Source organism: Bifidobacterium thermacidophilum subsp. thermacidophilum DSM 15837 (assembly GCF_000426425.1).
In the GTDB taxonomy this organism is placed as follows: Bacteria; Actinomycetota; Actinomycetes; order Actinomycetales; family Bifidobacteriaceae; genus Bifidobacterium; species Bifidobacterium thermacidophilum.
The window spans coordinates 115,343-212,885 of record NZ_AUFI01000010.1 but is presented as its reverse complement, the minus strand read 5'-3'; the positions used below and the strand labels follow the sequence as shown (position 1 = coordinate 212,885).

Genomic DNA, 97,543 nt, shown 5'->3' with positions numbered 1-97,543 from the left:
TCCGTGCACCACCAACCGCCTCGAGGGCGGAATCAACGCGCCGATCAAACGCATGCTCGTCAATCACCGCGGCCTTCCCGGACGACACCGCGTCCTCGCGTGCGAATGGGCATGCTACATGAAGAGCGCCAAGCCGGACCCCTACCGCTTCGCCATACCGGATGACACGACACCACCCGCCCACGCCGAAACAGACGAAACCCCCGGCGGAGACGCCCCGGAACCCGGCACCTCAATCGAATGGACAGACCTGCACATGCCCGTCTTCAACACCTGAACGAGAAGTCTAAAGCAATAACTTTGGTTCCTATATGCCGACATCTACCCCTTCGGGGAAATAGATACCTTTGCAGTCGTCATAATCTTTTTGGTTGGTAATGTGGTATTCGACTCTCATACTTTTCTCTCTATGTATCAATCTGAAATTATAGGACCGACATGTATTGATATATATTCATTGCTGCATTATTGATAATTTGGAATCTGATTATACCTTTCTTGCTCCCTGACTAAGTTGTTTTCGTATTTCGCTGTGTCTACAATCATCCGCATGGATTCAGATAAGTTCTGCTTCGCTGCCAACAGTCTCGTCAGGATCAGTGCCGAGGAGGAATCTGCGCTAAACAAACGCGACGGTATTGTCCCGTGGGATGATGCAAAAGCGGCGTGGGTAAACGCGAGATTCAAATACGCGCTCGAGCATGGGACTGATTTCAATCAGTTCGAGGCTGGTGAAGAATATGATCGGCTTCATGCCCAGGGCAAGGTTTAGGGGCTGGTCGTCTGTGGTCGCTTGAGCGCCGTCGCGTTCTGTTTCCGGCTGGTAGTTGTGCCACTTTGCAGATGGTATGTGACTCGGGGGTAACTTGACGTGAGGCGGGCGAGTAGAAGGCATTAAGAGAAAAAGCGGACTGCCGTGATGCCGACAGTCCGCCCCGAAACGCCCCGGCCGAACCGAAAGCGTGTCTACGTTCTGGAAACGACAATACACCCGTTACTAACAGTGCTCAAATGCACTGTGGTATGGGTCTGCGTAATCACCATATGCTTAGTCCAGGCTGGTTTTTCCCATCACGTGTGTTCGCGTATTGCATGCGCATATTTGGAAAGTCCCACAGCGGCTCAGTATCGGCTTGTTATTGGCATTGCGTAGCTGTAACGGCACGTTGTATAGTCGGGGTGCCGCATGGACTGCATCCATCCGCGAAGACAAAGCCATTGTCTTTGCCTGCGCGTGAACATTGGGTTATCGCTTAGCGAGGATACGGGTTTTCATACTTATGCCATGCTATGATTTGATGAACTATATTCTAGGATCCGATAGTGGAGAGGGTGGTGAACATGCAGTCGAAAGATGTCGCCGCATGGCTGATTTCGCATCATGGCAATGATGCTGAGCTGTCCAATCTGGTACTGAACAAGCTGTGTTTCTATGCCCAAGTCGAATCGTTGAAGCGCGATGGGTTGGCGCTGTTCAGTGACGCTATCGAAGCTTGGGAGTACGGGCCGGTATGTCCAAACGTGTACCACGAATACGAGAGGTACGGCAGGCAGCCTGTTCGACAATATCTGGGCGAACCGCCAAGTCTTACAGATCGTGAGCAGTCCGTTCTTGAGACATTGTGGCGTGATTACGGTTGGCTTTCGGGATATGATCTCGTTCGTCTGTCGCATCAGCCGGGAGGTGCATGGTCAAAGGCATATCGGAAAGATATGGATGTCCGGATTGACGATGATTTGATTCTGCATTCTGCGGATATCAAGGGCTTTGATCCTGAGTTCACACTGGTTGGGGCAATTAAGCATGTCACCACAAAATATAAGAACACGTTACGATTGTTGGAGAACACGTGACTGCCGGTTCTCGGGGGTATGCTCCGATTTCCATGAGTGATGAGGCAATTTCCATGTTGGTCTCATCACTCATGGATATCCACCGGGAAGTAGTAAAAGAGCGCGGATTCAGCTTAGGGGCACGGATTCCCGATGCCGTGCGTACCCAAATTGAAGGCAGAATAGAGTCGGTTATTCTCTCGTCTTTCGGTGATCATTTTGGAACTAAACCCGCTGATCGGTTCAGCGCTATTTTTGAGCAAATGGCTCATTTTGCCTACCACATGGCCAAAGGGCACATTTTTGCAGATGGCAATAAACGAACGACGATGGTCTCGTGCTTCTCAATATTGAAATCTGAACATATTGAGACAACAACGCAAGATGCTGTTGAGACACGAGAGAACGAGGTATATATATACATACAACAGCTAGTCACTGGGGAAACAGGAGAGAAGGATTTCAGTGACTTCCTGCGTACGCATTCGCAGAAAATGGCGTCAACGGAGGAATTCAAGAGAGAGTGATGCGGTTGGGGCCATCATCAAGAATCAGGAGGGTCCGCCAGTTAATTTCCTGTACGCTTGCGTGTTATGTTGATATACGGCTCTGGTGTCGCACGGTGACTTGGTAATGTCACTCCCGGGGACTTTCACTGCAGGTATCTGGCTTGCGGTGTGAGCGTGGTGTCGCACAGCGGGCAGATAACTTCCGTAGTGAGGACATATCGTCGGTTATCTTGCCGAAGTGCGACTGCTGCATCGCACTGTGGGCCGATAGCGACAATTGGTAGGCCATCCCAATCGTAATCTCGCCGCGCTGTGACCGCAGAGTTGCACGCCAGCGCCGATGCCCCGTCCACCGTTTCTGCCAGTATCGACCACAGCATGTCTATCACAGGATTGAATCTGTCACATATCACCTACACGTACCTCGGGGCGCCGGAACCGATTTTCGAAGACGTTACCGTCACGTTTGCGCCCGGCTGGACCGCCGTGCTTGGCGACAACGGCATCGGCAAATCCACACTCATGCACATCGCACGCGGCGCGCTCACACCGGAACGCGGGCAAGTCAGCCCGTCCGGCGCGGTTATCGCCTTCTGCCCGCAGGATGTCGCCGTCGTGCCGGCCAATCTGGATGATTTTGCCGGCGACTGGAGCCCGGAAACCATAGCAATCCGCGACACGCTCGGCATCGCGGACGACCGGCCATACCGGTACGACACGCTCTCGGGCGGCGAACGCAAACGGTTGCAAATCGCGTGTGCGCTCGCCCTGCAGCCTGACGTACTGATCCTCGACGAGCCGACCAACCACGTCGACGCGCCGACACGCGATACCATCGCGCGGGCCATGCTTGATTTCACTGGGCAGGGCGGTGGTGCCGACTCGCCTGCATCCGTGCCTGCCGCGCTTCCAGCACCACGACGTGGACGCGTCGGTATCGTCGTCAGTCACGACATTGAACTCATCGACCAGGTCGCCATGCGGTGCGCCTGCTTCGAACGCCGTCATATCGGACACAACAACGTGACTCAGGTCATCGTGCGTCCCGGCAACTACACGGCCGCATTCGCCGACGCGCAAACCCAGCAGGCGGGCGAACAGCGGGCGCTCGAACAGGCGCACAAGGAAGCCGCGCGATTGCAACGCGAAAGCGCATCCCGCAGGCATGAGGCGGCGCTCGCAGCGACATCATGGCGGGCGAACCGCAGCATCGACCGCAAAGACCATGATGCACGCAACGCCGCCAAACTCGCCAAAATGACCAGTGTCGACGGCTCCGCCGGCTCAGCGCAGGCGCGCCTCGACGCCCGGGTTGAGGCCGCACGGCAGACGGCGGACTCCATCACGGTCGCCGCGAAACGCTACGACGGGGACCTGACCGCATTCGCCAGCATCGAACCCAGCCATGCGATGGAACTCGTCCGCCTAGACGCGGGTGTTATTCCGTTCGGGGAAGCGGCAGTGCAGGTTTTGGCGCAATCTAGCGACCGTGTTATTGGTGTAAGCGGTAAGAGCGGCAATGCGGCGGAATCTGCAAGGTCAAGGAAACCGACTGATATCAAGCAATCGGCGGGTATAACAGAATCAGCGTCGGATATCCCCGTGACCGCACACGCCTGGCACACCCCGGACGGCGTGCAAATTCCGATGCTCAGCGTCGGCCCGAACGACCATATCGGCATCATCGGGCCGAACGGCGCCGGCAAAACAACCATCCTCAACGCGCTGCTCGCACGACTCGACACACAGCCATTCGACGTGCCGCGGCTCGTCATCGCGCAGAACACCTCAAGCGACGACGCGCACGCCGCGCTCGACCAGCTTGCGCAACTCACTTCTGCCGACCGTGGCGACGTGCTCTCAGCCATGGCCCAGCTCAACGCCGACCCCGACCGCATCCTCGCCGCCACCAGCGAACCCTCGCCGGGTGAACTGCGAAAACTGCTCCTGTGCCTCGGCGTCACGCGTCACCCGCATCTGATTATCATGGACGAACCGACCAACCACCTCGACCTGCACTCCAGGCAGGCGCTCGCCCGGGCGCTCGCCGCGTACCGTGGGGCGGTCATCGTCGTCAGCCACGACATGCCGTTCCTGCGCGAGGCGGTCACCCAGCTGTGGCAGGTGCACGCGTAGGTGAGTAACGGGGCCGCGGTGGTTGGTAGGTGATGGGCGCGTGGGGCGTCCATCGACTCCGTCGGTATGTTCAGTGTGTGAGGATTGGCTGACAGAGTGACGGCTAGGCGAGACTGGATTAGGGATTTGCGGGACGTCGAGGGCCGGTGTGTGAGGATTGGCTCACACACCGGCCGGTCCGATGGTTGGATTTGGCTGATTCCATCGCGTCGACCGTCTTCGTGTGAGGATTGGCTCACACAGTCGGGGTGTCGCATGGCGGCGAGATCATTTGACGGGTGGAGTCTGCGGGGGCGGATGGTCTCGCTGTGGTGTAACTGCTGTGTCGCACAGGGGCTTGGTAGCACGGTACTTCGTTTATCTGCGGTACTTCCGGCGAGCATCTCGCCTTTCTGTAGTACCTCCCGGAGCGCATCTGCTCTATCTGTGTTCATGAAAGTCGATATCGCGAGTATCGGCCGCGAAATATCAACGATGCTACTTGCGATATCAGGCGATGACGCACACAAATAGATGAGATAGCTTTGAGCAGGTACTACAGATACCGCAGATGGCGGTGCGTGCGTGCGGTATTCCGTTGTATCAGTCCGGTGCATGCAGGCAGGAGCCGACGGGGCAGCGGTTTTGGCCCGGTCGCTGTTGTATCCGCTTGCTTACGCTTCCCGCTGCACGCGGAAGGAGATGGCGACACAAGCACCAACAGCCAGCGCCAACACCAGCAGAATGATGAAATCGATACGGCTGCCGCTCACGGTCGCAGAACTTACAGGCATACGCAGGGTCTGCGCGGCGATCACCGCACTCATGACCGCGGTACCAAGTGACCCGGCGAACTGCTGCATCATCGAGAACAGGGAGTTCTGGTCGGATTTTTGCCTAGGCGCGACATATTTACTTGCGTCGGACATCGTGATGCCGAATCCGATATTGAAACCGATTCTGAGCAGCGTATAGAAGATGCCGGTCAGCACAACGGTCAGCGATTCGGCGAACCCCGTGAGCAATCCCAACGCCAGTACCATGAGCGTGATGCTGACGGTGATCGGCCGGCGCAAACCGGAACGGTCGTAGGCCTGTCCGGCGAAGGGCGCGGCAATCGAACCGATCAGCGAACCCGGCAGCAGCATAAGACCCGCTGTCATCGCGGAATCGCCGAGCACATCCTGCACGTAAAGCGGGAACACAATCGAAATGCCGATATTGATGAACTGCATGCCGAAATACGAGAACAGACGCAGTCTCACCATTCGGTTGTCCAGAATCGAATAATCGAACAGCCTGCGCGCGCCATGACGGGCATGCCACACCATGACGGCGATCAACGCCAGGACGACGAGCAGACCGATCCAGAACCGCGGGGACAGCCAGCCGCCCCGTCCGGCCTCGTTGAATGCGACAAGCAATCCCAAGAACACGCAGGACAAGACCGTGAGCCCGATGACGTCAAAGCGTTGGCCGGCAACACCCGGCGCCGTACCGTGGACGCTGAACGAGCCGGCGATGCCGATGCATACGAGCAGGGGGAGGACGCCTACGAAAATCGCTCGCCAAGACCATACGCTGGTCATAATGCCGCCATACGAGGGTCCGAGCGCCGGCGCCAAGGAGATGATTACGGCGGCGAATCCGGTGTACACGCCGAGCTTGCGTACGGGTACTTGGGTGAAAATCGTCTGGAACATCAGGGGTGTGGCGATGCCTGTGGCGATTGCCTGGAGCATGCGCCCGAACAGCAGCAGGGCGAATCCGGGGGCAACCAGGCAGATGAGCGAGCCGATGATGCTCGTGGCGAGCGCGAAGAAGAACAGTGCGCGGGGATTGAAGCGTTTGAGCAAGTATGCGGTGCTGCCCATGACGATAGTCACCAGCAGCAGATACCCGGTGGTGAGCCATTGTACGGTGGTCAGTGGTACATGCATGCTGCGGATGAGCACCGGGAAGTCCACGGTCATCGAGGTTTCGGTGAGGATTCCGACGAAGGAGAGCATGCCGATGGACGCGATGGCCGCGCGCGTGCGCCAGGGGACGGGGGAGTCGGCTGCCGGGCTCTCGGTGGCGGCGGATGGTTGGTGTCGTATGCTGTCGGTCATGATGCTTCTTGCTGTTGTTGTCGCCTGCTTGATGGCTCGGTTGTCCCGCGGGGCCGTGGATGGTGGGCTTTCCGACTGATTCGGGTGTTGCCCGCGTGACACGCATCGCATGCAGGCGGTGTGGATGGTAAGGATCTTCGTCGCCGATCCCATGGGGTATGTCAATCACCTCATCCAGCGAGCAAGACGCTCATACTCTACGCTTCGGGGGTGGACGCGGACGGGAGCGTTCGGCGGACGCCGGCGGATATCGATGAACGCTGGGTAGGCGAAAAATACGCTTTTCCCATAAAAGTCTTGTGCAATCCGTGGCATGCCGGTTATTGTCGGTACGTGATGAAACGAGAACCAAGCGCGAATCCTGCACCCGGCATGCGTCCGGAAACGTTGCCACAACCGGATCGGACGGCTGCGGGTCGGCCGGAACACGGTACCGCCCACGTCCGCGAGTGGACGTTGGAGGAATGCCCGGTAGGGCAGGATATGCGGGTCACCGGCGTACGCATGGATGAACGGCATATGCTGCGCATGCTGGAACTCGGCATCAGGGCGGGCGGCTTGGTGCGTGTCACCCAGCGGTCGAATTTCGGTGGACGCGTCATCGCCATCGGCACGGGCAGAATCGCCATTGATGCGTCCACCGCCCAATCCATCACCGTCCGGGCAGCGGAACCCAACACGCATGGAGAACAATCATGAGCGCGGATATCAAGCCTGAAGAATCGACGAATACCGCCGGATGCGCCGCGTATTGCGGGCATGGCGACGGCGAATCCAAACCTGCTTCTACCGGGGATACCGGGCATGGCGGGCATTGCGGGCATTGCGGGCATGCTCAGCACGGCGGACAGCATGACGGACAGCGCTGCGGACACGACGACATGGTGTCGATGCCGACGGCGCCTACCCGCGGGCGGCTCGAACGGCTGTTCGACGCCATCCGATTCGGCCGCGCGCCTAGTGCCGACGCAGATGCGGACTGCCACCACGGCTCCGGCGGCGGGCATACGTTGACTGGCGAAACCGCACGACGCGTGGTCTTTGTCGGCAACCCCAACGTCGGTAAATCCACACTGTTCAACGCGCTGCTGGGTGCTGGCGCGCGTGTGATGAACGCGCCGGGCACCACGGTGCTTGTTGAGCGCGGGCGGCTTGACATGACCGGCAAACCAGGCATTCCCGAATCTTCCGCGGGCATCTGGGATGTCATCGACACGCCTGGCACGTTCTCGCTGCTGCCGCAGTCGCCGGATGAGCGGGTCGCCGCGCAAGCCGCCGCGGGGATCGACGGCATGCCGGCGCCGGATGCGCTGGTGGCCGTACTGGATGCCACGAATCTGGTGCGTTCTCTGTATTTCCTGGCGGGCGTGCTTGAACTCGGCCGTCCTGTTGTGGTGGCGTTGTCCATGAACGATCTGGCCCGCCGTCAAGGCGACGAAATCGATCCGCAAACGTTGTCACAGGCGCTTGACGGCGTGCCGGTGATCGCGATTGATCCGCGTACCGGCGAGGGAACCGATTCGCTTATGCGTACGGTTTCCGACAGTTTCGAGGGGACCCCGCTGCCGCGCGGTTTGCAGCTGATGCACGCCGGCAATGACGAAGAGCTTGCAACCATGGTTCGTGAGGGCGCCGACCGCCGCTTCGACTGGGCTGCCGGCATCATCCACCGGCTCGGTCTGGACCATGCCGGGCGGGAGACGGTGTCCGACCGTATCGACCGCGTCCTGCTCAACCCGTGGCTGGGTGTGCCGGTGTTCCTTGCGGTCATGTATCTGGTGTTCCAGGCGACCACCACGCTCGCCGGCCCGATGCAAGACTGGTTTGACGTGACCGTGCGCGGGTGGCTGACCGACGGGATTGACGCGGTTATGTCGCCGTTCGGTCCGGGTGCCACGAGCGGCTGGGTGCACGGGCTGATTGTGGACGGTCTGCTCGATGGCGTCATCACCGTGGCTACGTTCATTCCGCCGATGGGCATCATGTTCATCATGCTGTCCCTGTTGGAGGATTGCGGGTATCTGGCGCGTGCCGCGTTCGTCATGGACCGTCTGATGCGCGCCCTGGGGCTTGACGGGCGTGCGTTCCTGCCGATTGTCGTCGGTTTCGGCTGCAATCTGCCGGGACTTGCGGCCACCCGTACGCTCACTGATTCACGGCAGCGCGTTATGGTCGGCATGCTGATACCGTTCGCCTCATGTTCTGCGCGACTATCCGTGTATCTCGTGCTCGCGTACGCGTTCTTCCGCTCCACGGCGGGCTTGGTCGTCTTCCTCATGTATGTCATCTCGATTGTGCTGATTCTGGCGATTGGCGTGCTGCTGCGGCACACTGTATTCCGCGATTTGAAGCCTGAACCGTTTGCCATGGTGCTGCCGCCCTACCAGTGGCCGAAAGCCGTGGCACTGGTCCGGTCCGTGCTCATCCGGCTGTGGGGCTTCCTGCGCGGGGCGAGCTCGATCATCATCAGCGTGATCATTGTGCTGTGGCTGCTCGCCTCCGTTCCGGCTACGGCGGGTGCGGGGAGCTTCGGAAACGTCGAGGATGTGCATGATTCGGCCTACGGTGTGGTCGCCGACGCAGTGGCGCCGGTGTTCGCGCCCGCCGGATTCGACGACTGGCATGCCTCGGCTGCCTTGCTCACCGGGTTCGTCGCCAAGGAGGTAGTGGTTGGCTCGATGTCCCAGTCCTACAGCATCTCCGGCACGGACGACCAATCCGAACAGCAGCAGGGGCAGGGTGCGCTCGGCAGCAAACTGCGCGAATCCTTCGATGAATCCTCAGGCGGACATGGGCGCGCCGCGGCGATCGCGTTCCTGTTGTTCGTGCTCGCCTACACGCCATGTCTGGCGACGGTGGCCGAGTTGAAACGCCAGTTCGGCGGGCGTGTCGCCGCCGGCAGTATCGCGCTGGGGCTGGTGGTAGCGTACGTGCTTGCGGTGGTCGCATTCCAACTGCTCAGGCTGGTGATGTGAATGGGTGCCGTCATGGATACTGCCGCCAATGCTACGGATGTGGTTCGCCACACGCCTACAGGGGTTCGTGGCCGAGTCGCTGCGATGCTTCGGCAAGGGCTTGATATCGCCGCATGCGCGCGCGTGCTCGGTATGCCGGTGGATTTCGTGCGGCAGGTCGCCGAAAGCCTGGAGGCTGAAGGTGCGATCGATTTGGTCACATGGCGCGGCTCGCACGGCTGCGCCACCGGCGGCTGCGACCCGGACCCGGATTCCCCGCTATGCGCAGGCTGTCCACTCAAACCAATCAAGCCACGTCGCCGCACGCCTGCCCAAGAAGCGCAACCTCCCCGGCGTCCGGGGCTGTGGCATCGGGCGATACGCCGGGACTGAACGCCTCCGCCCTGCCGGAGTGTCCTGCGTCGACCGCCATGCGATGTCGGACTACAGTGGTGAGGTCGAAAGGAGCGGCCATGAAGGATATCGCCCAGACGGTAAGCCGAAGAACCCATGCCTGCGTCGACTGGCTGAGCAAACCGAGGGCCATGCCACGTTGGGACGCCTACGACATGGTCTACCTGTTCGCCATCGCCGGCACGGTCGGCACGGTATACGAGGAAGCGCTCATCGGCCTGACACACGGCGTGTTCGAGAACCGCAGCGGGTCGATCATCACGACTGTCAACTGGGTGTACGGGCTGGGCGCGGTCATCATGTTCCTCGCCCTGCGACGTGCCGACCGGCCATGGCAGTACATCGTCTACGGGTCGCTGCTCGGCGGGGCCGTGGAATTCACCTTGAGCCTGATCCAGCAGTATCTGCTGGGCACGCGCTCATGGGACTATTCCGGCAAATTCCTCAACATCGGCGGCCGTACGACCGTCCCCTACATGCTGGTATGGGGATTGCTGTGCATGGCCTGCATGTGCTGGCTGTTCCCGCCGGTCCTCAGGCTCGTCCACCGCATCCCCGGGCGTGCACGGTGCAGTATCGCGGTGGCGCTCGCCGTGATCATGTTGGTCGACCTGTCGCTCATGGTGCCTGCGATTATCCGCTATGGGCAGCGCGCGCACGGCGTCTACTTCGACAACCCGTACTGCCATTGGGTGGACCGCGTGTTCAACGATACGTTCATGCACTCGCGATACCCGAATATGCAGGTGGGCTAATCCCCGTCCTTCGGTAACGGCGACGGTGATATCGGCTGATCGCGAAGGTAATCGCGCAGGACGACCGCGTTGTTGTGCTCGTTGTCTTTGGCGCCATACAGGAGCGTGACGCGGGGGTGGTCGGAGATGAGCCCGCGCAGACGGCTGACCGCTTCGGGGTTGGTGTCGAGCTCGGCGCGGTAGCGTGCCGCGAACTCGTCGAACCGTTCGGGGATGTGCCCGAACCAGGTGCGCAGATTCTTGGACGGGGCGATGTCCTTGAGCCACACGTCCACGCGCGCGCTTTGCTTGGACCTGCCGCGCGGCCACAGCCGGTCGACCAGCACGCGCAACCCGTCGTCCGCTGAGGGCTCCTCATACACGCGTCGAATGCGTATCTCGGTGTCCATATGTGGTTCCGAATTGTGGACATCACCGTCGTGTTGCGGCGCGGAGGATGGTGGTATGGCCGATTCCCGCGGAGCTTGTGCGGCGGTGCTGTCGCCTGCAACCGTTTGCATCGGCTGGGCAGCGTCCAACGGCACGGCTTTCTTGTTCAACGGGCTGCTCGACACATACGGGTTGCCCATGATGATCAGGCGTCTTGGCCGGTGGGCCGCCTTGCTGATACCGATGCGGGGCGTGCAGCCAATCCGCTCGCCTTCCCGAAGCGATGCCCGCACCAGCCGCAGCGGCGGCATGCGCAGATTATGGCCGTACAAGGATGTATCAATGGCGAGCGCCTGACAGAGCTCCGCCGGCCCGTTGGTCAGTTCGACGCCGCTGCGTCCGCCGCGCAGCTGCTGCATATGCTCGATGCCTTCGACCGGTTCGCCCGCGCGGATGAGCACGCCGCATCCGAAGCCGTCCGCGCCGGCGGTCACGTTCACGCAGTAGTGCATGCCGTACGTGAAATACACGTAGGCGTGGCCTGCCGGCCCGAACATCGCGCGGTTGCGTTCGCTGCGCCCGTGATACGTGTGGCTTGCCGGGTCGTTCTGGTCGTAGGCCTCCGTTTCCACGATGCGGACAGCGCTATGGGTGCCGTCGGGCCAGTCGCGTACCAGCAGGCAGCCGAGCAGTCCGACGGCCGCATGGTCGGCGCCCTGGGTGAGCAATTCCATGGGGAATGCGTTCCCGTTGCCGTTCTCGTCGTCGATTTCGTCGCAGATCCGTGCCATGCTGCTTCCTTTCGTCCGGCGCGTACGGGTCGGCTGCCACCATCGTCATCCTTGATATGGACGGCAACTGACAGGCTCGCGAACCCTCGCCTAATTTCCCCGTGTTCGGCGTGTCGGCATGACACAATGGAATCATGAACGATACGAACGACACCGCCTTGAACGTCAGGCACTTGGTCAAACGCTACGGGGACATGCTCGCGCTTGACGGTTTCGACCTTCAGGTGCGCCGAGGCGAGATTTTCGGGCTGCTCGGACCGAACGGCTCTGGCAAGACCACGGCGATCAGCTGCGTTCTGGGATTGCTGGATTTCGAGGCGGGCGACATCCGTGTGCTGGGCGAGCAGATGACCCCGTCCGCATATGAGCTTCGCCGCCGGATTGGCATTGTGCCCCAGGAGGTCGCCGTATTCGCTGAGCTTAGCGTCGAGGAAAACATCGATTACTTCTGCTCCCTGTATGTCAAGGACCGCAAGCGTCGCAAGCAGCTGGTTGACGAGGCAATCGGGTTCGTCGGGCTCACGGAATTCAGGCGCTACCGGCCGAAGAAACTCTCTGGAGGTCTGCTTCGCCGGCTCAACATAGCCTGTGGGATTGCCCACCGGCCGGAACTCATCTTCTTCGACGAGCCGACCGTGGCCGTAGACCCGCAAAGCCGCAACGCGATTCTCGAAGGCATCAAACGCCTCAACCGCGAGGGCGCGACCGTCGTTTACACCAGCCACTACATGGAGGAGGTCGAACTGATCTGCGACCGCATCCTGATTATGGACCACGGCCGGCATTTGGCGCTCGGTACTGCGGACGAGCTCAAAGCCCAGATCGCCACCGGCGAGCGTATCACCATCGAGGCCGCCGGTCTGGGCGGGAGCGTGCCAGCAGGGATCCGTAACCTTCCGTTCGTCCTCGAAGTGAAAGCGAGTGACGATACGCTGGACATCCGTTGCAAGCATGGCGAACACAATCTGGTCGACGTGCTTGACGTGCTGCGGCGTGGGAACATCCGTCCCGGGCGCGTCACCTCACAGCCGCCGACACTCAACGATGTGTTCCTTGAGCTGACTGGCACAGCGTTGCGCGACTAGGGGGTCGTCATGTGGCATACCTTCATCATGGAGCTGAAAAGCTCACTGCGCACACCCGCCGTCCTGTTCTGGATGATTGCGTTCCCTGTCATCCTTGCCACGCTCATCCAAGGCGTATTCGGCACCATCGCATCCGGCGACGTCACCCTCGAGCCGGCACCCGTGGCCGTGGTCTCAGACACGGCTTGGAACACCAGCCGTGGCGCGAACACGTTCGTCAACGCGTTCTCGGCGTCAGCAAGTGAATCGTCAACATCTTCGGGCTCATCGACCGTCACCGGCAAGAACAGTGCTATCGCACTGTTCAAGCGGATCGACGCCGCAAACGTGGCCGAAGCCACAACGCTCCTGCGTCAAGGCAAGGTGCTCGCCTACCTGTCAATGCAGGATTCCGGTGATTTGAGACTCACGCTCTCGCAGAGAGCCGCCACGGATATCGCCCAGACCAAGTCCGGTGGCTCCGATGGGCAGGCATGGTCACTGATCACCCTCGGCACGCTGGTCGAACAGTACAACGAACGTTCGCGCATTGTCACACAGGCAATCGAGCAGGCGGCCGCCAATGACCCGTCGAAACTGACGGACAGCGCGTGGATCGCCGCTCTGGCGGGAGCAAACCTTGAAGAGATCACCCGACAGGCATCCGGCATCAGGCATGCCGACGGCATGGTGCGCTACCATGTCGCAATCCTCGCGATGAGCATCCTTATGGCCATGACCATGACCTGCAACATGCTCAGCGCCCTGCAAGCCAATCTCTCGCCTTTGGGAGCGAGGGTCAGCGTATCCCCGTTGTCGCGTCTCGCGCGCATCGGCGCGGTCATGCTGTCCTCATGGCTGGCGACCTTCCTGTGCATGCTCATCGTCTACGCGTATATGCGCGTGGTCTTGGGCGTGTCTTTCCCCGGCAGGGAAGGGCTCGCAATCCTCGCCATTGCAATCGGCTCCGGCATGGCCAATTGTCTTGGTCTGGCGCTCGGTGCAATCCCGGTCATCTCGCTCGGTGCGAAAAGCGGTATCAGTGTCGCCTTCTCCCTGGTCCTGTCGATTTTCACCGGACTGTACGGCAACATGGCCTTCGCGGACAGTGTGCAACGCGCCGTGCCGGGTTTGCAATACCTCAACCCCGCCAAACAGGTGACCAACCTGTTCTACGACCTGCTGTATTACGACAGTCTCGCCCCATTCGCCCGCACTGTAGGAGTGCTCGCCGCCATGTCGGCGATCGCGCTGGGGGCGGCCGCATTCGAACTGAAGAAGGTGAGCTATGACCACCTGTAAAGCAGCATGGCTGGTTCTGCGCGCAAACATGTTCCAACTACTGATCTACCTGCTGGCGACCGGGGTCATGGCCGCCATGCTCGGTATCGGCATCGGACTCGCCTCCGACGGCGACGACCAGACCAGCGCCTATGAGCCGCCTACAGCATCCTTGGCGATCATCGACCGTGACAGCGCCGGCGGTCACGCCACAGGCGCCGCACTGCGTTCGTATCTCTCGTTCTCGGCAGACATCGTTGACATCGAGGACACTACGCAGGCCATCCAAGATGCCATCGCCACGGACTATGTTGATGTGATCGTCATCGTCCCGCAAGGCTATACGGCATCGTTCACCAAGGCGGCACGAACGCAGGGCGCTCTGCCCACGCTGAGCCTGGCGGGCTCAGGAAACAGCACTGATTCCACCGGTTCTACAGCGGCGCGGATGCTCACCATCCAAATCAACGGGTTCCTCGGATCACTGAAATCATCCATGCTTGCCGACCAAGACGCATCGCTCGCCCAAGCAGCCGCCACCGTGGCCAAGGCGCGCACGGAAAGCGGCCAGTCCGTCCAAGTGGCTGCGGCTGCCCCAAGCCACGCGCATGGCTCGTCAGCCGCGGGAAGTCTCACTCCGAGCGGCCGGGTCTTCGCCACGACACTAGCCACCATGCTGTATCCGCTGATGCTCAACATCGCGTTCATCGTGATCGTCATCATCACCGCGTTCAACAAGCCGACCACCATGTGCAGGGTCGGCGTGTCAGCCGAACCCGGCCATGCCATCTGGGCACAGGTGTTGCTCGTCTGCTGCGGCGCATCAGCCGTGGTATGGCTGTGCTGCATCGGTGTCGCCATCGCCTGCTCCGCAGTCTGCCAGGGCGGCCTTGCCGGCATCGGGTGGCGGCCATTGTTGTTCTCGCTTATCGGCACGTTCGTATTCTCCTTGACGGTCAGTGCACTGGGGTTCCTCATCGGCCAATGCCGGGTTTCCACCGCCGCGATGAACGGCATCGTCAACACCGTGACGCTCGCCTCCGCGTTCCTGTCCGGCGCGTGGCTGCCGCAATGGCTCATGCCCTCATCGTTGCAAGCGTTTGCACGCCTACTGCCCGGCTGGTGGTACGTGGACGGCGTGTATGAAGCGTTCGGCGGGCAAGGCAGTGCGATGACCGGTACGCCCGACATCGGCAGGTGGGCTGCCGCAACCGGTCTCATGGCATTGTTCGCGCTCGCGTTCATCGCGGCGGGCCTGGCTGTCTCGCGGCTCGCCACAAGACGAAAGTGAGCATGAGACGACCATGGTCCCAAGACGCGATACTATTGGCCGCATGAGCACACCGACACCATCGTTTGCCCTGCTGCCGATCCGCACGGCAACCGTGCAGGATCTTGACGCTCTTGACCGGCTTGAACAGGCATGCTTCCCGCCGGCGGAAGCGGCCAGTCGCGCGTCAATCAGCCGCCGGCTCGCCGTGTTCCCCGACCATTTCTGGCTGTTGGAAGCCCAACACGGCCCTGACGGTGGCACACTGCCCGTGAGCTTCGTCAACGGCATGGTCACCGACGAGCCGCATCTGCTCGACGAGATGTACGACGATGCCGGCATGCACGACCCGCAAGGCGCGTGGCAGATGATCTTCGGCGTGGACACTCACCCGGATTACCGACGTCACGGCTATGCGGGACGCGTGTTGTGCCACGCGATTGAAACCGCACGAGAGCAAGGCCGTCGCGGAGTGGTCCTCACCTGCAAAGACCGGCTCGTGCAGTTCTATGCGGACTTCGGTTTCCAAGACGAAGGGATGTCCACATCCACACACGGGGGAGTGCCCTGGCATGAGATGCGCCTGACCTTCTGAGCTGCGGTCCTGCCCGCGACCGGCCGACAGGTAACCGGCGGCAACACCGCGCACCACAATCAAACAGCACCGACACCACCACAACAGACCACGCACGATTGCTAATTACTAATCATTAATCATCCTCTGTCAAGAAGCCAGAAAGCCAAGGAACCGATGACATTGCCCAAAGTCGCATTCATCTGCACCCACAACTCTTGCCGCAGCCAGATTGCCGAAGCGTTGGGCAGGGCGTTCGCCGCAGACGCGTTCGAATCATATTCCGCCGGCACCACCATCAAATCCGAAATCAACCCGGACGCCGTGCGGCTCATGCGCAGCCTGTACGGCATCGACATGCCGGCGGGCGGACAGCATCCTAAGACACTCGACCAGCTGCCGCCGATCGATGTCGTGGTCACCATGGGTTGCGGTGTCGCCTGTCCGGTGCTACCCGCCGGCTCGCGTGAAGACTGGGGGCTCGAAGACCCGACTGGCAAGGATGACGCCGCCTTCACCGCCACAATCCGTGAAATCGAACGCGATATCCGTAATCTGCGCAGTCGGCTGCTGCAACACGAGGCCTGACGTCAGCATCCGCCGAACCGCAAACCTCAGCCGCCGGCATACAGCCTTGAGCCTTGAGCCTCGAGTCTCCATCGGCATGGCTGTCGGCGGCATCGGCAATCATCGCAAGGCTTGTCTTGAGATTGTCTTCGATGCTGCGGGTCATGCCCATTTGTGCCAGCGCGATTTTCATGCCGGTATCGTATCGGCTGCGATGCGGCTGCGACAACACCCGTCTCACACGGTGAGGCGTCCACACTAGACTCGGCGGTATGGCATTAACGGGCGGAACACGGGATTTCGTGCAGGAGATTGCGCGGTTTGCGCTACAGCGGCTGCATACTCAACCCCGCCCGGGCGGGCGTGTACCGGGAAGCCTGGTTTTCGACCACCCGGCGACCGGCAGGAGATACGCCATGCTGATCGGCGGGCATGATCTCGTCGTGCGCTGCGAGCCTGCGCATATCGCGTCGTTGCTCACCCTTCCGGGGTTTGGGCCGACCGTCAAGGCCGACCATGACACGTGGATGTTCATCAAACTTGATGGGACGGTTGATCTGCCAACCATGGTCGACTATCTGACGTCATCCTACGCGATGGCATCCCTGCCCGCAGAAGATGTCGACGTGCAAGCGACCCGATTCTCTGCGCCCGAAACGAAAATGAACCCTATAGCGACGCTTGAAGACCCATCGCAGCAATCCGCCTTGACGGATGATGCCGCCTCGACGCGGGTGCGAATGCATGACACGGTATACACTGACACGCCCATCCCCATAAAACCCGCCGCATCGGGCGCTCCCGCATCGGACATGACCGTTGCATCCGGCGTTTTCGGGCATGTCGAGGATGCCGGTAGCCAGCCTGCCGGCGCTCACCGCCGTCCGTGCATCCAGCCCGGCGGCTACGAACCGTATCCCGATTCCGCAGATACCGGAACGGTCTACGGGCGCAACGACTCCATCGCATCCGAAGCAACCCAGCCCGCGCATCCGAACCAGCCCGCGAGGCGAGCCATACCACGGCCGTACCGCGACCAGCCCATCATCATGCCCGAGGAATCAGACCTCGCCGCGCGCCCGTCTCGCCCAGTGCGCCTTCTGCGCCCGGCCCGCCCTACTACCACGCGGCAAAGCAACTCCCGGCAAAGCATCCTACCCGCCCGCCTACGCCGCATGAGAGCCATCCGCGCCCACTACACTTTCCGCGACGTGACGCTCGGCCGCGCCCTCGACTTCTACCTGCAAGGCGCATCCGTGGCCGACTACCGCGACGACTACGACTGGCACGGCATCTTCCGCTGGCAGCACCCCACTTACCGGGATATGGACAACCACCAGCTGCGCGGATATTTCGCCTGGCGCACCCGGTTCCTTGACCGCACCGACCAGGCAGACCACCCTGACCGGTCCAGAATCGACGGCGACGCCGGCCCCACGCCACGCGAACGCGACTGGTACGACACGTGCATGGCGTTCTCCAAAGTCCGCGCCTACGAAATCATCTGCGGCATCGAACCCGACGCCGACCAAGGCTTCCGCCAACTCGCCCGCATCGCCCACAGCTACGCCTGGCAGGACCGACGCTACGCGGAAACCATCGACATGTGGATTCGCGACTACCTCATCGACCGCAACCTCACCGAATACATCAGCGAGGACACCTTCCCAGTCATCGCCTACGACGAGATGATCGACACCGTGATGCACCCCGAGTCCGCCAGCGACGAAGACTACCTCAATGCGGCAATGCACCTGTCCGGATACCACTTGGACACCTCGGCATTCGTCAAACGCCACGCCGACATCGTGCGCTACTCCCTGCGCCGCATCTGCATCGCCATCGACGAACACTTGAAAACCCGCGCCTCCAGCCTCGCCAACACCTGCTTCGGCACACTGCCGCAAGAAAGCACATCCCTGTTTTGGGATGCGATCTACCTTGACACGCAACGCTACCAGCCGCAACCCGACTACGGGCTCATGCGCCTGACCAGACATGAACCGCAAACCGTCACCATCGACCCCATCCGCTACTACCAGTGGACCCCGGAGGACGGCTGGCACCTGCACGCCTACAACCTGAACGGCTCCATAAATCGCACATTCGGCGACATCACCCGCGAAATCGACCGACAAATGCGCCTGCACCACCACTTCGGCCACCCCATGAAGGCGCCTGCGCCAGGCAGCCTCGCCGCAAGCCTGACACCGGTCATCGCCCGGACAATCGAGACCATCGAACACGAATGCGAAGAAGCCGCCCGACCACATATCACCATCGACATGCAGGCGCTCGCCAGCATCCGCCACGACGCCGACCTCACCCGGGACGCGCTCATCGTCGACGACCAAGACACACCGACCGAACCGACACCGGAAAACCGCATGAAACCGCCAGAAAAACAGGCATCCGCAATGCAGCAGGCTGAACAGGCGGAACATCCAGCAACCGAGAAAACGCCTGTGCCCGTGCCCGTTCCCGAGTCCATACCGACACCGGCTCCCGCCGTGACTCCAGCAGACGAACCGGCAATGTCCCCGGCTCCCACACCGGCTCCCGCACCCGTGCACAAGCCGGTACCGAAAGACGACACCACGGACCCCGAACGCTTCCTTGTTCGCTCACTGCTCAACGGCGAACCATACGAGGACGAGCTGCGCCACCGGCACGAAAGCCTGAGTATGCTGGTAGACCGGATCAACGAACGCATGATGGACGAGATCGGCGACACCGTCATCGAATTCGACGGCGACCGGCCCGTTATCATCGAAGACTACGAAGACGACCTGCGGCAATGGCTGGCACGCTAGCCGCACGCCACCATACCAACGTGAAGGACGCGCACATGGACCATACCGAATCGGCAGCCAACACCCCTGGCAGTGCGGAAGCAGGGCAGACTACGTCACGCCGACAAGTTCCCAAACGCATCGCCGGAGTCATCATCAACTCCCTCAAAGGCGGCGTCGTACCCCGCATCGGCCTGCCCTACATCACCGTCGGCCGCCGCCGCGAAATCGAAGCCATCCTCCACGACGTCGACATCATCGAAGGCGGGGGAGCAGCATTCCGCTTCATCGAAGGCCGATACGGCAGCGGCAAAAGCTTCCTCCTACAAGCCGTCCGCACCCACGTCATGGACCGCGGCTTCGTCGTGGTCGACGCCGACCTCTCCCCGGAACGCCGCCTACAAGGCACCAAAGGGCAAGGCCTGGCCACCTACCGTGAACTCATGCGCAACATGTCCACCAAAACACGGCCGGAAGGCGGGGCGCTCCCGCTCATCCTCGACCGGTGGATCGCCACCGTACAAACTGACACCGCCACGGCGCCCGCCGGCGAAACCGGTGCTATGCCCGGCCCTGACGACCCTGAATTCGCAGCCCGCGTTGACCAAACCATCGCCGAGACCATCGCATCCATGCAGGACATGGTCCACGGCTTCGATTTCGCGCGCCTGCTGACCATGTACTACCATGCCAGCCAGCAAGGCGATGATGAGACCGTGGGGCGCGTGCTCAAATGGTTCCGCGGCGAATACGCGACCAAGACCGAGGCGCGCGGCGAGCTGGGCGTCGGCGTCATCATCGGCGACGACAACTGGTACGACTATCTCAAGTTGTTTGCCGATTTCCTCGTCAAGGCCGGTTATCGCGGGCTGATTGTCATGATTGATGAACTGGTCAACATCTACAAAATCCCGAACGCCATCAGTCGGCAGAACAACTACGAGAAGATGCTCACCATGTACAACGACACCATGCAGGGCAAGGCGCATCACTTGGGCATTATCATGTGCGGCACCCCGCAGTGCGTGGAGGACCGGCATCGCGGCATCTACAGTTATGAGGCGCTACGCAGCCGGCTCGCCGACGGGCGGTTTTCCAAGGAAGGGTCACGCGACCTGTTGGCCCCGGTTATTCACCTTGACCCGCTGGGACCTGAGGAGATGCTCGTGCTCGCTGGCAAACTCGCCGATATCCACGCCCGGCTCTACGGGTATGAGCCGGTATTGGGCGATGACGACCTCGCGATGTTCGTACGCGTGGAATATGAGCGGGTTGGAGCGGATTCGCATATTACGCCGCGCGAGGTAATTCGTGATTTCATTGAGCTGTTGGATATCCTCTACCAGCATCCCGACAAGAAACCCGCCGATTTGCTGGCATCCGACGAATTCTCCTACGCGCAGGGCGACCCGTCCGACGGAATGAGCCCGCAGGCGGGCGGACAGTACGCCCAGTTCACGATCTGAGCTTCTCACACCTTGGCAAGGCTGGTGTGCAACTGATATGGAGAACAGATATACAGCAGGTTGTCGTCGGTAAGGCAATAAGACGATGAAACAATGAGCAAAGGAGAGCCGCGCATGGACGTGTTCAACCGGTACGCGCCGTTCATCCAGGACACGATTTACGAGCACGGATGGCAGAGCCTGCGCGGCGTGCAGGTCGCGGCGGGTGAGGCGATTTTCGGCACCGACCAGAACGTGCTGCTCAGCGCCTCGACCGCATCCGGTAAAACAGAGGCTGCGTTCTACCCGATTCTCACCCTCATGGCTGAAGACCCGCCGGCATCGGTCGGTGCGTTGTATATTGCTCCGCTCAAAGCCCTGATTAACGACCAATTCGACCGGCTCAACGAAGTGTGCGCGCAAGGTGATATCCCTGTATGGCATTGGCACGGTGACGTCTCGCAATCCCACAAGCGCAAGCTCATGAAACACCCCTCGGGGATTTTGCAGATTACGCCCGAATCGCTTGAGGCGATGCTCTTGCACCGGCATGCGGCCATTCCCGCGCTGTTCGGCGATCTGCGTTTCATCGTGATTGACGAACTGCACGCGTTGATGCGCGGCGATCGCGGTGGGCAGACCCTGTGCCTGATTGAACGATTGTCCCGCATGGCGGGCGTCAACCCGCGCCGCATCGGACTGTCCGCCACCATCGGGGATCCGAAGCAGGCAGCGGAATTCCTGAGCGCCGGAACCGGCAAGGGCACGGTTGTTCCGAATATCGGCGCTAGTGGCCAGACCTGGCGGCTGTCCATGGAGCATTTCTTCAATAGCGGCCCGCAAGCTTCGCAGCGGGGACTACGCATGCCGGCATTTGCACGCAACCCGCACGCGGTTGACGGCGAAACCCGACCATTGTTGGAACAGACGGAAGCAACGCTTACCGGTGAAACCCAACTCAAATCCTCGATGGAATCCCCGTTTGAATCCCCGTTTGAACGGCAAGACAAGCCACTTACCGGCCCGCTCGCCCAATCCGAACCCGCCTCGGACACCGCCCCGCAGGCCGCTGACCCTGGCATCGGCTACATCTTCGAACACACGCGTGGCCGCAAATGCCTCGTATTCTGCAATTCCCGCGAGGAAGCCGAAGCCGTGACCACCACCTTGCGCCAGTACTGCGAGGTACGGCATGAGGCGGACCGCTTCCTCATCCACCACGGCAACCTTTCGGCGCCCATCAGGCAGAGTGCCGAAGAGGAGATGAAGGACGAGAACAGCTGCATGACCACCGTCACGACGGCGACCCTCGAACTGGGCATCGACATCGGCCGGCTCGAACGCGCGTTCCAAATCGACGCGCCATTCACCGTCTCCTCGTTCCTCCAACGCATGGGACGCACCGGCAGACGCGACCAGCCGCAGGAAATGTGGTTCGTCATGCGTGAGGACCCGCCACAATCACGTGAAATGGCGCCGGATATCATCCCGTGGAAACTCATCCAAGGCATCGCGCTCATCCAGCTGTATGTGGAACGCCGTTGGGTGGAGCCGCCCCGGCTTGATGGCCTGCCCTACAGTCTCCTGTACCACCAGACCATGAGCACGCTCGCGTCAGGAGGTGAGATGACGCCTGCGCAACTGGCGTCCCAAGTGCTTTCGCTCGCCGTGTTCAAACGCGTCACGCAGGACGATTACCGGATCCTCCTGCGCCACCTGATTGGGATCGACCATATCGAGACCACTGAACGCGGCGGCCTGATTGTCGGCGTGGCAGGGGAGCGCATCACCAGCAACTTCAAGTTCTACGCGGTATTCCAGGAGAACGAGGAGTACAGCGTACGCAGCGAATCGCAGGAGATCGGCACGCTCGTTGCTCCGCCTCCCGCCGGCGAGAAAATCGCCATCGCCGGCCACGTGTGGGTGGTCGACGAGGTGGACCGCAAACGGCATATCGTGTACTGCACCATGATCAAAGGCAAAGTGCCCGCCTATTTCGGCGACGTGCCTGGGGACATCGACACGGTGATCCTCGAACGCATGCGGCAGGTGCTTCTGGAACCGCCGGAAACCACCTACCCGTATCTCATGCGCAACGCCGCGGCCCGGCTGCAGCAGGCACGCGTCGATGCGACGGTTATAGGGCTCGCCGACCAGCCGCTGCGCCACCTGGGCGGCAACATGTGGGCATTATTCCCCTGGCTCGGCACGTACGCGTTCCTTGCACTCAAACGCCTGCTGCTTCTGCGGTGCGCGCCGGGGCTTGGGCTCAAGGGCTTGGAGGCGTGCTCGCCCTACTACATGACCTTCACCATGGATTCCGACGCGCAGGCGTTCTACGCGGCGGTTACGCAGGCCGCCCGCGAACTTACCGATCCGCTGACGCTCATGTACCCCGATGAGATCCCGGATTTCAACAAGTACGACCGCTTCCTGCCGCCGCAACTGGTGCGCAAGGGCTTCGCATGCGGCGTGCTCGACCTCGAGGGCATGCAGGCGCGCGTACGTCAGTGGGAGCGATTCGTCCGCAAGCCTTGATGCTTTGCACACGGTTGCAGCCGACGTCAAACGTGCTTACAACGCTGTCTTTCCCAGCCCGTTGCGGTCGATTCGTCAATTCGGCAATGCCGACTCACCGCCCGCGCAGCCGGTAGCGTTTGGTCCCGTCCTCGGCCGCCGGATGCGCCTGCGCGACCTCCCCGGCGCGCACGAGCTCGCGCAGTCCGGAAGCCACGGCAAGCGGCGTCAGATGCAGTTCGCGGATGATCTCCTTCGCGCTCATCGCCGAATGGCGTTCCAACAGATCCAGTATCGCCCGGGAAACCTCGGATGGCGAGTCGACGGTGTGGAGTTTGCGTTTCGTGAACGTCATCGTGAACATGCCATGCTCGTTGCGTGCCGCCGCAGGTTCGATACCCGCCTCACGCAACTGGGAGAAGATCTGCCGGAATCCGTCGCCTTCGGAGGCCACGACCATGCCGCCGCGTGGTGACGGCGTGAGTTCGAGCAGCGTGAACAGGAACTGGTTACGTGTGGATGTCATCGTAGGCCCGTCGTCCTGGGGACGTTTGGAAAGCACCTCCTGCGTGACGGTGCCGTACAATCCGCCGGGATTCGTGATGGTGATGCGGTCGGTGAACACGTTGACATGCACGGGCGTGCCTTGCGCGTCGGGGGAGTAGTCACGGTGGATGAGCGCGTTCGCAATCGCCTCGCGCAGGGCGTCCGGCGGGTATTCGGGTTTGCGCGCGCCGATCCAGCGCATCAGCGATTCCGTGGTGTCCTCAATCATCACCGGAATGGAACCGATCACATGCTGTGTCGCAATCAACGATTCGTCGCCGCGAAACACGTCATCGGCGTTGGTGCCGGGAAACACCGCGACCGACACGCCGAGCCGCGGATAGTATTTCTGCGGGTACCTGCCGAGCGCAAGCAAACCGGCGAGCGTGGGGCGCAGCACGCCGCCAACTTGGGAGTCGTCACTGTCGTCGTGGCGTAACGCCTGCAAATCGCACAGCACCTGTTCGTCGCTGCGTCCGGCGAACACATGCGGGTGCCGTTCGCGCGCATTGCCGGTCACCGCTTGGACCAGGCCGGGATCGAAATCATCGATCGTCGCCCCCGAAACCAGATCGAGATCATACGTGGGCTGGTTGTGCTCCTCGATAAGCCGGTCGACCTCATAGGCGGTCATATGCCGGTCCCCGTCGCCCGTGCGGATGAACGACCCGTCATGCGGGCCGAGCGCGGTGATGAAACACGGTTTGAGTCGCGGCTGCATCTCGTCCACCCGCGCGAACACCAGGTTGGTTCCCTCGAACGGGCAGGTGGCGATTACCGGGCGCACCACCGGGGTGAGCCGCTCGCACGCCTGGCTGAGTGCCTCCTGCATGGCGCGCGCGTTGAACCCCTCGACCGGCGTGAACCCGTTCTTTTCCGACAAGCCGAGAATGATCCAGCCGCCGGAACCGTTGGAGAACGCGGACAGCGTCTCGGTGATGGTCGAGGACATTTTGCGCTTGCATTCCTTGACCTCGCACTGCTGGGTGTCATTGCCGATGATGCGCATCAGACCGATGAGCTCGGTCATCGTGCTCGTGTAACGGTCCATAAGGCTTCCCTTCGCCGCCGGGTGTACCCAGGTACCATCATTGTCTCACAAATCCAGGTGATTCGGTATTACAGACGGGAAATACGCTAACGAAAACGGCGACACCGGGAGAGATAGTTTCTTCCGGTGTCGCCGCTTTGGAACGTCTATGAACGTCTATGAGATTCAGCGCTTTTCGTTGACTTCGCCGTTCGACGCGAGGAAATGCTCCTCGCCCGGCAGTACCGCATTGAGGATGACCGCGACCACGAAGGCCAGCGCGATGCAGTTGCTCGCGAAAATCGACTGGAACAGGGACGGAAACTGGGAGAAGATGCCCTGCACCTGTGTGAAGCCGATGCCGATAGTCAAGCTGAGCGCCGCGATGGCGATATTGCGCTGTGTAAAGCCCGCTTCAGCGATCATCTGGAAGCCGGAGAGCACAATCGTGCCGAACATCATGATGGTGCAGCCGCCAAGCACCGCTTGCGGCAGCGAGTTGAACACCGCAGCGATGCTGGGGACGAAGCTAGCGAGCACCAGGATCAGACCGCCGGAGAGAATCACCTTGCGGTTAACGACCTTGGTCATTGCCACAAGCCCGATATTCTGTGCAAACGATGTCAACGGCAGGCAGCCGAACAGGCCGGAGACGCTGGAAATCAGGCCGTCACCGGCGATTGCGCCGGCGGTTTCACGCTCGGAAGGCGCACGGTTGAGACCGACCTTCGCCAAGGCGGCGGTGTCGCCAAGCACTTCGACCGAGGACACCACGTACAGCAGGGCGAAGGAGATGATCGCGCCCGCGTCGAACTGCACCTTGAACGGCATGACATGCGGTGCGCTGAGCACTGCCAGGTTCTGGAACCCCGAGAAATCGACCTTGCCCATGAACAAGGCCACCACGTAGCCCACCACGAGGCCGAAGAGCACCGACAGCTGCTTGGCGGTGCCCTTCATCAGCAGCTGGAACGCCAGGCAGGCAACCAGGGAGACCAGACCGAGGGTCAGATTCTGCCAGCTGCCGAAATCCTTGGCGCCGGAGCCGCCGCCGAATGATGTCGCGCCGACGCTGAGCAGCGAGAAACCAATCGAGGTGACCACGATCGCCGAGACGATCGGCGGGACGAAACGGCGCCAGAACCGTGCGGTCAGGCCCAGCACGAGTTCAAGCAGACCGCCGACCATCACCGCGCCGACAACCGCGCCATACCCTTTGTCGCTGACCACGGCGATGGCCGCCGCCACGTAAGTGAAGGAAATACCGGTGACCATGGGCAGACGGCTGCCGATACGCCACAACGGGTACAGCTGGAGGCACGTGCCGAGGCCGGCGACCAGCAGGCCGTTCTGGATAATCATCGCGGACTGTTCCGGGCTCATCTTCGCGGCCGCGGTCACGAGGAAAATCGGGGCGAGATTCGCCACGAACATCGCCATCACGTGCTGCAGACCGAAGGGGATGCCTTTCCAAAAGGAGATTTTGCCGTCAAGTTCGGTCAGCGGGTTGGATGTTGCCGCTTTCGCCGTTTCGGTTGATGCGGCGGCGACCGTGGTTTCCGGCGTGTTCTTCTTCGTGGCGGTGTCTTGCACGGTGTTGCCTTGTACAGGTTTGCCTTGCGTCCCGTTGTCCTGAGTTGTTGTTGCCGTTGTCTGTGCCGTCGTTGTCACGTTCTCCTCGGCTGCCGTCTTGTCATGCTCCGACGGCGTTTCGATGGGGTTGCCCATATGTCTCCTGCCTGTCGTTCCTGGTCTCTCTGCTGTTCACGTATTTGCTGTGTGCAACCCGTCAGGCTTCGCGGAATGCGATCTCACCGGTGTCCGGATCCATGGAGTCTACGATTGCCAACGATTGCAGGTCATAGCCGGCCTCGCGCAGCTTCGCGCCGCCGTCCTGGAAGCCCTTCTCGATGGCGATGCCGATGCCTTCGACCACCACGCCTGCCTCGTGGCACAGCTCAATCAGTCCCTCCATCGCCTTGCCATTGGCGAGGAAATCATCAATGAGCAGCACATGCTCGCCGGGGTTCAGGAAGCGCTTGGACACGATGACCGGGAACTCGCGCTGCTTGGTGAACGAGTACACCTTCGTGACATACTGGTCGCCGTCAAGATTGATGGACTGCGCTTTCTTGGCGAACACGACCGGCACGTCGCCGAAATGACGCGCCGCGACACAGGCGATGCCGATGCCTGAAGCCTCAATGGTCAAGATCTTGTCGATCTGCTTGCCGGCGAACAGCCGCGCCCATTCCCGGCCCATCTGGTCGAACAACTTGACATCGCATTGATGGTTCAGAAACGCGTCCACTTTGAGGACGTTCCCCGGCTTGACGATACCGTCACGACGGATGCGCTCTTCGAGTTCTTTCATTGACCTGCCTCGTGTTCTCTTGTGGAGCCTTGGCCCCGGCTTGTCTGGCCACCCTCGCGGCCATGTGTTTGATATGGTTCGAGGGCGCATGACGACATGCGCGACGAGCCTGGCCGGGACGGGTGTAATGGAGCGAGCATACCGCGAGCGCCGCACATCCGCCCGGCAGCAGGCGCGCGTCGTGCTGACCTGTGGCTGTGGTAGAAATTATGGGCGCCGTACAGTCGGCGATGGCATGATTCGGAGGGTGACAGTGTTCGACAATGATTCCCCAGTTCTCGCTCGTAGCGCACAGGAGCTGCTTGGCGGGCTCAATCCGCAGCAGGCGCAGGCGGTCCAGTATCAGGGGCCGGCACTGCTGATTGGCGCGGGCGCCGGTTCCGGCAAGACGCGTGTGCTCACACGTCGCATCGCGTGGATCCTCACCCAGTTCTACGCCTGGCCGAGCCAGATCCTCGCCATCACCTTCACCAACAAGGCTGCCGCCGAAATGCGTGAGCGTCTGACCACGCTGATCGGCCCGGTCGCCCAGCGTATGTGGGTGTCCACCTTCCATTCGGCATGCGTGCGTATCCTTCGCCGTGACGGGCAGGCCATCGGCTTGAACTCCGGTTTCTCCATTTACGACACACAGGACTGCCAGCGGCTGGTCAAGCTCATCGCCACCGACTTGAACATCGATATCAAGCGCTACACCCCGCGCGCGATGCTCGCCAGGATTTCGGATTACAAGAACAATCTGCAAACGTGGCAGGGTCAGCTCAAGCAGTTCGCCCCGGATTACCGTCCCGGCCAGCGCGGCTACCAGCTGGGCCGGTATGGCAATGAGGAACAGCTGTATGCCGTGGTCTATGCGGAATACCAGCATCGTCTCGCCGCGGCGAATGCCGTCGATTTCGACGACCTGATCATGCGTACCGTCGAACTGCTGCGTACCCAGCCGGATATCGCCGATTACTACCGACATAAGTTCCGCTATATTCTCGTTGACGAGTACCAGGACACCAATCATGCGCAATACGTGTTGATCCGTGAGCTTGCAGGCATCGACGCCCATGAGCAGCCCGACACCTCGGTGATTGGCGCTGGTAGAGTAGGCCCGGCGTGGGTGACGGTCGTCGGCGATTCCGACCAGTCGATTTACGCGTTCCGTGGCGCGGATATCAGTAACATCCAGGATTTCGAGAAGGATTTCCCGGATGCCAAGACCATCATGCTCGAGCAGAACTACCGTTCGACGCAGACGATTCTCGACGCGGCCAACGCGGTCATCTCCCACAATGAGGGACGCAAGCCCAAGAAGCTGTGGACCGCCGCAGGCAAGGGCGCACCGATTACCGGCTACGCGGCGGACAACGCGCAGCAGGAGGCCCTGTGGATCGCCACAGAGATCGCCCGGCTCGTCGCCGAGGACGGCTACAAGTACTCCGATGTCTCCATCATGTACCGGGCGAACGCCCAGTCGCGCTCCCTTGAAGAGGCGCTGATCAACGCGGGTATCCCGTATCAGCTCATCGGCGGCACCAAGTTCTATGAGCGCAAGGAAATCAAGGACGCCATCGCCTATCTGCAGGCGATCGTCAATCCGTCGGACAGCGTGAATATGCGGCGCATCCTCAATGTGCCCAAGCGTGGTCTCGGCGCGCGTGCCGAAGCGATGGTCGCCGCCTATGCCGACGCCCATGCGGCACCGTTCTGGCAAGGTATTGCCGATATGGAACAGATTGAGGGACTGCCCACGCGCACGGCGAAATCGCTCGGCGCATTCCGCGACACCATGCAGCATCTCGCCGCCTTCGCGCGCGACCATGCGAACCAGCCGTCGGACATCGTCGCCGAAGTGCTTGACAAGTCCGGGCTGCTTGAGGAGCTGCAGCGCTCCGAGGACCCGCAGGACGCCTCCCGTTTGGAGAACCTCTCGCAATTGCAATCGGTTGCAGCCGAATTCGAGCAGAATACGCCCGACGCGACCCTCGAAAGCTTCCTCGAAACGACTGCGCTCGTTGCGGATTCCGACCAGCTGCCAGGCGAGAACGAGGACAGTGGCAAGGTCACGCTTATGACCCTGCACACCGCCAAAGGCCTCGAATACCCGGTTGTGTTCCTCACCGGCATGGAACAGGGCACGTTCCCGCATTCCCGCTCGCTCGAAGACACCAGCGAACTGGCGGAGGAGCGACGGCTCGCCTACGTGGGCATCACCCGCGCCAAGCAGCGCCTGTACCTGACGCGCGCCGCGGTCCGCTCGCAGTGGGGGCGTGCCGACGACATGATGCCCAGCCAGTTCCTTGATGAGATTCCTGACGAGCTGATCGACTGGAAGCGCCGTGAGGCCAGTACCGAGCGCATGGGTGGCGGCTGGAAGTCAGGCGGCCTGGACGATGACGAGTTCGGCGGTTGGGGCGATGACGATGAATTCGGCTCGACCAGCTTCGGCGGATCCACCTTCGGCTCATACGGCTCGCGCGGCTCGTATGGTTCCGGCCGTTCCTCATCGTCCCGGCGTTCCGGCGGCTCGGCATACGGCTCCTCCTACGGCGGGTCTTCGTATAGCGGCTCATCCTACGGATCGCGGTCCGGTTCGTCCTCGTCGCGCGGCTACGGATCGCGTTCAGGCTCCTCGTATGGTTCCCGCGGCTCGTACGGTTATGGTTCGTCATCAGGTTCAGGGCGTTCCGGGAAAGTGACCACTCGGCACACCTCAGCCGTTTCACACAAGAAGAGCGCGGCATCCGGTACATCGCAGGTGGGCAAGGACAACGGCCTGAACATCGCCGATTTCAACGTCGGCGACAAGATCACCCACGACAAATACGGTCTCGGCACGGTCTTGGAAACCCAGGACAAGGGCCGCAACTCCGTAATCACCGTGGACTTCGGATCCGACGGCGTCAAGCGGCTCATGCTTCGCGCGGCACCGATCGAGAAGCTCTGAGCGCATGCGTTGCTGATACCAACCGCAGCCTTGCACGACGCTCCCGGCACGCCGTCGCAAGAGAGCCGGGAGTGAGGTCGCAGGTGTGGTGTATGTTAGTGACTCGTGTGTGCAACCGCACGCACTATCTGGAGTCTTAGCCCGTCAGTGGGTCGGCGGAGGTCCGTACAAAGCGGTCCTCCGTTCGTGCATGGCACGATGAAGCACTGGAGAGGCTGGCTCAGCGCGAGGGAATGTCCTTCGCGTTCCGTTCAGATAACGACAGAAAAGGAACAATATGACTAACGCTCAGCGTTCCCGCCGTCAGGTGCGTCTTTCTCGCGCCCTCGGCATTGCACTGACCCCGAAGGCCCAGCGCCTGTTCGAAAAGCGTCCGTACGCTCCTGGCGAGCACGGCCGCACCCGTCGCCGCACCGAATCCGATTACGCGGTGCGTCTGCGTGAGAAGCAGCGTCTGCGCGCCCAGTACGGCATCTCCGAGAAGCAGCTTCGCGCCGCTTACGTCAAGGGCACCCGTACCGCCGGCCAGACCGGTGCAGCTATGCTCACCGATCTCGAAACCCGTCTTGACGCCCTCGTGCTGCGTGCCGGCTTCGCCCGCACGACCGCCCAGGCCCGCCAGTTCGTGGTGCACCGTCACATCATGGTTGACGGCAACATCGTCGATCGTCCGTCCTACCGTGTCAAGCCCGGCCAGACCATCCAGGTCAAGCCGAAGAGCCAGACCATGGTGCCGTTCCAGGCTGCTGCCGAAGGCGTCCACCGTGACGTGCTTCCGGCCGTTCCGCCGTATCTCGATGTCAACCTCGCTTCCCTGAAGGCGACCCTGACCCGCAAGCCCGTCCCGGAAGAGATCCCGGTGCAGGTGAACATCCAGTACGTCGTCGAGTTCTACGCTCGCTGACCTGGATCCATTCCATTTTTCAAGGACATACAGCATAAGGCCCCGCTTTTGGCGGGGTCTTATGCTATCTGCATACCGGCGCATATAGGCGGGCTCGACAGTCAAGGCATTGGCCGGGCGATTCCGTGACGGAGGAGACATGGCGGAGAAGACAAGGCGACGGCAGGTTCCGGACAGCATCGAGGTCAGGGGAGCGCGGGTCCATAATCTCAAGGACATTGATGTCTCGGTCCCGCTCAACAATTTCGTGGGCATCGCCGGAGTATCGGGCTCGGGCAAGAGCTCGCTGGCGCTCGGCGTCCTCTACGCCGAAGGGTCGCGCCGGTATCTGGAAGCGTTGTCGACATATACCCGCCGCCGCATCACGCAATCGGAGCGTGCCGACGTCGACGAGGTAGAGCATGTCCCTTCGGCGCTGGCATTGCATCAGCGGCCGGCGGTCCCTGACATCAGATCCACGTTCGGCACGATGACCGAACTGCTCAACGGCTTACGGCTGCTGTATTCACGGACCGGATCGTACACCTGCCCCAACGGCCATCGTGTGCCGCCGACCATGAACGTGGCGCTTGAGCGTCCGATTGTCTGCCCCCAATGCCATGCGGAGTTCTACGGCCGGTGCGCCGAGGAGATGGCGTTCAACAGCGATGGCGCATGCCCCGCATGCTCAGGCACCGGCGTGCAACGCGTCGTGGATGAGTCGACATTGGTGCCTGATGAATCCCTGAGCATTGACGATGGCGCTGTCGCCCCATGGGGCACGCTCATGTGGTCGCTGATGAAGGACATCGTCCGCCAGATGGGCGTCCGCACGGATATTCCATTCCGTGAGCTGAACGCGCAGGAACGTCAGATCGTGTTCCACGGACCTGCCGAAAAGCATCATATCGTCGTGCACAACAAAGGCACCGATACCGTCACCGAACTTGATTTCACATACTACAGTGCGGTCAGGTCGGTGGAAAACGCGTTGTCGCGCGCCACCAGCGAATCCGCCGTCAAGCGTGTCTCGCGCTTCCTCAAAGAGCAGACCTGCCCGCAGTGCGGTGGAACCAGACTGTGTGAGGCCGCACGCGACCCGATTATCAAAGGCATCGATCTTCCCCAGGCGTGCGCGATGACGCTGGACGAGTTCGCCGTCTGGCTTGCGGATACCCCGTCCGTGATGCCCGGTGATGTCGCCGGTATGGCTACCAATATCATCGACACCATGCGCGAGCCCATTGCTCGTCTCCAGCAGCTCGGGCTCGGGTATCTGTCACTGGACAGGCCCGGCGCGACCCTGTCCACAGGTGAACGCCAACGCGTCCAGCTTTCGCGTGCGGTGCGCAACCGTACCACCGGCGTGCTGTATGTGCTCGACGAGCCGTCGATTGGTTTGCACCCAGCGAATGTCGACGGTTTGCTCGGCGTGATCGACGATCTGCTGGCCAACGGCAATTCCGTGGTCGTAGTGGACCATGATGCGCGGGTCCTGCGCCAAGCCGACCACATCATCGAGATAGGCCCGGGGTCCGGAGACGCCGGCGGGCTGGTCATCGCGCAAGGCACTGTCGCCCAGGTCGCCGCGGCTGCGGAATCCCGCATCGGCGGATTCCTCGACGGCTCGCGTTCGGTGCATCCAAGGCAACGCACATCGGAACGCGATATGTTCGCCTTCGGTGCCATCGCCATGTCGACATCCCCGATCCATACCGTCTCGTCGCTTGACGTGCGCATCCCGGTCGGCAGGCTCATCGCCGTGACCGGAGTGTCGGGTTCCGGAAAAACGACCATGGTATTGGAAAGCCTGACTCCCGCGCTTGAACGGCATACGGCAGGTCAAACGTTGCCGGAACATGTGCGCGGCATCGATCCCGCCGGCATCGAACAGGTGCATCTTATCGATTCCACGCCGATCGGGGCGAATATCCGCTCCACGGTCGCCACCTACTCCGGCGTGCTGGACCCGCTGCGGCGCGTATTCGCCGCGACCGATGCCGCCAGGTCCCGTGGTCTGCATGCCGGCGATTTCTCGTATAACACCGGTTCGTTGCGCTGTCCTACCTGCGACGGGACAGGCACGATATCGCTCGACGTGCAGTTCCTTCCCGATGTCGAGATTACTTGCCCCGATTGCCAGGGATCGAGATATGGGCGCGATGCGTGGAAAATTACCCGCACGTTCACGGGCACGGACAAGCAGCATCCGGTGACGATGAGCCTGCCGCAGCTCATGGCCATGACCATCGATGACGCCGTGGGATGCCTTGTCTCCCAGCGCAAGATAGCGACCAAGCTCAAAACGCTCCATGACCTGGGCATCGGGTATCTCACACTGGGCGAGGCCACACCGGCGTTGTCCGGCGGCGAGGCACAACGGTTGAAACTCGCCGGGCAGATCGGCAAGGACCAGCGTCATGCGCTGTTCGTATTCGACGAGCCGACCATCGGCCTTCATCCGCTTGATGTCGAAGTGCTGATCGGCGTGTTGCAGAACCTGCTTGACTGCGGGGCGACCATCATCGTCATCGAACATGATCTGGATATGATTGCGAACGCCGATTGGATTATCGACATGGGGCCGGGAGGCGGCTCATACGGCGGCCGTATCGTGTGCGCGGGGACTGCCGAACAGGTTGCCACCACCCCTATCAGCGTTACCGGCAGATACCTGTAATCTGACGCATGCCGCAGTAACCGCGCCTGCATCGGCCGCTGCTATCTGTGCAGCCGTTATTCGCCCAGCACGCCCCCGACGATTGACGACACGATGGACATGATGAGCGAGCCGAGTACCGACCACCAGAACCCGTCGATGACCACGCCCACGTCGAAGAACGAGAAGGCGAGCCACGAGGCGAGTTCCATGAACAGCCAGTTGATCACCAACGCGACAAACCCGAAACTCAGCAGCGAGAAGGGGAGTGCCAGAAGGTGCACGACCGGTTTGATCGATGCGTTGATCAACGCCATGAACAGTGAGAACGCGGCGATACCGAGAATCGGCGGTTCGCCTTTCGCCTGCATGCCGGGCAATAACGCAACCATGACGCCGACGGCGATGGTCATGATCAGCCAGTTGATGAGAAAGCGTTTCATGCCGTCAGTCTACAGCACACGATCAGATATCAGAAGGAATCCGGGCGTCACTGGCCGCAGAATGCCTGGCGGAGCATGGTGGCGTACACCGGGCGGCCTTGCGGTGTCAGATGCGTGCCGTCGTCGTACAGGTATTCGCTGTGCCCTTCGCTGGTGCCGTTCCAGTCGATGATGCCGACATTGCGGTGGCTCGCCGCGAAGGAACGCAGAATCGCGTTGTTCTGGTCCTGCCACGAGACCGGAACGCGCAAGGTGAGGAAGTACACCGGCTTGCCATCCATCGCATCGACGATGCTTTGCAATTCGGCCTCGTCGCGAATCGGGCCGTTGTCGCCGAGCGCGACCACGACCACGCTGCCGCCTTGCCCGGCCCCGGCATGTTGGGCGTAGATTCCCGGGGCTGTGGTGATCTGCCGGCTGACTTGCGTATCAATGACGGCTTTGGGCATGATCTGCTGGATGATATCCGCGGCTCCCAAAGCCACGGAATCCCCGATGATCAATGGGTCGGCGCTACACACGCCGGTCGCCGCATCGAAAGTCCACGACGACAGCGGGACGCCTGCCGGCACCTTTTCGGCATGCGCGTTCATCTTCGGCGTGGCGGGGGCCTTCGAAGGAGTTTGCTGGGCGTTCTTGGACGAGCCTGAAGCCGAGGGCTTGGACGATGGGGAAGCGGCGTGTCCAGCGGAATCTGGTGCCTTGGACGCTCCCGTGGACGGTGACGAACCGGGGACACCAGCGAGGGCTTTCTTCCCCGCGAGGCTGGCTTCGTCTGCGATTTCCGGCCGCAGCTCGATCGAACGCTGTTCAACGATGCCGTCCCAGTCGAACGGCAGGCACCCGACGATGATGACAGCGACCAAACCAGCCGCTGCCATCACCTTCGCCGCCGGCTGCACATCCGCTAGATATGCGCGCACGGTACGTCCGGCGCCTGTCACCACCAGCCGCAGACCTGTCATGGCCTTCGGCTTCGCGCTGTTATCGTTGGGCTGACCCGCGCGACCATCGTTGTCGCCGGCAGCTGACTTTGCGCCTTTTTCTGTCGCCTCGGAAGCGGTTCCGGCCGCGATGCCCCGATGCACCGGAACTTCGATGAATCGGTGGATGAGTTCCGCCGCGCCTGCAATCACCGCGAACTGCAACAGCCAGCCCCACCACGGCATCGTGGTCGTGCGTGTCGCCGGATTCATGATCTCCAGCAGCGGGAAATGGATGATGTACACCGCGAACGCCCGAGACCCCGCGACGACCAACGGCTGGCACCCCAGAATCGCCGCTGTGACAGACCCGCGTACTGTGCAGGCGGCGACCAGCAACGCCGCCAAGATGGCCGCCGCCAGATAGCCGCCGCGGTACATCCATATGGCCTCACCGTCGACAACTGCGACGCCGGCTGCCAGGGCGAGCAGCGCGATCAATGCAAGTATGTCGGACATGCCAATGGTCACGCCTCCTACGGTAGTGCGATAAGTCATGCGCTTGGCCAAACGGTTCACCCACACTCGGTCCGGAACCCGCTGTCCGGTTCCGTCGTTCGCGGAGTCGTCGGTGGCCGCACGAAGCCCTGGCTTAGTATCTTTTGACACAGGCGCCGCGGCACGGTCCGCAAGCAGCAGTGCGAGCTCGGCGCCGACCAGCAGCTCGGCCGCGCGCGTATCAAGACCGTAATACAGGTGTGCGGTATCGCCCCCGTTGAAGGAAAGCGCCCCCATGGCGATGGATGAACCAAGCATCAGGAACAGCACCGCCGCGTGCATCATCCAGCGGGAACGGCAGATGCGGTGCAGCAGCAGCAGGATCGCCGGCCACAGCACAGCGAACTGCATGACAATCGCCACAAACCACAGCGGGGTCAGGGGAGAAGGCAGGCCAGCCGCGGCGAAATACGGCAGTTTGCGGAAGATATACACCCAGTTGACCACGAATGCCGCCGCAGGCAACGCGTCCGCCCGCGCCTTGAGCAACAGCGAAGGGGAGAACAGGTACACGAGCGGAATGGCCAGCGCGATGGATGCCAAGCCCATCGGCCACAGCCGTTTGAGCCGTTTGAGCACGTACGAACCGTACCGGAAGCCACCGCGTCCGATCGCGCGCTCAATGCTACGGGTACTCAAGAAACCGGTGATGACGAAGAAGACCGTCACGCCGAGGAAACCGCCGGAGAGTATGGACGGACGCGTATGGAACAGCACGACTGACACAATCGCAAGGGCGCGCAACCCATCGATGCCACGGTATCGACCGCCGGCATGCACAGACATGTCTTCGTGCGACTGGTGTTCGCTGATACCGGCTTGACTTGCCATGGTTCCCTTCCTCGCGTTCGATGCGTTAGACATTTGTACAAACCGCTACAGACGTATCCAAAAACGACACGCCGGTGCGACATGCGCACCTACGGACACGCGGCTATAGCATGGGTGTCATGAAGTTGCATCTGTATCTGGTCCGCCATGGCCAGACCTATTTCAACCGCTACAACCGGCTGCAAGGCTGGTCAAATTCCCCGCTGACTGAACAGGGGCTCGCCGACGCTGAACGCGCCGCCCACAAGCTCGAAGGAATCCAGTTCGCCGCCGCATACTGCTCTGACACCACGCGCGCGGAACAGACGGCACACATGATTCTCGACGTGAACGAAAGCCACGGTCATAAGCGCCCGACACTGATCGCTGACATGCATTTCCGCGAACAATACTACGGGTATTTCGAAGGACAGGATATGTCCGCCTCCTGGTGGGCGGCGGGGGCTCCTCATGGCGCCGGAACCTATCAGAAGATCGTCTCGCAGTATGGACTCTCCGCGACCCGTGATTTCCTCAAACAGGCCGATCCCTTCCATGATGCGGAATCAGACGAGGAATACTGGAACCGGATCGAAGGCGGGTACCGGCTCATCGCGTCCAATCACATGCTCCATGACGGTGACCGCGTGTTGCAGATCTCTCACGGCAACACCCTGCTCAGCCTCATGCATCGTTTCGCCCCGGACGGCTATGACCTGTCCGAACGACCGGGCAACGGCAGTGTGACACAGCTTGACTTTGACACCGAAGCCCCATTCGATACGGCGCTGAGCGTAATTTCCTACAACAATTGACCTGCGCGCCCGGGGGCGATAGATTCGTCAACAAGGCGCGCGTCTCGCCCGCCTACTAGGCTTGACCCGGTATCGTAGCGCTGTACGCGCGTGAGCAGAAAGAGGTTCGCATGGGTGTTGGAGACATCGCCGGGCTGATTGCGGCAATCGCATTCGCGATTCTTGTCGGCTTCCTTATCTACCCGCTGATTCGGCTGGGCAAGCTGTTCGACCAGATCGCCATCACCGTCAAGGAGTCGGGTGACCACGCCATCCCCGCCATTGACGAGGGGGTCACCACAGTCAAGCAGGTCAACAAGTCCCTGGCTGATGTCAATCGCATCTCCGATTCCGCATCCACCACGGTAAACAACATCACCGCGCTGACTGATTTGTACGGTTCATTCCTCGGCAAGCCGGTCATCAAAGCTGCATCTACGATGTATGCGCTCAAGTTGACGGCACAGCAATTCTTCACCAAGAAAACCGCACGCAAGCAGGTCGTGCCCACCAAGCCGGCTGACGCCAAGACGCGGGCGAAGGCCCCAACGAAGTAACCGGGCAGGCAGACAAGGAGCATCATGAAAAGAACGTTCTGGGTGGCAGTAGGTGTGGTCATCGGTGTGGTGGCCGTCGCCAAAGCCCAGGCTTATGTCAAGGCCAACACCCCTGATAACGTAAGGCAGTTCCTGCTCGGCCCCGATCAGGACAACGTCCTGCAACGCACGCTCGCCGGTCTCATCGAGGATTTCAACACGACCCGCAAAGCGCGCGAAGCGGAGTTAAACGCACAGTATTCAGGTATTTCAAAGTAACAGGTGCCGCACCAGTCTGACATCAATAACGCAGGCCCACGCCGCAACCGCGAGCCGCACACAACACAAGGAGTCATCCCGCTTATGCGCACAGCAGACATCGCAAAGCGTTACCTCACGTATTTCCAGAAGCATGGCCATTTGGTCATGCCGTCGGCTTCGCTTATCTCGCCGAACCCGACAACCCTGTTCACCATTGCAGGCATGGTGCCGTTCATCCCGTACCTGCTCGGTGAGCAGACGCCGCCCGCCACGCGCGTGACCTCGAACCAGAAGTGCGTGCGTACGCTCGATATCGACGAGGTCGGAAAAACCACCCGCCACGGCACCTTCTTCCAGATGCTGGGCAACTTCTCCTTCGGTGATTACTTCAAGGAGGAGGCCATCCATTACGCGTGGGAGCTGCTGACCACCCCGCAGGACCAAGGCGGCTACGGTTTCGACCCCGAAAAGCTCTGGGTCACCACCTTCACCGACGATGAGGAAGCGCGTTCGATCTGGAAGAACGAAGGCTTCGACCCCGAACATATGCAGGTGTTCGGTATGGAAGACAACTTCTGGACCACCGGCGGCCCCGGCCCCGGCGGCCCCTGCTCCGAGATTTACGTGGATCGCGGCCCGGAATATGGTCGTGACGGCGGCCCCGCGGCTGACGAGAACAGGTTCATCGAAATCTGGGATCTCGTCTTCGAAAACTACGAAGTCGACAACGTCAAGTCCAAGACCGACCTGCATATCGTCGGCGAGCTGGAGCACAAGAACATCGATACCGGCGCCGGTCTGGAACGTCTCGCGTACCTCATGCAGGGTAAGCAGAACATCTACGAGACCGATGAGGTCTTCCCGGTCATCGAGGCCGCGGAGAAGCTCTCCGGCCGTACCTACGGCGAAGACGCTGACGCGGATGTGCGCTTCCGCGTCGTGGCCGATCATGTGCGTTCCGCCCTCATGATCATGTCCGACGGCGTGCGTCCGAGCAACGTCGGTCGTGGCTACGTGCTGCGTCGTCTGCTGCGCCGAACCGTGCGCTCCATGCGTATGCTCGGTGTACGCGACCACGTGCTGCCCACACTCTTCCCGGTCTCCGAAGCGGCAATGGAACCGAATTATCCGGAACTCAAGGACACCTTCCATGAGGTTTCGGAATCCGCATACGGTGAGGAAGACGCCTTCCTGAGGACGCTGGAAAGCGGCACCACGATTCTTGACGTCGCGGTCGATCAAGCCAAGCGTAATCACGGCGAAGTCTCCGGTGAGGACGCCTTCAAGCTCCACGACACCTACGGCTTCCCGATTGAGCTCACCCTCGAGATGGCCCAGGAGCAGGGCGTTAAGGTCGACGAAGCGAAGTTCCGTGAGCTCATGCACGAACAGAAGTCCCGTGCACGCGCCGACGCGCTCAAGAAGCGCCACAACGTTGATCTGAGCGTCTACGACGATTTCAAGAAGACGCTCGCCAAGCCGATCGACTTCCTCGGATACACCGATTTTTCGAGCCGTTCCACCGTGCTCGGCATCATGCAGGAAGGCAAGGGTTCGGTGCCTGCGGTGACCGGCCCGGCGAACGTCGAGGTCATCCTCGACCGCACCCCCTTCTACGCCCAGGCTGGCGGTCAGCTCGCTGACCAGGGCGAGATCATCTCCGATGATGGCGCGGTGCTTGAAGTCGACGACGTGCAGAAGCCCATCAAGGATCTGATCGTCCATCAGTGCCGTCTGACCGAGGGCACGCTCGTGGTCGGTGCCGCGGTCAACGCGAATATCGACCTGCAGCGTCGTGGCGCCATCGCTCGCGCCCACACCGCGACCCACATGGTGCATAAGGCTCTGCGTGAGGAACTCGGCCCACAGGCTACCCAGCGTGGCTCCGAAGATGCCCCGAACCGTCTGCGCTTCGATTTCCAGTGGTCCAAGGCCCCGAGCAAGACCGTCATGGACGCTGTGGAGGCGCGAGTCAACGACCGTCTGCGCGACAACCTTGTCGTCACCACCAAGGAAATGAAGTTCGACGACGCAATTGCGCTCGGCGCGATGCATCTGTTCGGTGAGAAGTACGGCGATATCGTGCGTGTCGTGTCCATCGGCGAGGACGGCTGGAGCCGCGAGCTGTGCGGTGGTACCCACGTCGACCATGTCGGCAAGATCGGCCAGATCAGCATCATGTCCGAAGCCTCCATCGGTTCCGGCGTCCGCCGTGTCGATGCGGTTGTCGGGCAAGGCGCTTACGAATTCAACGCCCGTGAGCATGCGTTGGTCTCGCAGCTGTCCGACAAGCTCAACGCGCGTCCGGACGAGCTCGCAGATCGTGTCAATACGCTGCTTGCCAAGCTCAAGGAATCCGATCGTCGTCTGTCCTCCATGTACGAGACCCAGCTTGCTGCTGCCGTCCCTGAGCTTGTGAAGAACGCCCAGGCTTCGAACGCGCCTGTTACGGTAGCCTCGAAGAATGTGGGTCATTTCGGTTCCTTCGACGCGCTGCGCAAGACCGTCCTCGATATTCGTGGCCGGCTTGGTGACGACAAGCCGGTTGTGGTGGCCCTTGCCGGCATCAGCGGCGACGACAAGCCGATGGTCGCCGTGGCAACCAATGAATCCGCACGCAAACTCGGCATCAAGGCGGGCGACCTCGTGCGCGGTGCGTCCAAGATCCTTGGTGGCGGCGGTGGCGGCAAGCCCGATTTTGCCCAAGGCGGCGGCGCCGACGCGAGCAAGATCGATGCCGCGTTGAGCTCTCTCGCCGACGAGGCGATGAGAGGCTGACCACACGATGGTGTGGCTTGGTGTCGATCTCGGTGAAGCCAGGGTCGGACTCGCATTGTCCGACCCTGAGCTCACCTTCGCACACCCGATAGGCAATATCAAAGTCCACGGCAATGCCATGGACGCCATCGAGGATGTCATCGACATCATCGAACGAGAGCAGGTGGGACTCGTCATCGTGGGCGTTCCCCTACTGCTCAGCGGCAAACGGGGAGAAAGCGCGCGCAAAGCGCAAGGCTGGACGCGCGAACTCATGTCGCGGCTGCTGGAGTACCGTAACACCGGGCAAATCCAGCTCAACGACGTGCCGATTGTAGAGCTGCAAGACGAACGGCTGACTACCGTCACAGCCCACCGCCAGCTGAGCGATACCCAGATTTCAACACGTGACCACCGTCCGATGGTCGATCAGCAATCGGCGGTGCTGATCCTTCAATCAGCATTGGACGCCCGACATGCCGATGCCATACCCAGCAACGAGGCTGAGTAGGCCGGCGAAAGGAAGAGAAGAGACCATGCCAGATGATTTCCGCGAGTTCTTCGAGGAGCGTACGCAATGGACCGATACCGATGGCGCTGGAGACCATACGCATCCTCAAGGTACCACCGAGCACAGCGATGCCAACGATGAAGTGCCTCTGTCACGGCGCCAATTGCGCAAATCGCACGAGAAGCGTCGCAACCAGCAGATCATTCGTGTCGTGGCGATTGTGGTCGTCGTGGCCATGGTTGTCGGACTGCTGGTATTCGGCTATTCCAAACTCAAGTCTTGGCGTGATGCCCGTGAACGCGCATCCCAGGCGTTGACCGCCGATTATCCCGGGCCAGGTACCGGCAAAGTGGAATTCACGGTGGAAAGCGGCGAAGGGCCGGCAGAAATCGGGAACAATCTGGTCAAGGCCGATGTCGTCAAATCCCAGGCCGCATTCACCAGCGCCGTGGCCGCCAACAACAGCACGTTGTATCCCGGCACGTACGAACTGAAGAAACACATGGCCTGCGCCGACGTCATCGCGATTCTCTCCGACCAGTCCAAGGCCACCGGATTCCTACAAGTCAAGGCAGGTGAGCGGGTTTCCCAGGTCATCGCCGACGCCGCCCAACTGTCGGGCATCAGCGCCGACGACTTCAATGCGGTCATCAACGGCGGCGGCGCCGGAATCCTGCCTGCGGAAGCAGGCGGCAAATTCGAAGGCTGGTTACAGCCGGGCACCTACAACGTGAAAAACCGCAATTCAGCCAGTGACATCATTAAAGAGATGGTTGACAAGCGCGTTGAAACGCTGGATTCGCTGGGCGCGCCCACAGGGGCGGACCGTGAGAAGATGCTGATCATCGCTTCAATCGCCGAATCTGAAGTCAATGCTGACGAATACTACGGCAAAGTGGTACGCGTCATCCTCAACCGGCTGGCCAAGAACATGCCGCTCGGCATGGACTCCACCGTCGCCTACGGTTTGGGAACCACCGCCGACAAACTCACCGACGCCATGCTTCAGGATGCGTCAAACCCGTATAACACGCGTGTCAATACCGGCTTGCCGCCCACGCCGATCAGCAATCCGGGCGAATCGGCGATCAAAGCCGCCATGAATCCTCCCGAGGGGGATTGGTTGTACTTCGTCACAGTGAATCTCACCACCGGCGAGACGAAATTCGCCACCTCCGAGGATGAGTTCTGGAAACTGCGCGACGAATACAAGAGTTCGAACAACAACGCGAACTGAGCAGACGGCACGCGCCAATCCGCATCTTTCGTGTCCATATAGAAGACGCGGATGCACGCGTGGGGCGGGTTGACGCTATCATTCGAGAAGCTGCGCCAGCTGCACGGCATAAGCGGAATCACGCATTCCTGTCATGCAGCAAGCGGATATACCGAAAACGACAGACAAGCCGGCATTTGAGCAAAGGAGACAACATGTTGCGTTGGCAGACCGCAGGGGAGTCGCATGGTGAAGCGCTCGTCGCGATGATGGAGGGGTTGCCTGCCGGCGTGCGGGTCTGCACGAAGGATATCTCTGCGGCTCTTGCCCGGCGTCGTCTCGGCTATGGGCGTGGCGCGCGAATGAAATTCGAGCTGGATCAGGTGCGCCTGCTGACCGGTGTCCGCCACGGCTCCACCTTGGGCTCGCCGATTTCCATCGAAATCGGCAACACCGAATGGCCCAAATGGACCGAAGTCATGAGCGCCGACCCGCTTGACCACGAATTGCCTGACACTGGCCGCAATGCTCCGCTGAGCCGTCCCCGCCCTGGACACGCGGACCTGACCGGCATGCGCAAATACGGTTTCACTGACGCTCGCCCGATTTTGGAACGGTCCAGCGCCCGTGAAACAGCATCCCGCGTGGCTTTGGGCGCGGTGGCCGCGAATTTCCTCGAACAGGCGCTGTCCATTCGCACGGTTGCGCACGTCATCTCCATAGGCGGTGTCGGTATTGACGAGGATGCTCCGCTGCCGGTGCCGGACGACCTTGACGCCCTCGATGCGTCTCCGGTCAGAACCCTGGATAAAGACGCCGAACAGCGCATGATGGAACGCATCGACGAGGCGAAGGCGTCTGCCGATACGCTCGGTGGTGTCATCGAGGTCATCGCGTACGGCGTTCCCGCAGGACTGGGTACGTACGTCGAATCAGACCGCCGTCTCGACGCGGCGCTGGCCGGTGCCCTGATGGGCATCCAGGCGATTAAGGGCGTCGAAATCGGCGATGGATTCAAGGAAGCAGACCGTCCCGGTTCTCTTGCCCATGATGAGATTGTGGTGAATGATGACGGCCGTATCAGTCGTCTGAGCAATCGTGCCGGCGGTATCGAAGGCGGTATGTCCAACGGCGAGCCCATCCGAGTGAGGGCTGCGATGAAGCCAATCCCATCGATTCCGAAGGCTTTGCGCACCATCGACGTGCTGACGGGCGAGCCGGCGCAGGCCATCAATCAGCGGTCCGACAACACGGCAGTCCCGGCGGCGTCGGTCGTCGCCGAGGCGATGGTGCGGCTGACAGTGGCGCAGTTCGTCCTTGAGAAATTCGGCGGTGACAATATCGCCGAAACGCGTCGGAATGCCGAGAACTATCTCGCCTCTTGGCCCGAGCATCTGCGCTGAGTGTCGACCAGTGGCAAGTTCGCATACATCGGTAGGGATTTCACTGATTACAGAGTGAGGATGGTATGACTGAGCATCGTCATGGCGGCCACGGCAATCGCCATCGTGGTCAACGTCGTCGGTCAGGCAGGTCACGGAACACGCCTCGTTTAGTTGAGCCGCCGGTGGCAGTGCTCATCGGCATGCCCGGAGCTGGAAAAACACGTGTGGGCGGCGAAGTCGCGCAGATGCTGGGAGTTCGGTTCACTGATTCGGACGAGGTGATCGAGCATCGTGCTGGCATGCGTATCGCCGAGTATTTCAGCGAGTACGGCGAGCCGAAGTTCCGTGAGCTGGAATCGCAGGTCATCGCCGATTTGTTGCACACGGCCGGCGGTATCGTCTCGCTCGGCGGGGGAGCGCCCATGACCGAGTCCGTCCGGCGCAATCTGCAGACGTATATCTCGCAAGGCGGCAAAGTTGTCTATTTGCAAGCCGATCCGCAGGAAGCGATGGAGCGGGCGCGTCGTGGCGGCAACAGGCCGATGCTCGCCGGTGACCCCGACGCTCGTTGGCGCGCCTTGTACGAGGTGCGCGACCCAGTGTTCAGCGCCGTCGCGAATGTGTATGTGCATACCCGCGGATCATCGCCGCAACATGCGGCAAGGAAGGTGATGGATATGGTCATGGAACATGACGTACATGTCACAGGCGCGTCAATCACGCCGTACGATGTGCGCATCGGGGTCGGGACATCGAATCATCTCGCCGAAGTGCTGGGCGACCGGCCGATGAGAATCGCCCTGATCCATACGGCGCCCGTACAGCGGCATTCGGATCGTGCGCGCGCGCTGTTGCGCCAGGCCGGGTACGTGGTCAGTGACTTGCTGATTCCGGACGCCGAGGCCGGCAAGACCATCGAGGTCGCTAACGGCATCTGGCAGCGGCTCGGTAACGAGGGATTCACCCGTTCGGACGCCGTGGTCGGCTTGGGCGGCGGCGCGGCGACCGATCTTGCCGGATTCGTCGCGGCGACTTGGATGCGCGGCATCCGCTACGTGAACTGCCCGACATCCCTGCTGGCGATGGTGGATGCTTCAACCGGCGGGAAAACCGGTATCAACACGCCGCAAGGCAAGAATCTCGTCGGTTCGTTCTACACGCCTGCGGGAGTGCTCGCAGATATGCGAGCCCTGGAGACCCTGCCCAACGATATCTTCATCGAAGGCCTGGGCGAAGTCGCGAAATCCGGGTTCATCCGCGACCCTGAGATTCTCAGCATTCTGGAGAATCATGCACAGCAATTGCGTGAATTCAACGGTTCCACCTTCCTCGGCTCTCCGCTCGAGGATGTTGTCGCGGAACTGATTGAGCGTACGGTGAAGGTCAAAGCCTATCACGTGTCCAACGACCTGCGCGAAGCCGGGCTACGTGAATTCCTCAACTATGGGCACACGCTCGGTCACGCTATCGAACAGATCGAGCATTTCAAGTGGCGGCATGGCAATGCGGTTGCTGTCGGATGCGTGTTCGCGGCGGAACTGTCCAGTATCCTCGGGTATATCGATCAGGATCTCGTCGACTATCATCGTCAGCTGCTCGGTTCGCTCGGCCTGCCGATTTCATGGTCGGGCGGCGATTGGGACAGCGTGCTCGCACTCATGCACCGTGACAAGAAGGCGCGCGGCAACACCCTGCGTTTCGTGGTGCTCGAAGGCATCGGCCACCCGATCCATCTGGACGATCCGCCTATCGAGGCAGTGCATGAGGCGTTCGAGCGGATCCGTTCTGCGCACTGAACGCCTCCTGCGATTGCCAAGGATTCGGTAACAAGCGAAAGGACAGCAATGGCACGACATGTTCTTGTGGTCAATGGACCCAATCTCGGGCGTCTTGGCGTCCGCCAGCCCGATGTGTATGGGCATCAGGACCTTGAAACGCTGCGCAAGGATTGCACGCAGTGGGGGCACGAACTTGGTCTGGATGTGGAAGTTCGGCAGACCGATGACGAGGCGGAGATGATCCACTGGATGCATGAGGCCGCGGATGGCGCCATTCCGGTCGTCATGAACCCGGCGGCGTTCACACATTACAGTTACGGCCTCGCCGACGCGGCGCATATGGTTGGTGATGCCGGTGTGCCTCTGATGGAGGTGCATATCTCGAATCCCGCTGCACGCGACGAGTTCCGTAAGCGCAGTGTTATTTCACCGGTGGCTACGGGAACCATCACCGGCATGGGATTCTTCGGGTATCGTCTCGCCCTCGAGGCGGTGGCCCACATCATCGGCCAAGAAGCCTGAATTCCACCCCGGACTATCAGCTCAGCCCCGACGATTGTTGGATCGTCGGGGCTTGCTGTTTTTCATGCGCGTAGCAGCAGAGGATTACGCGCGTGTGAGTCGCCACGAACCGGCACGGCAATAGGTTGACAACCGGCATGACAACGTTTGTGGGAGCGATTCAGAAAACACTGACCGTCGTCTCATGAAACAGTGTCAAACAGTGTTGAAGAATGGCGGTCTTTCAGCAATCGCACCGTTGCATTGGTGTTGCGGAACAATCCTGATATCATGAAAACACCTGATACAAACGTATGCAATCCGATGACGGGCCTCCCCAGGTGGTCCTGGTCACACGGCCGGAGGGCATGCGATACAGCCACGGCAGGGTACGCGCAATCCGGCGCGATTTCCTGTACGGGCATCTCACAGTTGAGAATTGGAAGGATATATGGCCATTCAACGATTCAAAACAGCGGCATGCAAGACGCTTGGCGTCGCCGTGTGCACTGCGATGGTCCTTGGTGCCGGGGCGTTGACGCTTCCTGTCAACGCGCAGGCAGAGGATCAAACCTCGACGAGCTCAGGCTCGTCCACATCCGGTGTCACCGCCTCAACCGCGGCAAGCTGGGTCAACAGCGATGTCCAGGTCATTGCGTTTCAGCAAACCTGGAACACCATCGCCAAGGAATGTAAGGACACCTACGGCCCCGAAGGCGTAGGCTACGTCGAAGTGTCCCCGCCCCAGGAATCCATCAAGGGAAGCTCCTGGTGGACCTCATACCAGCCGGTGAGTTACAAGCTCGACTCGAAGCTGGGCTCCGAGCAGGAGTTCAAGAACATGATCACCGTCTGCAAGGCGCAACATGTCGGCATCATCGCCGATGTGGTCATGAACAACACCGCCGCTCCCGACAATAAAGGCACCTTCACCGGCACGAATGGCAGCCAGTACACACCCGATACCGGCTCATTCCCCGGATTCGCGACCCCCACGTATCCCGACGGTTTGACCGCCACGGATTTCCACACGTGCACCAAACAGATTGCGGATTATAAGAATCAGGAAGAAGTCCAGCAATGCCGTCTGAACGGCATACTTGATTTCGATTCCGAATCTGACAAGGTGCAGGACATCGAAGCCGACTATATGGCCCGCATGTACAACTACGGCGTAATCGGCTTCCGTATCGACGCCGCCAAACACATCAACACCGACAGCCTCCACGCGCTGAAAGCCAAGCTCGCGCAGAAGATCGGCAAGAACGCATCCGATATCTACTGGATCCAGGAAGGTCATCGGCAATGCTTCCGAACCGCCGGCATCCAGCCGCCGCATTATACGCAGAACGGCACGGTGACCGAGTTCGGCTTCAAGAGCGAGATGAGCCAGGCGTTCAACAACAACGTCACTTCGCTCAAGGACTTGGCCAAGCGACTGAGCGGCGACCTATCAAGCAACGATGCGAACGTATTCGTCACCAACTGGGACACCGAGCGCGACAACGGCACCATCACGTACAAGGACAGCGGCAAGTACCAGCTCGCCAACGCGTTCATGCTGGCCTACGGCTACGGTACACCACGCCTGATGTCAGGATACAAGTTTGACAACAGGGATGCCGGTGCGCCAGGAGCCACCGACACGACGGTCCCGGATGTTGACATGAACAAGGCCTGCTCCACCAACACGGGCGACTGGAACTGCGAGCAGCGCTGGACCTCCACGCGCGGCATGATCAAGTTCCATAACTATGTCGGCGACACCGCCGTCTCGCCTGTCAAGGACTGGCAGTCCAACGGCAACGACAGCATCGCCTTTTCGCGCGGCACCAAGGGCTTCCTGGCGCTCAACAACGGTACCAAGGCGCTTGACGTCACTTACGACACGACGCTTCCGGACGGCGAATACTGCAATGTGTTCTCCACCCAGGATTGCTCCCAGACCGTGACCGTCTCCGGCGGCAAGGTCAAGACCACCATCCCGGCCCGTTCGGCAATCGCCCTGTACGGTGGCGCCACCAAGGCCAGCCATCAGGCGGCCTCGGCGACCACAGACCCGTCCGACCCGAAGGTCGAAATCAAGGACGAGGCCGTCAAGCCCACGGACACCACGCTCACCGTGTACTACAAGAACGACAACGGATACAAGCAGCCGTACATCCACTACGGTGTCGGCGAAACCTGGACCGTCGTTCCCGGCGAGGCGATGACCTACGACAAGACGAGCGGCTACTGGAAGTACACCATCGAAACCGGCGGCAATGCCGTGCAATACGTGTTCAACGACGGCAGCAACAGCTGGGACAATCCGAACGGCGGTGGCAATTACAAAGCCGCCAAGGGCATCGTCCAGCAGACCGTCACCGATCATGCCAGCACGGTCGGTTCGCCGAAAACATACCACCAGAACGGCAAGACCCGTCTGGTGGTTCACTACAAGGCTCCCGCCGGGGACAAGGACCGCGCCCTGTGGGTGTGGGGTTCGAACGCCAACACCTCCGCGAACCTTGGCGGCAAGCAGTTCGATTTCACCGGTACTGATTGCTGGGGCAAGGTAGCCGATATCACCATTGACGGGGCATACACCGATTTGGGTGTCATCGTCAAGGGCAAGGATGACTGGGACAAGGTCGGCGAGAACAACCGCAATGTGAAGGTCGCAGCGGACGGCACCGCAGAGATCTGGGTGGACGGCACCGCCTCGGATCTCGAGCAGACGCTCACCGCCGCACCGGCTGACTACATCAGCTCCTGCAAGGGATATGACGTGAACGTCACCGTGCACTACTACCGCGAAGACGGCCTGTACTTCAACGCGGGCGACACGACGAACAAGACCCCGCAGTGGGATCTGTGGACGTGGTCGGGCTCCGGCAGCGTCGATTCGCAGCACAACCTCACCAGTCATGATGACTGGGGTGAAATCAGCACGTGGACACTGAAAAACTACAAGTATCCCACCGACACGTCATCTGGAGCCAGTGACATCGGCTTGCTGCGCCGCTACGGTGGCGATGCCTGGATCAAGGAACCTGATGGCGGAAACCACTTCATCCCGGCCGACTCCCTGGTGTTCGACTCCGCCACCAAGACCGGCAAGGCTGAGGTCTGGCTGGTCGCCGGCGACCCAACCGTCTACACCGCACAACCGTCCCTGACCGTTTCGGTGCGCAGCGCGGAAATCGCCGATGCCAAGAAGATCGCCGTCAAACTCAGCGGCGAGCCTTCCGGCGACGTGACCGCGACCGTCACAGACGAAAACCGCAAAACCGTTGACGTCGCCGACGTGAAAGTCGACAAGGCGACTGTGACCGTCACCACGAAGGACGATCTCGCCGTCGATGGCGCGTACACCGTGACCGTGACCAACGACAAGGGCGAGAAGATCGGTTCCGCCACTGCGGTTGCCGGTGCCATCGTGCGCACTGACGACTTCGACAAGACCTATGCCTATGACGGAGGTGATCTTGGCGCCACGTGGACCAAGAGCAAGACCACCTTCAAGGTGTGGGCCCCGACCGCCAAGGGCGTGGACCTGGTCGTCTACAAGTCCGACACGAGCGCAGACGCCGACCAGGCGTACACCTCGCCGATGACCAAGGGTGATAAGGGCGTCTGGAGCGTCCCAATCGACGGCGACCTGAAGGATACTGCCTACCAGTACCGCCTCACCTTCGCCGACGGCACGGTGAACTATTCGCCGGATCCGTATGCGACCGCGGCCGTAGTCAACGGCAAGCGTTCCGTGGTGCTGTCCGACGCGGAGAAGTCCATCAAGGACTTCAACCGCATGCCGTCCTTCGGTTCGTCGTCCAACGCGGTGATCGCCGAGACCCACATCCGCGATCTGACCAAGAACGCCAACTCCGGTGTGTCAGAAGCCAATCGCGGCAAGTACCTCGGTGTTGTCGAAGCGGGTACCAAGAATTCTCAAGGCAAGGCGACCGGTCTTGACTACCTCAAGCAGCTGGGCATCACCCACGTGCAGATCCAGCCGATGTTCGACTATGCGAGCGTCGATGAGACCAAGGCACTGGATGATTCCAACTACAACTGGGGGTACGACCCGGAGAACTACAACGTGCCGGAAGGCTCGTACTCGTCGAACGCGAGCGATCCTGCGACGCGAATCGTCGAAGCCAAGGAAATGGTCAACGGGCTGCACAACAACGGCTTGCGGGTCATCATGGACGTGGTCTACAACCATGTCGCCGACGCCTCGACGAACCCGTTCAACCTCACTGTCCCGGGATACTACTTCCGGTACAATGCGGACGGCTCCATGGTCAACAACTCCGGCTGCGGCAACGACACCGCCTCCGAACGGGCGATGATGCGCAAGTACATCGTCGATTCGGTCACGTATTGGGCAAAGAACTACAATGTCGACGGCTTCCGCTTCGACCTCATGGGTCTCGAGGATCTCGAAACCATGAAAGCGGTGCGCGCGGCCCTCGACAAGATCGATCCGGGTATCATCATCGTCGGCGAAGGCTGGGATATGAACTCCACGATGGACAAGTCCAAGATGTCCATCCAGCCTAACGCCTACGAGCTGGACAACACCGGATTCAACGGCACCAAGACCGGTTCGACCGTCTCGTTCTTCAACGATTCGATCCGTGACGGTCTTAGGGGCTCCGTGTTCTCCGACACCGACACCGGCTTCGTGTCCGGCAAGGCGGGCCAGGAGAAGCTGATCCTGCACAATATGCTCGGCTGCCCGTATGACACGAGCAAAGGTGCCACCACGTGCTGGAACGGCAATGCGCAGGATCACTACCAGACCGCCTCCCAGGTGGTCCAGTACGCGGAAATCCACGACAACCCGACCCTGTACGACAAGCTCGTCAAGTCGGTGCCGAACGACGACGAGGCGACACGCACCAAGCGCGCCGAACTCGCCGACTCCGCGGTGTTCCTGGCGCAGGGCATCTCCGAGATCCAGCTCGGACAGGAGTTCCTGCGCACCAAGAACGGTGACGGCAACAGCTACAAGTCCGGCGACTCGGTCAACGCCATTGATTGGGATCGTCTCAACGATGCCAACTATGGCGCGAACGCCGAGTATGTCAAGGGCCTGATCGCCCTGCGCAAGAAGATCGCGGCGTTCCGTATGTCCAGCTACGACCAGATTGCGCAGAACACCAAGGTCCTTGAGGCCAAGGACGGTGTGGTCGCCTACCAAGTCAAGGACGACGACGGCACGTACGTGGTAGTGCTCAACGCCAATGACACGGATGCCACGGTATCCGGCCTGACCGCCGGCGACTACAAGCTGCTGGTTTCCGACGGCACGGTCACGGCTGATCCGTCCGCGGCGAAGACCACCACGGTCTCCGACGCCGGATACACCGTCCCGGCGCTGTCCGCCGCGGTGCTCGCCTTCGCGCCGAAGGGTGCGACGGATACGCCTGGCGACAACACGGGCAACAAGGCGGCTCAACAGCCCACGCAGAAGCCGGCACAGAAGCCCAAGGACAACAAGTCCGCCGCACAGGCCGCAAACAAGCCTGCCGACCTTGCGAAGACTGGCGCTTCCGTCGCAGGTGCCATCCTCGTGTGCATGGCACTGGCTCTGGCCGGTGCGATGTCGCTGGCGGGGGAGCGCAAGGCAAGGAACGGCTCACATCGTGACTAGCCTGCTGCCTCACAACGCCTAGTCTGACTTCATGTCAGGCTGGCCCACCAACGGGTGACGAACGTATGACAGCGTTCGTCACCCGTTGTCAATGTTCGCGCCGGTTTGCGCTGGTTTGTGTCCTAATATGCTTGAGCGCCCACCACTGTCTGCGAACGTTTGCATGGCGAAGCTGCCCGTCATACAATGCTGTCAGCCCATCCAACGGAGGAACCATGAAACAACGCATCAGAACCATTGTGGTCGCCGTGCTGTGCATCGCCGTCAGCGCAGGCCTTACCGTAGCGACATTCCGCACGCCAACCGGTGTCCCCGCTGATTTCGATCCGGTAAGCTACCGCAGCGATGTCATCGTGACTATGTTCCAGGCCAACTGGAAGTCGGTCGCCAAGGAATGTACGGATACCCTCGGACCTGAAGGTGTGGCGTACGTTCAGGTCTCTCCGCCGCAGGAATCCATCAAAGGCACTCAATGGTGGACGTCCTATCAGCCGGTGAGCTACAACTTGAACTCCAAGGAAGGAACCGAACAGGAGTTCAAATCCATGGTCGCCACCTGCAAGGCCGCAGGGGTCGGCGTCATCGCCGACGCAGTCATCAACCACACAACCGGCGTCGATCAGGGTAGCGGCACCGGTACCGGCGGCAGCTCCTACGACGCGAAGGGCAATTTCCCCGCCATCGGATACACCGCGAAGGACTTCCACACCTGCGACACGGATGTCATCAATTATTCCGACCAAGAGAACGTGCAGGATTGCCGTGTCTCCGGATTGCAGGACCTTGACACGTCATCCGCCCATGTGCGTGACACGCTTGCTTCGTATTTCGCCAAACTCTTGAAATACGGCGTCGCCGGTTTCAGGGTGGACGCCGTCAAGCACATCTCCAATACGGACGTTCTCGCCATCAAGAAACTCGTGGCGCAGAAGACCGGACGTTCCCTAAACGACATCTGGTGGATGCAGGAGGTCATCGGCAACGTGAATGAAGCCGCCGCCATCCAGCCGAAGAACTATACCAAGTCCGGCCAGGTCTCGGAATTCCAGTACGCCTACCAGCTCAAGACCTTCTTCTCGAATTCGCTGGTCGGGGGCACCAAATCGATCAAAGACATCACCAGCAATCTGGTACCGAGCGATGACGCCGCGATATTCGTCACCAATTGGGATACCGAGCGCAACGGCATGACCCTGACATACCGCGACGAAAACTCCTATCTGCTGGCCAACGCCTTCATGCTTGCTTACCCGTACAGCACGCCGAACATCTTCTCCGGCTACGAATACGAGCAATCTGACGACGGAGCCCCAGGGGCGACCAAGACATCCGTTCCCGACACCACATGCGGCACAGGCTCGGATTGGACATGCACGCAGCGGTGGACGGCGATTCGCGGCATGATCGGCTGGCACAATGTTGCCGGGTCCGCGCGTATGACCGACTGGCATGACGACGGCGATAACGTGATCGGCTTCGGCCGTGGTGCCCGGGCCTACATCGTGATCAACAACGGCGAGAGCGACGCCACCGTGTCGTATTCCACGTCGATGCCCGCCGGTGACTACTGCAATGTCTACGCCAGCGGCGACTGCTCGTCGAAAGTGCATATCGGCATCGACGGCAAACTCAATGCGACCGTACCCGCCGGTTCGGCAGTCGCCATCCACGTGGCCGCCACGCCCTCCACCTGGCACGGCACCGACGCTCGCGACGCCTCCGACCCAGATTGGTACGGAAACTGATCTGTTTGCTTTCGCGGATCTGGTCAGTCGGTCAACGCATGTTGGCGATGGTACCGGCCATGCCACTGTAATGTTCTGAATATCTCGTCGATGTGCCGAATTCATCGAGAAATTGAGAGAAATGTCTCAATATCTCCGTCCCAAGGTATATTTCGGCAGATTGTTGGATTCCTGGGGCGATATCTGGAATCCCACGAAGCTGAGAATCATTGATATTACAAGCGTTTCGGCACCGGTGCGTTTCGTCACAAACACAGCGGAATCTCAATTTCTCTTGTGAAACGCCTGTTGACGCGAGATTTCAGGACTTTCTTCTCAAAATCTCGCATAATATCGGCTTATGGTCGAGAAATTGAGATTTTCACTGAGCGGCCTTTCTCCTCGCAGCAACGTAACACGCCGGGTCATGGCGAGATGATAGATTGGAGTTCCATGGCAAGAAGACAACATGGCAATGCATCGGAACACGTCACCAAGCATATTTTCGTCACCGGAGGCGTGGTTTCCTCCCTCGGTAAGGGGCTGACCGCCTCATCCCTCGGACGCCTGCTGCGTAGCCGCGGCATCCGCGTCCTTCAGCAGAAACTCGATCCCTACATCAACGTCGATCCTGGCACGATGAACCCGTTCCAGCACGGTGAGGTCTATGTCACCGAGGACGGCGCCGAAACCGATCTCGACATCGGCCACTATGAGCGTTTCCTCGATGTCTTCCTCAGCCAGAAGGCGAACGTCACCACTGGTCAGATCTACCAGTCCGTGCTGCGCAAGGAGCGCGCTGGCGAGTATCTCGGCCAGTGCGTGCAGGTGATTCCGCATATCACCAACGAAATCAAGAGCCGTATGCGCGCCCAGGCCGCGGACGACGTCGATGTGATCATCACCGAAATCGGCGGCACGGTCGGTGACATCGAATCCCAGCCGTTCCTGGAGGCCGCACGCCAGGTGCGCCGCGAACTCGGTCCGGAGAACTGCATGTTCGTGCACGTCTCTCTGGTGCCGTACATCTCCGCCGCGCATGAACTGAAAACCAAGCCGACTCAGCATTCCGTGATGATGCTGCGCCAGCTGGGCATCACCCCGGACGCGCTCGTGCTGCGTTCCGACCGCACGCTCAACCAGTCCATCAAGGACAAGATTTCGCTCATGTGCGATGTCGATCCTGAAGGCGTGGTCAACTGCGTGGACGCCCCGAGCATCTACGATGTGCCGAAGATTCTGTTCGACGAGGGACTGGACGCATACGTCGTGCGCGAACTCGGACTGCCGTTCCACGATGTGGATTGGGCCGAGTGGGAGGATCTGCTCGAGCGTGTGCACCACCCCAAGCATGAGGTGAACGTCGCAATCGTCGGCAAGTACATCGATCTGCCGGACGCCTACCTGTCCGTCACCGAGGCAATCAAGGCCGGCGGTTTCGCCAACTACGCCAAGGTCAACGTCAAGTGGGTCGCTGCCGACCTGTGCGAGACCTGGGAAGGTGCGAAGGCGGCGCTCAACAACGTCGATGGCATCGTGATCCCTGGCGGTTTCGGTATTCGCGGCATCGAAGGCAAGATTGGCGCGCTGAAGTTCGCCCGCGAGACTGGCCTTCCGGCGCTCGGCCTGTGCCTTGGACTCCAGTCCATGGTCATCGAGTATGCGCGCGACGTGCTCGGCCTTGAGGATGCGAACTCCACTGAATTCGAGCCTGATTGCAAGAACCCGGTCATCGCCACAATGGAAGAGCAGAAGGACATTGTCGCCGGCCACGGCGATATGGGCCACACCATGCGCCTGGGCTCCTACCCGGCGAACCTCGAAGAGGATTCCTTGGTCGCCCAGCTCTATGGCAGCACCCACGTGACCGAGCGTCATCGTCACCGTTACGAAGTCAACGTCAACTACAAGCAGCAGCTGCGTGACGGCGGCCTGCGGATTTCCGGCGAAAGCCCGGACGGCGAACTCACCGAGTTCGTGGAGCTCCCGCAGGATGTCCACCCGTTCTACGTGGGCACCCAGGCTCACCCGGAGTTCAAGTCCCGCCCGACCCGCCCGCATCCGCTGTTCGCGGGTCTGGTCAGGGCGGCCTTGGATCATCAGGCGGCCGACCAAGACTGACTGTGACTGACGTGCGAAACAGCCGGCATCATTGACCGGAACCACGAATGCGCCTGCACATCCCAAGTTGTGCAGGCGCATTCATTTCGACACGCCTACACGTATCACCATCCGATTTCGCATGAGGCGTAGTTCGGACAACCCCTAGTGTTTTCCGCCCCGGTCTGTTAGGTTAGCGATGGAACAACGAATGAATGGAGGCAGCGTACGGTGGCGAGCGAACACACACCAAACGCCGCGGAAGACGTGGAGATGAGCCAGTATGTGGCTGACCGTTCCCGCGTCAACGAGGACAAGATTAAGCAGGATGACGAGATCATCAGCCAGTTCGGTGACTACAACTACGGCTGGCATGATTCCGACGCAGCCGGCGAAGCGGCGAAGAAAGGCATTGACGAGAACGTCGTAAGGGCCATCTCCGCCGACAAGCACGAGCCGCAATGGATGCTTGACATGCGTCTGCGCGGCTACAAGGCTTTCGTCGACAAGCCGATGCCCTCGTGGGGCGTTGATTTGAGCGGCTTCAACGCCGACGATTTCAAGTACTATGTCAAGCCGATCAAAGAGCAGGCGAAGCGTTGGGAGGATCTTCCCGACGATATCCGCAATACCTACGACAAGCTCGGCATCCCGGAAGCGGAGAAGAAGCGTCTGGTCTCCGGCGTCGCGGCGCAGTACGAATCCGAGGTCATCTACAATTCGATTCGCGATGATCTGAAGAAACAGGGCGTGATTTTCGTTGACACCGATACCGCGGTCCGCGAATACCCTGATTTGGTCCGCAAGTATTTCGGCAAGGTCGTGCCGCCGGAAGACAACAAGTTCGGCGCACTGAACACCGCGGCATGGTCGGGCGGTTCCTTCGTCTACGTGCCAAAGGGCGTACACGTCGATATTCCACTCCAGGCCTATTTCCGCATCAACACGCCGAATATGGGCCAGTTCGAACGCACGCTCATCATCGCTGACGAAGGCTCCTACGTGCATTACGTCGAAGGGTGCACCGCGCCGATATACTCCACGGACTCGCTGCACGCCGCCATCGTCGAAATAGTCGTCGAGAAGCATGCCCGCGTACGCTACACGACAGTGCAGAACTGGTCGAACAACGTGTACAACCTCGTCACTCAGCGCGCATACGTGCGTGAAGGCGGCACAATGGAATGGGTCGATGGCAACATCGGATCCAAGGCAACCATGAAGTACCCGGCATGTATCCTCGCCGAGCCGTATGCCAAGGCATCCACCATGTCCCTCGGTTTCGCCGGCAAGGGGCAGTATCAGGATACAGGTGCGAAGATGATCCATCTCGCACCCCACACCAGCTCCACGATCGTGGCTAAGTCCATTTCACGTGGCGGCGGTCGTTCTGCTTATCGTGGACTCGTGAAAATCGTCGACGGAGCCGAAGGCTCGAGCTCGTCGGTCGTGTGCGATGCCCTGCTGGTTGATGATTTCTCTCGCTCCGACACGTATCCGCATGTCGATGTGCGCGAGGATGACGTATCCATGGCCCATGAGGCGACTGTTTCCAAGGTTTCCGAAGACCAGCTGTTCTATCTCATGAGCCGTGGTCTCGAAGAGAAGGAGGCCATGGGCATGATCGTCCGCGGCTTCGTCGAGCCGATCAGCCGCGAGCTGCCGATGGAATACGCGCTTGAGCTCAACAGGCTCGTCGAATTGCAGATGGAAGGATCGGTAGGCTGATCCATGGCAGAACAAGAGCAGAACACAATGCAGAACGTACAGGACGTACAATCGCAAACCCAGCCGAAGGATACGGAAATCAAGGTCCCGCAAGCCGACCCGCATGACCCGTATGCGTTCCCCGCGGCCATGCCGTCGAGTGCGGACCGTGAACCGCGGTCCTTCGAGGTGGACGACTTCAAGCAGCCGACCCGAAAACAAGAGGATTGGCGATACACGCCGATTGAACGCATCGAGGAATTCTTCGACGTGTTCGAGCCGAGCGGCAAAACAAGCATCTCGGTCACCGACACCGAGGGACGTCCTGTCGATGCCGGGCATGTTGACGTGACGCAGGTCGCGATGGGGGAGCAGCCCTCAGGAACCGTGATGATGCCGAACGACCGGGTTTCCGCGGTCGAATGGGCCAGCGGCAAGGCGGCTACCGTAATACGCTTGCGCGGCGAAATCGACACGCCGGTGCTCGTGCATATCCACGGCGGCGGCAATGACCTTGATGCGGTTCATCTGGTCATCATCGCGGAGGATCGTGCGCATGGCGATGTCATCGTCGAACATGACGGTCTCGCCCGTATCGCTGAAGGCGTGGAAATCTCCACGGGCGCGGATTCTCATATCTCCACGACCTTCGTGCAAGAATGGGACAAAGGCTCCAAACATGTGGGTAACCACCGCATCCGTGTCGGGGCGGGAGCCTCGTTGCGGCATTCCGTGGTGACGCTCGGCGGTGACGTTGTGCGTATCCGCATGGACCAGGATTTCGGCGGCGCCCAAGGCGATCTCAACATGCTCGGCATCTATTTCGCCGACCCGGGCGAGCATATCGAGCATAGGACGATGGTCGTGCACAACTACCCTGAGTGCAAGTCCCGCGTCGTGTACAAGGGCGCGTTGAGCGGCAAGGGCGCGCATTCCACATGGGTGGGCAACGCGCTGATCGAGCCCACGGCCCCCGGCACCGACTCCTACGAGCTCAACAGGAATCTGGTGCTTACTCCGGGCGCCATCGCGGATTCCGAACCGAACCTGGAAATCGAGAACGGCAATATCGTCGGTGCAGGCCATGCCAGCTCGGTGGGCCGTTTCGACGACGAGGAACTGTTCTATCTCGAATCCAGGGGCATCAGCGAAACCGAGGCGCGCAAACTGGTGGTCCAAGGATTCTTCGCGGAACTCGTCGAGGAAATCGGCGTTCCCGCCATCGCACAGCACCTGATGAATGTGATCGACCGTCGCCTGGCACGAGGCGAGAACGCGGCCATGCAAGCCGTATTGGAGGAAAAATAACATGCAGCATACTCTCGAAATCAAGGACCTCTACGCCTCTGTGGAAACCAAGGAGGGCCGCAAGCAGATCCTCAAGGGGGTCAATCTGACTGTCCACTCGGGGGAGACCCACGCGATCATGGGCCCCAACGGCTCGGGCAAGTCCACGCTCGCCTACACGCTGGCTGGACACCCGAAGTACGAGGTCGATTCCGGCCAGGCGGCGCTCGACGGCGTGGATATTCTCAAGCAGACGCCTGACGAACGCGCCAAGGAAGGCCTGTTTCTCGCCATGCAGTACCCGGTCGAGGTGCCGGGCGTGTCCATGACGAACTTCCTGCGCACCGCGAAAACGGAAGTGGATGGCAAGGCACCGTCGATCCGCACGTGGACCAAGGAGCTCAACGAGGCGATGAAGCGGCTGCGCATGGACCCGAAGTTCGCCATGCGCTCCGTCAACGAAGGATTCTCCGGCGGCGAGAAGAAGCGCGCTGAGGTGTTGCAGCTCGAACTGCTCAAGCCGAAGTTCGCCATCCTCGACGAAACCGATTCCGGCCTCGACGTCGACGCTCTGCGCATCGTGTCCGAAGGCGTCAACCGCGCCAAGGAGAACACCGATCTCGGCATCCTCATGGTCACCCACTACACGCGTATCCTCAAGTACATCAAGCCTGACATCGTCCATGTCTTCGCCGACGGTCATTTTGTCAAGACCGGAGGCCCGGAGCTTGCCGACGAGCTGGAGGAGAACGGCTACGACGAATATCTGCCGGAAGGCAGCAAGGAATCGGCGTTGGCCTGAACAATCTGTAAGACAAGGATCACAATGGCAGATGTTGATTTCGCTGCAATCAGGCAGCAGTTCCCGATTCTTGACCAAGAGATCCACGGTCATCCGCTGGTCTATCTGGACTCCGCCGCGACCTCGCAGAAGCCGCAGTGCGTGATTGACGCCGAAAGCGAGTTCTACCGCACCATCAACGCAGGTGTCCACCGCGGTGCCCACGAGTTGGCCGCCCGCAGCACATTGGCGTTCGAAGAGGCGCGTGCCAAGGTCGCACGCCTGGTCGGCGCCAACAGCGAGGAAGGCGAGGAAGAAATCGTCGTCACCGCAGGTGCGACCGCGGGATTGAACCTACTGGCGACCGCGTTCGGCAATGCGAGCCTCGGCCGCGGCGGCAAGGCGGCCCAACGATTCGCCCTGAAACCCGGCGATGAAATTGTGGTCTCCAAAGCAGAACACCATTCGGTGCTGCTGCCGTTCCAGGAGCTCGCCTACCGTACCGGAGCGACCCTCAAATGGTTCGATTTGACCGAGGACGGGCGCATCCGTTCTGACACCGCCGATCAGGTCATCACCGAACGCACGAAGGTCGTCGCAATCACCCATGTGGGCAACACCACGGGCGCCATTACGGATATCGCACCGATTGTCCGCCGCGCCCATGAAGTGGGAGCGGTCTTCGTCCTCGACGCCTGCCAGTCTGTGCCGCATCTCAAGGTTGATTTTCATGCGATGGATGTCGATTTCGCTGCGTGGAGCGCCCACAAGATGTACGGTCCGACCGGCGTGGGCTTCCTATATGGCAAGCGTGAGTTGCTGGAGGCCCTGCCGCCTGCTAATTTCGGTGGGTCCATGGTCGAATTGGCGTGGATGGACAAGCCGGCAGAATATATGGCCCCGCCTGCACGTTTTGAAGCCGGGACCCAGCCCGTCGCCCAGGTGGTGGCAGCCGGCGTTGCCGCCGACTGGATGCGTGCGATTGGCATGGAGAACATCGAAGCGCATGAGAAGGCCATCGCCGGCGAACTGCTGAAACTCGGCGATATTGATGGGGTCCGGATCTTGGGACCGCGTGAAAATGTCGATCGTATCGGTACCGTGGCATTTGATGTCCAGGGCGTCCACCCGCATGATGTCGGCCAGTTCATCGATTCGTTGGGTATCGCAATCCGCGTCGGCCATCATTGTGCCCAGCCGGTGCACCGTCACTTCGGGTTGTATGCCTCCAACCGTGCATCTACCGGCGTGTACAACAGCGTTGAGGATGCGCAGGCCCTAGTCGAAGCGGTTTCCAAGGTCAGGCCGTTCTTCAAGGTCTGATGCCAAGGCTGGTGGGCATTCGAAGCATGTTACATGCGTGCCCGACCGGTCTGACAGATACGCCCAATCCGCAGTCAATGAATGCGCTTTGGGCGTATCCCTTATCAGGTATGGTGGTAACGCCTCTGCGGGGCTATGATATGCCCCCGCAAGCATGTAAGCGAGAGTAGGGAACAGGCATGAGTGATGATTTCGGCATGAGCGGCGATGACCTGGAGCAGATGTATCAGGAGGTCATTCTCGAAGCGGCTCGCGATCCGCACGGGAAAGCGCATTTCGCGCCGGATTTGGCCCAGGAGAACGACACCGCGACCGGCCAATCCTCGCTTGACCAAGGTGAGGCGAGCATACACCAGAACCACGAATACTGCGAAACAGGGCAATCCCACCAATTCAACCCGACGTGTGGGGATGAGGCGACTATCCGTGTCGAAGTCTCGCAGGACGAGCCGCATCGCATCGAACAGCTCGAGTGGGATGGCCACGGCTGTTCGATTTCCCAGGCGAGCCTGTCGGTGATGACCGATCTGGTCGAAGGCAAAACCGTCGATGAGGCCATGAATCTGGGCGCCACATTCCACAAACTCATGGAATCCCGAGGCAAGGGGCTTGCTGATGACGCCGAGAACGAACGGCTTGAGGATGCTGTGGTGTTCCAAGGCGTTTCGAAGTATCCTATGCGTATCAAATGTGCGTTGCTCGGCTGGGAAGGCATGAAAGATGCCGTCGCCAAGGCCTTGGCCTCGCAAGACAAGACACCTGCTGGCGAAGCCGACTGAGCCGATAAGGAGCAAGATGACAGATCAAGGCAATCTGGTACCCGAACCACAATCCACGATTTTCGATACCGTTTCCCAAGCTTTGGGCAATGACAACGCCGCGCGCAAGGTCATGGCCAACCCGCAGCTGCTGGGCGCGTTGGGTGCCCAGGCCGACAGCACGTCCGATACCAAGCCGGGGGATGACACAGCTTCCGAAAGCGACCGTTGTGCGTGTGGCATGCACAGCAAGCAGGAATGCAAGCACGGGGACGAGACGGACAACGAGGATGATATCCCGCTGGTCGCTGTGGACGATATTGGCCGTGCAACCGCCGCGGACGTGAAAGAAGCACTGCACCAAGTCATCGACCCAGAACTCGGCATTGATGTCATCGACCTCGGCTTGGTGTACGGCATCGAAATCGATAATCTTGGACGCGCAATCATCACGATGACCCTTACCACGCCGGCGTGCCCGCTGACGGAACTCATCGAGGACGAATGCGCGAGCACGCTCGCCGGGCTCGTCGAGGAATTCCGCATCGACTGGACCTGGCAGCCACGCTGGACCGTGGACAAAATCACCCCTGAGGGGCGTGAACAGCTTGCGGCCATCGGGTTCAATCTCGATGCCATGCCGCAATATTGATCGTCACAAGGCGCACGCCGTATACAAACCCGGTGCTGATATGCTTCCTTGCCGCCTTTCGTCAGGCAGCGGGAAGCATTACTGTTTTCAGCGCCGTATTCTGTATCGCGTACGTCAGTGCTTGACCCGTGTCGCATAGAACGCGACCGCGCTGGAAGCTGCCACATTGAGGCTGTCCACGCCGTGGCTCATCGGGATTTTCACGGTGAGATCCGCATGGGAGATCGTGCGATGGGACAACCCGTCGCCTTCTGTGCCGAAAATCAAGGCGAGTTTGTCGATATGGTCGGGGGACGCCGGATTATTGTCAAGCCGACGGACAAGCTCATCAAGACTGATGGAATCGTCATCCAAAGCCATGGCCGCCGTGGCGAACCCCAGCTCATGGAGCTGGGCGAGACCTTGGACCGGCCAGAAATGCGTGTCATCGCCGCCGATGCGCGTCCACGGCACCTGAAACACCGTGCCCATGGACACGCGGGCCGCCCTGCGGTAGAGCGGATCGCCGCACGAGGGCGTCACGAGCACCGCATCCACGTCGAGCGCAGCGGCTGAACGCATCAGAGCCCCGACATTGGTGTGATCGACGATGTTTTCCATGACGGCGATGCGGCGAGCGCCACGGCAGACCTCTTCGACGCTCGGCAGTGGCCAACGTTTCATCGCCGACAGCGCACCGCGGTGCAGACGGTATCCGGTCAGCCGTTTGAGTTGCTCGGGGCTGGCTACGTACACGGGGATATCCGGCCCCCAATGCTGGTCGATGTATTCGAACTCGTCGCTCATGCCGGCGATCCATGGCTCTTCCACCAGCAGGGAGATTGGTTCACGGCCTGCGGCGAGGGCACGGTCGATGACTTTGGGGGATTCGGCGATGAACAGCCCCTTTGCGGGTTCAAGGCGGTTGCGGAGCTGGAGTTCGGTGAGATTGGTGTAGGCGGCGATGCGCTCGTCGTCGATGTTGTCCACATGAATCAGCCGCATGAAAACAGAATCTCCCTTGTCTGGATAGTGATGGCGTGCCGGTTCGCCTGTGTATCGTGGTGTGTTCCGAAGGCGTGGCGCGTCGGTTCCTTTATTGCATCATAGTATGCGGGCGCCTTGGCCGTGCGATGTCAGGCGTATCGTCCCATGGCCCGTGACAGCAACGACAACGCGACCGGCCCTGCGGTGGACGCGCGCAGGATATTATGCCCGAGCAACGTGCACATGGCTCCAGCATCGGCGAATTGACGCGCTTCCTGCCCACTGATTCCGCCTTCCGGCCCGACGACGACATTGACCGTGCGTGTCCGGCCGTCTTCGAGGCAGCGTTGTTCCATATGCGCGACCGCCTGTTCGATCTGCTCCCAGTTGGCGGTCGCATCCTGGTGCAGGACGATGACGATATCACCGAATACCATCGCCCGGCGGCAGACGGCCACGAGCTGCTTGCTCGAGATGCAATCGTCAAGCTGCGGCCGCCATGCCCGGCGTGACTGTTCTGTTGCGGCATCGATGGTTTGCGACCATTTGCGATCGCTCCGTCCGCGTTTCCATTTGGCGATGGAGCGGTCCGCCTGCCAAGGGATAACCGTGTCGACCCCGATTTGGGTGGCCATATCGATGGCCTGCTCGTCATGTCCGGTTTTTGCGAGCGCCTGGATGAGCGCGAGTCGGGTGACAGGCGGCTCCTCTTTACTGAACGCGCTGACTTGCGCTTGTCCCTGTTCGGCGTCGACCAGTGTGGTGTGGATGCGCAGTCCATGGCCGTCAGACAGCTGGAGTGTGTCGCCGTCGTGCAGGCGCATGGCTTGGATGGCGTGGCGTCTGATGGACTTGGGTAGCGTGATGTTCCATCCTTCACGCAGCGAGTCGGTGTTCACCGGCGCGTCGTCGGATTCGGGGTGCAGCAGAAACAGCGGATCAGTCATGGTTGCAAGGCTATCACTGGGTCAGGTTCCGCGGCTTGTGTGCGGTGTTGCCATGCAGGTCATGCCTTTGGATTGTGCGCAAGTACGGCAGGGAGTATTGCCGCCACTCAGGAAAAAGACACGCCCAAGAGGGTTCTGATTTGCGTCAGGCTCGCGTCGTGCTATAGTTGCTTTCTGTTGCTTCAAGGCACATGTCCGGGTGGCGGAATGGTAGACGCGCTAGCTTGAGGTGCTAGTGCCTATTTTAAACGGGCGTGCGGGTTCAAGTCCCGCTCCGGACACAAGCAAGGCTTCCGAAAGGAAGCCTTTTTTGTTATCGACGTGAATGTCATCGCTTATCCGAACGGTTCAATAGTATGGGAGCTGACGGTGTACAGCATGTACAACGACCCATTCGGTAAGGAGTGTGTATGAGCCAGTCCGATGATTGCCTGTTCTGCAAGATCATTGCGGGGGAAATTCCGAGCACCAAGGTGTACGAGGACGACACGGTGTACGCGTTCAAGGACATCGCGCCGAAAGCCAAGGTGCATGTTCTGATTGTGCCGCGCAAGCATTACGCGAATGCCGCCGAACTTGCCAAGGCTGCCCCCAAGACACTCGCCCGTATCGTCGAAGTCGCCCAGCATATTGCCGATGACGCTTTCCACGGCGCCTATCGCTTGGTGTTCAATACCGGTAAAGACGCTGGCCAATCGGTCTTCCACGTCCATGCCCATGTCCTGACCGGACAGAAGTTCGAGGAGTAGGTTTCGGCAAGTGGCTACCACTACCCGCGTTGTTACGGTTCCCCCCGAGCTTGATCCCGTCGCCGTGTTCGGCCCGATTGACGAAGTCATTCGCGTAGTTGAGCAGGCGTTTCCGGAGCTGACCATTCTCGTGCGCGGCAATCGGGTCGCAATCGTATCCAGATCGAAGCAGACCGAAGCCCAGGCCGCACAAGCCGAAGAGGTCATGCACACCTTGATCGACGAGGCGTATACCGCGCCGATGGATGCTGACACGGTTCGCCGTCTGCTCGACCGACGCGTGCTACGCAATGGAGCACGATCGCAGCGTATGGATGATGTCCGTAAATTCGGAGCCGCTGCCGCGGTGCCTCGCAATGCCATGGTTGAGTCGGCTAGTCGAATCGACCAGGACCGCCGCCGTGCCCATGTGCCGGGTGTCATCACATTCGCCGCCGGTGTTCCGGTCCGTCCCAAAACCCCGGGGCAGATCGCCTATGTCAATACGATTGAATCCAATACGATCACCTTCGCCATCGGCCCTGCCGGCACTGGAAAGACCTATCTTGCCGTGGCGAAGGCCGTCAGGGCCTTCCAGGACGGTGAAGTCCGTCGAATCATCCTCACGCGTCCTGCGGTGGAGGCGGGGGAGAATCTCGGCTTCCTGCCCGGCACGTTGAGCGAGAAGGTCGATCCTTACCTGCGGCCGTTGTATGATGCGCTCTCCGATATGCTAGGCGCAGAACAGTTACACCGGCTTATGGATGACGGCACGATCGAGGTGGCCCCGCTTGCATATATGCGCGGCCGTACGCTCAACGACGCTTTCGTCATCCTCGACGAGGCACAGAACACGACCGAACAGCAGATGAAGATGTTCCTGACCCGTCTGGGGTTCAACACCAAGATGATCATCACGGGCGATATTACGCAGGTCGATTTGACCGTGCCCCGTTCCGGCCTCGCAACAATCGAAGACATTCTGCATGGCATCAACGGTATCGCCTTCGCACACTTGGCTTCCGAAGACGTGGTACGTCACGCGCTCGTCGGGAAAATCGTCCAGGCGTATGATCGGCATGCCGCCATCGCCGGGGATCATGGCAGACGCAGGCATCGTAGGAACGAAGCGCCGCACGGCCCGGCTGGACGTACGGAAGAGCACAACGGCGAAATCGCCGGACAGAACGCCCACGACGGCGATGAGAATCTCGGCACAGCCGAGAGCAAGACCCACAACCTTTCCGATCATGAGGAGCATAACAACGTATGAGCGTTGATGTAACCAATGAAACTGTGTGGAACATCGACCCGGAGGTCTTCTCCCAGCTCGGTGTGTGGGTGATGAGCCAGATGCGCGTGAGCATCCAATCGGATCTGACGATCCTGTTCGTCGATCCCGACCCCATCGCACAGTTGCATGAACGCTGGATGAATCTGCAAGGTCCGACCGATGTGATGAGCTTCCCGATGGATGAATTACGTCCGGGCGACGGGTCAACCGAAATGGAGGGAGTGCTCGGCGACATCGTCATATGCCCGTGGGTGGCGAGGCAACAGGCCCTTGCCGCCGGCCATAGCACCATGCAGGAAATGATGCTGCTGACCATCCATGGCATCCTCCACCTTCTTGGATACGACCATGTGACCCCTGAACAGGAACGTCAGATGTTCGGCTTGCAGCGCCAGTTGCTGCTCACCTATATGGCGGTTCGTCAAGTGGACGTCCCGCCGGCGACCCTGCCTTCCGGGGCGCGTGACATGCTTGCGGAATATGACGCCGGACATGCTCGGTCTGGGGCTGCAGGCGGAGCGGATGATGCGCATCATCAGTAACTGTATAGCTGATATGTATTACAGTAAGACTGTTGGCGTGACGCCGATGGCAAGCTTGGTTCAGGGGGAATGAAATGCCTGATATGACTACGATTGTCTTGATTGCGTTGCTGGCCGTGGTAGCGGCGCTTCTGGTATGGCTGTCTTTGTCGATGGCGGCGGCAGAAGGCGCGGTGTCACGCGTCACCCGAGCCAGTCTGAACAATCGGATTTTGGAAGTCCAGACCGACCAGGAACTCACGCAGTTCTCACGCATGAAGAAAATCGACAAGATTCACAAGGTGCAGAGGCTTGTCGCCGACCGGTTCGCCACATCTGGATCATGTGCTTTCTTCCGTATCGTGTGCAACGTGTTCGACGGCGTGCTGGTGGCGAGCATCGTGTCCCTGTGCGGCGGTGTGCTGTGGGTGCAGCTGGTCAGCGGCATCGTGGCGGGCGTGTTTATCGGAGTGGTCTCCATCCTTGTCCGTCCTCGTTCCGCGGGTGCCGTCAAACCGGTCGATATCATGCTCAGGCACGTGCGTGTCGTGGGATTGGCTGTGGCGTTGACCCCGTTCGCCAAGGTCGGCGGCGACAAAGTCAACAAACGGAATCATCATGAGCAATCCGAACTGTCCGACGACGAGGAACTGGAGAAGTTGCAGCTCGAACAGGGGCGCGCAACCATCGATCGGCTGGTCGAAGCCAATGATTTCGACCCGGAGGTCTCCGAGATGCTGCGCAATGTGCTGACCTTGTCTGAGACGCTGACCCGCGAAATCATGGTGCCGCGCACCGATATGATCTGCATCGAACGCGGCCATAATCTTCAGGATTTCCTGCAATTGTGCTCCAGATCCGGGTTCTCCCGGGTTCCGGTCATCGGCGACGACGTTGACGATCTGGTCGGTATGGCCTACCTCAAGGATGCCGTACGCGCCACGGCCTTTAATCCTGATGCGATGACCCGCGATGTGGAAAGCATCATCCGCAATCCTATGCTCGTTCCGGAATCCAAGCCGGTCGATGACCTGTTCCACGAAATGCAACGTACCCGGCAGCATGTCGCAATCGTGGTGGACGAATACGGCGGCATCGCCGGCATGGTCACCATCGAGGACACCATCGAGCAAATCGTCGGCGAACTTGAGGATGAGCACGACCGCACCCAGCACAGCGAACCTGAGCAAATCGGCGAACATACCTGGCGTATGCCCGCGAGGACGCCAATCGCCGATCTGGAGGATATTTTCGAGGTCGATATCGACGAAGACGATGTCGATACGGTCTACGGGTTGCTCACCAAACTGCTAGGCCGTGTCCCGATTGTCGGCGCTTCGGCGGTCACCCGTGGACTGCGCTTGACCGCAGTGGATTCGGCTGGCAGGCGCAAAAAGGTCTCGACCATCGTCGTCGAACCGGCACACGTCGAGCCCGGCGAGGACACTGGTGAACAACAGCAAATCGGCGGTCAGCACGTCAATGACCGACATGACACGGCGCAGGACGGCCATCCATCCCAGGACGGACAGGACAACACCGCCAACCGCCACGAGCAAGGAGCAGCATGAGCGAAAGCGATACCAGTACTGGACACGAACCGGCCCAACACGAGCCCGTCAAGGGTCACGACGTCTACCGGTCGGGATTCGTCGCGGTTGTAGGACGGCCGAATGTCGGCAAATCCACGTTGATGAACGCGTTAGTCGGCACGCAGATTGCCATTGCCTCATCGAGGCCGGAAACAACCCGAAAAGCAATACGCGGCATCGTCACAACCGATAACGCCCAGCTGGTGTTGGTCGATACGCCTGGTATCCATCGCCCGCGGACCTTGCTTGGTCAGCGGCTCAATGATGTCGTTGAGGAATCCCTCGCCGATGTCGACGAAATCGCGTTCCTGCTTCCCGCCGACCAGGAAATCGGTCCGGGCGACAAACGTATTCTCAGCCGGTTGCGCTCTCAATTCGCCAAGAAACGCGATGACGGCAGCTTCGCATGGAAGATTCCGCTGATTGCGATCGTCACGAAAATCGATGAGCTCAATCGTCAGGAGCTGATCGAGAAACTCATCCAGGTCAATGAATTCGCCGATTTCACGGATATCGTCCCCGTCAGCGCCCTTGAGCACGACAATGTGTCTGAAGTGCGGGACGTCTTGATCGAGAACATGCCCGAAGGCCCGCAAATGTACCCGGCGGAACAGCTGACCGAGGAAAAGCCCGAATCAACCATCGCCGAACTTGTGCGTTGGGCTTTCCTTGAGGAGCTTGACGACGAACTGCCCCATTCGCTCGCGGTCGTCGTGGACAGCATCGAGTACCCCGACCCCGATGACCCCGAGGGCGACGGCAAAGCCCATGTTCTGGTTTCGATTTATGTCGAACGCGACTCACAGAAGCCGATAATCATTGGTCATAAGGCCGAGCATCTGGTCAAGGTGCGCAAGAAGCTGCGTACGCCAGTCAATCGTATCGTCGGGCAGAAGGCGAAACTCGACCTGCATGTCAAGGTAGCCAAGGACTGGCAGTCCGACCCAAAGAAGCTTGAACGACTTGGATTCTGATCCGAACTCCCAGTCGGGTCCCGAATCCGTCTGCACGTGCTCACGGCAAGAGGTCTGAAAGATCCTGCCGTGAGCACGAAGTCAAGCGCCGAACGCGTATAACAACGATGATGGCCCGGCCCCCACTATATGGGGACCGGGCCATCATCATAACCGTCGGGATGCTGCTCTTACTTACTGCTGCTTGCGCTTGGTGTACATCTGCGTGTTGAGCAGGGTCGCATACCGCTTGATAACCTTCGGGCGAATCACCTTCATCGAAGCGGTGAGCAGGCCGTTCTCCTGGGTGAATTCCTCGGGCAGGATAATGAACTTGCGCACGGATTCAGCACGGGAGACGCCTTCGTTGGCCAAATCGACATATTTCTGGACTTCGGCGCGGACCACGGCGTTTCCGGCCGCCTCCTGCATCGACATGTCGGCGTTGAGCCCCTTGGATTTGAGCCAAGGACGCAGGGAATCCTCGTCAAGCGTGATAAGCGCCGAAATGAACGGACGCTTGTCGCCGAGCACCAGGGCCTGCGAAACAAATTCGCACCGCTGGATGGTTTCCTCGATCGGGCCGGGGGAGACGTTCTTGCCGCCGGCGGTGATAATCAGATCCTTCTTGCGGCCGATGATGTACAGGAATCCATTGTCGTCGAGATGACCCAAATCGCCGGTCGCATACCAACCATCCTGGGTGAAGGACGTTTCCGTCGCTTCCTCGTTCTTGTGATAGGCGTGGAACACCGACGCGCCCTTAACCTGAATCTCATTGTCGTCAGCGAGACGAATTGAGAAGCCTGGGAACGGGATACCAACGGAACCTTCATGGAACGGAACACCCAACGGATTGAATGCGCAGGGGGCGGTGGTTTCGGTCAGACCGTAGCCTTCATACACCGGGATGCCGGCGCCGCGGAAGAAGGCGAGCAAATCCGGATCCAGCGGGGCGCCGCCGGTGACAATCCACTTGGCGCGGCCGCCGAGCACCTCTCGCAAGGACTTGTACACCAGCGGGTCGTAGGCAGCACGCTCCACGCGCGTGAGCGTCGAAGCCTTGCCTTGGTCACTGATCTCCTTCATGAACTTCTGCGCGGCGACCACCGAAGCGGCGAACATGACACCCTTAGCGCCATGACCAGCCTTCTGCGAAGCGGCGTTGTAAATCTTCTCGAGGACACGCGGCACCACGATCATCACCGACGGACGGGAAACCTGCAAATCGCCGATCATGGTCTTGATGCCTTCGGCGATGTAGATATGCAGCCGGCTCGCCACGCAGATGTAGTTGATTGCACGGGCGAAAGAATGCGCCTGCGGAAGGAACAACAGAATCGTGTTCTTTTCGTCGTGCAACAGGTCAGGCATGTAGTCCGGCAGGTTGAGCACGGTCGCACAATAATCCTCATGCGTCATCTCCACGCCCTTCGGCGCGGCGGTCGAACCGGACGTATACACGATTGAGCACAGGTCGGTTTTCTTCACCGAATCGATGCGGGCGTCAAGATCCTCGTCGCTGACCGCGTCCGCATACGCCTGCAGCTCGTACAGGCCGCCGGTTTCGAAGCAGAAGATCTGCTCGAGCGTGGGGCATTCCTCCATCGCGCCGTCAGCCTTGTCACGCATGTCAGTGGTCTGCACGACCAAGAAGCGCGCATCAGAATTATCCACGATATTGCGAATCTGCTCCGCAGAATCAGTGTCATAGATGGTTGCCAACACGCCGCCGCACGCCATCACTGCCGCGTCGAACACATCCCACTCATAAGAGGTGCGGCACATGAACGCGACGCCGTCGCCCTTCTTCAGCCCATAATGCATGAGGCCCTTGGCCGTCACACGCACCTCGTGAAGGAATTCGTTGGCGGTTTTCGTCGTCCATTCGCCGTTGACCTTGAATGTGTACAGCGGCTTGTCGCCCATGCGCCTGGCGCGGTCGGCATAGATATCGTAGATGCTCCAACCGTCGTCCAGCGGGGGATTGCCGGCGGTGGAGGCTGTCAGGCAACCCGTCTTCTGGTCGATGAACGTGGTTGTGGGATACCCGGGCCCCCATTCTGCGCTATTTGGCAGATTGACCGGCATATCCGCGACTTCGATGTCCTGCGGATCGATGTAGTCAGGATCGCCCGGCTGGTCGTCGCTGACCGGATGGGTGAAATCCCCGCCAAGGCGCAGCGCCTTACGGGTGACTCTCATCGTTTGGTCCTTGATGGAATTGAGTAGGGACACGTCTCGCTCCTTGGCATTCACTTCAGCTATCAACCTTGTCATGATAGTCGAAAAAATCCCCTCCGTCACCTTACGGTTGCGTAGCTGAAGCGGCCGCAGGACCGGCAGACGGAAGGCCCGGCATCGCCACCGGAGAAATAGGGTAGACTGTGCTCGTACCCCACGTACGCAATAGTAATGAAGCTAGAAAGGGCTGCTATGGCTGAACAACCAGAAGCCGGCGTGCAGTTCGGCGTCTTCAACGAGACGACCGAGCATGAACGGCGTGTGGCACTGACGCCTGACATTGTCGCAAGGCTGCGCAAAAAAGGCGTCGGATGTCTGATCGAACAGGGAGCGGGACTTGCCGCGCAATATACGGATGCCGATTACGAACGTGCCGGCGCTCGCGTGTGCGACCGGCAAACGGTGCTTGCCGCGTGTGACGCCTTCGGATTTGTATCCCGGCCGGATGCCACGCTGGTTACCGCGATGCGTCCGGGGCAATGGGTTATCGGCATGCTCGGATCCTTCACCGATGACGCGTATATCGCGTCTCTTGCGCAGGCCGGACTGACCGCCGTCGCCATAGAACGCCTGCCCAGGCAGCTGAGCGCGGCGCAATCCATGGACGAGATGACCTCGCAGAATTCCGTCATGGGCTACAAGGCGGCACTCGTCGCGGCAAACGCTTACCAGGCCTTCCTTCCCATGATGACCACTGCGGCGGGCACCATCCGTCCTGCGAAAGTGCTGGTGTTGGGCGCTGGCATCGCCGGACTCCAGGCAATCGGCACCGCCCGTCGACTCGGCGCGGTCGTCACTGCGTATGATGTCCGTCCGGCATCCAAAGGCGAAGTCGAGTCCCTGGGCGCGAAATTCCTCGATCTCGGTCTTGATTTCTCAGCCGGCCAAGGGCAAGGCGGCTACGCACGTCAGCTTACCAAGGAGGAACAGGCGGCGCAGCAGGCTGCGGTTGACGAGAAGGCAGCCCAGTTCGATATCGTGATCACCACCGCGAAAGTTCCTGGCCGCAAGCCGCCGATGCTTCTCACAGCGGCCGGCGTCAAGGCGTTGCATCGCGGAGCGGTTATCGTCGATTGCGCAGCGAGCGACCTCGGCGGCAATGTCGAAGGCTCTGTGGTCGGCACGCAAGTCACCGAAGGCGGTGTCACCATCATCGGAGCACCATATCTGGCATCTGATGTCGCGAACACAGCTTCGAACCTGCTGTCGCGCAATGTTGCTGACGTGCTGTCCCACTTCGTGCGCGACGGCCGTCTGAGAACCGTCGCCGGGGACGAGTTGGACGACGCCCTCGTGGTCGCCGGGCTCGAAGCGCCCAAAACCGAAGAATCCGGAAAGAAAGGGGAATAACCCATGGATCCACTTGTTGTATCCATCACGTTGTTCGTCCTGGCGTTGCTCATCGGCGTCGAGGTCATCGGCAAAGTGCCGGCGACGCTGCACACGCCGCTGATGTCAGGCGCGAATTCGATTCATGGCATCGTGATCGTCGGCGTGGTCATCGTCGCCGCGCAGGCAAATTCGCCGCTTGCATACGTGTTCGTGTTCCTCGCCGCGGTACTTGGCACGATGAACGTCGTCGGCGGATATGTGGTCACCGATCGCATGCTTGAGATGTTCAAGAGCTCCAAACCCGCGAAATCCGCGGATGATTCCGATGCTGACGAGGAGGCCGGCAAGTGAACGCCATCGATACCGTAGCCTGGTTCGTATATCTGCTCTCTGCCGTGATGTTCGTCATCGGCCTGCACTTCATGAATTCACCGAAAACCGCCCGTCGCGGCAACCAGATCTCCGCCGTCGGCATGGTGATTGCCGTAATCATGGCTTTCGTACACTTGTTCGCCACCGGATACCGTTCTAATGTCGCGATCCTCCTGTTGCTGCTGGGTATTGCAATCGGCGCGGTCGCCGGTGTCGCCAGCGCGAAAAAGGTGAAAATGACCGACATGCCGCAGCTGGTGTCGATTTTCAATACCGTCGGTGGCGGAGCAGCCGCACTGGTCGCGCTCAACGACATTCTCACCCCCGCCAAGGCGCCAGGGCTGGTGGTGCTGATCACCGCCGGGCTCGGCGTGGTCATCGGCTCGGTCACCTTCACAGGTTCGTTGGTCGCGGCAGGCAAGTTGCAAGGCGTGAAGTTCCTGCGCAAGCTGACATTGCCCGGCAAAGGCTTCCTCAACGTGCTGTTCATCGTGCTGACCATCGCGTCCTTCGTGATGCTGTGCGTGCAGCCCGGGCAACGCCTGCTGTGGGCGGTGCTCACTACTGTGTTCGCACCGGTGTACGGTCTGGTCTTCGTCATCCCGATCGGCGGCGCCGACATGCCGGTGGTCATCTCCGTGCTCAACGCGTGCACGGGTACCGCTGTAGCGATGAGTGGCTTGGCCATTGACAATGTCGCGCTCATCGTCGCCGGCGCCCTCGTGGGTGCCGCCGGCGTGACCCTGTCGATTCTCATGGCCCAGGCGATGAACAGGCCGCTGCACAGCGTGCTCGCCGGCGGATTCGGCGGCACCTCGAACGCCTCCGCCAACGACGACGGCCCCGAAGGCACCATGAAAGAGACCACGGCAGACGATGTCGCCGTCCAGCTCGTGTATGCGCAGAAGGTCATCTTCGTCCCCGGCTTCGGCCTCGCTCAGGCGCAGGCCCAACGCGAGCTCGCCGACCTTGGGGAGCTGCTTAAGGAGCATGGCGTGGAAGTGGCTTACGCTATTCACCCGGTCGCCGGCCGTATGCCGGGACATATGAATGTGCTGCTCGCCGAGGCGAACGTCCCGTATGACGAACTGGTGGACCTTGATGACATCAATCCGCAGTTCCCATCCGCCAATGTGGCTCTGGTTGTCGGCGCGAACGACGTGACCAATCCTGCGGCCCGCCGCCCCGGGACACCGGTTTCGGGCATGCCGATCCTCGACGTTGACCAGGCGCAGCATGTGGTGGTCATGAAGCGCGGACGAGGACGCGGGTACGCCGGCATTGAGAACGAACTGTATTTCGAAGACAACACGCAGATGCTGTTCGGCGATGCGAAGGCCGGGCTGCAAGCCGTGATCGCGGCCGTCAAGGAGCTGTTGGCCTGATGTGTGTCCGCGCCTTGGAACACTGACAGGGAAAACACCAGTGGACCGGGTTGCGCGTGTACCGCGACTCGGAAAACGGGCCTGGATACGCCTGCTCATAGCGGCGTATCCTGGCCCGATTGCTTTCCGCATCGGACGAGTGTCCAAAATCGCGACCATGATGTGGACATTCTGAATAGTGCTTTCTCGCCGGTTGGTAGCATCGCAACTATAACGTCAAGGTTATCGTCCGCTGTGGGAAAGCCCTCCGGTTCTTGGGCTTCCGGGCAGGTTTCATGTCCAGCTCGACAGCGTGACGGCGCACCAGAGCACTGCTGGCCAAAAGCCGGTTCGTGTGTGTGATTTGGCGGTGTCGGCAAGTCCGTTCAAACGGCGGGCATGGCGCGCCGCCTTTTCTTTTCGTCGCAAAGTTCGACGCCGCAAAAGGTCAGGCCATCCGCAACCCTTCTTCGACGATGGACTGCACCATACGCCAGTAGGTGTCCGGGTCTTTCACCGACGACAATGTGTGTCCGGCGCCCGTTACGCTGAGCGTGAGATAATGCCGCCCGTGATAGGCGCTGACGATCCTGTCCATGAATTCATGCGGCACCAATTGGTCGGCTGTCCCGTGCACGCACAGCATCGGCACGTGGATACGCGACGTTGCACGCACGCAGTCGCCGTCAGTCATCCCAAATCCCGCATGAATACGGCAGATGACGCTCATGGCGCCAAGCATGGGTAGTCCGACAATCCGCGGCAACCTGAGCATCGACTTGGTCACATACCGCATCTCGTCGCTGATGCCTGAGTACCCACTGTCCTCGATTACCGCCTTCACCTGTGCGGGAAGATCAGGCTCGCCCGCGGCAAGCATCACTGCCACGGCACCCATCGAGTTGCCATGCAGAATGATCTGCGCATCTGGATCGCCTCTGACCACAAGATTGATCCAACGCATCACATCACGCCGGTCAAGATACCCCATGCCGACATATCTTCCTTGGCTGCGCTCATGTGCCCGCAAAGCGGGTAGCAGCACCGTGCATCCCATACGTGCGTACCGCAACGCGTATCTCGCCATTTCCTGTGGTTCCCCGCAAAAACCATGGCAGCATATCGCGTACAGATGCGGCTTCGGAGCAAGCCTGTCGGGATCCAACACCCATGCGTGCAGACGCAATCCGTCTTCGCTGTATGTAGTCAGGGACTGACGGGTCGCCTGGAACCACTGAACCGCGTCACGCTGTTCATCATTGTCCTGCTGCTTGAGCTGCTCGCCAATCTCTTCAATCGCGCGCTTGTTGCTTTTGATGAACAAAGGCGAACGCACATCGCAAGCGGTGCGGAACGCCGCATCGCCAAGCGCGAACATCCCAGCGTCCATGGCCGCCGACGTGGCAGCGGCACCGATGCCGATATGCTTGATTGCTAACTTGTGAGTCTTCTCAGTCGCGGACATGCCCACTCCGTTCCTTGCCGATGGACTGTCTCCTATTCTAATGATGGTGACGGCCTGGAATCGATATATGCGAACCGCGGGTCAATCATCCATGGCGCGTCGCATCGTGGCCGAGTACGTCCATACCCATATGTATAAAAGAAGAGTTGCTTTGGCGGACTTGTTCGCCACGCTTTGGCGAGGGAGGCGCACGTCTCCGTTATCGACTCGGCTGATGGCACGGCATCTTTCGGTGTCCGGGAATCGGCGCGTCGGCGCGCCGAAACAACACCGGACTTGGAACAATCCTTGCTCCGGAAGATTACTATGAAGGAGAGCCATATGGCAACCAACACCATCACCCTCGAAGGCGAAGTCCGCGACCAGTTTGGCAAGGGCGTCGCCCGCCGTCTGCGTGTGGCCAACAAGATCCCGGCCACCATCTATGCCGGTGGCAACCAGCCGGTGTTCGTCACCCTCCCGATGAAGGAGACCACCTTGGCGCTGCGTCACACCAACGCGCTGTTCACCATCAACTACGGCGGCGACTCCAAGATCGCAGTCGTCAAGGACGTGCAGCGCAACCCTGTCAAGCGCATCGTCGAGCATGTCGACTTCTACGAGGTCAAGGCCGGCGAGAAGATCGACGTCGAGGTCCCGGTCTTCATCGAAGGCACCCCGAAGGGCGCCGCAGTCGCATTCGTCGACATTCAGGAGCTCAAGGTTCGCGCCGATGTGTCCAACCTGCCTGAGCGCATCGTCATCAACGTTGACGGCATGACCGACGGTAGCAAGGTCTTCGCCAAGGATGTCGAGCTGCCGGAAGGCGCCGAGCTCGACATCGACGATCCGGAAGAGTCCGTGGTCACCGTCGAGGTGCCTGAGGACGCCACCGAGTCTACCGCCGAGACCGCAGCCGCCGCTCCTGCCGCTGACGGCGCCGCTCCTGCCGCTGACGGCGCCGCAGACAACAAGTGATTGAACCCGTCGGGGCTTTCAGCTCATATGCCCGGCCCGCGACGGTACCGTCCAAGGACCCCGCCTTCACGGCGGGGTTCCGCATTTTCCGGCTCTTTCATAATGTGAACCTCTTCACACATTCGTCCCAGACCTGTGCGAGAGTAATCTCAGAGCCGGTGCCACAAGTACCAGCGCAACATACGCAATACCGTGATAACGGTTGATTCAAGAAGAAGTTATTATGACTGAACAATCACATCATGATCCCGCGCAACTCAACAAGCTCGCCGACGAATTCACCGTCCTGCCGAACAATCACCCGGCTTCGGACGCCAAGCGTCAGGAGCTGATCGACAAGCCGGCTTTCGGTCAGATTTTCTCTGACAACATGGCTCATATGACGTGGACCGACGGCGAAGGCTGGTCCGATCGCCGTATCGAACCGTACGGCCCGTTGAAGATGGATCCAGGCGCTTCGGTGCTGCATTACGCCCAGGAATGCTTCGAAGGTCTCAAGGCGTATCATCACGCCGATGGCTCGATCTGGCTGTTCCGTCCGGATGCGAACGCCGAGCGTTTCCAGAACTCCGCCAAGCGTCTGTACCTGCCCGAGCTGCCGATTGACGATTTCCTCGGCTCCGTAGCTGCGCTGGTCCGTCGTGACGCCAACTGGGTGCCTACCCGCCGTGAGTACACTCTGTACATGCGTCCGTTCATGTTCGCTTCTGAGCCATTCCTCGGCGTGCGTGCTCCGAAGGAAGTCGATTATTGCGTGATTGCCTCCCCGTCGGGCCCGTACTTCCCGGGCGGTGTGAAGCCGGTCAGCATCTGGATCGAAGACAAGTGGTTCCGCGTCGGCCCCGGCGGCACCGGTTTCGCCAAGTGCGGCGGCAACTACGCCGCTTCGCTGCTCGGCGAATACACTGGTATCAAGAACGGCTGCGAGCAGGTGTGCTTCGTGGATGCCGCAACCAAGACCTACCTTGAGGAGCTCGGTGGCATGAACATGTTCATCGTGCACAAGGACGGCCACCTCGAGACCCCGTCGCTCACCGGCAACATTCTGCCGGGTGTGACCCGTCGTTCGATCATCCAGCTCGCGCAGGATGACGGCCACGATGTGGTCGAGGGCATGATCAAGTTCGATCAGCTGGTCGAGGACATCAAGTCCGGCGAAGTCACCGAGGTGTTCGCATGCGGTACCGCGGCGATCATCACGCCGATTGGGCGCTTCAAGTCCAACGACATCGACGTGACCGTCGCCGACGGCGGTTCCGGCGAACTGACCATGAAGCTGCGCAACCAGCTGCTGGGCATTCAGCTTGGCGAGATTGAAGATCCGCACAACTGGATGTGGAAGGTCTGCTGAGACCAAACGCATTGGCCGAAACCCATACCGCTTCGGCAGTCTAGCAACAGGGCGATTCCCCTCGGGGGAGTCGCCCTGTTGCGGTATATAGAAAGAAACCCGTGCTTGTTAGCACCCGCGAATCACCCAGTGTCCCACCGCTGCGACAACACCGTGCAACCAGGAGGCATGACCATGACCGTCACCGTCACGCTTGAAAGCAACGGCTTCTTCCTCGGTATCGAATATGTCGCCGTGTTCTGTTGCGGGTTGCTGGGCGGGCTGGCCGCAGTTCGCAAACATTACGACCTGTTCGCCATCGTGCTGACGACATGGTTGACAGCGTTGGGCGGGGGACTGGTGCGCGATGTGGTGCTGGGAGCGCTTCCCCCGGTCGGCATCTCGGATAAGGGCATGGTACTCACCACGCTTGCCGCAGGGCTGATTGTCGCCGTCATCCATCCAGAGGTGGACCGACTCAAATGGCCGATGCTGGTCCTTGACGCGTTGGCCTTGGGGCTCTTCGCCGTCAATGGTACGCAAAAGGCGCTGATGTACGGTACAAGCGGGATGACAGCGGTATTCCTCGGCATGTTCACTGCTTTGGCCGGCGGACTGATTCGTGACACGCTGCTCAACGAAGTGCCGATGGTCGTCCGCGACCGCCACTGGTATGCCTTCCCCTCGTTGGCTGGATGCCTGTTGACGGTGTTGTCATATCGTCTAGAAATGCATGCGATTATCACCTACGGCGGTGAGATTGCGTTCGATGTGGCCATTGTCGTGTTGGTCGTGCTCATGCGTGTCTTGTCCGTGAAGTTCGATATCAAGCTTCCGGGTGCAGTACCCAGGGAACACCCGGTCTCCATACCCGAAGCGATGCGTCACCCATATCATCATGGCGATGACGCGCAGCAGCAATAACATAGACTCAACACAGCGAATATCAGCCGCGCAACAAAAAGTAGTTTCTATGCAGAGACATCGCCGTTGCATAGTTCCAGTCGCATGATGATACCCTGATGGCTGCTGATGAGAAAGAAAACATGAGGGGTGCCCCGCAATCGATGCGGGACACCCCTCAGTTCGGAATCCGTGTTTCGGAAACCTCATCAGCGCTCACAAGATGCAAGCGCTTAAAGGTCACAGTGCGTTGATAGCGCGAGCGAGACCGGACTTGCGGTTCGCGGCCTGGTTCTTGTGAATCACGCCTGCGCCGGCAGCCTTGTCGAGCTTCTGAGCTGCGAGCTTGTACGCTTCTTCAGCCTGAGCCTTGTCGCCAGCGGCGATGGCTTCACGGGTGCGACGAACGACGGTCTTCAGGCCGGACTTCACCGACACGTTGCGCTTGTGCGCCTTCTCATTAGTCAGGACGCGCTTCTTCTGCGACTTGATGTTTGCCAATGTAACTCCAAACGACGGTTGCTATAAGGACATACAGGCGTTTATGATACCACGGGACCGGGATAACGCGCCGACAATGACGCGCGATAGCGCAACGCGGCGGAATCTTTTGCCGTGTGGAGCCGGTAGACTAGAACAATTGGAATGTCCCCGACATGCGGAGACGGGCGGCAACCGCCCACGACCGACAACCAACCGGCGCACAACGTACGGGAAAAGGAGAACGCTCAGTGATTGAACCGAAGAACAAACCCGGCTATACCGATCAGTCGCTGATCCGCAACTTCTGCATCATCGCGCATATCGACCACGGCAAATCCACCGTCGCCGACCGGATTCTCCAGCTGTCCGGCATCGTCCCGCAACGTGAAATGCACGACCGTTTCCTCGACCGCATGGATATCGAGCAGGAACGCGGTATCACCATCAAGTCACAGGCCGTCCGCGTGCCGTGGACCGTCGACGGCACGGAATACACCCTCGGCATGATCGACACGCCCGGCCATGTGGATTTCACCTATGAGGTTTCGCGCGCTCTGGCGGCTTGTGAGGGCGCGGTGCTGCTGGTGGATGCCACGCAGGGCATCGAAGCGCAGACCTTGTCCAACCTTTATATGGCGATTGACCACGACTTAACCATCATCCCCGTGCTCAACAAGATTGACTTGCCCAGCGCGGAACCCGACAAACACGCCGAAGAAATCGCCGGCCTCATCGGGTGCAAGCCCCAGGATGTGCTCAGGGTGTCTGGCAAGACCGGCGAGGGCGTCGCCGATCTGCTCGACACCATCGTCATGGACGTGCCCGCACCACATGGCGACCCCAAGGCGCCAGCCCGCGCACTCATCTTCGATTCCGTCTACGACTCCTACCGCGGCATCGTCACGTACATCCGTATGGTGGACGGCGAGCTGAAATCACGCGAGAAGCTTCACATGATGGGCATCGGTATGACGCACGACCCCATCGAAATAGGCGTCATCAGCCCAGACATGATGCCCACCAAGGCGCTGGGGGCAGGCGAGGTCGGATACGTCATCACCGGAGCCAAGGACGTCAGCCAATCGAAGGTCGGCGACACAATTACGTCCGCTCTCAAACCGGCGAGCGAACCATTGCCGGGCTACCGGGACCCCAAACCGATGGTGTACGCCGGCCTGTTCCCAATCGACAACGCACAATTCCCGGAATTGCGTGACGCACTCGACAAACTAAAACTCAACGACGCCGCGCTCGTTTATGAGCCCGAGACCTCGGTCGCCTTGGGATTCGGCTTCCGTTGCGGGTTCCTCGGCCTGCTTCATATGGAAATCGTCTGCGAGCGCTTGGAACGCGAATTCGGACTCGACCTGATCTCCACCGCGCCGAGCGTACCGTACGAGGTCACGGCGGAGGACGGCACCGTGCATCATGTCACCAATCCGAGCGAATTCCCCGAAGGCAAGATCAAGAAAATCGTCGAGCCGATAGTTGCCGCAGATATCATCACGCCGAAGGAGTTCATCGGATCGGTGATGGACTTGTGTCAGGAACATCGCGGCGAGATGGGCGATATGGAATATCTGAGTCCTGAGCGTGTCGAGATGCATTATCGTATTCCGCTCGCGGAGATTGTGTTCGATTTCTTCGACCAGCTCAAGAGTCGGACCAAAGGGTATGCTTCGCTCGATTATCACGAGGACGGCGAGCAGGCTGCCGATTTGGTGAAGGTCGATATCCTGATCCAGGGTGAGAAGGTGGATGCCTTCAGCGCAATCGTGCACCGAGACAAGGCGTATTCCTATGGCGTAATGATGACCAAGAAACTGCGCGAGCTCATACCTCGGCAACAGTTCGAAATCCCGATCCAGGCGGCTATCGGCTCCAGGATTATTGCACGCGAGAATATCCGCGCCCTGCGCAAGGATGTGCTCGCCAAATGCTATGGCGGCGATATCACGCGTAAACGCAAGTTGCTTGAAAAGCAGAAGGCCGGCAAGAAGCGCATGAAGATGCTCGGCCATGTCGAGGTGCCGCAGGAGGCGTTCATCGCGGCGCTTTCGACAGGCGAAGCTGGAACGGACCGGGACACGAAGGACAAGATTCGCGCCGCTCAGAAGGCGGATAGCTGAGTGGAAACTTGCCGGGGACGGAAGGTATCCCAATGACGTTTGAGGTATATATCCATGTCCCGTTTTGCCTGAGGCGGTGTGGGTATTGCGATTTCAACACGTACACCGCGCAGGACCTGGGCGGTGGGGCTTCACGGGACGGGTATGCACGGATGGCGATCGAAGAGATGGAGCGCGTCGCCGAGTGGCAACAGGCTCATGGCATCGATGAACCTGCCGCGGGTTCGGTCTTCTTTGGAGGCGGGACCCCCACCGTGCTGCCTGCACGCGATCTGGTGTCCATGCTTCACGCCGTACAACGCATTTGGGGGCTTGCCGACGATGCTGAAATCACCACTGAGGCGAATCCGGACACCGTCGACGCCGACTACGTAGCCGAGCTTGCACAAGGCGGATTCAACCGCATTTCCTTCGGTATGCAATCCGCGGTCGGGCATGTGCTGCGCACCTTGGACCGCCGTCACACCCCGGCGAATGTGGAGGCCGGAGTGCGTGCCGCAGACGATAACGGCATGCGTTCCAGCGTTGACCTGATTTACGGGGCACCGGGGGAGAGCCTCGCCGATTGGAAGACATCGCTTGACACGGCGGTATCGCTCGGCGTCAATCACGTCTCCGCATACGCGTTGACCATCGCACCACGCACAAAAATGGGCCGTCTCATCGCCTCAGGAAGGCTGCAGCGCCCCGATGACGATGATGAAGCCACCAAATACGAGATGGCGCAGGAACGGCTGTCTGCGGCGGGATTGCAATGGTATGAAATCAGCAACTGGTCGCGTCCTGGGTATGAATCCAGACATAATCTCGGGTACTGGCATAACGTGGATTGGGCGGGGATCGGCCCCGGTGCGCATTCTCATTATGCGCGGCATACGGCTGGCACAGGCGGAGACGATTGTTTTGGACCGTCGGACAGCGACAACATCTATGGCGGATTCCGCCGCACCGTTGTACCCGAGAACGCTGAATCGAACCCGGCACCCGGCCAGCTCGCGGCGGAAAGGCTGCTGGGGGCCGCATGGTCGACTTCCGACGATGCTTGTGCCGCGGACAGCGGCATCGTGGGTTTGCGTTCATGGGATATCGCGCACCCCAAGGCGTGGGCGCGTTGCGTGGGCGCCGGTTTCGTCCCATGGCAGGGTGCCGAGGGAATTTCCCCGCGCGAGAACCTCGAAGAGACGCTGATGCTGGGGTTGAGGCTCAGGGCGGGGCTTGACATCTCACGCTTCAACGGGTTGATTGCGAATGATGTTTGGCATGGGCTGCGCGATGAGGGTCTGATCACCTTGCATCGCTCACATACGAAGGACCGCCGTGCCGCAACGGTGCGTGCCGTTCCCACCTTGCGTGGGCGATTGCTCAACGACATCATCATCGAACGTCTGTTCGACTATTTGCCCTAATGTTTTCCGTCCGTAAGCCGGTCATGACCTGCCGACGCCCCGGCGTGTTGCGCTGTTAGTATGGCAATACCTACAGATGCGGCGGCGGGTGCCGCCAGTGGAATGGAGACGATATGGATCAGAAGCAGCGAATGTTGGCCGGTTTGCCGTACAAGGCGTGGCTTGACGGGTTGCCTGAGGAACATCAGGCGTGCAAGCGCAAACTGTTCGAACTCAACACCATGGAACCTGACGATCAGCCGGCGGGTATCCCGAAGCTGTTGGGAGAGCTGTTCGGCGGCGTCGGGGAGCGGCCGTGGCTTGAGCCGCCGTTCCATTGCGATTATGGCAGCAATATCACGGTCGGGGACGATTTCTACGCTAATTTCAATCTCACCATCCTCGATGTGGGCAAGGTGACCATCGGATCGCATGCCTTCATCGCCCCGAATGTCTCGATCTACACGGCAGGCCATCCGGTGCATCCTGAAAGCCGGAACTCCGGGTACGAATACGGCATCCCGGTCACCATTGGAAACAATGTGTGGCTTGGCGGAAACACCGTGGTGCTGCCGGGTATAACTATCGGGGACAACGTGGTGATTGGTGCGGGCAGCGTCGTGACCAAGGACATCCCGTCAAATGTGATCGCCGCCGGTAACCCCTGCCGCGTCATCAGGCAGATCACCGCCGAGGACCGCAACTATTACTTCAAACACCGCAAGTTCGACGTGACCGATTTCTGATCCGTCAAGCCGCTTGCCATTTGACGATATATCGTGCCGGTGCTCGAACCGGTCTTGACAATTTCCCGTACTCGTTATATGGACATCGGACCTCCTTCGGGGCGTCCGGGCTGTACCCTATGAGAGCACTGTATTGGGCCGCAGGCATTCGCCTGCCTTAAGAGAGGTGATTTCGGTGACGTTCAAAGCCCCGCTAGATTTGACGGTTCATCGCCCGGAAGGCATGTATGATCCTTCCCAAGAGCATGATGCCTGCGGTGTCGGCATGGTCACCACGTTGAACAAACAACCCGAGCGCAAGATCGTCGACGACGCCATTGAGGTGCTGGTCAACCTCAATCACCGTGGAGCCGTCGGCGCCGAGGAGAACACCGGTGACGGCGCTGGTATCCTCATGGCGATGCCGGATGAGTTCATGCGTGCGACTGTCGGTGTGGAATTGCCCGAAGCCGGGCATTATGCCGCTGGCATCGCATTCCTGGACCGTGACATTGCAACCTCGGGTCAGCAGGAGCAAGCCATCGCCAAGATCGTCAACGAAGAAGGCCTCGAAGTCCTCGCATGGCGAATCGTGCCGACCAACCCTGACGGTCTTGGGTTGCAGGCCCTCGCCTCGATGCCTTCATTCAAGACCCTGGTCGTGGCCGATCCGGAAGGCAAGCTTGCGGGAATCGACCTCGATCGCAAGACCTTCCGCATCCGCAAACGCGTCGAGCATGAAGTCGGCATTTACTTCGCTTCCCTGTCGGCGCGCACCATCACCTACAAGGGCATGCTCACCACCATGCAGCTGACCGGGTTCTTCCCAGATCTGCTTGACGAGCGCATGAAGACGACTATCGCGATTGTGCATTCACGCTTCTCGACGAACACCTTCCCGAGCTGGCCGTTGGCCCAGCCGTTCCGCCTGATTGCACACAACGGCGAAATCAACACCATCCAGGGCAACCGTAACTGGCTGTCCGCCCGCGAAGGCAGGCTGAGCTCCGAGCTGCTCGGCGAATTCAAGCCGTTGCTTCCGATCGCGACCCCCGGATATTCGGATTCAGGCACCTTCGACGAGTGCTTGGAACTGCTGCATCTCGCCGGACGCAGCCTCCCGCACGCTCTGCTCATGATGCTCCCGCCGGCTTGGGAGAACGACGACACGCTCGACCCTGACGTCAAGGCGTTCTACGAATACAACAACACACTGATTGAGCCTTGGGATGGCCCGGCGGATATCGTCTTCACGGACGGCACACTGGTCGGAGCCCAGCTCGATCGCAACGGATTCCGCCCCGGCCGCTGGCAGGTCACCGACGACGGCTATCTGGTTCTTGCATCCGAGGCTGGTGTGCTCCCGGAAATCAGCCAGGACCATATCGTTGCCAAGGGCCGTCTCGAGCCTGGAAAGATGTTCCTCGTCGACACCAAGGCAGGCCGCATCATCCCTGATGACGAAATCAAACATGAGCTTGCCTCGCAGCATCCGTACCGTAAATGGATCGAAGGCAACTCCGTCGAGATGAGTCAGCTGCCGGTGCGCGAGCACGTCAGCCACTGCGGCCAGTCCGTCCAGCGTCGTCAACGCGCCTTCGGCTACACCGAAGAGGATTTGAAGCTGCTGCTCGCCCCGATGGCGAGCACCGGCAAGGAACCACTCGGATCCATGGGCTCGGACACACCGCCGGCTGTCCTGTCCAAGCGCAGCCGCATGCTGTTCGACTACTTCACCCAGAAATTCGCCCAGGTTACCAATCCTCCGCTGGATTGGGAGCGCGAGCGTATCGTCACCAGCCTCGAATCGGCGATTGGCCCTGAAGCGAATCTTCTGCAGGACACCGAACTGCATGCCAAGAAGATCCTCATCCCGCTGCCGGTCATCGATTCGGACCAGATGGCCCAGCTTAAGCGCCTTGACAAAGCCAAAATCCTCGGCGGGTTCTACAAGCCCTTCGTCGTCCGTGGCCTGTATCAGGTTGCAGGCGGCGGCAAGGCGCTGAAGGAGCGTCTCGACGAAATCTTCCAAGAAGTCGATGACGCCATCGAGCAGGGCAAGAACTTCATCGTGCTGTCCGACCGCGAATCCGACCACACGTGGGGTCCTATCCCGTCACTTCTGCTGACGAGCGCCGTACAACACCACTTGCTGCGCAAGCACACGCGTACCCAGGTCTCGCTTGCCGTGGAAGCCGGCGATGTCCGTGAAATACACCATGTCGCGCTGCTTATCGCATACGGCGCCGCATGCGTGAACCCGTACCTCGCCTTCGAATCGGTCGAGGAGCTGGCACGCAACGGCTATCTCAAGGTCGATGCCCAGACGGCCGTCAAGAACCTCATGCATGCGCTGTCAACCGGCGTGCTCAAGATCATGAGCAAGATGGGTGTCTCCACGATCATGAGCTACCGAGGCGCGCAGCTGTTCGAAGCCGTCGGCCTGAACAAGGAAGTCATCGACGAATACTTCACCGGCACCACTTCGCGTGTCGGGGGAGCGGGACTTGACGAAATCGCCGAAGAAGTGGCGATCAGGCACCGTGTGGCGTACCCGAACCAGTGGACGAGCCGTCCCCACCGCAATCTGCGCACCGGCGGCGATTACAAGTGGCGTCGCACCGGTGAGGACCACCTCAACGACCCCGAGGCGATTTTCCTGCTTCAGCAGTCCACCAAACGTGGTGATTACAACCTGTTCAAGAGGTACTCCGCGCATATCAACGACACTTCGAACCGTCTCATGACCCTGCGCGGACTCATGAAGTTCAAGCAGACCCGCAAACCGATTGACATCTCCGAGGTCGAACCCGCAAGCGAAATCGTCAAACGCTTCTCCACAGGTGCAATGAGCTACGGCTCCATCTCGCAGGAGGCGCATGAGACGCTTGCCATCGCGATGAACACCATTGGGGCGAGGTCGAACTCCGGTGAGGGTGGCGAATCCGACGACCGTATCAACGATCCGATCCGGTACAGCCGCATCAAGCAGATCGCTTCCGCGCGCTTCGGCGTGACCAGCGATTATCTGGTACACGCCACTGATCTGCAGATCAAGCTCGCGCAAGGTGCCAAGCCGGGCGAGGGCGGCCATCTGCCGGGTGCCAAGGTGCCGCCGTGGATTGCGAAGGTCCGTCATGCGACACCTGGTGTCGAGCTGATCTCCCCGCCGCCGCACCACGACATCTATTCCATCGAGGATCTCAAGCAGCTGATCAACGATGCGAAGATGGCGAATCCGAAGGCGCGTATCCATGTCAAGCTCGTCTCCGAATTCGGCGTCGGCACCATCGCCGCTGGTGTGGCCAAGTGCCATGCCGATGTAGTGCTCATCTCCGGCAACGACGGCGGCACGGGCGCGGCTCCGCTCAACGCCATCAAGCACGCCGGTACGCCGTGGGAGATTGGTCTGGCTGAAACCCAGCAAACGCTGGTACTCAACGGTTTGCGCTCCCGCATCGTCGTCCAGTGCGACGGTGAGCTCAAGACCGGCCGTGATGTGGTGATCGCAGCGCTGCTTGGAGCCGAGGAATTCGGCTTCGCAACAGCCGCCCTCATGACCGAAGGCTGCGTGATGATGCGAGCATGCCATAAGAACACCTGCCCGCAAGGCATCGCGACCCAGGATCCGGAATTGCGCGCGCGCTTCCGCGGCAAGCCTGAATACGTGATGAACTTCTTCATGTACATCGCACAGGAGGTCCGCGAAATCCTGGCACAGCTCGGTTTCCGGACGCTTGAAGAGGCCGTCGGCCATGTCGAGTGCCTGAATCAGAACGAAGCAGTCGCGCGCTGGAAGTCCGACGGCATCGATCTGAGCAATGTGCTCATGCAGCCCGGCCCTGTTCCCGGAACGATCCTTCATCAGACCATCGAGCAGAACCACGAATTGGACAAGGCGCTGGACAACAAGCTCATCGAGCTTGCGCAACCTGCCCTTGAACACAAGGAACCGGTTCGTATCGATATGCCCATCCGCAACGTGAACCGTACGCTCGGCACCATGGTCGGCTACGAAATCACCCGCCGTTACGGTGCCGAAGGCTTGCCCGACGACACCATCGACATGACCTTCCACGGTTCGGGCGGCCAGTCCATCGGCGCGTTCATCCCGCGCGGGGAGACTATCCGCGTCTATGGTGAGGTCAACGATTATGCGGGCAAGGGCCTGTCCGGCGGTCGTATGATCATCCGTCCGGAGCATGGCATCACCTTCAATCCGCACACCAACGTGATTGCCGGAAACGTAACCGGTTTCGGCGCGACCTCAGGCGAGATGTTTGTTGCCGGACGTGCAGGCGAACGATTCGCCGTACGTAACGGCGGTGCCACCTTCGTGGTCGAAGGCGTCGGCGACCATGGCTGCGAGTATATGACCGGCGGTGTCGTCGTGGTACTCGGTTCCACGGGCCGCAACTTTGGCGCCGGCTTCTCCGGCGGCAACGCATACGTGCTCGATCTGGACATGGACCAGATCAACCCGGGTGCACGCAAGAACGGCGCATTGCTGTTCGAATCGTTGGAAGGCGCCGACGAGGAGCTCGTCCACAGCTTGGTCAAGCGGCATGCCGAGGAAACCGGCTCTGCGTTCGCCCAGAGCCTGCTGGATGACTGGGAGCACACCCGCACACGCATCACACATGTGACGCCCAAGCACTACGTCGCCATGACCAAGGCGATGGAACAAGCCGAAAAGAACCACGTCGACTTCAACGCCCCCGGTGCGTGGGAGCACGTGTACGAGCAGGTCATGGAAGGAGCACACTGACATGGGAGATCCAAGAGGATTCCTGAAGGTCCGCACCCGTCGCGAGCTTGCTGAGCGCCCGGTCGAAGAACGCATCAAGGATTGGCTTGACGTTCACGCGGAAAGCGGTTTGCAGCCTTGGACCACACAGCAGGCTGCACGGTGCATGGATTGCGGCACGCCGTTCTGCATGAGTGGATGCCCGCTGGGCAACCTCATCCCGGAGTTCAACGATCTGGTTCGTCAGGAGAAGTGGGAGGACGCCTACAACCGGTTGTCTATGACCAACAACTTCCCCGAAGTGACCGGCAGAATCTGCCCGGCGCCGTGCGAGCAGGCATGCGTGCTCGGCATCCATCAGCCGCCGACCATGATCAAGAACGATGAGGAAACAATCATCGATCAGGCGTGGGCGCTCGATTATGTCAAGCCCATGCCACCTGAACGTCTGACCGATATGACCGTCGCGGTCGTCGGATCCGGCCCTTCGGGGTTGGCTTGCGCCCAACAGCTGACCCGTGCAGGCCATACGGTTGTCGTCTACGAGCGTGACGACGCAATCGGCGGACTTATGCGCTACGGCATCCCGAATTTCAAGCTCGACAAGCGTCTGCTCGACCGCAGAGTCAAGCAGATGGAGGCCGAAGGCACCCGATTCCGCACCAACATCGAAATCGGCAAGGATATCAGCTGGGACGAGCTTCGTGACCGTTACGATGCTGTCGTGGTAGCTATCGGTTCGACGGTCCCTCGCGATATGAAGTTGCCGGGCCGTGAGCTTGACGGCATCCATTTCGCCATGGAATTCCTGCCTGATGCGACTCGACGCGTCTACGGCGTGGAGCCGGTGCACGACATCACCGCAAAAGACAAGCATGTCGTGGTCATCGGCGGCGGCGATACCGGTTCCGACTGCTTGGGAACCGCAATACGCCAAGGCGCGAAGGACGTCACCGTCCTACAGATTATGCCGAAGGAACCATCCTCCAGGCCGGACAATTCCCCGTGGCCGACGTATGCACGCACCTACCAGAAGACCTCGTCGATGGAAGAGGGCGGCACGTACCTGTACAACGTGGATTCCGTGGAATTCGAAGATGCAGACGCCGACAAGGTGACCGTCGAGAACTCCGCGACCGCATCCGCGTTCCTCGCGGACGAGCGCGGCCATGTCACCGGTCTGAAGATCGTGGACGTGGCTCCAGGTGAGAACGGGCCGTTCACTCGCCAGCCCGGAACCGCGCGTGTCATCCCAGCAGATCTGGTTCTGATTTCCGTCGGGTTCCTGCATCCGGACACCTCTTCAATCATGGAGCAAATGCCGATCGAACTGGACAAGCGTGGAAACGTCGCCCGCAATGACGATTTCGCCACTTCGCAGGATGGCGTCTTCGTGTGCGGCGACGCCGGCCGTGGCCAGAGCCTCGTCGTCTGGGCGATTTCCGAAGGCCGCAGCTGCGCGGCCGCCGTTGACAGATATCTCACCGGATCCACCGAGCTGCCGGCACCCATCGTGCCGACTCAACGCCCGATGATGCTGCCCCGCTGAAACGGGGAGCCCACTCACTGATGGCGGATGGAATTAGGCAATATCCCGATTCCATCCGCCATCAGGTTCTTCACAGTCAGTACAAGTCACCTGGCATAACCGGCTCAACAGAGTCACAAACGGTACCTTGGCAGGCGAGTACACTAGTGACCGATAACCCAACAACGCGAAGGGAGCGAAATGCCGAACCGAGCAGAGCGTCGCGCAGCAGCGAAGCGCAGCAAGCAGAACAAGGGAGTGCCTCAGCAGGCCAACGAAGCACAAGGTGGCAATCGTAGTAGCGGACTCGTCGACGAGTACGCCCTGCAGGAACGTTCTCGCCATCTCGAAGAGTATGAGCAGGAGGGCGAGTGGAAGCCCTCTTCCAGCGTACAGAAAGAGCGCCATGAAGACGAGGATATCACGCTCAACAACCCCAAAGTAAGCCATACCCCGCATTCAGTGCGCCAGGTATTGCGCATCATCACGTGGACGCTAATCCTGCTGTGCGCAATCTCATTCCTCGTCATCATGTGGATTCCGTCCGTGCCGATGTGGCTGATCATCACCATCGCCTCGGTCTTCGCCGTCGCAGTCATCAGTCTGTTCTTCGTCGCGGGCAACTCCAAGGACAATCCCAATCTCGACGCGAATGGATGCGCGATCTGACAGATCGCCATGTGTGATTGGCCAATCCGCGGCCGATCAAGGTTCCGGGCCGGCGTATGTTGTATACGCCGGCCCGTGTTGTATACCCCTGCGTATGCCCCGTAACTTTTGACCACATGAACTGTTGCGGCTTGTCCCGATCGCGGCAATCATGGCACGATGCACTCATATACTTCAGCACAACGTGACAGCACAGCGCATCATCACAGAGAACGGGGTCTTATGTTCATATCGAAGCCTATTCCTAAACCCACTTCGCAGTTCATCTCGACGTTCGCCCGAATCGTTTGCATCCTCATCACGTGCAATGTCATTGCTTTCCCTGCGCAAGGTTCGCATTCGGGGATTTCCGAAACTTCAATCCCAAGCGATCCCACACCGCAAAATCCGGCCATTGTGTCGGCGGCCGTACTCGCATCATGCAGGAGCATCACCGAAGCAGTGAACCAGAGCACGGTATCGACCCGCATCGCATCACATCAACCCATTACTGCCGATATATCGGCATCCGCCGAAACCGGCAGGAACCCAAATCGATCCCCAGCGGCATCGTCAGCGACAACATCGTCAGTGCAAATGTCCGATATCCGCAACAGCAATACGTCAAACTCCGGCGCCGCCCGCCAATGCCGTGCACGGATGGTGTTGCCGGTCGCCGACGCTCACATTTCCAAGGCCTTCGACCGTCCGTCCATGCGCTGGGCCACGGGACACAGGGGAGTAGATATCACGGCCGGCACTGGCACTGCCCTCATCGCACCCGATGATGGCGTCATCTCCTTCAACGGAACGGTCGCCGGCAAAGACGTGATCAGCATCAAGCACGCCGACGGGCTGACATCCACATTCGAACCGGCGCACAGCGACTTGGAAACCGGCGCTCCGGTTTTCAGGGGTAAACCTTTTGGTGTCGCCGATGGGTTGTCCGACCATTGTCTTGATCTCTGTGTCCATTGGGGCGTCATGGATGCGTCCGACGACTATCTTGACCCGTCAACGTTGATTCTGCCCAGAACCATCGCACTCAAACCTGTGCAGGTCGGCGATTGAAGCCCTCGCGAGGAACATCGGATCAGACATCGCAGACATCACAGCCGTGACAGCAGACTTACAGCCATACCCACCCGGGCGAAAAACACCATGCCTAAACAATCACAACCCTGCATCGGCCAAAGTGACATACCCCGTATCGATGAGTTCGCTCTTGAGATTCGACGCACTCACCGCGATCAGCGATTGCGTGAACGTAGGCACGGACTTGCCATTGACCGTAGTCTTGCTCACCGATTGCAATGCGGTCACATCCCCGCCGGACGCCAGCTGCCGACTCACTTTCGCGATGCCTGTCGCCAGCTCCGCACGGTTTTCGAGGGCGGTCATCCATAACTTGCCGTTCACGATATCGGGAAGCATGTCGGTATATGCCCCGTATCCGGTCACAATCGGCCATTGAAGGGAGGCTTCCGAGGACGTATCGTCCTGCCTCAAGCCAGCGGGGGATGGTACGGCCGACTTGGTGAGATCCTTGTGGCCGGCGAGATTGCCAACGATGCCAAGAATCGATATCGATGGGTTGATCTCAGCCGAAGACCCTTCATACCCGAGCGCGTCGAGTTCCTGCACAATCACCGATGCGATGTAGTCATTCATCGCGATGATGCCGTCGATATAGGCCGGCTGCTTGGCTCCATCGGTTTTGAGCCTGGAATCGAGCTCCTGCTTGACGTCGTCATCGCTTGAGGCAGTGAATGCCACGGAACTCCAACTTGTCGCCGACGTGGATGCATTGAGTGTGCCGGAGGCGCTGACCACGGCTCCCGACTTGAAATACGGGCCGAGCACCTTCCAGATGCCTTTGAATGCCTCTTTGGCGAAGGCCATGGATACCGACTGGTCTTTGTCTTTGGCTGAACCGACAGGCAGAAAGACCTCAATGGTTTTCGGATTCGCGGTGGACGCCGAATCGAGTTGCAGTTTGCTGACCAGCTGCTTTGCCTGGATCTCACCGATCTTCCGTGCAGTTGACATCTCAACGAAAGCATCGGGCGAGAACCCGCCGATGTCGTTGGACAACACGATAACATGCATGCCGGATTTCCGGGCGAGCGTCAATGCGCTGGTCATCCGCTGATCCGCTGCGGCATCGGCGTTGTTTGATGATGATTCGGAATCCAGGGGATTGGTGACATAATCACCATATTGTGTCGTGGTACTGTCCGTTGACGTGCAAGGCGCGACAATCAAGGTGGTCGAGCCGTTGGCCGAGGAATGCTTCGACGAGGTCTCGGCGGCGCGGGACACGACATAATCCTGGATGTCTTGGCTCTGCTTGTCGAGACTACCGTCCGTATGCGTGCTTATCTGCTTGGCAGCGAACCCCTGTTCCACCAGCTCGCTTTTGATGCTAGGCACAAGTTTCGCCCACTTGTTCAGTGGCGTGTGCTGCGAGATGGTGATGCCGTCGGACGGGGTGAAGATGGCCACCAATCCCAAGCCGGAGGTCGCGGTACTTGTCGGCTGACCATCGCTTCCCGTGCCGCATGCGCCCGCCATGGACAGCATGCCGATGCACGCGACAGACGCGAACAAAGCCTTCAACGTGCCGATGCGATGCGATCCCATATCAACCTTTCTGTCCGAACGTGCCCACGTATGGTATACCTTACCGGATACAGCAATGCCCGGGAACAAGATGTTCCCGGGCAATACCTCCACGAACGGCTCAGCGTTACTGAGCGAGCGCCCGAGACAGCTCCTCGTCGAGAGCGTCCATGAAGCCTTGGGTGTCAAGCCATGGCTGGTCAGGACCGACGAGCATGGCGAGATCCTTGGTCATACGGCCGGACTCCACGGTGTGGACGATCACATGCTCTAGGGTTTCGGCGAAATGCGCCACTTCAGGCGTGTTGTCCAGCTTGGCGCGGTGCTTGAGGCCACCGGTCCAGGCGAAGATGGAGGCAATCGGGTTGGTCGAGGTCTTCTCTCCCTTGAGCCAACGACGGTAATGCCGGGTGACGGTGCCGTGCGCCGCTTCGGCTTCGACGGTCTGGCCGTCCGGTGTCATGAGCACAGACGTCATGAGACCGAGCGAACCGAAGCCCTGGGCGACGCTGTCGGACTGGACATCGCCGTCATAGTTCTTGCACGCCCAGATGTACCCGCCGTGCCACTTCAGCGAGCTCGCCACCATGTCATCGATGAGGCGATGCTCGTAGGTCAGGCCTTCCGCGGCATACTGGTCCTTGAACTCGGTTTCGAAGACCTCGGCGAAGATGTCTTTGAATTCGCCGTCGTACGCCTTGAGAATCGTGTTCTTGGTGGACAGATACACCGGCAGGTGACGCTGCAGGCCGTAGCGGAAGCATGCCCGTGCGAACCCGCGGATGGATTCAGCCACGTTGTACTGCACCTGCGCAACGCCGGCACCCGGGTAATCGAAGACCACATGCTCAATCGGCTCGCTGCCGTCGTCCGGGGTGAAGGTGACCGTCAAGCGGCCCGGTCGATCGACCTTGAAATCGGTCGCCTTGTACTGGTCGCCGAACGCATGACGCGCGACAACAATCGGCTTGGTCCAACCAGGGACGAGCCTCGGGATATTGGAAATCACAATCGGCTCGCGGAAGATGGTGCCGCCGAGGATGTTGCGGATGGTGCCGTTGGGAGACTTCCACATCTTCTTCAGACCGAATTCCTTGACCCTGGCCTCGTCCGGGGTGATGGTTGCGCATTTGACGCCGACATGTTCGCGCTTGATGGCGTTGGCCGCGTCGATGGTCACCTGGTCGTCGGTGGCGTCCCTGTTCTTGATGCCCAGATCGTAGTATTCCAAGTCGATGTCGAGATAGGGGAGGATCAGATGATCCTTGATATCCTTCCAGATCACGCGGGTCATTTCGTCTCCGTCGAGCTCGACGACCTTGCCTTCGACCTTAATCTTGGCCATGAATTGCCCTCCTCACGGGGTTGTGAAGGTTATGCGATATCTTATTCATACCGCAAACCCATAACGAATGTGTGACCGCGTCCACGATGTTGGACACTTCCGCCGCTTGAGCCGCTTCGAACGCCCCGATGCTACATCAGGCTTCAGCTGGTGGAAACTTGATGGCGTTCGTCACGAGTTCGCATTAGCCTTGAAACCATGTCTCAGGAAATTGAAATCGGTCTGGGCAAGAAGGCCCGGCTCGCATACTCTCTGGATGATGTCGCCATCGTCCCGTCCCGCCGTACGCGCGATCCGCAGGACGTCAGCACGGCATGGCAGATTGACGCCTACGAGTTCGACATACCGGTCATCGCCGCGCCGATGGATTCGGTAACGAGCCCGGAAACGGCCATCGAAATGGGTCGTCTCGGCGGACTCGGTGTCCTTGACCTCGAAGGCATGTGGACGCGGTATGAAGATCCCAAGCCGCTTCTCGACGAAATCGCCACGTTGCCGGAAGAGCAGGCGACCCGTCGCATGCAGGAAATTTATGCCGAGCCGATCAAGCCTGAGCTGATCACGCAACGCCTTCACGAGATCCGCAAGGCGGGCGTGACCGTCGCCGGAGCGTTGAGCCCGCAGCGTACGCAGGAACTGTATTCCACCGTGATCGAAGCGGGTGTGGATCTGTTCGTGATCCGCGGCACCGCAGTGTCGGCGGAACATGTGTCCACTGATCATGAGCCGCTCAATCTCAAGAAGTTCATTTACGACCTTGATGTCCCCGTCATCGTGGGAGGCGCCACGAATTACACCGCGGCACTGCATCTGATGCGCACTGGCGCCGCGGGTGTGCTCGTCGGCTTCGGCGGCGGCGCTGTCTCGGGAACGCTCAACACCATTGGTCTTCAAGCCCCTATGGCCACGGCCATCGCGGATATCGCCGAAGCAAGGCGCGACTACATGGATGAATCCGGCGGACGGTATGTCCAGCTCATCGCCGACGGCGGCATGGGCTCGTCGGGCAACTTCATCAAGGCTCTTGCACTCGGCGCCGACGCGGTGATGCTGGGTTCGCCGCTCGCCCGTGCGACCGAGGCCCCCGGTCATGGCATGCATTGGGGTTCCGAGGCGCGGCATCAGACGCTTCCGCGAGGCAAACGCACCAATGTCGGTACCGTCGCCCCGCTCAAGGAGATTCTGTATGGGCCCAGCCATCAGGCTGATGGTACGACCAATTTCATCGGTGCGCTTCGCCGTGCCATGGCGTCCACGGGTTATGTGGACGTGAAGAATTTCCAGCGTTGCTCGGTGGTCGTTACCTCCTCCGGTCGTTGACCGAGGCAAGTTATCCACATATCCACAAATCCCGTCATGCCGGTTGACATGGCGGGATTTTTCTGTTCCCCTTGAATAGTCATCCGGCAACAGGCCGGCGAGCAATGAAGCCCGTAAGGGGGAACACCATATGAATGACAGCACCGAACTGTGGACATACCGGTACGAACGCAATCTGCCCAGAATGGAGGGCAATATCACCGTGGGCTCCTTCGGGGTCACGGTCCCCGTGCGCATCGTCGGCTTCTTTCCCGAAGCCCCCGACACGTACAGTGTGAAATTCTGCCAGGAATACGCATTCCTCGTCTACAACATGGCGTGCATGCTCGCCGACACCTATCGCGGCCGCGGCATAACACCCTTATTACGCAAACATCTGGCGCCTCAATGCATCGAACGTCTTGAATTCATGTGGCAGCTGGTTGGTTGCTATGACATCCTCAATCTCGAAGATAAGAAAAACGCGATGATCAAAATGGTTCCACCTATGCCGCAATGGATCCATTTCGCGCTGGTGACCAGTGAGCTCATGGAATGCACGGTCAACGTCAACATCGGCACCATTGTGTTCCATTCGATGCTTGTCTTCCGCCGCAAAGCAAGCCGGTGGATTTGCGACCTCGCGGACATTGGCTGACCAATCCCAGCGAACATCCATGTTCCAAGCAAGCCATAGGACTATAGTTGAACACATGCTGAAAGAATTTTCTGTTGATCCGGTCTATCAGACCACGGATGACGATACGGTCTACTCGCTCCTCGCGAAGCGTGCACAACGCGATCCGCAAGGAGCGATAGCCGAATGGCAGAGTGAACGCGACCGTGTATGGCATACGGTCAGCGCACAGGAGATGGATGACCGTGTCCGCGCGGTCGCCCGCGGTCTGTTGGGTATTGGCGTCAAGCACGGCAGCATGGTGGTCATCTACTCCGCCACCTGCTACGACTGGGCGATCGTGGACTTCGCATGCTCGGCGATCGGTGCGGTCACCGTACCGATTTACGAGACGGATTCCGCCAAGCAGGCGGCAGGCATTGTCCAGGATGTCAAGCCAATCATCGCATTCGCCGGCGATGAATCGCATGCCCATACGCTTGACGCCATCCGGCGTGACAGCCCTGACCTGACCTACGTGTTCAATTTCCAGACCGATGGGCTTAACGCCGTCGTTGATTTCGGGGAATCCGTCACCGATGACGAGCTCGCCCTCGCCATGAGCAAGGTCAAGGCCGACGACGTGTCGACCATTGTGTACACCTCAGGTTCGACGGGCAAGCCCAAAGGCGCCATGCTCACCAGCCGCAACTTCACCCACATCGTCTATGCTGGCTACGACGTGCTCGACGAGATGCTGTACCAGCCCAGCCGCCTGCTGCTGTTTCTGCCGCTGGCACACTGCTTCGCC

At 60.2% G+C, this 97,543-nt stretch carries 72 protein-coding genes, 1 tRNA gene and 2 pseudogenes (1 of these 75 only partly in view); 60 read left to right on the top strand and 15 right to left on the bottom strand.

Annotated elements, in window-relative coordinates; genetic code table 11:
• From K315_RS10950 to K315_RS0107150, 5 genes and pseudogenes are all read left to right on the top strand, one after another.
• Nucleotides 1–277, top strand: a pseudogene (locus K315_RS10950) (IS256 family transposase); the annotation flags it as partial.
• A gap of 273 nt (nucleotides 278–550) precedes the next feature.
• Entirely contained in the window at nucleotides 551–772 is a 222-nt protein-coding gene (locus K315_RS0107165; RefSeq protein WP_152571424.1) for a hypothetical protein, read from the top strand.
• A 569-nt stretch (nucleotides 773–1,341) separates the two neighbouring features.
• Nucleotides 1,342–1,854, top strand: coding sequence for a Panacea domain-containing protein (locus K315_RS0107160; RefSeq protein WP_029576834.1), 513 nt, complete (start codon nucleotides 1,342–1,344; stop codon nucleotides 1,852–1,854).
• The gene (locus K315_RS09660; protein WP_081666426.1) at nucleotides 1,851–2,360 is read left to right on the top strand and encodes a Fic family protein; all 510 of its coding nucleotides are present in this window, start codon (nucleotides 1,851–1,853) and stop codon (nucleotides 2,358–2,360) included. The genes K315_RS0107160 and K315_RS09660 overlap by 4 nt, the downstream gene beginning before the upstream one ends.
• Nucleotides 2,361–2,720: 360 nt before the next feature.
• Nucleotides 2,721–4,478 carry an ATP-binding cassette domain-containing protein gene (locus K315_RS0107150; RefSeq protein ID WP_029576832.1) on the top strand — a complete coding sequence of 586 codons (1,758 nt, stop codon included), beginning with the start codon at nucleotides 2,721–2,723 and terminating at the stop codon, nucleotides 4,476–4,478.
• A gap of 653 nt (nucleotides 4,479–5,131) precedes the next feature.
• Here the strand turns inward: K315_RS0107150 and K315_RS0107145 are convergent.
• On the bottom strand, nucleotides 5,132–6,568 hold the full coding sequence (locus K315_RS0107145) for an MFS transporter (RefSeq protein ID WP_029576831.1): 1,437 nt from the start codon (nucleotides 6,566–6,568) through the stop codon (nucleotides 5,132–5,134).
• Nucleotides 6,569–6,904: 336 nt separating this feature from the next.
• Between K315_RS0107145 and K315_RS0107140 the strand changes: the two genes are divergently transcribed.
• The 4 genes from K315_RS0107140 (at nucleotide 6,905) to K315_RS10035 (ending at nucleotide 10,691) form a co-directional block, all read left to right on the top strand.
• Nucleotides 6,905–7,267: a FeoA family protein gene (locus K315_RS0107140; RefSeq protein ID WP_238556499.1), complete on the top strand. Its 363-nt coding sequence runs from the start codon at nucleotides 6,905–6,907 to the stop codon at nucleotides 7,265–7,267.
• Nucleotides 7,264–9,543 carry a ferrous iron transport protein B gene (gene feoB, locus K315_RS0107135; RefSeq protein ID WP_029576829.1) on the top strand — a complete coding sequence of 760 codons (2,280 nt, stop codon included), beginning with the start codon at nucleotides 7,264–7,266 and terminating at the stop codon, nucleotides 9,541–9,543. Before K315_RS0107140 ends, feoB begins: the two co-directional genes overlap by 4 nt.
• Nucleotides 9,544–9,915 carry a hypothetical protein gene (locus tag K315_RS10510; protein WP_029576828.1) on the top strand — a complete coding sequence of 124 codons (372 nt, stop codon included), beginning with the start codon at nucleotides 9,544–9,546 and terminating at the stop codon, nucleotides 9,913–9,915.
• An 80-nt stretch (nucleotides 9,916–9,995) separates the two neighbouring features.
• Nucleotides 9,996–10,691 carry a putative ABC transporter permease gene (locus K315_RS10035; RefSeq protein ID WP_052316566.1) on the top strand — a complete coding sequence of 232 codons (696 nt, stop codon included), beginning with the start codon at nucleotides 9,996–9,998 and terminating at the stop codon, nucleotides 10,689–10,691.
• Here K315_RS10035 and K315_RS10230 read toward each other — a convergent pair.
• Both K315_RS10230 and K315_RS09645 read right to left on the bottom strand, forming a co-directional pair.
• Nucleotides 10,688–11,080 carry a DUF488 domain-containing protein gene (locus tag K315_RS10230; RefSeq protein ID WP_029576827.1) on the bottom strand — a complete coding sequence of 131 codons (393 nt, stop codon included), beginning with the start codon at nucleotides 11,078–11,080 and terminating at the stop codon, nucleotides 10,688–10,690. The two genes, K315_RS10035 and K315_RS10230, sit on opposite strands and share 4 nt — an antisense overlap.
• Before the next feature lie 165 nt (nucleotides 11,081–11,245).
• Nucleotides 11,246–11,794 (bottom strand): annotated as a pseudogene (locus K315_RS09645) (DNA-3-methyladenine glycosylase); the annotation flags it as partial.
• A gap of 191 nt (nucleotides 11,795–11,985) precedes the next feature.
• On the opposite strand from K315_RS09645, the gene K315_RS0107110 reads away from it, so the two are divergent.
• From K315_RS0107110 to K315_RS0107075, 8 genes are all read left to right on the top strand, one after another.
• On the top strand, nucleotides 11,986–12,936 hold the full coding sequence (locus K315_RS0107110) for an ABC transporter ATP-binding protein (protein ID WP_029576825.1): 951 nt from the start codon (nucleotides 11,986–11,988) through the stop codon (nucleotides 12,934–12,936).
• 9 nt (nucleotides 12,937–12,945) lie between these two features.
• A complete protein-coding gene (locus K315_RS0107105; protein ID WP_029576824.1) occupies nucleotides 12,946–14,217 on the top strand; it encodes an ABC transporter permease in 1,272 nt (423 codons plus the stop codon).
• A complete protein-coding gene (locus K315_RS0107100) occupies nucleotides 14,204–15,487 on the top strand; it encodes an ABC transporter permease (protein WP_029576823.1) in 1,284 nt (427 codons plus the stop codon). Before K315_RS0107105 ends, K315_RS0107100 begins: the two co-directional genes overlap by 14 nt.
• A 43-nt stretch (nucleotides 15,488–15,530) precedes the next feature.
• Nucleotides 15,531–16,061 carry a GNAT family N-acetyltransferase gene (locus tag K315_RS0107095; protein WP_202962330.1) on the top strand — a complete coding sequence of 177 codons (531 nt, stop codon included), beginning with the start codon at nucleotides 15,531–15,533 and terminating at the stop codon, nucleotides 16,059–16,061.
• A 156-nt stretch (nucleotides 16,062–16,217) separates the two neighbouring features.
• The gene (locus K315_RS0107090; protein ID WP_029576821.1) at nucleotides 16,218–16,628 is read left to right on the top strand and encodes an arsenate reductase ArsC; all 411 of its coding nucleotides are present in this window, start codon (nucleotides 16,218–16,220) and stop codon (nucleotides 16,626–16,628) included.
• 251 nt (nucleotides 16,629–16,879) lie between these two features.
• Nucleotides 16,880–19,420, top strand: coding sequence for a TerB N-terminal domain-containing protein (locus K315_RS0107085; RefSeq protein WP_081666423.1), 2,541 nt, complete (start codon nucleotides 16,880–16,882; stop codon nucleotides 19,418–19,420).
• Between the two features lie 35 nt (nucleotides 19,421–19,455).
• Entirely contained in the window at nucleotides 19,456–20,865 is a 1,410-nt protein-coding gene (locus K315_RS0107080; protein ID WP_202962329.1) for an ATP-binding protein, read from the top strand.
• A 93-nt stretch (nucleotides 20,866–20,958) separates the two neighbouring features.
• The gene (locus tag K315_RS0107075) at nucleotides 20,959–23,382 is read left to right on the top strand and encodes a DEAD/DEAH box helicase (RefSeq protein WP_239645887.1); all 2,424 of its coding nucleotides are present in this window, start codon (nucleotides 20,959–20,961) and stop codon (nucleotides 23,380–23,382) included.
• Between the two features lie 94 nt (nucleotides 23,383–23,476).
• Here the strand turns inward: K315_RS0107075 and K315_RS0107070 are convergent, their stop codons facing one another.
• From K315_RS0107070 to K315_RS0107060, 3 genes are all read right to left on the bottom strand, one after another.
• A complete protein-coding gene (locus tag K315_RS0107070) occupies nucleotides 23,477–24,958 on the bottom strand; it encodes an ATP-binding protein (RefSeq protein WP_029576817.1) in 1,482 nt (493 codons plus the stop codon).
• Nucleotides 24,959–25,123: 165 nt separating this feature from the next.
• A complete protein-coding gene (locus tag K315_RS0107065) occupies nucleotides 25,124–26,665 on the bottom strand; it encodes a nucleobase:cation symporter-2 family protein (protein ID WP_029576816.1) in 1,542 nt (513 codons plus the stop codon).
• Between the two features lie 61 nt (nucleotides 26,666–26,726).
• Complete coding sequence (locus K315_RS0107060) at nucleotides 26,727–27,311, bottom strand: xanthine phosphoribosyltransferase (protein WP_029576815.1); 585 nt, start codon at nucleotides 27,309–27,311, stop codon at nucleotides 26,727–26,729.
• A 235-nt stretch (nucleotides 27,312–27,546) separates the two neighbouring features.
• On the opposite strand from K315_RS0107060, the gene K315_RS0107055 reads away from it, so the two are divergent.
• From K315_RS0107055 to K315_RS0107045, 3 genes are all read left to right on the top strand, one after another.
• Nucleotides 27,547–30,246, top strand: coding sequence for a UvrD-helicase domain-containing protein (locus K315_RS0107055; RefSeq protein ID WP_033520564.1), 2,700 nt, complete (start codon nucleotides 27,547–27,549; stop codon nucleotides 30,244–30,246).
• 277 nt (nucleotides 30,247–30,523) lie between these two features.
• Complete coding sequence (gene rpsD, locus K315_RS0107050; protein WP_015450480.1) at nucleotides 30,524–31,150, top strand: 30S ribosomal protein S4; 627 nt, start codon at nucleotides 30,524–30,526, stop codon at nucleotides 31,148–31,150.
• 139 nt (nucleotides 31,151–31,289) lie between these two features.
• Nucleotides 31,290–33,809, top strand: a complete 2,520-nt coding sequence (locus tag K315_RS0107045) for an excinuclease ABC subunit UvrA (protein WP_029576813.1) — start codon at nucleotides 31,290–31,292, stop codon at nucleotides 33,807–33,809.
• Nucleotides 33,810–33,865: 56 nt separating this feature from the next.
• On the opposite strand, the gene K315_RS0107040 is transcribed toward K315_RS0107045, so the two are convergent.
• Together K315_RS0107040 and K315_RS0107035 are read right to left on the bottom strand one after the other, a co-directional pair.
• Complete coding sequence (locus K315_RS0107040; RefSeq protein ID WP_029576812.1) at nucleotides 33,866–34,231, bottom strand: phage holin family protein; 366 nt, start codon at nucleotides 34,229–34,231, stop codon at nucleotides 33,866–33,868.
• Nucleotides 34,232–34,278: 47 nt separating this feature from the next.
• Nucleotides 34,279–36,543, bottom strand: a complete 2,265-nt coding sequence (locus K315_RS0107035) for an acyltransferase family protein (RefSeq protein ID WP_052316565.1) — start codon at nucleotides 36,541–36,543, stop codon at nucleotides 34,279–34,281.
• 119 nt (nucleotides 36,544–36,662) lie between these two features.
• Here K315_RS0107035 and K315_RS0107030 point away from each other — a divergent pair, with 119 nt between their 5' ends.
• From K315_RS0107030 to K315_RS0106945, 18 genes are all read left to right on the top strand, one after another.
• Nucleotides 36,663–37,337, top strand: coding sequence for a histidine phosphatase family protein (locus tag K315_RS0107030; RefSeq protein ID WP_029576810.1), 675 nt, complete (start codon nucleotides 36,663–36,665; stop codon nucleotides 37,335–37,337).
• Between the two features lie 110 nt (nucleotides 37,338–37,447).
• Nucleotides 37,448–37,873: a DUF948 domain-containing protein gene (locus tag K315_RS0107025; protein ID WP_029576809.1), complete on the top strand. Its 426-nt coding sequence runs from the start codon at nucleotides 37,448–37,450 to the stop codon at nucleotides 37,871–37,873.
• A 21-nt stretch (nucleotides 37,874–37,894) separates the two neighbouring features.
• The gene (locus K315_RS0107020) at nucleotides 37,895–38,131 is read left to right on the top strand and encodes a hypothetical protein (protein ID WP_029576808.1); all 237 of its coding nucleotides are present in this window, start codon (nucleotides 37,895–37,897) and stop codon (nucleotides 38,129–38,131) included.
• A gap of 84 nt (nucleotides 38,132–38,215) precedes the next feature.
• A complete protein-coding gene (alaS, locus tag K315_RS0107015; protein ID WP_029576807.1) occupies nucleotides 38,216–40,891 on the top strand; it encodes an alanine--tRNA ligase in 2,676 nt (891 codons plus the stop codon).
• A gap of 7 nt (nucleotides 40,892–40,898) precedes the next feature.
• Nucleotides 40,899–41,381, top strand: a complete 483-nt coding sequence (ruvX, locus tag K315_RS0107010; protein ID WP_029576806.1) for a Holliday junction resolvase RuvX — start codon at nucleotides 40,899–40,901, stop codon at nucleotides 41,379–41,381.
• 25 nt (nucleotides 41,382–41,406) lie between these two features.
• Nucleotides 41,407–42,618: an endolytic transglycosylase MltG gene (gene mltG, locus K315_RS0107005; protein WP_029576805.1), complete on the top strand. Its 1,212-nt coding sequence runs from the start codon at nucleotides 41,407–41,409 to the stop codon at nucleotides 42,616–42,618.
• Nucleotides 42,619–42,812: 194 nt separating this feature from the next.
• The gene (gene aroC, locus K315_RS0107000) at nucleotides 42,813–44,000 is read left to right on the top strand and encodes a chorismate synthase (RefSeq protein ID WP_029576804.1); all 1,188 of its coding nucleotides are present in this window, start codon (nucleotides 42,813–42,815) and stop codon (nucleotides 43,998–44,000) included.
• Nucleotides 44,001–44,065: 65 nt separating this feature from the next.
• Nucleotides 44,066–45,778, top strand: a complete 1,713-nt coding sequence (locus K315_RS0106995) for a bifunctional shikimate kinase/3-dehydroquinate synthase (RefSeq protein WP_152571422.1) — start codon at nucleotides 44,066–44,068, stop codon at nucleotides 45,776–45,778.
• A 48-nt stretch (nucleotides 45,779–45,826) separates the two neighbouring features.
• The gene (locus tag K315_RS0106990) at nucleotides 45,827–46,282 is read left to right on the top strand and encodes a type II 3-dehydroquinate dehydratase (RefSeq protein ID WP_015450492.1); all 456 of its coding nucleotides are present in this window, start codon (nucleotides 45,827–45,829) and stop codon (nucleotides 46,280–46,282) included.
• Between the two features lie 430 nt (nucleotides 46,283–46,712).
• Complete coding sequence (pulA, locus tag K315_RS0106985) at nucleotides 46,713–51,905, top strand: type I pullulanase (protein WP_029576802.1); 5,193 nt, start codon at nucleotides 46,713–46,715, stop codon at nucleotides 51,903–51,905.
• A gap of 215 nt (nucleotides 51,906–52,120) precedes the next feature.
• Nucleotides 52,121–53,650: an alpha-amylase gene (locus K315_RS09640; protein ID WP_033520562.1), complete on the top strand. Its 1,530-nt coding sequence runs from the start codon at nucleotides 52,121–52,123 to the stop codon at nucleotides 53,648–53,650.
• A 432-nt stretch (nucleotides 53,651–54,082) separates the two neighbouring features.
• Nucleotides 54,083–55,750, top strand: coding sequence for a CTP synthase (locus K315_RS0106975; RefSeq protein WP_029576801.1), 1,668 nt, complete (start codon nucleotides 54,083–54,085; stop codon nucleotides 55,748–55,750).
• Nucleotides 55,751–56,002: 252 nt separating this feature from the next.
• Nucleotides 56,003–57,457: a Fe-S cluster assembly protein SufB gene (gene sufB, locus K315_RS0106970; protein ID WP_044086142.1), complete on the top strand. Its 1,455-nt coding sequence runs from the start codon at nucleotides 56,003–56,005 to the stop codon at nucleotides 57,455–57,457.
• A 27-nt stretch (nucleotides 57,458–57,484) separates the two neighbouring features.
• The gene (gene sufD, locus K315_RS0106965) at nucleotides 57,485–58,744 is read left to right on the top strand and encodes a Fe-S cluster assembly protein SufD (RefSeq protein ID WP_044086141.1); all 1,260 of its coding nucleotides are present in this window, start codon (nucleotides 57,485–57,487) and stop codon (nucleotides 58,742–58,744) included.
• A gap of 1 nt (nucleotide 58,745) precedes the next feature.
• Complete coding sequence (gene sufC, locus K315_RS0106960; RefSeq protein ID WP_029576799.1) at nucleotides 58,746–59,525, top strand: Fe-S cluster assembly ATPase SufC; 780 nt, start codon at nucleotides 58,746–58,748, stop codon at nucleotides 59,523–59,525.
• A gap of 24 nt (nucleotides 59,526–59,549) precedes the next feature.
• Nucleotides 59,550–60,827 (top strand): cysteine desulfurase, encoded by a 1,278-nt coding sequence (locus tag K315_RS0106955; RefSeq protein ID WP_029576798.1) that lies wholly within the window; start codon nucleotides 59,550–59,552, stop codon nucleotides 60,825–60,827.
• 179 nt (nucleotides 60,828–61,006) lie between these two features.
• Nucleotides 61,007–61,606, top strand: coding sequence for a Fe-S cluster assembly sulfur transfer protein SufU (gene sufU, locus K315_RS0106950; RefSeq protein ID WP_029576797.1), 600 nt, complete (start codon nucleotides 61,007–61,009; stop codon nucleotides 61,604–61,606).
• A gap of 16 nt (nucleotides 61,607–61,622) precedes the next feature.
• The gene (locus K315_RS0106945) at nucleotides 61,623–62,237 is read left to right on the top strand and encodes a metal-sulfur cluster assembly factor (protein WP_029576796.1); all 615 of its coding nucleotides are present in this window, start codon (nucleotides 61,623–61,625) and stop codon (nucleotides 62,235–62,237) included.
• Nucleotides 62,238–62,351: 114 nt separating this feature from the next.
• Here K315_RS0106945 and K315_RS0106940 read toward each other — a convergent pair whose 3' ends face one another.
• Nucleotides 62,352–63,221 carry a TrmH family RNA methyltransferase gene (locus K315_RS0106940; protein ID WP_029576795.1) on the bottom strand — a complete coding sequence of 290 codons (870 nt, stop codon included), beginning with the start codon at nucleotides 63,219–63,221 and terminating at the stop codon, nucleotides 62,352–62,354.
• A gap of 131 nt (nucleotides 63,222–63,352) precedes the next feature.
• Nucleotides 63,353–64,150 carry a 16S rRNA (uracil(1498)-N(3))-methyltransferase gene (locus tag K315_RS0106935; protein ID WP_029576794.1) on the bottom strand — a complete coding sequence of 266 codons (798 nt, stop codon included), beginning with the start codon at nucleotides 64,148–64,150 and terminating at the stop codon, nucleotides 63,353–63,355.
• Between the two features lie 193 nt (nucleotides 64,151–64,343).
• On the opposite strand from K315_RS0106935, the gene K315_RS0106930 reads away from it, so the two are divergent.
• From K315_RS0106930 to era, 6 genes are all read left to right on the top strand, one after another.
• Nucleotides 64,344–64,431: transfer RNA gene (locus tag K315_RS0106930), tRNA-Leu, on the top strand.
• A 129-nt stretch (nucleotides 64,432–64,560) separates the two neighbouring features.
• A complete protein-coding gene (locus K315_RS0106925) occupies nucleotides 64,561–64,899 on the top strand; it encodes a histidine triad nucleotide-binding protein (RefSeq protein WP_029576793.1) in 339 nt (112 codons plus the stop codon).
• 10 nt (nucleotides 64,900–64,909) lie between these two features.
• Entirely contained in the window at nucleotides 64,910–66,151 is a 1,242-nt protein-coding gene (locus K315_RS0106920) for a PhoH family protein (protein ID WP_029576792.1), read from the top strand.
• Nucleotides 66,148–66,714, top strand: a complete 567-nt coding sequence (ybeY, locus tag K315_RS0106915; RefSeq protein ID WP_029576791.1) for an rRNA maturation RNase YbeY — start codon at nucleotides 66,148–66,150, stop codon at nucleotides 66,712–66,714. The genes K315_RS0106920 and ybeY overlap by 4 nt, the downstream gene beginning before the upstream one ends.
• Nucleotides 66,715–66,788: 74 nt before the next feature.
• Nucleotides 66,789–68,264 carry a hemolysin family protein gene (locus tag K315_RS0106910; protein ID WP_029576790.1) on the top strand — a complete coding sequence of 492 codons (1,476 nt, stop codon included), beginning with the start codon at nucleotides 66,789–66,791 and terminating at the stop codon, nucleotides 68,262–68,264.
• On the top strand, nucleotides 68,261–69,259 hold the full coding sequence (era, locus tag K315_RS0106905; RefSeq protein WP_015450508.1) for a GTPase Era: 999 nt from the start codon (nucleotides 68,261–68,263) through the stop codon (nucleotides 69,257–69,259). The genes K315_RS0106910 and era overlap by 4 nt, the downstream gene beginning before the upstream one ends.
• A 174-nt stretch (nucleotides 69,260–69,433) precedes the next feature.
• Here era and K315_RS0106900 read toward each other — a convergent pair whose 3' ends face one another.
• Nucleotides 69,434–71,443 carry an AMP-dependent synthetase/ligase gene (locus K315_RS0106900; RefSeq protein WP_420796747.1) on the bottom strand — a complete coding sequence of 670 codons (2,010 nt, stop codon included), beginning with the start codon at nucleotides 71,441–71,443 and terminating at the stop codon, nucleotides 69,434–69,436.
• 231 nt (nucleotides 71,444–71,674) lie between these two features.
• Between K315_RS0106900 and K315_RS0106895 the strand changes: the two genes are divergently transcribed.
• Genes K315_RS0106895 through K315_RS0106885 form a run of 3 tightly spaced genes read left to right on the top strand, consistent with a single transcriptional unit; the run spans nucleotide 71,675 to nucleotide 74,571 of the window.
• Nucleotides 71,675–72,832 (top strand): NAD(P) transhydrogenase subunit alpha, encoded by a 1,158-nt coding sequence (locus K315_RS0106895; protein ID WP_029576788.1) that lies wholly within the window; start codon nucleotides 71,675–71,677, stop codon nucleotides 72,830–72,832.
• 3 nt (nucleotides 72,833–72,835) lie between these two features.
• On the top strand, nucleotides 72,836–73,165 hold the full coding sequence (locus tag K315_RS0106890) for an NAD(P) transhydrogenase subunit alpha part 2 (protein ID WP_015450511.1): 330 nt from the start codon (nucleotides 72,836–72,838) through the stop codon (nucleotides 73,163–73,165).
• The gene (locus K315_RS0106885) at nucleotides 73,162–74,571 is read left to right on the top strand and encodes an NAD(P)(+) transhydrogenase (Re/Si-specific) subunit beta (RefSeq protein WP_029576787.1); all 1,410 of its coding nucleotides are present in this window, start codon (nucleotides 73,162–73,164) and stop codon (nucleotides 74,569–74,571) included. The genes K315_RS0106890 and K315_RS0106885 overlap by 4 nt, the downstream gene beginning before the upstream one ends.
• Before the next feature lie 427 nt (nucleotides 74,572–74,998).
• On the opposite strand, the gene K315_RS0106880 is transcribed toward K315_RS0106885, so the two are convergent.
• Nucleotides 74,999–76,015 carry an alpha/beta hydrolase gene (locus tag K315_RS0106880; protein ID WP_029576786.1) on the bottom strand — a complete coding sequence of 339 codons (1,017 nt, stop codon included), beginning with the start codon at nucleotides 76,013–76,015 and terminating at the stop codon, nucleotides 74,999–75,001.
• Nucleotides 76,016–76,336: 321 nt separating this feature from the next.
• Here K315_RS0106880 and K315_RS0106875 point away from each other — a divergent pair, with 321 nt between their 5' ends.
• The 3 genes from K315_RS0106875 to K315_RS0106865 all read left to right on the top strand — a co-directional run bounded on the left by K315_RS0106875 (nucleotide 76,337) and on the right by K315_RS0106865 (nucleotide 79,226).
• Nucleotides 76,337–76,972 (top strand): 50S ribosomal protein L25/general stress protein Ctc, encoded by a 636-nt coding sequence (locus K315_RS0106875; RefSeq protein ID WP_029576785.1) that lies wholly within the window; start codon nucleotides 76,337–76,339, stop codon nucleotides 76,970–76,972.
• Nucleotides 76,973–77,195: 223 nt separating this feature from the next.
• Complete coding sequence (locus K315_RS0106870) at nucleotides 77,196–78,323, top strand: branched-chain amino acid aminotransferase (protein WP_029576784.1); 1,128 nt, start codon at nucleotides 77,196–77,198, stop codon at nucleotides 78,321–78,323.
• Between the two features lie 168 nt (nucleotides 78,324–78,491).
• Nucleotides 78,492–79,226 (top strand): trimeric intracellular cation channel family protein, encoded by a 735-nt coding sequence (locus tag K315_RS0106865; RefSeq protein ID WP_044086105.1) that lies wholly within the window; start codon nucleotides 78,492–78,494, stop codon nucleotides 79,224–79,226.
• Between the two features lie 219 nt (nucleotides 79,227–79,445).
• Here K315_RS0106865 and rpsT read toward each other — a convergent pair whose 3' ends face one another.
• On the bottom strand, nucleotides 79,446–79,706 hold the full coding sequence (gene rpsT / locus K315_RS0106860; protein ID WP_015450517.1) for a 30S ribosomal protein S20: 261 nt from the start codon (nucleotides 79,704–79,706) through the stop codon (nucleotides 79,446–79,448).
• Between the two features lie 230 nt (nucleotides 79,707–79,936).
• On the opposite strand from rpsT, the gene lepA reads away from it, so the two are divergent.
• The 7 genes from lepA (at nucleotide 79,937) to K315_RS10505 (ending at nucleotide 91,921) form a co-directional block, all read left to right on the top strand.
• The gene (gene lepA, locus K315_RS0106855) at nucleotides 79,937–81,817 is read left to right on the top strand and encodes a translation elongation factor 4 (protein ID WP_029576782.1); all 1,881 of its coding nucleotides are present in this window, start codon (nucleotides 79,937–79,939) and stop codon (nucleotides 81,815–81,817) included.
• Nucleotides 81,818–81,849: 32 nt separating this feature from the next.
• Nucleotides 81,850–83,223, top strand: a complete 1,374-nt coding sequence (gene hemW, locus K315_RS0106850; RefSeq protein ID WP_029576781.1) for a radical SAM family heme chaperone HemW — start codon at nucleotides 81,850–81,852, stop codon at nucleotides 83,221–83,223.
• A gap of 113 nt (nucleotides 83,224–83,336) precedes the next feature.
• Nucleotides 83,337–83,948: a sugar O-acetyltransferase gene (locus K315_RS0106845; protein ID WP_029576780.1), complete on the top strand. Its 612-nt coding sequence runs from the start codon at nucleotides 83,337–83,339 to the stop codon at nucleotides 83,946–83,948.
• Nucleotides 83,949–84,123: 175 nt separating this feature from the next.
• Complete coding sequence (gene gltB / locus K315_RS0106840; protein ID WP_029576779.1) at nucleotides 84,124–88,695, top strand: glutamate synthase large subunit; 4,572 nt, start codon at nucleotides 84,124–84,126, stop codon at nucleotides 88,693–88,695.
• 1 nt (nucleotide 88,696) lies between these two features.
• Complete coding sequence (locus tag K315_RS0106835; protein ID WP_029576778.1) at nucleotides 88,697–90,223, top strand: glutamate synthase subunit beta; 1,527 nt, start codon at nucleotides 88,697–88,699, stop codon at nucleotides 90,221–90,223.
• Between the two features lie 180 nt (nucleotides 90,224–90,403).
• The gene (locus tag K315_RS0106830) at nucleotides 90,404–90,871 is read left to right on the top strand and encodes a membrane protein (RefSeq protein WP_029576777.1); all 468 of its coding nucleotides are present in this window, start codon (nucleotides 90,404–90,406) and stop codon (nucleotides 90,869–90,871) included.
• Between the two features lie 576 nt (nucleotides 90,872–91,447).
• On the top strand, nucleotides 91,448–91,921 hold the full coding sequence (locus tag K315_RS10505; protein ID WP_052316564.1) for a M23 family metallopeptidase: 474 nt from the start codon (nucleotides 91,448–91,450) through the stop codon (nucleotides 91,919–91,921).
• Nucleotides 91,922–92,023: 102 nt separating this feature from the next.
• On the opposite strand, the gene K315_RS0106820 is transcribed toward K315_RS10505, so the two are convergent.
• A complete protein-coding gene (locus K315_RS0106820) occupies nucleotides 92,024–93,493 on the bottom strand; it encodes a substrate-binding domain-containing protein (protein WP_029576775.1) in 1,470 nt (489 codons plus the stop codon).
• Nucleotides 93,494–93,599: 106 nt separating this feature from the next.
• A complete protein-coding gene (locus K315_RS0106815; RefSeq protein WP_029576774.1) occupies nucleotides 93,600–94,817 on the bottom strand; it encodes an NADP-dependent isocitrate dehydrogenase in 1,218 nt (405 codons plus the stop codon).
• Nucleotides 94,818–95,015: 198 nt separating this feature from the next.
• Between K315_RS0106815 and K315_RS0106810 the strand changes: the two genes are divergently transcribed.
• The 3 genes from K315_RS0106810 to K315_RS0106800 form a co-directional block, all read left to right on the top strand.
• Nucleotides 95,016–96,137, top strand: coding sequence for a GuaB3 family IMP dehydrogenase-related protein (locus tag K315_RS0106810; RefSeq protein WP_029576773.1), 1,122 nt, complete (start codon nucleotides 95,016–95,018; stop codon nucleotides 96,135–96,137).
• Between the two features lie 130 nt (nucleotides 96,138–96,267).
• A complete protein-coding gene (locus tag K315_RS0106805) occupies nucleotides 96,268–96,774 on the top strand; it encodes a hypothetical protein (RefSeq protein ID WP_029576772.1) in 507 nt (168 codons plus the stop codon).
• Nucleotides 96,775–96,829: 55 nt separating this feature from the next.
• A protein-coding gene (locus K315_RS0106800; RefSeq protein ID WP_029576771.1) for an AMP-dependent synthetase/ligase crosses the window boundary here: on the top strand, nucleotides 96,830–97,543 show its beginning. Its footprint extends 1,344 nt past the window's final position; 714 of the gene's 2,058 nt are visible here — the first part of the coding sequence; the start codon lies at nucleotides 96,830–96,832; the stop codon falls past the right edge of the window.

What these genes read in the sequence shown, in the direction of transcription:
- K315_RS0107165 (WP_152571424.1), top strand. Translation starts at nt 551, where the DNA reads ATGGATTCAGATAAGTTCTGCTTCGCTGCCAACAGTCTCGTCAGGATC.
- K315_RS0107160 (WP_029576834.1), top strand. Translation starts at nt 1,342, where the DNA reads ATGCAGTCGAAAGATGTCGCCGCATGGCTGATTTCGCATCATGGCAAT.
- K315_RS0107150 (WP_029576832.1), top strand. Translation starts at nt 2,721, where the DNA reads ATGTCTATCACAGGATTGAATCTGTCACATATCACCTACACGTACCTC.
- K315_RS0107145 (WP_029576831.1), bottom strand. Translation starts at nt 6,568, where the DNA reads ATGACCGACAGCATACGACACCAACCATCCGCCGCCACCGAGAGCCCG.
- K315_RS0107140 (WP_238556499.1), top strand. Translation starts at nt 6,905, where the DNA reads ATGAAACGAGAACCAAGCGCGAATCCTGCACCCGGCATGCGTCCGGAA.
- feoB (WP_029576829.1), top strand. Translation starts at nt 7,264, where the DNA reads ATGAGCGCGGATATCAAGCCTGAAGAATCGACGAATACCGCCGGATGC.
- K315_RS10510 (WP_029576828.1), top strand. Translation starts at nt 9,544, where the DNA reads ATGGGTGCCGTCATGGATACTGCCGCCAATGCTACGGATGTGGTTCGC.
- K315_RS10035 (WP_052316566.1), top strand. Translation starts at nt 9,996, where the DNA reads ATGAAGGATATCGCCCAGACGGTAAGCCGAAGAACCCATGCCTGCGTC.
- K315_RS10230 (WP_029576827.1), bottom strand. Translation starts at nt 11,080, where the DNA reads ATGGACACCGAGATACGCATTCGACGCGTGTATGAGGAGCCCTCAGCG.
- K315_RS0107110 (WP_029576825.1), top strand. Translation starts at nt 11,986, where the DNA reads ATGAACGATACGAACGACACCGCCTTGAACGTCAGGCACTTGGTCAAA.
- K315_RS0107105 (WP_029576824.1), top strand. Translation starts at nt 12,946, where the DNA reads ATGTGGCATACCTTCATCATGGAGCTGAAAAGCTCACTGCGCACACCC.
- K315_RS0107100 (WP_029576823.1), top strand. Translation starts at nt 14,204, where the DNA reads ATGACCACCTGTAAAGCAGCATGGCTGGTTCTGCGCGCAAACATGTTC.
- K315_RS0107095 (WP_202962330.1), top strand. Translation starts at nt 15,531, where the DNA reads ATGAGCACACCGACACCATCGTTTGCCCTGCTGCCGATCCGCACGGCA.
- K315_RS0107090 (WP_029576821.1), top strand. Translation starts at nt 16,218, where the DNA reads ATGACATTGCCCAAAGTCGCATTCATCTGCACCCACAACTCTTGCCGC.
- K315_RS0107085 (WP_081666423.1), top strand. Translation starts at nt 16,880, where the DNA reads ATGGCATTAACGGGCGGAACACGGGATTTCGTGCAGGAGATTGCGCGG.
- K315_RS0107080 (WP_202962329.1), top strand. Translation starts at nt 19,456, where the DNA reads ATGGACCATACCGAATCGGCAGCCAACACCCCTGGCAGTGCGGAAGCA.
- K315_RS0107075 (WP_239645887.1), top strand. Translation starts at nt 20,959, where the DNA reads ATGAGCAAAGGAGAGCCGCGCATGGACGTGTTCAACCGGTACGCGCCG.
- K315_RS0107070 (WP_029576817.1), bottom strand. Translation starts at nt 24,958, where the DNA reads ATGGACCGTTACACGAGCACGATGACCGAGCTCATCGGTCTGATGCGC.
- K315_RS0107065 (WP_029576816.1), bottom strand. Translation starts at nt 26,665, where the DNA reads ATGGGCAACCCCATCGAAACGCCGTCGGAGCATGACAAGACGGCAGCC.
- K315_RS0107060 (WP_029576815.1), bottom strand. Translation starts at nt 27,311, where the DNA reads ATGAAAGAACTCGAAGAGCGCATCCGTCGTGACGGTATCGTCAAGCCG.
- K315_RS0107055 (WP_033520564.1), top strand. Translation starts at nt 27,547, where the DNA reads ATGATTCGGAGGGTGACAGTGTTCGACAATGATTCCCCAGTTCTCGCT.
- rpsD (WP_015450480.1), top strand. Translation starts at nt 30,524, where the DNA reads ATGACTAACGCTCAGCGTTCCCGCCGTCAGGTGCGTCTTTCTCGCGCC.
- K315_RS0107045 (WP_029576813.1), top strand. Translation starts at nt 31,290, where the DNA reads ATGGCGGAGAAGACAAGGCGACGGCAGGTTCCGGACAGCATCGAGGTC.
- K315_RS0107040 (WP_029576812.1), bottom strand. Translation starts at nt 34,231, where the DNA reads ATGAAACGCTTTCTCATCAACTGGCTGATCATGACCATCGCCGTCGGC.
- K315_RS0107035 (WP_052316565.1), bottom strand. Translation starts at nt 36,543, where the DNA reads ATGGCAAGTCAAGCCGGTATCAGCGAACACCAGTCGCACGAAGACATG.
- K315_RS0107030 (WP_029576810.1), top strand. Translation starts at nt 36,663, where the DNA reads ATGAAGTTGCATCTGTATCTGGTCCGCCATGGCCAGACCTATTTCAAC.
- K315_RS0107025 (WP_029576809.1), top strand. Translation starts at nt 37,448, where the DNA reads ATGGGTGTTGGAGACATCGCCGGGCTGATTGCGGCAATCGCATTCGCG.
- alaS (WP_029576807.1), top strand. Translation starts at nt 38,216, where the DNA reads ATGCGCACAGCAGACATCGCAAAGCGTTACCTCACGTATTTCCAGAAG.
- ruvX (WP_029576806.1), top strand. Translation starts at nt 40,899, where the DNA reads ATGGTGTGGCTTGGTGTCGATCTCGGTGAAGCCAGGGTCGGACTCGCA.
- mltG (WP_029576805.1), top strand. Translation starts at nt 41,407, where the DNA reads ATGCCAGATGATTTCCGCGAGTTCTTCGAGGAGCGTACGCAATGGACC.
- aroC (WP_029576804.1), top strand. Translation starts at nt 42,813, where the DNA reads ATGTTGCGTTGGCAGACCGCAGGGGAGTCGCATGGTGAAGCGCTCGTC.
- K315_RS0106995 (WP_152571422.1), top strand. Translation starts at nt 44,066, where the DNA reads ATGACTGAGCATCGTCATGGCGGCCACGGCAATCGCCATCGTGGTCAA.
- K315_RS0106990 (WP_015450492.1), top strand. Translation starts at nt 45,827, where the DNA reads ATGGCACGACATGTTCTTGTGGTCAATGGACCCAATCTCGGGCGTCTT.
- pulA (WP_029576802.1), top strand. Translation starts at nt 46,713, where the DNA reads ATGGCCATTCAACGATTCAAAACAGCGGCATGCAAGACGCTTGGCGTC.
- K315_RS09640 (WP_033520562.1), top strand. Translation starts at nt 52,121, where the DNA reads ATGAAACAACGCATCAGAACCATTGTGGTCGCCGTGCTGTGCATCGCC.
- K315_RS0106975 (WP_029576801.1), top strand. Translation starts at nt 54,083, where the DNA reads ATGGCAAGAAGACAACATGGCAATGCATCGGAACACGTCACCAAGCAT.
- sufB (WP_044086142.1), top strand. Translation starts at nt 56,003, where the DNA reads ATGAGCCAGTATGTGGCTGACCGTTCCCGCGTCAACGAGGACAAGATT.
- sufD (WP_044086141.1), top strand. Translation starts at nt 57,485, where the DNA reads ATGCAGAACGTACAGGACGTACAATCGCAAACCCAGCCGAAGGATACG.
- sufC (WP_029576799.1), top strand. Translation starts at nt 58,746, where the DNA reads ATGCAGCATACTCTCGAAATCAAGGACCTCTACGCCTCTGTGGAAACC.
- K315_RS0106955 (WP_029576798.1), top strand. Translation starts at nt 59,550, where the DNA reads ATGGCAGATGTTGATTTCGCTGCAATCAGGCAGCAGTTCCCGATTCTT.
- sufU (WP_029576797.1), top strand. Translation starts at nt 61,007, where the DNA reads ATGAGTGATGATTTCGGCATGAGCGGCGATGACCTGGAGCAGATGTAT.
- K315_RS0106945 (WP_029576796.1), top strand. Translation starts at nt 61,623, where the DNA reads ATGACAGATCAAGGCAATCTGGTACCCGAACCACAATCCACGATTTTC.
- K315_RS0106940 (WP_029576795.1), bottom strand. Translation starts at nt 63,221, where the DNA reads ATGCGGCTGATTCATGTGGACAACATCGACGACGAGCGCATCGCCGCC.
- K315_RS0106935 (WP_029576794.1), bottom strand. Translation starts at nt 64,150, where the DNA reads ATGACTGATCCGCTGTTTCTGCTGCACCCCGAATCCGACGACGCGCCG.
- K315_RS0106925 (WP_029576793.1), top strand. Translation starts at nt 64,561, where the DNA reads ATGAGCCAGTCCGATGATTGCCTGTTCTGCAAGATCATTGCGGGGGAA.
- ybeY (WP_029576791.1), top strand. Translation starts at nt 66,148, where the DNA reads ATGAGCGTTGATGTAACCAATGAAACTGTGTGGAACATCGACCCGGAG.
- K315_RS0106910 (WP_029576790.1), top strand. Translation starts at nt 66,789, where the DNA reads ATGCCTGATATGACTACGATTGTCTTGATTGCGTTGCTGGCCGTGGTA.
- era (WP_015450508.1), top strand. Translation starts at nt 68,261, where the DNA reads ATGAGCGAAAGCGATACCAGTACTGGACACGAACCGGCCCAACACGAG.
- K315_RS0106900 (WP_420796747.1), bottom strand. Translation starts at nt 71,443, where the DNA reads ATGAGAGTCACCCGTAAGGCGCTGCGCCTTGGCGGGGATTTCACCCAT.
- K315_RS0106895 (WP_029576788.1), top strand. Translation starts at nt 71,675, where the DNA reads ATGGCTGAACAACCAGAAGCCGGCGTGCAGTTCGGCGTCTTCAACGAG.
- K315_RS0106890 (WP_015450511.1), top strand. Translation starts at nt 72,836, where the DNA reads ATGGATCCACTTGTTGTATCCATCACGTTGTTCGTCCTGGCGTTGCTC.
- K315_RS0106880 (WP_029576786.1), bottom strand. Translation starts at nt 76,015, where the DNA reads ATGTCCGCGACTGAGAAGACTCACAAGTTAGCAATCAAGCATATCGGC.
- K315_RS0106875 (WP_029576785.1), top strand. Translation starts at nt 76,337, where the DNA reads ATGGCAACCAACACCATCACCCTCGAAGGCGAAGTCCGCGACCAGTTT.
- K315_RS0106870 (WP_029576784.1), top strand. Translation starts at nt 77,196, where the DNA reads ATGACTGAACAATCACATCATGATCCCGCGCAACTCAACAAGCTCGCC.
- K315_RS0106865 (WP_044086105.1), top strand. Translation starts at nt 78,492, where the DNA reads ATGACCATGACCGTCACCGTCACGCTTGAAAGCAACGGCTTCTTCCTC.
- hemW (WP_029576781.1), top strand. Translation starts at nt 81,850, where the DNA reads ATGACGTTTGAGGTATATATCCATGTCCCGTTTTGCCTGAGGCGGTGT.
- K315_RS0106845 (WP_029576780.1), top strand. Translation starts at nt 83,337, where the DNA reads ATGGATCAGAAGCAGCGAATGTTGGCCGGTTTGCCGTACAAGGCGTGG.
- K315_RS0106835 (WP_029576778.1), top strand. Translation starts at nt 88,697, where the DNA reads ATGGGAGATCCAAGAGGATTCCTGAAGGTCCGCACCCGTCGCGAGCTT.
- K315_RS0106830 (WP_029576777.1), top strand. Translation starts at nt 90,404, where the DNA reads ATGCCGAACCGAGCAGAGCGTCGCGCAGCAGCGAAGCGCAGCAAGCAG.
- K315_RS10505 (WP_052316564.1), top strand. Translation starts at nt 91,448, where the DNA reads ATGTCCGATATCCGCAACAGCAATACGTCAAACTCCGGCGCCGCCCGC.
- K315_RS0106820 (WP_029576775.1), bottom strand. Translation starts at nt 93,493, where the DNA reads ATGGGATCGCATCGCATCGGCACGTTGAAGGCTTTGTTCGCGTCTGTC.
- K315_RS0106815 (WP_029576774.1), bottom strand. Translation starts at nt 94,817, where the DNA reads ATGGCCAAGATTAAGGTCGAAGGCAAGGTCGTCGAGCTCGACGGAGAC.
- K315_RS0106810 (WP_029576773.1), top strand. Translation starts at nt 95,016, where the DNA reads ATGTCTCAGGAAATTGAAATCGGTCTGGGCAAGAAGGCCCGGCTCGCA.
- K315_RS0106805 (WP_029576772.1), top strand. Translation starts at nt 96,268, where the DNA reads ATGAATGACAGCACCGAACTGTGGACATACCGGTACGAACGCAATCTG.